This is a genomic window from Kordia sp., from assembly GCF_965283645.1.
In the GTDB taxonomy this organism is placed as follows: domain Bacteria; phylum Bacteroidota; class Bacteroidia; order Flavobacteriales; family Flavobacteriaceae; genus Kordia.
Map to the genome: position 1 here is coordinate 5,428,601 of NZ_CBDIPG010000001.1, position 106,400 is coordinate 5,535,000.

The window sequence follows — 106,400 nt, forward strand, 5'->3', positions numbered from 1 at the left end:
ACGCAAAGCAGATGGGGCAATTTTAAAAGAAGACAATGCCATTGGCGTGATAGAATTAAAAGGAACTAAAACGAAAGACTTAGAAAGCATAAGACGCCAAGCGTTTGACTACAAAGCAAATCAAAAAGGATGTGTGTACGTCATTACATCTAACTTTGAAAAATTACGATTTTATATAAATGATGCAACTGAGTTTGAAGAATTCAACTTATTTAAACTTACAGAAGAACGTTTTGCATTATTGTATCTGTGTTTACATAAAGATAACATCCTTTTAAATGTTCCGTTAAAAATTAAAGAAGCTTCTATACAAGAAGAAGAACAAATCACAAAAGATTTTTACAAAGACTATTCATTATTTAAGCGTGAGTTGTACCGCGACTTGGTAAAGCGTAATGGCAAGCGACTCAAAAATATATCATACGAAGAATTTACAGCCAATACAAACGCCACGGAAGAAGAAACCGCTGCGGAATACTTACGACTGGAAAAGAATGTAAAATTGACGCTGTTTAAAAAGTCGCAAAAGTTAATAGATCGGTTTCTGTTTATATTTTTTGCAGAAGATAGAGATTTGTTGCCCCCAAATTTAACAATGAAAATTCTTGAAGACTGGAACAGACTAAAAGAACTAGATGAGGTAGTGCCGCTATACAAGCGTTTTAAACTCTATTTTAAATATCTTGATGAAGGAAGAAAAGGAACAGATAAAAAAGCGGAAATATATGCGTACAATGGTGGATTGTTTAAACAAGATACCATCCTTGACTCCTTAGAAATTGATGACAATTTATTACATACATATACCTACAAGTTGGCTAGGTACGATTTTGACAGTCAGGTTGATGTTAATATACTTGGGCACATCTTTGAAAACTCATTAAATGAAATTGAAAGTATCAATGCCGAAATTGAAGGTGCAGATTTTGACAAACAAAAAAGCAAGCGCAAAAAAGATGGTGTGTTTTACACTCCAAAATACATTACCAAATACATTGTAGAAAACACCATTGGTAAACTTTGCGAGGAAAAGAAAGCCGAATTACATCTTAAAGAGGAGGAATATTACAAAGGACGTAAAAACCGAAACAAAACCACCATACAAAAACTAGTAGCCATTCTTGATGCTTACCGCGAATGGTTATTACAACTCACAATTTGCGATCCTGCTTGTGGTAGTGGTGCGTTTTTAAACCAAGCATTAGATTTTTTAATTGCCGAACACAACTACATTAACGAACTCAAAGCCAAAATATTAGGTGGCACTATTGTGTTTAGTGACATTGAAAACACCGTATTAGAAAACAACATATATGGTGTAGACCTCAATGAAGAATCGGTAGAAATTGCAAAACTATCGTTATGGTTACGAACCGCACAACCACGCCGTAAACTAAACGACCTTAGTAGCAATATAAAATGTGGTAATAGTTTAATAGATAGCAAAACGGTAGCAGGTAGCAAAGCATTTCATTGGGAAACTGAGTTTCCACAAGTATTTCGGGAGAAAAACAAAAAAGCCTATCACATTACTACGGCAATACATGACAGTCGTACGTCCGCTCGCATGGTAAAATATAAAGTTAGAGAACGCAGAGACTTAGGCACAAATCCGTACCCAAATGTAATTTACTTTACACCGGAAGACGATTTGCTCATTAGCCAAACCATTGCAACTATAGTAGCAGAAGACAAACTCAATCTGTTGGCGTATAACATATGTGCCGATCATATACACCTATTGTTGGTGTGTGAACTAGAGGCGATTCCTGCCATTATGCAAAAAATAAAATCCATTACGGCAAAGCACGTAAACAACACAAGATATGATGCAGATATTACAAGGGAGCATGTAGATATTACAAGGGAGCATGCTCCCTTGCGAAATAGAAATGAAGATGCAGATAGTATTACAAGGGAGCATGCACCCTTGCGAAACTTGCATGCTCCCTTGCGTAAAAAGAAACGTAAACCACTGTGGCAACAAAAGTACAGCGCACCCAAAGAGATTACTACGGAAGAGCAACTGCACAATACCTTAAAGTATATACAAACCAATCGTAGCAAGCACGAGTTGCCCAAGCATAGCAAAGCTGTACAAAAAACAATTACGGAAATGTGTTGTAGTGTTAGTGATGCCTTTACAACCGAATATACAGGCGGTTTTGATGTGGTGATTGGAAACCCGCCTTATGTAAGACAGGAGTTGTTTAAAGAAGTAAAACCATATTTAGAGAAAAACTACAAATGTTATAATAGTATTGCTGATTTGTACACATACTTTATAGAAAAAGGAATTAATTTGATGAATGAAAAAGGTTTATTCTCTTTTATTTTACCTAATAAATTTTTAAAAGCTACGTATGGTAAAAACATAAGGAAAGTTATAAAAGAAGAAGCAAATTTAGAATTACTATTTGACTTTGATGATTATCCTGTTTTTGCTGATGCTACAACATATCCTATTATTTACATTCTTAATAAGAAGAAAAATAATATCAATAATACATTTCTTTATTCTGAAATAAATAAAAGAGAAAATACGGTTGATCCTATTGCCTTATTAGAATTAAAAAAACAAGAAGTATCATTTAGTTCTTTAACTGATAAAGAGTGGAGTTTTTCTAATATAAATGTTAGTGCATTATTTAATAAAATAAAATCTAAATCTGTTCCTTTGAAAGAAGTCGTTAGTGATAAGATTTTCAGAGGAGTTTCAACTGGTTGCAATGATGTTTTTATAGTCTCTGAAGAAATTAAGAATCAAATTACGTCTTCAAGTGTTTTAAGAAAAATCTTTACTGGAAAAGAAGTTAAAAGATATAGAGCTGAATTTCAAAGTTTATATCTATTATTCATTGATTGGGATTATGATTTAGATACTAATGATGAATTAAAAGAATATTTACTATCTCATAAAATTAAATTGGAAAAAAGACCTGAGGTAAAACAAGGAAGATTTAATTGGTGGTGTTTAAGTAGGTATGGAAGTAAAAATTCGCATTTACTTTCCGAACCCAAAATTATTTATCCAAGAATAAATAACAAGTGTAACTTTTTTTTAGATGAGACAGGAGAATTTAGTTTGTCAGATAATAATTTTTTCATTAGCTCGGGAAGTAAAAGTTTATTAGCTTTTTTAAATAGTTCATTGACTTTCTTCTTCTTAAAAAATAACTGTACAACTTTACAAGGAGGATATTTAGACTTTAGAAGACCATCAGTAGAAAAAATTCCAATACACAAACATTTGATGAAAATAGAAAAAGAACTAATAGTTTTTAGTGATGAACAGCTAAAAAACAATAATGAATATTCTATTTTGAATATCAAATTCCAAACCTATCTAAAACACAAATTCCAACTCGAAAAACTCTCCAAAAAACTCCAAAACTGGCATCAACTTTCTTTTGGCGACTTTATAAAAGAACTCAACAAAGCTATAAAATCAACTAATAAACTAAGAGCCAAAGAAGAAAAAGAACTCATTGCCGTATTGACAAAAAGTGATGAGTTTGAATGGTTAACATTGTTTGAAACCAAGCAAAAAGAAGCACAAGAACTACAAACACTAATAAATGCTACCGACAAACAAATTGACCAAATGGTGTACAAACTCTATGAACTTACGGAAGAAGAAATTGCCATTGTAGAAGCTTCGTAAGCTTTTTGCAATTTTTCTGATAATTTAAAAATAGTAAAATAGTATAGTGTAGATTAAAAAAAACTGAAAACCTACGCCTTCTTAATATCCCGAACATACAAACCCGTATACTTTTTAATCGTATCAATATCAACACCGTCAGCTTTCATCTTACGCGCAATATCCATAGCCTTTTCTCTCTCCGCCTTATCACGTTCAATACGTAATTTCATTTCCTTCATGGCTTCGCTTTCGCGGTCTTTTACTTCGTAGAGTCCGTTTTTGCGGAGTTTGTCCATAATGCCTTTATCTTTAAAGCTGGTAAAGCCACTTTCGGTAATTATTAAATGATCAACCACATCAATATTAATCAGTTTTCCAACCTTTAGCATATGATCGGTAAAATCTTTGTCCGTGTGAGACGGTTTTAAGTTTCCACTCGGATGGTTGTGTACCAAAATCATTTTTACGGCTAGTTTGTAAATGCCCATACGGAACACATCGGGCGGATTCACATTTACGCGGTTTTGTGCACCAATAGCAATAAGTTCAATAAACAGAATAGTATTGTCGGTAGCAAGCCCAACTACCCAAAAATGTTCCTGCGCTCTTCTAATTTTATTCTGACGCAGTAAAATTTGTTGCATTACGCTGTATATATCATACGCATTAAGGACTTGTATTTTCTGTGCTGAGGTCAGTCGTACGTTCATAATTCAAATATACGTGTTATTGTTTTAAATATACTACAAAAATATAAGTTGGTAGCACATTAAGTGTTTGCATGAAGCGGAGTTAAAAATGTGGTTGGTTATTACGGAGTTTGGTTTTGAGTTTTGGATGTTTGGTAGTTTTAAAGTGTTATTTGAGCTACTTGAAAACCTAATAAATACTTCGGCGGCTTAGTGTAAACAAATAAAAAAAGTATATGAGTCGTAATTTAGGAGTACGTACAAAATAAATTAAAATTTAATAGCTACCCAAAAACTACAACTCATACCTAAGTAGTTGCTTCGTTAACAAATTGGGGCAATAGTAGTTGCTAGTGGTGGACAGTTAAACCGAGAACAGAAATTTGTACACAAAAAGCTGTCTAGTTCACATTGTACGCCAGTAGCACACAAGCCGCTCACACACGCCGCATTGGTGTCTACACAACCTGCATAGAGTGTTGGTGCAGGTACTTGGTTGTTGCCGCCAACTTTGCTGCTAAGGTTTACAATTAATTTTTTGTTTAATGATAGTCCGTGTAGTTGCTTTTTTTTCATTTTGTATAGATTAAAGTTATAGTTGAAAAAGTACTACAAAGCATCAATGTTTTGTTACGGAAATACCTTATTTAACAGTAATTGAATGTGTTAAAGTTGTAAAACGTGTAGGAAAGAAAAATAATTGCAAGAAAAAAGCGAGCCGAAGCTCGCTTTGTTAGTTATAACGGATAACAGCAATGTTCTCGCGTACCATTTTGCGCGTTGGAATGTGAATATCCTCTTCCTTTAACACGCGAAGTGTCCAATGTTGAAATTGCCTTTTTGTTTAACGTTAGCACTTTTAAATGTTGCTTTTTCATACTACAATGGTTTAAATTAATAATGATAAAATGTAAACAAATAGTAGGATGAACGCGTACGAGTTATCATTAATTACTTAAAAATACGTACGTGTGTGTACACGGACTATCCATGCATACAAGCGGAAGCAGGTTTTGTATCAATATCTACAAACCTAGTTTTTGGAACACCTACAGGGCAAATTCCTTCAGAATCACATACCGCCAATTTTGAACAACCGCCTACCGTTGCATAATCTGTGGTGCGAATGATAATAGTAATAACGTCCGTTCCACCAGTAAGAGTTTTGGCAGTTAAACTAGAAATTGTTGACTTTGTTAAGTGTAAACTTTTTAGATTCTTTTTTTTCATAATTGAGAAGTTTTAAAAGGTTTTAATTAGATTTTACTTGGTAGTATTTTAACAAATAGGACGCGTTTCCGTATCAAATTCATTTGTTTTACACACATGGGCAGTACATGCCGCAATAGAATCACACTCCATGTATTTAGAACATGTTGTTGCCGTAGCCTGCGGAATAGGAATGGTACGAATAATAGAAGTGATAAAAATATCAGTACCTCCAGAAATAGTGTACATATTCAAATTAGAAATAGTTGCTTTTTTGACGTGTAAGCTTTTTAGGTTCTTTTTTTTCATGATTGTGAAGTTTTAAAAAAGGTTCTTTTTAGGTAATTATAGTTTTCATTTAAAAAGGTATAAAGAAAACCTAACTAATAACTACGGTTTTACCGTAAAACTAATGTTTACTATTTGTGAATGAGAAGGTTATGTATTTCTTTAGTATTTAGGTGTAAGTATTGAGTATTGAGATTCTTGGAATGTTAAATGTTGCGTTTTAAATATAAGCTTCGAATAACAAATCAATAGAAATACAAAATGCAAACGCTACATGTAAAATGTAACAGTATTGTAACCGACAACCAGCAACTGTTACATTGAGCGGAGTTGAGATGCAGTTATAACTATACGTTTTTGGTTCGTAACATTAAGCATTGAGAAGTAAACCAATTAGTTATAAAGCAAAAAACCGAAACTTTCGTTTCGGTTTTCTAAGCGGAGAAAGAGGTATTTGAACCTTGACATTTTAACATATCTGAATTATATTAAACTTCTAATTGTCAATAACTTAGTTGATAAGTCCATACGTAGGTATTATCTTAAAATACTATTAAATAGTACATTTACTGTCAACGATACTGTCAACTCAAAATTAGAAGATGAAAAGTACATTCTTTTTAAGAAAACCCAATGATAACAAGGAAACTTCGATATTATTTTCTGCATACATCAAAAATGAAGGACGAAAATTTGTCTATTCTACGGGCGAAACTGTCAACCCAAAGGATTGGGACTTCGATAACAGACAACCAAAACATTTACAAGATAAAACCGAAAAAGGCAATAAGCACAGGGTTTTAAAGCGACAATTAGACCGTTATAGTAGTTTTTATGTTGATTTGGTTCAAAATTATAAATTGACAAGGCGTGACCTCATCATTTCAGACATACGAAGTGATTTTGATACAGAATTTAAACGCACAAAATCAATAGCGAGCAAGTTTTTTGAAGTGTATGATATATTTCTTACTGAAAAGAAAAACGATTATACAGAAGATGCAAATTCTCAAACTACTATAAAACGATATGAGTATAATAAAAAACTGTTGATTGATTTTGAAACATATCTAAAAAAGAAAATTCATTTCAATCAAATTAATAAAACTTTCTACAATTCACTTATTGACTTTTGTATCAATCAAAAGAAACATTCAGCAAATACTGTAAGAAGAAATGTAGGCTTATTCAAAACGTTTCTTTATTGGTCATTAGAAAACGGTTATACCTATAAAACAGACTTCCAAAAGTTCAAAGCACCCAAAGCACAACAAACGGATGAGGTTGCACTTACTTTAGACCAAGTACAAGAAATATTTGGATACGATCTAACAAAAAACGAGCGACTAGAAAAAGTACGTGATTTGTTTGTTTTTGGTTGTGCTACGGGTATGCGTTATAGCAACTATTCCAAAGTAAATAAAAACGACATTCAAGGCAGTTTTATAAAAGTTAGAGATCAAAAGAATACGGATAAAGCTTTGGAAGTTCCCTTGAATGATTTTTCAATGTATGTGTTAAAAAAATATGATTACAAGCTACCTAAATTATCAAATCAAAAATTCAACGATTACATAAAAGAAGTATTCAAACTTATTGGTTATGATGAACACACAAAGAAAACTATAAAAGTTGGAAAAAAAATCATTGAGCAAATCAACCCATTATACGAACGTATAAGTTCACATACCGCCCGTAGAAGCTTTATAACCATAATGAAAAATAAAAAAATTCCCGATAAGGTAATCATGAGTTATACAGGACATAAAAGCTTAGAGGTTTTTAATAAGTACTACAAGCCTAACAATGACGAAAGAAAGGATTTTATGCAGAACGTTTGGAAAATGGAAAATGCACAACTTAAAAAAGTGAATTAAATGAAAGAGAAAAAGTTAATAGGAATTGAAACACCGACTAATTTTAAACTAATAAAACTAGATGTCGGAGAAAAAATATTTGAAGATCATAAAAATGTAAAAAGCTATTTAGATTGGATAAAAGAATTTTTAGTTGATGAAAAAATATTTGAAGCTTATAATAAAAAACTGTTTCAATTTTTACATAAATCCCTTCCAAAAGAAACTCAAAATAAATGTAATCTTTGTTTTGATAAAAAAGATTATAGTTTAAAATGTTACTGCGAATATCACATAATTCAAATGTATGGCTCTTTTGCATTAGCTGGCTCACAGTTTGTTGAAATTGTTTTGAGTAATCAATTTATATTTGAGGATAAGAAAGTTTTATTTGATCTTACAAAGCAGTTTTTTACGTGCTTTCATTTTATTATGGGAAAAGGTGCAATGTATTATGACCAAGACATAATAGTTCGCTATTGTGTGAATGCAAATTTGAATGCTATTGCAGAAGTGTTTAAAAAATCTGACCCTGTAGAAAACATAAAAGTATCAAATGAAACATTAAATAATTTGAATAAAGAAGTAAGGGAAGATAAATTTTTTGAACGAGAGGATTTTGAATACAAACCTTTTCAACAGGGTTTTTTTAGTGAACAAATAGAGATAAATAAAAATAGACATTTCGTTGTTAAAGAAAGTAAAAATCAATCTAACAAAACTAATAAAAACGATTACAGTTTCATAAACCTATTCAAATCAAAAGAAATCTATAAAAAAGCAATCAAAACATTAAAAAATAATGGTTTCATTGCTGAAAATAAAGGCGTTTTAAATTGGGTATTCACAGAAACTAAAGAACTTAAAACCAAGCAAACTATAATTGCGCTTTGTGTAGTATTAGAAATTAAACAATATTTTAAACCAAGCCCGAAAGCAGTTTATAATTACCTAGAATATGAATTTGGAATTAAAATGAATAAGAGTACTTATAGTAGGTCGTCAGATGGATTTAAAGACGATTATGAGAATGAGAAATCTACAAACTATACATATACTTCACTATTTAAAGATATATTATAATACATCTTAATATTGACAACTTTTGCAACGTTGCAGACGTTGCTATTAAGAAATGATAAATTGATTTCGCATCTATATAATTTTATCCAAAATAAAGCATATAGATATGGAACACAACAACCCATTCGAGGTAATCAATCAACGATTATCTAGTATTGAAAGCATTCTTTTAGAACTCAATACACCAAAAGAAGAAGAAGAAAAAAATGAACATCTTACTGTAAAAGAAACAGCAGAATATCTAAAAGTTTCTACACAATCCGTACACGCTTACATCAAAAAAGGATTTATCAACGCACAAAAAGTTGGGCGTATTTTACTCATTAATCGTGCAGAATTAGAAGCTTCTCTAAAAGAAGTAAAATCACTCAAATATAAGCGCAGTTAATCGCTGAAAAAGCCAAACGATATGGAAAATTCAGCGAAGCAATTCAATACATTAGCACAAAGCGTGACAGCAAATGAGGACAAAAAACCTCAAAGTGTACAGATAGCGGGCAACGGCACGGAAATGATAGGTAACGAATCACTACTAAACAGAGCGAAACGAAAAACAATTTCCCGTGCAATGTTATTAAGCCTTGTAGATATAGCAAAAGAAAAGGGAGATTTGGAGCGTGCGCAATCATATTGGAATACTTATCATTGCTGTACAAAAATTATACAACACAATAACAGACTACACGCCAATTACTGCAAAACGCGTTTCTGTACCATTTGCAATGCCATACGCAAAGCGGATAAGATAAACACCTATTACCCTGTATTGAAAAATTGGGAAAACCCGTATTTCGTGACCTTAACCGTAAAAGCTGTAAAGGCACAAAAATTGAAATTATGGGTGCATGGAATGAAAAAGGCTTTCACAAAAATAAACGATAGATGCAGAAAGCGACACCAACGCGGTGCAAAGATGAGGTTAATAGGAATTAGGTCTTTAGAATGTAATTTTAACCCACAAAAGAAAACATATAATCCACATTATCATATTATCGTGCCGAACAGGGAAACCGCACTTTATTTGATACAGGAATGGCGCAAACAATGGAACAGAAACGGACAGTTTCATTGTACAAAGAAAGCACAACACTTCAGAGAAGTTGAAAACTTAGAACGTGACTTAATAGAAACGATTAAATACGGTACTAAGGTATTTACAGAGCCGAACCCAAACGAAAAGAAGCGCGAAAAAAAGGACTTAAAAATATATGCGCGTGCTATGGATAACATAAACGAAGCAATGAAAGGAAAACGCATCTTTGATCGTTTTGGGTTTAACTTACCTCCACAGGAAACCAAAGAAGCAAATGTACGCACGGTTGAAAATTATAAGATTTGGCAGTTTGCCCCCAACGCAACCGACTGGATTAACACCGATACAGGCGAATGTTTAACAGGCTATTCAATGCCTATTGATTTACAATATTTGCTTTCTGAATGTATAGATACTGAACTCTACTAGTTACAAATACTATTAGTTTTTCTATATTTGAAAAGTCAGAAATTTTTTAGCATTTGAAGAATTGAATTTATGAGTTTACAATTAGAAAAAAAAGGTAATAAAATATATGCGCCATTAACAAAAAAGTGGTTGCTAAACCAACCAGAAGAATTGGTAAGACAAGAATTTATTTGTAAACTAGTCAATGATTACGGTTATTCATTAAAGCAAATGGATCAAGAGGTAAAACTTACAACTTCTGTTAGAGGAACTGGTCGAGCAAGTGCAGATCTAGTTATCTGGAAAAGTGAAGAAGAAAAAAAGAAAAAGAAAACTGCTTTTCTTGTTGTTGAGCTTAAAGCCAATAATTTAAAACTAAAAGTTGAAGATTGTTATCAAGGTTATAATTATGCAACTTGGAGTAGAGCAAAATTATTTGCTGTGAGTAATGGAAATGAATTACAAGTTTATAAAACAATAGAAGAAGAACTTCCATTAAAACTTCAACCTGTAAATGATATTCCTTTAGCCAAAGATATTTACGACTCTGAAAAACTTGAAAAAGTATTAGCAAAAACTAAAGAGTTTACTGGAAATGAATTTGCAAGACTACTGCATAAATGTCATAATATCATTAGAAATAATGATAAACTTGGACCAGCAGAATCATTTGATGAAATAAGTAAAATTCTTTTCGTTAAAATAATGTATGAAAGAAACCCTAAACAAGAAGCTATTTTCTCGCTCAAACAATTTGAACAGCTAAAAGAAACCTATATTAAAAAGTTTGAAAAGGAAATAGAAAATGAAGTGAAATGGGAAGAAAAAGTAAAAGCAAAACTGATTAAGTCAGGTGAGTTTGAAGAAGCTGAGAAACAAGACTTAAAAATCAAAAAACTTTTAACACAAGAAATTCCATCATATATGCAAAGCCTTTTTAAAGAGGTTAAAAGTAAATTTGAGGAAGATGGGATTTTTGAAGAAAATGAAAAAATCAAACTAAGAGAAAGTAGTTTCGAGCAAATTGTAAAGGAATTAGAAATATACAATTTAACAAGTACTAGCTCTGACGTTAAAGGAATTGCTTTTGAAAAGTTTTTAGGAAGAACTTTTAGAGGTGAATTAGGACAATTTTTTACGCCTAGAGTTATTGTTGACTTTATAGTTCACTTATTAGATCCTAAAGAAAGAGAGCTCGTTTGCGACCCTTGTGCTGGAAGTGGTGGATTTTTAATTAAATGTTTTGAAACTATTAAAGAGCAAATTGAAGTAGAATACATTAAACTAAAAACAGAGAAACAAAAAGAAATTTTTGGTGATGATTTAGAAAATATTGATGATGAAAAACTAAAAAAACAATACGAAACTTTTTTAAGTAAGGTTAATAAAGAAGAAGAAGCTAGAATCCAATTTTTATCACGCAAATCTATTTTTGGAACTGATGCAAACCCAAGAATGGCAAGAGTTTCAAAAATGAATATGATTATGCACGGAGATGGTCATAATGGAATTCATCATAATGATGGTTTATTAAATGTAAATGGGATTTTTAGAAATCGATTTGACGTAATAATTACAAACCCACCATTTGGAACTAACTTAAAAAAGGATTCACCAGTTGTAGAAAATTCCGATAAATATACTAATCAAGCAGTTATAAACAGGTATCTCAAAGAATATGGGAAAGCTTATGAAGAAGAACTAAAACTGGTTACAAATAATGTAGGAGAATCAATTAGAGGACTATTTGACACAGGTAAAACTTCGGGAGCAACTGAAGTTCTATTTATTGAAAGATGTTTAGATTTATTAAAACCTGGTGGAAGATTAGGTGTTGTTCTTCCAGAAGGAGTTTTGAACAGTTCTAATTTGCAAACTGCTAGAGAGTATTATGAAGGTAGAGCAAAAATACTTCTACTTGTCTCCTTACCTCAAGACGTTTTTGTAAGTAGTGGAGCAACAGTAAAAACAAGTTTAGTTTTCTTAAAGAAATTCACGAAAGAAGAACAAGAAGAATACACGAAAATTTGTGATGATGCTGATAAAAAGATAAACGAAAAGTACAAAAACAAAGTTGAACCTTTAGAAAAGAAACTAAAATTAAAAGGAAAAGAGGCTTTAACATCAACGGAAAAGAAAATTGTTAGAGAAGAATTAAAAGTATTAAAATCTAAAATTCAAATTGAAATCAAAGAAATTATAAGAGAACAGTTTGATTATGAAGTTCCTATTTCCGACATTCAAAAAGCAGGTATTACAACTACTGGAGCAAAAGGAGAAGATCAATTACCAGAGCTTTTAAAACTCTACACAGATTATCGTATTAAAAATAAACTTTGGAATTAATTTATGAATACGATTTTAAAAACTATATCATATAAAAATCTTTCCAATTGGAGTGTTGCACATTTACTGGCAAACGATTTTGACTATAATGAAGAGTTTCCATTGGTTAGAATTGGTAATTTCTTGACTAGAAATAAGACTAGAATAGAAATAGAAGATGAAACCGTTTATAAACGTGTTACTATTCGTTTATATAATAAAGGTGTAAAGTTAAGAAATACCGAAATTGGTAAAAATATTGGTACTAAGAAACAGTTTTTAATTAAAAAAGGACATTTTTTATTGTCTAAAATTGATGCTCGAAATGGAGCATTTGGAATTGCAACGGATGAAGTTGATGGAGCGATAATAACAGCAGATTTCTTTGCTTACGATATTGACGAAACTAAAATAGATCCTCTATTTCTGGTATTAATAACAACAACTGAACAGTTTCAAAAATTTGCTCAAAGCGCAAGTTCTGGTACTACAGGAAGGCAACGTATTGATGAAACTAAATTTTTAGATGTTAAGATACCTTTACCAACTATTGAAAGACAATTAAAAATTCTTGAAAAATATAGGAATGAAATAGAGTTGTCCAAGGAAATTAAAAATAAAATTCATAGTTCATCAAAGAATCAAGAGCAAGAATTATTTAAAAATCTTGGATTAACCTTTATAAAAAATAATAGAAAAAACAAAATACTTGACTTTGTTTCATTTAAAAATTTACAAACTTGGGGAGTTAACAAGCTTCTATTAGAACAAGACTTTTTTAAGTCTGAATATTATAAACTTGAACCTTTAAAGAAGTTCTGTCAATTAATTAGAGGAGTAACCTATAAAAAAAGTAGTGAAACAAATGGAGAAGGTTATAAAGTTTTAAGAGCTAATAATATCAATTTAGATAATACTTTGAATCTAGAAGATATTAAAACCATATCATTTAATGAACAGTTCTCTGATGAGAAAAGATTGAAACAAGATGATATTTTTATATGCCTAGCAAGTGGTTCAAAAAAGCATATTGGGAAAGTTGCTTACATAGAAAAAAACACAAATTATTTTTTTGGTGGTTTTATGGGTGCAATTAGAATACAAAGTTCAGAATTACTTCCCGAGTTTCTCAACATAGTATTAAATTCTTCAATTTTTAATGAGTATTTGAGTTCTAAAATTTTTGGATCAAACATCAATAATTTGAACTCAGAATTACTATATAGTTTTAAAATTCCAGTACCATCATTAGAAATACAGAATGAAATTATTTCAACCTTTTCTGATTATAAAAGTTCCTTAATTAAATTAAAAGAAGATTATTCTTTAAGCAGAGATAGAGCAATTCAAGAATTCATAAAAGAGATATTTAATGAAGCTAATTAGTTTAAAAATTAACCAATTCAAAAATCTAAATAATTTCGAATTAGATTTTTCAGGTAAAAATGGAATGACCGTTTTAATTGGGAATAATGGTTGCGGTAAGAGTAATATTATAGAAGCAATTAGCGGAATATTCAAAAGTCTTTATCTAATAACTGACACTTCAAAACGTGTAGATTTCGATTTTGAATTAGATTATTCAATCAATGTTGCAGAAACCAATCACGAAATGAAAGTAATATTTGCAGACAATACGTTTACTATAACTTCAAATCAAGATGGTAATATTACACAAGCTAATACACAACGATATTTACCAAGTCAATTAGTTGCTTTGTATAGTGGAGAAGAATTAAGACTATGGAAAGAATATTACGAGAGTTTCTATCTAAATTATAATACTGCAATTATTGGTAATACCAAAAACATTGAAAGCTCGCAACAAATGCTTTATATCAATAAGTATTATTGGGATATTGCCTTATTAGTTATGCTCGCAAATGATTTAGATTTATCTGAAATTATAGGAGATATTACTTTAGAAACAATTGACATAACATTCAATCTAGAAAACGTAAACAAATTTGCAAAAATTAACACTAACGAAACCCTAAGTTTTGTTGGCAAACTATCTAATAAACAAGATTCCATTTCTGTTAATCTAGATGATTTCAAAGAGCTTGCAGATTATGAATCTGCAATTAGAATGTATAAGTTTTTAAGTGTCTCTTATCTTCCTAAAGCAGAAAGCAATAAATTAATAACCAATATTGATTTAACTTTTAGTAATGGTACAAAAACAAATTCTTTTAGTGAAGGGGAAAAGAAAAAAATATTGCTAAAACTGGTGATGGAAGTTTTAGCAGATGATAAAAGTTTAGTTCTTTTAGACGAGCCAGACTCTCATATTCATATTGCTCATAAAAAGCAAATTAAGGAAATGATAGAGAATTCAGAGAGAGAATCTATTTTAACAACGCACTCACCTACTCTAATGAATGTTTTTGATGAACATTTAGTATTTCTAGAAAATGGAGAAATTAAAGGAAAAGAAAAATCTGAAATCTTAGACGATATTTCTGGTAGTTCAATGTCTGATGCTCAAAAAATCATTTTACTTAATTCAAATACAGATATTTTAATTGTTGAAGGAAAAACTGATGAAACCTATATTGAAACTGCATTAGAAAAGCTTAAACCAACAAACCCAGAATATTCAGCCTTAGAGTTTAACTTTCTATATATGGGAGGAAGTGATCCTGAAGTTTTAAAGAATCTTTCAGACAAATTCCCTGCAAAAGAAGGACAAACAATTATAGCTTTATTTGACAGAGATACAGCAGGTTCAAAAATCATAAAGTCAGATAAACTTTTAAACTTTCAGGGAACTAATGATCAATTTACAGGTGGCAAAGTAAAAGATATTGAAATTCGCTTGATACCCAAAAAAGATGGTTTTACATATTCAAATTTTGAAATAGAAGATTATTTTCCAATAGAAAAATGTCGTGATTTTATGTTTAATGGTTTTAATTCATTTAAAGATCTGAAACCTAAATTTAAGAAAGCGGAATTTGCAGAAGAATGTAAAAATTTTGATGCAACCGATTTTGAAGGATTTAAAAAGTTATTTGATATGATATTAGAAATCAAAGCAGACTAAATAAATATTCTTAACATTTCCCCTTTATTTTAAAAACATTCTTTCTTAATTTGTAATAACATCAAGCAAATTCTCCAAATCCTTTTTTGTACTAATACGATACACTTCATTTTGATATTCAACAAAGCCATTTAGCAAAGAATTTCCTTTTGTTGTATTAAACAGTTGCCGAATGTCCACATTTAAAGTATCAGCAATTTTCAAAAGAACTTCTTGACGTGGTAAGCTTTGCCCTTTTACGATGTTTGACATAGCAGTTTCAGAAATCCCCACTTTTACAGCAAGTTCTTTACCTTTGATGCCTTTTTCTTTAAGTATTTCCTTTACTCGTAAAATTCCCATAATCACTATTTTCTAAACAAATGTAGTAAATAGTAGTTAGACTTTTATTATTTATGTTTCAATCATATATTAAGTTGTATTTAATATGATTTAAGCTTATATTTGACACTATCAAATAACAGTTAAACTTATATTTATGACAAGTCAAAAAGAAGTAAACAAAGTTTTAGTAAAAGAACTCAAACAAACTAAAACAGAATTAGCAAACTGCAAAAAGAGTTTTGAAGTTGAAAAGAACATCAAGAACGGTTTGTATTTTTTCATTCTTAAAAACGATCTATTAAACATGCTACGGCAGTTTCGTAAAACGAATGATTATCAAACAGGAGATTATCATATCAAATCATTAGAATTTTTGATTGATAATTTAGCCTAAGATAAAAGATTAATATCTATGTATAGACTTGTCTAAAAAGTTATTTGAAATTAGAAGGAAAAAACGTAGTTCTGTCAACGATATTGTCAACTCAAAAAATAAACCCTTGAAAATCAAATGATTAACAAGGGTTTTGCGGAGAAAGAGGGATTCGAACCCCCGGACCTGTTACAGTCAACAGTTTTCAAGACTGCCGCATTCGACCACTCTGCCATTTCTCCTGAGTGCCTCATCAGGTATTCCCTGAATGCGGATGCAAATATAGAAACCTTTTTTAAAATTGAAAACAAAAAAGGAACTTTTTTAATAAAAAAATAATGAAAAACCCACAACACGTTTTTAACATATTGTAGGTCTTGTAGTTATACTATAGCGGATATTGACTCATTGGTAAAACCAACAAAGTGTATTAGTTGTCTTAGGTTACGGTACAACATCCTAAGATAAAGTACAATTTTCACCTTTTACTGGTTGTTGTTGTAAGTTTGATATTGATTTTTGTGTACCAATACTCCTTTTAAGCTTTGTTTGTTAATGGTCTAAAACGTTGGTTACGAGTATGATATTGTAAATAAGTATAGGAGTGAAAACATATATTAAAAGAAAGTGTTTGCATCTTACATGATTAATTATGTAATAGATATCGGGTTTTTATCATCATCAATAGCTACAAATGTAAAGAAACCTGTAACGGCTTTTTTGCGGCCATCTGTATACATATTTTCTCTAAAAATATCTACCTGTACCACACAACTGGTATTTCCTACTTTTACAACTTTAGCAATAAGTTCTACCAAAGTTCCTTGCGGAATTGGTTCTGTAAAATCAATTTTATCGGTTGAAACGGTTACAACTTTCTTTCGACTAAATCGGGTAGCGCAAATAAAAGATGCTTCGTCCATAAGTTGCAATGCGGTTCCTCCAAACAGTGTATCATAATGATTGGTTGTATTAGGAAAAACGGCTTTAAATATGTGAGTCTGAGAACTTTCTATGCGAGCTAATGTATGTGTATCCATGAAGGTTGTATTTTGTTTATAAGGCAATTAATTTAATCTATAGGAAACAACAAGCTTTCCCTTTTAGTATTGTGTATTTTTGTGTGATAATAATTTAATCGAATCAAAGATAGAACATATGCAAATAGTAGATAGTTTAAAATGGAGATATGCAACGAAAAAGTTTGATGCAACTCGTTTTTTAACCACAGCACAACTAAATACACTCAAAGAAGCATTTAACCTAACAGCTACTTCGTACGGATTACAACCTATACGCTTAGTAGTCATTCAAAATAAAGAATTACAAGAACAATTGGTACCACATTCGTGGAATCAACGCCAAGTAGCTGATGCTTCACATTTGTTAGTTATCTGTATAGAAAATACTGTTGATGAAGCTTCAATTGAAGCATATTTTAATCGTGTAAAAGCAATTCGTAACACGCCTGACGAAATTTTAATGCCTTTTAAAGGGTTTATGCTTGAATCTTTCTCCAAAAAAACACCTGAAGAATTAAACACTTGGGCATCAAAACAAGCATACATTGCCTTAGGTAACTTGCTAACGGTGTGTGGTGTAGAACAAATTGATGCTTGTCCAATGGAAGGATTTTCACCTGAAAAATATGATGAAATTTTAGGATTGGAAGCACACGGACTTTCTTCAACATTAGTATTGCCTGTAGGTTACAGAGCGGAAGATGACATGTTTGCCGATTTTAAAAAAGTACGTAAGTCTTTAGAAGAAAGTATATTGGAATTGTAATAAATTGGCAAGATTATTGTTTTAAAGGTAGAAAAATATATATTTGTTTATTGCCTTATAACACAACACACATGAAAAAATTTCTGTTTTTAGCCGTTTTATTTATTGGATTTTCGGTAACTGCCCAAGAAGAAGTAAAACTTACTTGGTTAACTGACTTTGAAGAAGCGAAGAAAATTTCTAAAAAGACAAAAAAACCAATCTTAATCTATTTTACGGGAAGCGATTGGTGTCCACCTTGTAAAATGCTAAAAGAAGATTTCTTTTACACAGAAAAATTCCAAAAGAAAGCTGAAAACTTTGTACTAGTAATGGCTGACTTTCCAAGACGTATTGATATTATTACGGTAGATCAACGTGAAGAAAACATAAAACTTGCAAGAAAATACAATACCAAAAGTAAATTCCCAAACATTGTTGCTGTAGATCATAAAGGAAAAGAAATAGACAATATAATGTCCTACAATATGATGCGTGACACTTCAAGACATTATAAGTTTCTTGAAAAAATAATGAAAAAGTATTAATACAATACACATAAAAAATTAACCTCTTTTCTCTATTTTTGTATACAGAAAAGAGGTTTTTTAATTTTATAGAATTAACTTTTTAATTGATGAATATATCGATCAGAAAAAAGGTTATGAGAAGAATATTATTGAATACAAATTAGTAAAAAAATAAACGATGCCAGGATTTGAATTATTTAGTGATGCCGAACGAAAAGAAGTACATGACGTATTAGAAAGTGGTGTATTAATGCGCTATGGCTTTGACGGAATGCGTAACGGACACTGGAAAGCAAAAGAACTAGAACGCGCTTTAGAAGCACAATTTAACGTACATCATGCACAATTAGTTTCCAGCGGAACAGCGGCAGTTTCGGTAGCGTTGGCAATCACAGGAATTGGAGCAGGAGATGAGGTTATTATGCCAACATTTACGTTTGTAGCCAGTTTTGAAGCCATTATGATGTTAGGCGCCGTACCAGTATTAGTAGATATTGACGATACACTTACACTTGATCCTGAAGCAATTCGTAAAGCCATTACACCAAAAACCAAAGCCATCATGCCTGTGCACATGTGCGGAAGTATGGCAAACTTAGATGCTATCAAAGCAATTTGTGACGAGCATAACTTACTCTTAGTAGAAGATGCGTGCCAAGCAATTGGCGGAACATACAACGGAAAAGCACTTGGAAGCATTGGTGATGTAGGTTGTTTTTCGTTTGATTTTGTAAAAACAATGACCTGTGGCGAAGGCGGCGGAGTTATTACAAACAATAAAGAATATGCTTCAAATGCTGATCATTACAGCGATCACGGACACGATCATGTTGGAAATGATAGAGGCGCAGAAACACATCCGTTTTTAGGTTATAACTTCAGAATTTCTGAACTAAATGCGGCAGTCGGATTGGCTCAAGTTCGTCGTTTGCCAGAATTTTTAGCAATTCAAAAAAAGCATTATACTATTTTACGTGAAGCATTAGCTGATATTCCAGCAGTTGTTTTTAGAACAGTTCCGGCTGGTGGCGTGGAAAGTTATGCGTTCTTAAATTTCTTTATGCCAGATTTAGCTACAGCTAAAAAAGTAATGGCAGGATTTAAAGAAAACGGTATCGATGTCTGTTTTCATTACTTTGACAATAATTGGCATTACATTCGTAAATGGGAACACTTAAAAGATCTAAAATCATTGTATCCAATATCGAACGAAGTAAAAGAAGGCATGCAATATTTAGATACAAAAACATTTGAACAATCGGATCATTATATAGCTCGAAACATTTCTTGCTTGATAAAAATGTCGTGGACAGTAGAAGAGGTGAGTAGTAGAGCCGCAAAAATGCGCGAAGTGATTTTGGCTTCGTTATAAAAATATACCGCAAAAAATCGTTAAAAAAGTAACAAAGGTTGGAAGCGATTCTAACCTTTTTTTATTGCGTAAAACTCGTAAAAACAGACGCTCAAAACTAATTATTGAATAGCATTCATTAATTCCAACGCTTTTTCATATTTATAATTCGTGTCAGAAGCAGTAATTGTTTGCAAGGTTTTTTGTAAATTTTCTTTGTCTTCAATCTTTAAATAAACCAATGCCATATACCACAATCCTTTACTTGCATCAATGGCGTCACTTTCGGAAATTGTTTTAAAAACGACCAATGCTGCTGTATATTGATTGAGTTTCACAAGTGAAAACCCTTTGTAAATCATCACATTTGTTCTGTCTGTAGTTGAAGTATTTAGAAATTTATCTGCCACAGCAATACACTCTTGATACTTTTCATTGGTATATAAAAGCTCAATCTGTTCTTTTGTATTCCTTGTATTTTGATCTAGTACAATAAATGAAGGCGTGTCGTTCCAAGTTGCATATTCAGGGTACAATTGTTTCATGGTTGGTTGTGCAGTCAACTGAAATACAAGTGTAATTAACAATAACAAACATGCGGCGGCAATAGGAATCCAGTATTTTGATAATGAAAAGGTTTTCTCTTTAGTTGTAAACTCCTTAGTTGCCTGTTGTTGTATTTTCTCTTTAAAAGCAAGTACATCATCTTCTTGATACCATTTTTTTACAGTAGTATACTGTTCACTCGTATTTTTATGTGTATACCAATCTTCTTCACTTAACGCTTGTTTTAGTTGTACACTAAGTGTTACATACTCTTTCAATTCAGGTTTTGTAGCTTGTTCTTGTTCAAAAGCAAGAAGTTCTTCTGATGTCAATTCGCCATTCAAAAAGCGTTCGGTTTTTAATTCCCAAAGAAAATCTTCCATGCTTAGTTATTTTTTAATTTAGTAAATCGTGGATCAGATTTTATCATCTTAAACAATTTAGTTTTACATCTGAATGCTTTTTGACGTGCAGAATTTTCAGTAGGATATTTTAGTTTTTTTGAAATTTCAGCATACGAAATATTCGCTAACGTCATTTTAATAATTGATTTACAGGTTTCTTTCAACAATTCAATTTTCTCTCTAAAAAGACTCCATTGCAATTGTTCTATATGAAAACTGGCTAAATCAGGGCTTTCATCTACTAGAGTTGTCAATGGTAATTTTGTTACTTTTTTTTGAGAGGATTGTTTAATCCATAAATTTTTACAGACAGAAAACAAGTAGTTATCAAAGGAAGAAATCTGTAATTTATCTTTCTTTAATAACGTATATAAAACTAATAAACCATGCTGAAAAATATCTTTTGCGTGGTCTTTAGTTCCGCTATTTTTTAAAATATACGCTTCAACTCCATAGTAATTTTTGGCGTACAACTGTTGTAGAAAAGCAGTATCTCCATTTAAGAATTTCTGAATACTATATTCATTATCAGTCATTTAAAAATATGTGATTATTTTTTTTGATAAAAACCGTAACAAAGATGCTAAAAATACTCTACATGAGAAAACAGCGTCTAATTATCTGACACACAAAACCAACGTCAGATCAATCTTAAATCAATCATATTATGAAAAAAACCATTTTTATGTTAGCAATCTTAGCTTTCTTTAGCTGTAGTACTGACGATGAACAAACCATTCAAGAAGAAGCAAAAACAAACGTTGAAACTTCGGTTGCTAAAACAAATTATAGAAACGATCAATGGGGAAGTATGCAAGCTTATAGTGCTAATGACCGCCAAGCAATAACAATTTGGGTTACATACGGACAATACAAAACTATTAGAAGAGAAGGAGTTGATGGCATGCACATTTTAAAAGTGCCCAACAAACCTGTATATGCTATTGATGCAGGACGAATAAATGTAGGAATGCCAAACATAGGAAATCCATTGCCGTATGCAGGATGTAATTATTTTAACGATTTAGCTACTAGCAACTCAACATGGGCAATACAATATAGAAACGGAGATATAAGTAGAAGTGCGGCTATAACACATATGATAGTTGACTTGCAAGTAGAATCGAACATAACAGGAGCGTCTATTTTTATTACAATTTGTGATGATGGAGAATTTATACAAAATGTAATTGTTCATCCTGATAACGGTGATTTTATTACTGAACCTGGATCAAGTGCTATGTCTGGCTCTTGGAGTTCAGTTGCGTAAAACGCACAAGAAATTGTCTAAAAAGATGTCATTGTGAATGAAATAAAGCAATCGGTGAAATTTAAGTTATTGATGTATAAATTACTTCGCGATAAAAAAAATCTCGGAAGAAAACTATAAGTAGCTTTTTAGAATGTCTCTTTTTATCTTTCCCTAACCAAACCTAAACCTTTTATAAAATGAAAAAAATAGGATACCTAATTTTAATCATATGTTTCCTAAGTTGTGAATCGGAAACTATAGAAACAACAACTGTAAACGAAGAACTAACGGCTCAACAGAAAACTGTAACAACCAACAAAAATGAAGCGGTTGTCATTCGTTTTATTGCTGGACTATCTGAAGCAGAAAAATCTGTGCTACGAACACATTATGGAGTCACTGCTTATGAAAAATGTTCTTGTGGAGATGAAAATCTAGAATCATGGAATTTAGAAGCCATTCATGAAGGCGCAACGATAGAAGAACGCGTGAGTTCCATGGAAGAAGAACCAGAAATGGAAGGCGCCGATTTCAATTTTGATATTCAGATAGCGAGTCAAGTTCCAACGGATGTAATTTCTGGACCCATACACTACCAAAATGTACTTCCAAAAATACGTTCGCAAAAAGCTTCTGTAACTGTAGGTGTGCTAGATACTGGAATAGATCCTACCTATTTTCGTTTTCAACAACCATTTTTGCACAATACTGTTTTAGATGAAGAAACTTGTGGAAACGATTTTTTTGGTTGGAATTTTATCGAAAACAATAACATGCCTATTGATGACAACGGACACGGAACTATTGTGAGTTATATGATATATGAACAACTTGTAAATACCGCAACTGACTTCCAAATATTACCTGCGAAAGCTTTTGATACAGATGGAAAAAGCACGCTATTTCGTATAGGTTGCGGTTTGAGTTATTTGATTAAAAAAGAAGTAAATATCATTAACATGAGTTTTGGATGGACAACAACTTCTTCAGCAATTATTGGCAGTTATATAAAAGAAGCAGAACACAACATTTTAATGGTTACTTCTGCTGGAAATACTGGAGAAAACAATGATGAAATAGCACATTTTCCATCGTCCTATCCAGCAAGGAACATATTAGCTGTCACTGCTGTAGATGGTGAGATTCCGCCTACGCTTGTTCCTATACTTTCTAACTTCGGACCTATATCGGTAGATGTTGCTGTACATGGTATTGGACTTCCTTTTTATACAACAGCGGAAACTGCGCCAACTTCGGTAACAGGCTCTTCATATGCAAGTGCAAAAGCGGCAGGTTTTGCAGCTTCAAAATATCAAGAAGGAACGGCTATGGCTGTTTTTTATCATAAAATATTGCTAGATAAAATTCAGTCAAGTACGCTGCTTCAAATAAAATATGCTTCTTATTTAGATTTATAGTATTTTAGGATCTTCCATCAAAGAAGATCATTCAATGAACGCACAAATGCCCAGTAAAATAAGCAGTTTAAAGCAAGTATTACTAGTTCTTTGTGCGTTTTTTTATACTGTTGTTGGAATAGGACAGACGAACGCCAAAAAAGTTTATGATTCCATTAGTGAACTTTCAAGTACCAATCTAAAAAAAATAGAACTTTTCAAATCGGAACTACTTCATAAAAAATATACAGATACAGACGTACATGCAGATATGTGTTATAAAGTTGTCAAATTTTGCCAAAAAATAGATCAAACTACAGCAATTTTATTCTTAAAAAAAGAATTGCATTTAAGAAAACAACACATCACGCCGAATAAAGATTTAATTACAAAGGCATATTTTAATTTGGGCTATTTCTATAGATTTAAAAAAGACTATACCAATCAATTAATATATCTTGACAGCGTAGTTTCGTATGACACGGAAATGGACAAACGATGTGGAAATGCATATAAAATGATGGCAGGTGTGTATAAAAACACAGGCGATTATCAACGAGCGTTGGATTATTTTGATCAATCTGAAGTAATTTTTAAAAAAGTGAATGCAAAAAGTAGTTTGTTAGGCACCTACATTAACAAGCTAAGTTTATATGTAGAACAGAAATATAAGATTGCTCCAGAAGATTTTAAAGTGTTAAAAAACAATATGTTAAGTCTTGTGAATGAGCTTGAGTCAGAAGATGAAAAACGACTCATGATTCTATTCAATTTAGGAGCTATTTTATACATTAATAAAGAATATAAAGCTTCTTTGGCGTACTATAAAAAGTCGTTACCATTGGCAGAAAAACTAAAAGATTCTTTCCGAATATCTCAAATTTATACCAATACGGCATTGATTGATGTAAAAAAAGAAAACATACCTAAAGCGTTGGAATTGAATGCTAAAGCACTTTTTTTTGTTGGAAATGATAAAGATCAGAAAAGTACAATCTATGATAATTTAGGAGATATTTATGTAAAAACAAAAGCGCATAAAAAAGGATTGCAGTATTACAACAAAGCAGTACATGAATTGCTTCCGTTTGAATGGGAAACGATTGAAAATCTTCCTGAATATGAACAAATTAAAAATTCTCCGCACCGCAAAGATATTCTAGGATATTTAATAGATAAACAACTTGGTTGGCTCGCGTTTTATGAAGATACAAAAGCAAAAAAATATTTAGTAGCCGCCGAAGAAACCTTAGTCTTAATTGATAAAGTAATTGATCATTTATATTTTGAAAGTAAAGAAAAAATATCAAAACTATTTTGGAGAGAAAAAGGAGCAAAGTTGTATATCAATGCTGTTAAAATATGTTTTTTATTGCATAAACCTGAACAAGCATTTTATTATATAGAGAAAAATAAAGGAATTGTATTGCTCGATAATGTAGCTACATTTAATGCAAAACGAATTGCAAAATTACCACAATCTGTGATTGATAAAGAAGCAGAATTAGCAAAAAGAGTAAAAATACTAGCACAAGAATTACGTTCTGATAAAGCGCAAGACAGCTTAGCAAAAGATTATTTCACAGCGAAAGAAATCTATTACAAATTCCTAACTACACTAGAAAAGAAATATCCTGCATACCAAAGGCATCGGAGAAGTTTACCAATACGTTCAGCAAAAGCTGTTCAAAAAAGCATATCCGAAGACGAAATTGTTGTTGCGTATATTGTAAATGATGTCTTAGGATATGTTTTACTGATGAATCAAGAAAAAGTGCAACTGTATTCATTAAAGGATCAAGAAACGTTACAAACAAAAATTAAAGCATTTAAAAAATTATATGCAAAACCGTTTGAAACAAAACGTGAAACTGCTGATTATCAAATTCTAGGAAATGAAATTTACAAAGAACTGTTTCCTTTTAAAGAGGATTCAATATATACAAACGCGACAAAAATTACAGTTGTTCCTGATGGAATTATAACGTCACTTCCGTTGGAAATTTTACCAATTTCAACCACATTAAATTTACACGATGCTTATCTCATACAGCAAAAAGAAATTAGTTATCAATATTCTTATTCATTAGCTACGGAGAACGAAGCAAGTAGGGCAAAAAGAAAATCAAAAAGTGTTGCTTTTATGTTGACTGCTTTTAAAGATTCAACATTAACTGCTTTAACTCTAAAACCTACAACGTTATCCGAAAACGCAACGCATGTCAATGAAAGTGCAACAAAAGAAACATTTTTAAACGCATACAATACTGCTTCACAAGTATATATATCGTCGCATGCAGGAACTACAAATACGATTCCTTGGTTGGCTATGTTTGATGAAAAAATATACCCAAATGATCTTTATTTTTTAAACAATCCGAAAGAATTGGTCGTATTGAATGCTTGTAAAACATCTGTAGGAATTTTTAAAGAAGGCGAAGGCGTTTTCAGTCTGACAAGAGAATTTCTAAATTCAGGAAGTAAAAGTGTGGTAGCGAGTTTATGGAATGTAAATGAAAAATCGGGAATGGAAATTTTTAATAATTTTCGATCAAACTTACAGCAATCGCACTCAAAATCTGAAGCACTTCACAAGGCAAAAATTGCTTATTTAGAAAAGCATAAAAACACAAGTCAAAGTTCGCCGTATTATTGGGGCGGAATTATCTTAACAGGAAATACGGATGCATTGCCAAAACCACTCAATTCTTTCAATTATTGGTGGTTGTTTGGTATAGGGTTGATTGTGATTGTTGCTACGTTTATATATCTTAAGTATAGAAAACGTACTTAGGAGAGCAAAATGTAACACTCTAAGTGCTGCATTTTAAAGTGTTTTTCTAAACCAAACACCAAACACCAAACTCTTAAAAACACGAAGTGCGATCTAACAGTGAAGCGATTTAATAAGATACATACTCCACAATCTCCAAACCGTAACCAATCATTCCGACTCGTTTTTCTTGGTGTGTATTGGTAACCAATCGTATTTTACTAATGTTGATATCATGTAGAATTTGCGCACCAATCCCGAAATCTTTCGAATCCATTTTTATCTTTGGTGCTTTGTATTCGCCATCAGTTTGCAACTCTTTCAACTCTTTAATTCTTCGTAGTAAATTTAACGAACTCATATCTTGATTGATAAAAATAATTGCGCCTTTTCCTTCGTCGTTAATCAAACGAAACATATCATCAAGTTTTTTATCAGCATTGTTGGTCAATGTTCCTAAAATATCGTCATTTACTAAAGTAGAATTGATTCGAGTTAACACAGGTTCATCATTTGACCAACTTCCTTTGGTTAACGCTATATGTATCTGATTGTTAGTTGTTTGTTGGTATGCACGCAAGCGGAAATCTCCAAAGCGTGTTTGTACATCAAAATCTTCTTTCTTTTCGATTAAAGAATCGTGCTCCATTCTGTACGCTACTAAATCTTCAATAGACACAATTTTTAGATCGAAATTTTTAGCAACTTCTATTAATTGTGGTAAGCGTGCCATTGTTCCGTCTTCATTCATGATTTCCACAATCACACCAGCAGGTTGTAAGCCAGCCAAACGCGCAAAGTCAATTGCGGCTTCTGTATGACCAGTTCTACGCAAAACGCCACCTTCTTTTGCCTTTAATGGGAAAATATGTCCAGGACGAGCTAAATCGAACGGACGCGTATTTTTATCAATAATTGCTTGTACCGTTTTTGAGCGATCGGCAGCAGAAATTCCAGTCGTAACGCCGTTTCCTTTCAAATCAACGGAAATTGTAAACGCCGTTTCCATCGGATCGGTATTGTTACTAACCATCATACCCAATTGTAATTCTTTACAACGATTTTCGGTTAATGGTGCACAAATCAAACCACGGCCATGTGTTGCCATAAAGTTGATCATTTCTGGCGTTACCTTTTCAGCCGCTGCTAAAAAATCTCCTTCATTTTCACGATTTTCATCATCAACCACGATGATAACTTTTCCTTGACGGATATCTTCAATGGCTTCGTGAATGCTATCTAATTGAATCTTTGTGCTTGATTTTGTAGTTACGGTCATGAATTTGTAATTTGACTCGATAATCGAGATTTAAATATATAAAGACTCGTCTCGATATATTATTTTGATTTTCTTTTTTATACCTCACGTAATATGCTGAGGTAATTGTTTACAAAAATAATGATTCTTATGTAATTTGCTTTATAAAAAGATGCTAAAGATTGATAGCTGTATTGGAAGATTTTATGAGAATCAAGAAAATAAAAAAAGCGAGTCGAAACTCGCTTGACACCTTTAACAACAAACCCATTTTTCTCCATCAAAATAAAGACAGGCACAAACGAGTCCGCCAGTTACTTCTTTTTGAGCTTCTTTGTTGAGTTCTTGTACGCCTTCTAGCGCTAAAATGTTTTTTAACATGATCTAAAGTTTTTGGTTATGTAGTAAAGTTACAAAAACAAAAAGCTGTTACCCAGAACACAACATATGATTAGAAAAGCGTTGTGTAAAAAATATTACAGAATACTTTGAATGTTTTTCTTAATGCGGATATTCAATAGGATTAACACCACAAAGTACAGCGGAATTCCTAAAATGGTAATTAGTAAAGCGTATGGTTTGCTTTTAAAAGGTGTGCCTGTAACATCAACGACGTTGTTAAAGAAAATATGTGTACGAACGTAGTGATAGATGAATAATGCGCCAAAAATAACAATAGTCGTAATTAAGCCAATTTTCATCCATTGTTCCATTTCCATATTATTATTCAAAATAGGCAATGCCAATCCTGCTATTAATAATGGTATGTAAAAATAAAAAGCAAATCTTGACGATTTACGATACGAAGCATAATCTTCTTTTGCAGCTTCATAATCTTTGTTTTCAAAAGCACCAAGCACTTTTAAACGTTGTTCAGTAATACCTCTTGACGCTAAAATATCAACACCAAGTGATCGTTCTCCTTCTGTATAATTGTATTTTTGGTAGTTTCTAATGACATCAATTAACTGTTGATCACTTAAAGAACTGAATTTTTCCAGACTTTGCTGATCCGTTTCAGTAATAAGCGCTTTTTCGAAAATAACATCATCTTCAGCACCTTCTTTCGGTTTTACGAATAGATTTTTGAGTACTAAAAAGAATCCATCAAAGCTAAATAATCCTTGATCAGAAGTTGCACGTCTAGTAAAATAAATACTTAACGGAAACATGACTAATGTAGACATCCATGTGCCGAGCCAAGGAGGAATACTTCCGTCTTCTGCACTATTTTTTCCGAAGATTCCTATAAAGTGATATGCTAAAAATAAACAAATAGCAATAACCATTGGCAATCCAATTCCACCTTTACGGATTATAGCTCCTAATGGCGCGCCAACAAAGAATAGAATGATACACGCAATAGCAACAGCAAACTTGTCATGCATGTATATTTTTTGATGATTTATCTTTTTTTCAACACGCTCATAATGATTATTTGTGTTTTTAAGCGTTTTAATACGACCTCCAATACTACTAATTGAAATATCCAATGCTCGCTTTTTATTTTTAAGCGATAAAATGTCTAATATGTTAGTCAAAGAAGCAATAGAATCTTGTTCTACGATGTTGGTAGAATCTTTTGCAATGACAACAATTCCCGAACGCTTTAACATATTGTCTCCAAAATTTATTTTTTCGTCATCATATCGACGTTGAAGCGCTTGGATAGTATCGTACAACTGTTCTACGTTGAACATTTTATACGTATTGTGTGTTTCATTATCAAAATCAACTTTGTTTACTTCACGCAAGTCAATATTCATGATGTATTTTTCAAACGAAACTTTGGCATGTGGCACACGAATAATTTCTTTTGGATCAGAAGGATTAATATCTTCATAGCGATTTCCATCAAACAATACCATTTGTAAAATGTCTGAATCTGGACTACTTTTCAGTTCACCACTTTTAGATTTCATGACAATACGATTCTTTTGATCTTTCGATTTTTGATGAATAATTACTTTATCCAACAATTGATCGTTGTCACCATATTTTCGATCTACTTTAATATTAATATTTCCAATATCATTAAAAACACCTTCACCAATAGCTAAAGCGGGTTTCTTTTTTGCTAAATTTTTACGTAAATTATATTGTTTAAATTCTGACCAAGGAATCACATTGTTTGCAAAGAAAAATGTTCCAATACTTAGTAATACAATAAAAATGATGAGACTTCGCATGGCGCGTTGCAATGAAATTCCTGTAGATTTCATAGCTGCAAATTCATAGCTTTCTGCAAAACGACCAAATGTCATAATGGAAGAAACTAGAATACTTAAAGGCAACACAAGCGGAACTAATTTTGGCGTTGTATACAGTAAGAATTTCAAAATAATTCCTGCATCCAAGCCTTTTCCGGCAAGCTCACCTATAAAAAGCCAAACGGTTTGTAATATAAATATGAACATAAATATTACAAACACAGTAAGGAAGGTTAAGAGATAACTCTTAAGTATATATCTATCTAATATTTTCAAGTAGACTAATCGTTTTTATCAATGTAATAATCTTCGTATTTCGATTCGTCAAATATAAATAAGCTTTTTGATAAAGGCTGATTTGTTTTAAAAGAATTAACAGTTAATGTGGTATTTGTACCATTTTTTCCTGTCTCAATTAAGTTATAGATATGTTTTGTTTTGATGTCAATTCCTAATAATACACTTTTAATGTCTGATTCACTATCAGTTGGCACTAATTTGATGTATTGAATTTTTCGACCTCTAATGTTTTGTAAAATATCCCAAGAATAGGTATATCCATTTTTGTAAAATGTCAACATTTGTGATGGAGATAATGAACCATCATCATCTTCCGCGTTTGTAATGGTTACTTCTTCGTTAGCAGGCACAATTGTATATACTTTTTTAGTGTCGTATATTTTTGTGAATCCTAAAAAGTTTAATAAGTATTTTTCACCTTCAAGTGTTACGTTTCCTTTTGATTCTTGCTTGGTATTCGATTCTTTATTGTTCAATTCGTATTTGAAGTCAATATGAATATTGTTGTAACTGTTTACTTTTTCAGAAACTTCATCCAATAGTTTTTTTGCTTTGTCTGCATTTTGCGCAGTTGCACTAAATGCAATTACTCCTAATACCAACACTAAAACTAACTTTTTCATTTTATCCATTTTTTTCGTTTTCTAATAATTGTTCTAAAGCTAAAATATCTGGAACCAGCACTTGTCGTGCTTTGCTTCCTTCAAATTGACCTACAATTCCTGCGGCTTCTAACTGGTCTATTAAACGTCCGGCTCTGTTGTATCCGAGTTTTAATTTTCGTTGTAATAAAGATGCAGAACCTTGTTGTGCAATTACAATAACTTCTGCCGCCTGTCGGAATAGTTTGTCTCTTTCGGAAATGTCTATATCAAGACTTGTGCCACTTTCTTCACCAACATATTCTGGTAATAAATGTGCGTCAAGATATGCTTTTTGCGCACCAATAAAATCTGTGATTTTTTCTACTTCTGGTGTGTCAACAAACGCACATTGAATTCGAATTAAATCGTTTCCTTGCGTGTACAACATATCACCACGACCAATTAACTGATCGGCTCCAGAATTGTCTAAAATCGTACGTGAATCTATTTTCGACATTACGCGGAACGCAACTCTGGCAGGAAAATTTGCTTTGATCATACCTGTAATTACATTTACAGATGGACGTTGTGTGGCAATAATTAAGTGAATTCCAATAGCACGTGCTAACTGCGCTAAACGTGCAATTGGTGTTTCTACTTCTTTTCCTGCAGTCATAATTAAATCTGCAAATTCATCCACAACCAATACAATATATGGCAAAAACTTATGTCCGTCATTCGGATTCAGTTTTCGCGCTTTAAATTTTGTGTTGTATTCAACAATGTTACGACACAATGCATTTTTTAGTAAATCGTAGCGTTGATCCATTTCTATACACAACGAATTCAACGTGTTAATTACTTTAGAGTTGTCGGTGATAATTGCTTCCTCAGAATCGGGAAGTTTTGCCAAATAATGACGTTCTATTTTGTTGAATAATGTTAATTCTACTTTTTTCGGATCGACTAAAACAAATTTTACTTCCGCAGGATGTTTTTTGTATAAGATTGATGTCAAAATACAATTTAATCCAACTGATTTTCCTTGTCCTGTTGCTCCAGCCATTAGTAAATGTGGCATTTTTGCTAAATCGACTACTAACGTTTCATTGCTAATAGTTTTACCAAACGCAATTGGCAACTGCATTTCTGCTTCCTGAAACCTCTTGGACGCAATAGCAGAGCGCATGGAGACAATAGCAGGTTTTTTGTTCGGAACTTCAATTCCGATGGTTCCTTTTCCTGGCATTGGCGCAATAATACGAATTCCTAAAGCGGCTAATGACAATGCAATATCGTCTTCTAAGTTTTTAATTTTAGAAATACGCACACCAGCTTCTGGAATAATTTCATAGAGCGTTACCGTTGGTCCAACCGTAGCTTTAATACTTGCAATTTCTATTTTATAATTACGAAGCGTCGTAACAATTTGATTTTTATTTTCTTCGAGTTCTTCTTGATTTATGGTAATGGAACTTCCGTTGGTATAATCTTTTAAAAGTTCAATGGTTGGAAAACGGAAATTACCAAGTTCTAGTTTTGGATCAAATTCTCCGTGTTCTTTTACAAGTTTGTCAGATAAGTTTTGGGCAACTGTTTTCTCTTCGACAACTTTTTCAACTTCAATTTCTGTTTCTTCCTCTTTTGGAATTTCAACTTCAAAAGAAGTGTCTTTTTCAGCTTTCTTTTCTTTTCTATCAGAATGATTTTTGATAGTTGGTTGTAAGTTTTCTACTGATAATTCAAACTCAGATTTTTCATCTACTGTCGTTGATTTTTTTCCAGTAGCTTCTTCAATTGTAGCATTTTCAGGAGATACTTCAGTTGTAGTTGTTGTATCTTTTTTCAGCGTAGGTTCAATATTGGTATCACTCGTTGCAAAGTCTTCTTCAAGAGCTTCTTTTTTCTTATTGAAATATTCCATTACATTTTCTGGCGTAAGCCTTAAACGCAACACTGCATAAATGATAGCGCCAAATAATAGAAGTAAGCCAACACCAATTTTACCAACATAATCTTGCAGAAAGGAATTCATTTCAAAACCGATAGTTCCGCCTAATAATGGATATGACATAAAGAAAAATCCTGAAAACAGCGAAAACCAAATAACAATAATGCTTCCCCAAAACCAATTGTTGAATAGTTTTCGTTCGGAAGATAAAAATAATGTCAAACCAGAAATAAATAACAATCCAGCAAAAATTAACGAAGCAACTCCAAATCCTTTGTAGATAAAGAAATGACTAATATTTGCGCCAAACTTCTGCATCCAGTTTTGTGTTTCGGAAGTTCGGGTAAGTTCTCCAACTTCGCTTTGGTCAATTTCCCAAGTAAAGAAAAAAGAAATAAACGCAATAAAGAGTGCCACTGCAAACAACATGAGTAAACTTCCCAAAACAATTTTATGTTGTCTGGTAATTGTAAAATCAGGTTTTTTGAATTTCGGAACTCTAGGAGTTTTGCTGGTTTTCTTTACGGTTTTTTTCTTTGCCATTCAGGAATCACTATTTACTGCAAAAATACAAATTATGCTTAATCTGCAAGATATTTAAAATTAATCTTTAAGCGAAACGTTTTTCCGTAAAATACTAGCATATATAATGAGTAGGAGTGAAGATGTGCTTATTACGAAATATTTCTGTGGAGATGTAATGTATGGGAAAAGAAAAGCGAGATTTCTCCCGCTTGTATTTTACTTTTCACTTCCTTCTGTACAAGTAAGTACAATTCCACATGTTGGATGTGGTGGTCCAACACAGCCAGTAGGAAGTGGACACTCTTTATATGTATGGAGTGCTCCACCTTTTAAGGCGTGTTCTAGATTAGAAATTGATTTCTTGTTTAAGGCTAAAATTTTTAACTCTTTTTTTTTCATAATGAAATGTTTTTGATTAATGATATCAAAAAGGTAAGAAAAAAATTATAGAAAATGTGGTTTTTGTGTTTATTTAACAATCGAAAAACCCGTATTTACAGGGTCTTATTCTTCATTTGGACATGTCAACGAAGGGCAATCTTCATTTGTCCATCTAGTTACACAAACAATAATAGAGTTCCAAAGTGTTTTAGAAGCAACTTTTCCTCCTTGTACTGTATTAGTATCTAGTTTGCTAACTGTTGTCTTTTTTAATGATAAATTTTTAAGTGATCTTTTTTTCATAATCGTATGTTTTATGGTTTATAATAACACGAAGATTGGCATAAAAAAGTGAAGAAAAAATAATCACTTGTCTGAATTGATAAATTCAGAGTGCTACTTTTAAAATATTTTAGGAAGATAAATGAAGCAACCAATAATGACAGCGGCAATTGCGAATATAAAAACGGCACCAGCGGCTAAGTCTTTAATAAGTCCAATTTTTTGATGATGTTCAGGGTGAATAAAATCGGCAATTTCTTCAATAGCTGTGTTCAATCCTTCCAAACTCATAATAAGTCCGATAGTTAGTATTTGCACAATCCATTCTGTTGTAGAGAGTTCAAAGTAAATTCCAGCAATGGTAATTAATACACCAATAAAAAACTGTGCTTTTACGCTAGCTTCTGTTGTAATAAGCAGATATGCGCCTTTAAACGCATATCCGACTCCTTTTATTCTTCCTTTAATGAATTTAATCATCTAATAATGCTTCTAAAGCTGTTTTATAATTTGGTTCTTCCGCAATCTCTGTTATATGTTCCGTATATTTTATGGTTCCGTTTTCATCCAAAACAACAACCGCACGTGAATGTAGTGTTTCCATAGGTCCGTTAATCATATCAACTCCATAGGCTTTTCCAAAACTTCCGTTTTTAAAATCAGACAATGTTTCTACATTATCCAATCCTTCAGCACCACAAAAACGAGTTTGTGCAAATGGTAAATCGCGCGAAATACACAATACTTTTGTATTTTCTAATTCGCTAGCTTCTTGATTAAATGTTCTTACTGAAGTAGCGCAAACACCCGTGTCTACACTTGGAAAAATATTCATTACTACTTTTGAGCCTTTATAATCTTCTAATTTCTTAGTGTTTAAATCTTTAGTTGTTAATGCAAAATCAGGAGCTTTTTCTCCTATATTTGGTAAACTTCCAGAAGTATTGAAAGCTGTTCCATGTAATGTTACTGTTGCCATAATTATTTTGTTTTATAAAGCTTAAAAATAGAGAATATACACGTAAAAAATCATAAATAATCGTTATTTTTTGCACACAGTTAAATAGTAAAAATCTATTACAAAATAAAAATTATCAATTTACTTTATGAAAAAGACATCTTATTATTGACTACTTTAGACATATTAAAAAAATGAATCGTATTTATATCTAATAAACCAAAAACATTTAAAAAATTATGAGTGACGAAAACAAATGTCCTTTTGGGCATGGAACTGCAAAAAGAAGTGCTGGAGGCGGTACAACGAACAGAGACTGGTGGCCAAACGAATTAAAACTAAATATACTACGTCAAAATGCTCAAAAATCTGACCCAATGGGAGAAGATTTTGACTATGCTGCGGCATTTAATAGTGTTGATTTTGCTGAATTAAAACAAGACGTACTTAATATAATGACTGATTCACAAGATTGGTGGCCTGCTGATTACGGTCATTACGGTGGCTTTATGATACGCATGGCTTGGCATAGTGCTGGTACTTACAGAGTAGGAGACGGTCGTGGTGGTGCAGGAACTGGAACACATCGTTTTGCACCTTTAAACAGTTGGCCAGATAATGCCAATTTAGATAAAGCACGTTTATTACTTTGGCCAGTAAAGAAAAAATATGGGCAAAAAATTTCATGGGCAGATTTAATGGTACTTGCAGGAAATTGTGCTCTGGAATCTATGGGATTCAAAACATTTGGTTTTGCTGGAGGACGCACTGATGTTTGGGAACCAGAACAAGATATTTATTGGGGAATGGAAAATGAATGGCTTGGAAATGAGCAACGATATGAAACGGGTGAATTAGAAGACCGTTTAGGAGCTGTTCATATGGGATTAATTTATGTAAACCCAGAAGGTCCAAATGGTGAACCAGATCCTTTAAAATCTGCACACGATATCAAAGTTACGTTTAAAAGAATGGCAATGAATGATGAAGAAACGGTTGCGTTGATTGCTGGAGGACATACCTTTGGAAAAGCACATGGTGCGGCTGATCCAGGCGAATTTATTGGCGTTGAACCACACGGAGCTTCTATGGGAGAAATGAGTACTGGTTGGAAAAACACCTACAAATCAGGAGTGCTAGATGATACCATTACAAGTGGTATTGAAGGTGCTTGGACGCCAAATCCTACAAAATGGGATGCTGATTATTTTGATGTGTTATTAAATTATGATTGGGAATTAACAAAAAGTCCAGCTGGAGCGCATCAATGGACACCAACAGCGGCTTCCAATGCACGAATGGCACCGAAAGCTGGAGATGCAAACGGAACGCAAGCATTGATGATGACTACGGCTGATATGGCATTAAAAGTAGATCCTGAATATTTAAAAATCTCAAAACGTTTCCATGAAGATCATGCCGCTTTTGAAAATGCTTTTGCACGTGCCTGGTATAAATTAACGCATCGTGACATGGGACCAATTGATCGTTACTTAGGTCCAGAAGTACCAAATGAAGAATTAATTTGGCAAGATCCAATTCCAAAAGTAACTTATACATTAAGTGATACGGATATTGATACTTTAAAGAAAATGATATCAGCTTCTGGGTTAACTGTTTCGCAAATGGTTAGAACAGCTTGGTCATCTGCTTCAACGTTTAGAGGATCTGACATGCGTGGAGGCGCAAATGGAGGACGTTTACGTTTAGAGCCACAAAGAAGTTGGGAAGTAAACAATCTTGTTGAACTGAACAAAGTATTGAATATTCTTGATGGAATTCAGAATGAATTTAACGGAACAGTATCCATGGCAGATTTAATCGTATTAGCAGGGAATGTTGGTGTGGAAGAAGGAGCTAAAAATGCGGGTATTTCTGTACATGTTCCTTTTACACAAGGAAGAGGTGATGCGTCTCAAGAACAAACGGATATTGAATCATTCAACAATTTAAAACCAGCTGCTGACGGATTTAGAAACTATATGAAATCTGGATTTAAAACTGCTGGTGAAGATGCATTGGTTGATCGTGCTAACTTATTAACATTATCAATTCCAGAAATGACTGTTTTAGTTGGTGGATTGCGTGTATTAGGAGCAAATTACAACGATTCAAATCATGGAGTGTTTACTGATAACGTTGGGAATTTAACAAACGATTTCTTTTCTAATGTTTTAGATTTTACATATACATGGACAGCCACTTCTGATGACGATCAAATATTTGAAGGACGTGATAGAAAAACGGGTCAGATAAAATTTATTGGAACGCGCGCAGATCTTATATTTGGTTCAAATACAGAACTTAGAGCTGTTGCAGAAGTATATGCCGCTGAAGATGCGAAAGAAAAATTAGTACACGACTTTGTAGCCGCTTGGACAAAAGTGATGAATCTTGATAGATTTGATGTTGCTTAGAAAAGTACAGTTATAACTACATAAAAAAAAGTCACTTCAATTGAAGTGACTTTTTAGGTTATACTGTAAATACTTGTTACGAGTTAGTTATCAATTGATCCCATAACACGTTGCATAAAACTATTTAAAGCTTCTTTTTTTGGAGTACCATTTTTTACCATTTTGTTGACTTCAATTGCGCCATACATATTGGAAATTAATTCTCCGATAACATCTAATTCTTCATCTTTTAGTGAAGGAACTTCTGTTAACGCTTCTAATGTGTCAATAGTTTCAACAACATAATCTTCGTCATTCTCAGCAATAAATTGTGTTAAGTGTTTAATTACAGGTAACTTCATTTAAAAATAATTTTTATTCCCTTGCAAAAGGGAATCTTGTATTAATACTTACTAATTAAGCAATTTCTTCTACTAATTCTTTTAAAACATCAAACTTATTCGTCTGAACTTGATTTACAAATGCACCATTTTTAAAAGTAGCAAACGTAGGTAAGTTATCAACGGTAGCTAATTGTCTTGATTCAGGAAACTTTTCTGCATCTGCAATTACAAAAGTGATATTTTCTAACTCACGTGCTAATTTCTTAACTTTTGGTTTCATGATACGGCAATTGCCACACCAAGTTGCAGAGTATTGTACTACAACCGTTTCGTTGTTGTTGACAAGCTCTTGTAAATTATCTTGATTTAATTCTTGAACCATGATAGCTTAGTTTACGTTTGAAGCTAAATAAGCCGCAGTTCCTTTTGCATTAGCTTGCATAGCTTCTTTTCCTTCTTCCCAGTTTGCAGGACACACTTCTCCTTTTTCTTGTACATGCGTATACGCATCAATCAAACGAATGTATTCGTTTACGTTTCTTCCTACTGGCATATGGTTGATTCCTTCATGGAAAACAGTACCTTCTTCGTCAATTAAATACGTAGCTCTGTAGGTTACGTTATCACCTTCAACTTGGACAGTTCCGGTTTCTTCGTCATATACTTCGTTAGTAATATCTAAAATCCCTAAAATGCTAGATAAGTTTCTGTTCGTATCAGCTAATAAAGGATACGTAACACCTTCAATTCCACCATTATCTTTTGCTGTGTTTAACCAAGCAAAATGTACTTCTGGCGTATCACAAGAAGCTCCGATTACAATCGTATTTCTTTTTTCGAACTCACCTAAAGCAGCTTGAAAAGCGTGTAATTCTGTTGGACACACAAAAGTAAAATCTTTTGGATACCAAAATAATATTACTTTTTTCTTGTTGTTTATTGCTTCTTCTAGGACGTTTAACTTGAAAGTATCGCCCATTTCATTCATTGCGTCTACACTTAAATTTGGAAATTTTTTTCCGACAAATGCCATAATTATATATTTTAAAAAGTTGTTATTTTCTGCAGCAAATATAGCCAAGCAGGCGTTGGTTTTATGTAAAGAAAATTTTAATTCTTTATTGGACAATAGATATCATTTATACTGCGAATTTTGAAACATAAAGGAATTTGATACTAGGTTTTAAATACGTCAGATGGCGTATTTTTTAAATGGCTAGTTTCTAGGAGATTTGTGTTGTTTAAAACGAATATAGATGTACGATGGTTTTGGAATTTTATAGAAAACCAGCTACCTTATACTAAAATTTTGAACCAATATGTTAACCAGATTTTTATGTGCATGAAATTATTTCAACAGTTTACCTATAAAATTTCTCTTATTAGTTGCTTGATGCTAGGTACAATTACTGTTTCGTACGCGCAAACCAATCAACAAGTAATTGACAGTATTTCTGGAGTTTCGCAAGCTATGGAAAACGATTCTGTACGTGTGCAATATTTACACAAAGTCTTTTTTAAATATGCGTATTCAAAACCTGAAATCTCACGAAAACTTTCCGATATAGCTTTACAGAAAAGTAACACTATCGATAATAAACATTTAATTGTACGTTCATTATTGCGAAAAGGAATTTACTATGACATTGTTGGTAAAAAAGATAGTTCATTACACTTATATGATGAAGCCTTTACAATTGCCGAAAAACAAGACGATAAGGATGCAATGGCTTCTGTATTCAATAATAAAGGATTGATTTATTGGGGAAAAGAAAACTACAAAGAAGCTATGAACTATTATTTAAGTTCATACAAAATATTTGAGCAACTTGGGCAGCAAAGAGGACAAGCTAATAGTTTGAACAACATAGGTTTATTGTTGTCCAAACTCGAACGTCCTAAAGAATCGAATGAATATCACAAACGTAGTTTGGCAATTCGTAAAGAAATTGACGATACTTACGGAATTGGCGCATCGTATACAAATATGGTCATGAATTTTTCATCGTTAAAGCAACTAGATTCGTGTGTGTATTATGCACAAAAATCTATTGTAACCAAAACAAAAATCAACGATGTAAAAGGATTGGCAACAAGTTACAACAGCTTAGGGAAAACCTATCAACAACTAAAACGAAGAGATTCTGCGGTGTATTATTTGCAAAAAGCAGATGAAATTTATGCACGTTTTAATGCGCGAACACACCGTGCAAAAAACATTCAATTACTCGGAATTGCACATTATGATGAAGGAAATTATCAAGAAGCTATTGACGCATATACGATTGCTTTAAACAATTTAAACGATTCTCAACTCATGATCAAAAGTCAGGCTGTGCGCAGAATGGCGAATGCGTATCGTGAAATGGGCGATCATAAAAATGCTTCCAATTACTACCAAGAAACCATCGTATTATTAGATACAATTCAGAAAGAAAAAGAAAAAGTTGCCACAACAGAAATTTTTGAAAAATATCAATCTTCCGAAAAAGAAAAAGAAATTCTTTTGCAACGTGTTCAAATTGCAGAACGTAACGAGAAAATATCACACAAAAATATTACCATTTACGGAATGTTAGCTGGTATTTTAGTAGTGTTTGCCATTGGTTATTTACTCTACAATCAGCAAAAGCTAAAAAACAGACAACTCCAAAAAGAGCATGAATTAAAAGATGCCTTACTTAAAGTAGAAACACAAAACAAACTGCATGAACAACGTTTGAAAATTTCGCGCGATTTGCATGATAACATAGGTTCACAATTAACCTTTATTATTTCTTCCATCGACAATTTAAAATATGGTTTAAAAGAAGCAAACCCAGAATTTACAGAGCGTTTGTCCAAGATTAATTTCTTTACCAGAAACACCATCAATCAATTGCGAGATACCATTTGGGCAATGAATATGGATACAGTAAATTTTGAAGATTTGAAAATACGCATGATGAATCATATTGGTCAAGCCAAAGTGTTAACCGGAGCTTCTATTGAGTTTACCAATGAGGTTTCTGAAGCCACTACATTTTCATCATTGGTTGGAATCAATATTTTCAGAATTATGCAAGAAGCCATAAATAACGCTATCAAACATGCAAAATCAGAAGAAATTACGATTCATTTTAAAGAAACGAACGATCAATATGTGTTAACAATTGAAGATGATGGAGTAGGTTTTGAAAATACTTCTGAAACTGAAGGAAATGGTTTAGAAAACATGAAACTCAGAGCGGAAGAAATTTATGGAAAACTGAATATAATATCTGCCACAAAAGCAGGAGCAAAAATTGCGTTAACGTTAGATAAGGCAGTTGCAGATACTATTTAATACGATACTTTTATGAACTATAAAATCGCCATTGCGGAAGACAATACTTTTTTAGCGAATGCTTTAATAGAAAAACTTTCCTTTTTCAACGAAACACTTCACTATACATTTCGAGCGCGTGATGGAAAGGAGTTGATTGAAAAATTAAAGAATAATGCTGAAATCGATTTGATTTTGATGGATATAAAAATGCCAAACATGAACGGTATTGAAGCCACAAAATATATAAAAAAGCAATATCCAGCTATAAAAATTGTGATGATTACGGTTTTTGATGATGATGAAAATATATTTCAATCGATTCAATCTGGCGCAAATGGTTATTTATTAAAAGAAGCAACTGCCGAAGAATTACACAAAGGAGTTGTAGACGTCATGAATGGTGGCGCAACAATGACGCCAAGTATTGCCATGAAAACGCTTAAAATATTGCAAAATGCTGAAATTACTCAGTATGAAGAAAACAATGATATCAAACTCAGCAAACGCGAAAAAGAAGTCTTGGAACAACTAAGCAAAGGGTATGGTTATCAGTTAATTGCAGAAAAACTATTTGTATCGCCAGCAACCATTCGCAAACACATTGAAAATATCTACAGAAAACTCCAAGTACACAATAAAATTGAAGCTGTAGAAAAAGCGCGAAGACATCGTTTATTATGATTCAAAAAACTATCTAAAAAGTAATTGATACCGTTATTACGAGAAACTTTATTTCGAAGTAATCTGTAAGTGACTGACTTGAGTAAAACAGATTGCTTCATTTCATTCGCAATGACTACATTTCTCCGACAGAAACTTATTAGGAAGCTGTTTTACCTTGTAATTGTTTTATTTTAATTTGGAAAGCCGCGAATAATAAAGTTGTAAATGGACTCAACCAGTTAAAGATGGCGTAAAAGAAATATTCGCTAACACCAACACCTAAAACACCAGATTGATACGCTCCACACGTATTCCAAGGAATCAACACAGATGTTACGGTTCCTGAATCTTCTAAAGTTCTACTTAAATTTTCTGGCGCTAAACCTCTGTCTTCATAAGCTTGTTTAAACATTTTCCCAGGAATAACTAAAGCTAAATATTGATCGGAAGCAATAACATTCAACCCTAAACAACTTGCTACCGTGCTTGCAAATAATCCGAAAACACTTGTTGCCATTTTTAGCAATGCTTGTGTAATACGAGATAAGGCGCCGATGGCATCCATAACACCGCCAAAAACCATAGCACAAACTATAAGGAAAATTGTCCATAACATTCCGTTCATTCCTCCTGAACCAAACAATTTCTTTAATCTTTTAATTGTGATTAATTTCTCTAAATTTTCAGCCTTTGTAGCAGCTTCAGTTTGTGATAATGATAAGCCTACAAAAACATTTTCTAAATCTTCTTTAGTATAAATATTTTCAACATCATCATCCGTAAAAATATTATTTAAATCATCATTAGATTTTATAACGTCTAGTTCTTCTTTGGTAAATGTAGCTACATATTCTTCATTAGGAATTTCAATATTAGTATCAGTTAAAACTGCGTTAGAAATTACATCAACTTTAGAAGATGATAATTTATTAATTACATCTGTTTGAAATACCAATGCAAATATTGCTGCAAGAACTACACCTGTTAATAATGCAATCAATGGTTTTACTTTAAATAATATTAAAGCAATTACTGTTAGCGGAACTACAAACAGCCAAGGAGTAATATTAAAATTGGTACGTATTGTTTCTAATAAAAAAGCAGTATCTGTATTTCCGTTTGTTTCTACAGTTGTACTTAATATGGTAAATACAATGAGCGTAACTATAATTGTAGGAACTGTTGTTAAGGACATATAGCGGATATGTGTAAACAAGTCTGTTCCTGCCATTGCAGGAGCTAAATTTGTAGTATCACTCAAAGGCGACATCTTGTCTCCAAAATATGCTCCAGAAATTACCGCTCCAGCAATCATTCCTGTTGGAATTCCCAAAGTACTACCAATTCCGATTAATGCAATACCAACTGTTGCAGACGTAGTCCAGCTACTACCTGTAGCAATAGAAATAATAGCTGCAATTATAACAGAAGCTGGTAAAAATATTTCAGGACTCAACACTTGTAAACCATAATATACCATTGCAGGAATAATACCGCTGACCAACCAAGTTCCAGCCAAAGCTCCAACAAGAAATAAAATCATAATTGGGACAAACACACTTCTAAGGTTTTCCCAAATTTCCTTTACCATTAAACGAATAGAAACTTTGTTGAACAGACCATCAATGATGGCAACTCCTGCACCTAACAATAGAATTATTTGATTTGTATAAGCTCCAAACCATTCTTGATCTTCTACAAAAAATATATTATAAGCCAATAATCCCATTAAAATCACAACAGGAATTAAAGCTTCCCAAATGCTTAATTCTGTATTACTAATGATTGTTAGGTCTTTTACTTTTGTTTCAGAAATGTTATTATCTTCTTGCATAATGATTCGGTTGGTTTCTTAGCGTAATGTTACGATTTTGTAAACTACTATGCAAATCAATTTGGTTGCGTACCTTTGCGAACTTATAATTTAGATCAATTCATGGATTCATTAACGCAAATAGTACTAGGAGCCGCTTGTGGAGAAGCAGCTATGGGGAAAAAGATTGGAAACAAGGCGTTATTGTTTGGAGCAATTGGTGGAACAATTCCAGATTTAGATGTGTTTGTCGGAAACTGGTTGTATGACAATCAAATTGACGCCATGCTGTTTCACAGAGGCTTTATGCATTCAATTACTTTTGCTATTTTAGCCGCTTTTCTCCTTGGCTTATTGGTATATAAATTATATGATAAAGGAAAAAGAAAAGACACAACTACTCAAAAAGATTGGACGTGGCTGTTTTTCTTGTCAATCTTCACACATCCTATCTTAGATTGCTTTACAGGATACGGAACGCAATTATTTTTACCATTTTCTAATTACCGTGTAGCATTTAGCAATATTTCGGTGGCAGATCCTGCATATACAATACCTTTCCTATTATGTTTGATTGTCATGATGTTTTTTAATCGAAAAAATCCAACACGAAAATTATGGTTGAAACTTGGTTTAGGAATTAGTTCTGTATATATGTTATTTACGATTGGAAATAAATTCTACATCAATTCTGTATTTGAAAAAACCTTGGCAGCGAAAGGCATACAATATGAACGTTACAATACAGAAGCTTCTATTTTAAACAATATCTTATGGTACGGAATTGCAGAAACTGAAACCGATTATCATGTTGGTTTTTATTCATTATTTGATACCAAATCTACCTTTACAGATTGGCAGACTATTCCTAAAAATCACGATTTAATTCCAAAAAACAACCCTGATTTGGCAAAACTCACGTGGTTTAGCAATAATTATTACAATTTAGAAAAAAACGGAGACGGAACGTATATATACAGTGATTTACGTTATCCTTCTATAGATACAGGAAATGGGAAATCTGCTGTTTTTTCATTTATAGTTTTTAAAGATGGAAATCGACTCAACATGAAACCATTTCAACCAGAATTTGATGAAAATATGACCATTTGGGACGTTTTAGAGATTTTTTGGGAACGAATAAAGGGGAAATAGTTTTTTTGGTTTATGAATTGTGAACTACTGCAAAGTTTTCAAAATTGTAACGTCATACTAAACTTGATTCAGTATCTTATTCCTAATATGCGATTCAAAATGACAGCTTTTAAAGTTGTGAGATAATGTATAGATTATAAAAAAATTGAAAGGAATCAAAGATAATTTCAACTAGATTGATGATAATAGTTCAATCTATAAACCATTCTCATACAAAAATCCAACACATTTGCTACACACATTCTTTCCAACTTTGGCACATTGTTTTCGGGCACTATTTTCGGGTTGACAGGAAAAAATAGTTATTGAATCATCTTCAATATCCATTTTTCCACAAATTGATTTTTGTTGCGAGCGACACTCATCTTCTCTAGTTTTTGAAGCTAAAAATAAGTGCATTTCTCCAGTGTCTTTTTGCGCTCTTAATATGTAAACATTTCGGCTCATTCTGTAGGGTTTCTTAATAATTCATTGAATTTAAAATTCAATGATAAGGATAACCTTTTTATGAATTTTACGGAAAACCGTAAAGCATCACTATTTTATAAAAAGCGAGTATTATTACTTAAGTTATTTCTTTTATATGGTGTAAGTATTTGAATAAAAAAAGGAATATCTCTCAATATTCCTTTTTCATCGTAGTAACTAAAAAAGCCTAATTACACCAAAGCAGGCTGTAAAATATTAAGCTCACGCATGCATGCACGCATGATAGTATAGGTTCTTTCAATATCATCGTCCAAACCTATAGAGAAGCGAATCAAGCCATCAGTTAAGCCCATTTCGGCTTGTTCGTCTTCTGGTATTTCTGAAGATGTTGAAGTACCTGGCGCACTAAATAAGGTTTTGTAAAATCCTAAACTTACGGCTAAGTATCCTAAATTTCGTTCTTGCATTAGCTCCATGAGTTCGTTGGCTTTGTCAATATTTCCAACATCAATAGTAAGCATGCCACCGAAACCATATGCCGAATTCATCATACTTTTAAATAATTCATGTGAAGGATGTGAAGTCAAACCTGGATAAACAGTTTTTAAACCATCTTCTTCAAACTTTTTTGCCAAATACGCCGCATTGTGACTATGTTGTTTCATACGAATGTGTAATGTTCGTAAATTCTTCAACACAGAAGCTGCACGCAAACTATCCATTGTTGAACCCAATAACATACTTGCGCCATCATTTACATTACGTAACTGATCAATAAATGCTTGTGTGCCACAAACAACGCCGCCAACAGTATCACTTGAACCGTTTATGAATTTTGTTAAACTATGAATCACAACATCTGCGCCTAATTTTGCAGGCGAAATTGACAAAGGAGAAAATGTATTGTCTACCACTAATTGTAAATTGTATTTCTTGGCAATTCTGGCCAGACCAGCAATATTAGCAACTTCCAACAACGGATTGCTGACAGATTCACAGTATAATACTTTCGTATTTGGTGTAATTGCGGCTTCTACAACGTCTAATTTTGTGATGTCTACAAATGAAGTTTCAATATTGAATCGTGGTGTAAAGTTTTTCAAAAAAGCATAGGTTCCACCATAAATTGTTCTGCTCGATACAATATGATCGCCACTTTGGCACAATTGTAATAAAACTGGTGTAATTGCGCCCATTCCAGAAGCAGAAACGTTTGCAGTTTCTGTTCCTTCCATTGCCGCTAAGGCTTCTCCTAAATATAAATTACTTGGAGAGGTATGTCTTGAGTACAAATAACAACCATCTGCGTCACCTTCAAAGGTGTCAAACATGGTTTTTGCGGATAAAAAGGTATAGGTTGATGAATCTGAAATTGAGGGATTTACACCTCCAAATTCACCGAAATATTGTAAATCTTGAATTGTATTCGCAGGATTGAACTTCATATTTTTTTAAATTTAAATAGTAAGTAAAATTCAGTATTATTAGAATTATAATCAAGTATTAGTAATTTATATAGAAAATAAAACTATTTAATTGTATTTTTAATGAAATATTATTTAAGAACAATTAAAAAATAACACACATATAGAATTTTTTCCATGTTGAAATTAGATCAAACCGACCGAACACTTTTGATGTTGTTGCAAACAGATAGCAAACAAACGACCAAAGAATTATCAAATAAGCTAAATTTATCAGTTACGGCTGTATATGAACGTGTCAAAAAGCTTGAAAAAGAAGGTGTTGTTAAAAATTATGTCGCAATTTTAGATAAAAAACGAATCGCAAAAAGTTTTATGGCGCAATGTCATGTTCGACTAACACAGCATTCTAAAGATTTTGTAATGAAGTTTGAGCGTGAAATTATAAAGTTAGAAGAAGTATTAGAATGTTACCATGTTAGTGGTGATTACGATTACATATTAAAAATACTCGTTACAGATATGGAAGCGTATCGCGATTTTATGGTAACCAAATTAACGGCAATTCCAAATATTGGAAACACACATAGTATTTTTGTGATTGGAGAAGTAAAGCATACTACGGCTATTTCTGTGTAGAAATACATATCTTTAGATTTTAAGAAAAAATTAAATGGATTTTCAAAATACAACATACAAACTAACAGAATTCTTTCTACTATTTATTCTCATGCCTGTGAGTTTGGTATTGGAGTATCCATCCTGGTTAAAACTTAGTTTTGGACTTTTTGGTTTTGTATACATTGTTTGGATATTACTCAGAATAGAAAAACAACGTTTCAAATTGAATGAACATCTGAATTGGAAAGCATTTTGGAAACGCACCTTAATTTTATTGGCTTGCATTTGCGTATTAACAATTGTATATGTCTATTTTACAGATATTTCAAAGCTTTTCATCGTTCCGAAAACTAAGATGCTTCTGTGGTTATTTATCTTGTTTTTTTACAGTGTGTTTTCAGTATATCCGCAAGAATTAATCTATCGTACGTTTTTCTTTGTACGATATGAATCGTTGTTCAAAAACAAAAATCTATTCATATTTATCAACGCGATTGTATTCTGCTTGGCGCATTTCTTCTTTCAAAACACGTTGGTATTAATCCTAACATTTTTAGGCGGAATCTTATTTGCGTTCACATTTTACAAAACAAGATCGACACTTTTAGTCACTATTGAACATGCAATTTATGGAAGTTGGTTGTTTACCGTTGGAATGGGAGAGATGTTGGGTTTTCCGGTTTAAGTCTCAGTTGTTAGTTTTCAGTTTTGAGTGAACCGAATCCACAAATCCACAAATTAAAAGTTGTTAATAGCAATTAGTCAATAATTCGACATTTAAAATTTAGAATTCAAAATAATCAAACACACAAATTTACAAATCAACAAGTAAAAAGTAAAGAGTTTTCTACAGCTATCAACCAATAATTCAACATTCAGCATTTAACATTCAAATTAACAAACGAAATACCAAAATAGTTGTACTTTTGTACTCTTGACAATCAAAATAGTTCAAAAACACAAGAATATGAATTCATACGATGTAGCCGTTATTGGCTCTGGTCCTGGTGGATATGTTGCAGCAATACGTTGTGCACAATTAGGAATGAAAACTGCAATTATTGAAAAATATAGCACTTTAGGTGGAACTTGCTTAAACGTAGGTTGTATTCCGTCAAAAGCGTTGTTAGATTCTTCACATCATTACGAAGATGCCATCAAACACTTTGATACGCATGGAATTGAAATTTCAGGAGATGTAAAAGTAAATCTTGAAAAAATGATCGCTCGTAAAACGGCTGTTGTAGATCAAACTACGGGTGGAATTGATTTCTTGATGAAAAAAAATAAAATTGATGTATACGAAGGTTTGGGTAGTTTTAAAGATGCTACACACGTAAACATTGCAAAAAATGATGGAACTTCAGAAGAAATTGAAGCAAAAAACATCATCATAGCTACCGGAAGTAAACCATCAAACTTACCATTTATTACACTTGATAAAGAGCGTGTAATAACTTCTACAGAAGCATTAAAGCTAAAAGAAGTACCAAAACACCTCATCGTTATTGGTGGTGGCGTGATTGGATTAGAATTAGGTCAAGTATACAAACGCTTAGGCGCAGAAGTTACAGTTATTGAATATGCTGATAGAATTATTGGCGGAATGGACGCTGGACTTTCTAAGGAATTGACGAAAGTGTTGAAAAAACAAAAAATCAAAATCAATACATCACATGGAGTAAAATCTGTAGAACGTGTTGGTGATGAAATAATTGTAAAAGCGGATAACAAAAAAGGCGAAGAAGTGGAGTTTAAAGGAGATTACTGCTTAGTTTCTGTAGGTCGTCGTCCATATACTGACGGATTGAACGCTGTTGCTGCTGGAGTTAAAATTGATGACAGAGGTAGAGTAGAAGTTAACGGACATTTACAAACAGCTACGGCTAACATTTATGCTATTGGTGATGTTGTAAAAGGAGCTATGTTAGCGCACAAAGCATCTGAAGAAGGTACTTTAGTGGCAGAAATCATTGCAGGACAAAAACCACATATTGATTACAACCTAATTCCTGGAGTTGTATATACATGGCCAGAAGTTGCGGCAGTTGGTAAAACAGAACAAGAACTAAAAGATGCTGGAATTGCATACAAATCGGGACAGTTTCCAATGCGTGCGTTGGGTAGAAGTAGAGCAAGTATGGATTTAGATGGTTTCATCAAAATATTAGCGGATGCAACTACAGATGAAATCTTAGGAGTTCACATGATTGGAGCCAGAGCAGCCGATTTAATAGCGGAAGCAGTTGTTGCCATGGAATACAGAGCCTCTGCGGAAGATATTGCACGTATGTCACATGCACATCCAACATTTGCAGAAGCCATCAAAGAAGCGGCGTTAGCAGCTACAGAAGACAGAGCATTACACGTATAAAAACGTTTATCATATAAAATTGCAAACTCCAGAGAAATCTGGAGTTTTTTTATGTCTAAACTGTAAGTTCTTACTTTTTTTATCGACTGCTGAGTTAATAACCTCGATAAGCCTAAAAAAAGTAATAACACATACTATGAATTCTCTTTGGTATTTTAATGATGTAAATCTCTTCAATATCTTATGTCCGCATAAATTTAAGAAGTATAAAAAAAGCCACGAATTTGATGCGTATAAAAAGCAGGACTATATCTATTTTGAAGAAGATTCTGCAAACAAACTCTATCTAATCGAGAAAGGAAAAGTAAAACTTGGTTACTACACAGAAGATGGAGACGAAGTCGTAAAATCTATTTTATCAAAGGGAGAATTATTTGGAGAAAAAGCAATCTTTGGAGAAGAAAAAAGAAATGAATTTGCACAGTCTGTAGACAATACAACTTCTATATGTCCAATTGGTGTAGATACCATGCATGATTTAATGAGAGACAATCAAACGTTCACGTTAAAAATTTATAAATTTATTGGTTTTCGAATCAAAAAATTAGAACGCAGATTACAGTTATTACTGTTTAAAGATACCAAAACACGCTTGCTAGAATTCTTAAAAGAGTTGTGTGAAGAATACGGATATGAATGTCCAAAAACGGGCGATCATGTGGTGAAACATCCATATACACAAAAAGATATTGCAAGCTTAATAGGAACGTCACGACCAACACTAAACATCATACTAAACGAATTAAAAGAGGAAAATGTTATTGATTTTAATCGAAAAGAAATTCGTTTTATTCACTAAAAAAAGTATATATTTAAAACATACAAAATACGCTATTCTTACAGCAAAAATACATCCAAAACTAGCATGACAGCATGACAGTTTTGGATGTTTTATTTTTAATAAACTTTTACGTTAGATGAATCAATTTAAATAATTGATATATAGTATATTGATTAAAAATATTTTAATTTTTAGAAGAATGCTAAAAACATTATTTTTTTGCGAAAAAACGAAATTTTTTAAGAAGTGTTAGCTAGCTAACATTTTACATGATTTTGGCGCAATACATTTGTATCATAATCATAAAAAAATATTCGCAATGATAAAAAAAATGTTTTTGGGATTAGCGTTAGGATTCTTCGCAGTCTCGTGTAGTAGTGATGATGATGCAACAGTAGCATTGTCAAATTTAAATGTAAACTTAAACGGTTTAGAAAATTTAGGAGCAGACTTCGTATATGAAGGATGGATTATAGTTGACGGAAGTCCAGTGTCAACAGGAATATTTACGGTAAATGATGCAGGAGCTTTATCAAGAACTTCTTTTACTGTAGACTCAAATCAATTGGCATCGGCAACGACATTTGTACTTTCAATAGAGCCAACAGTTGATACAGATCCAGCGCCAGCACCAACAAAATTGTTAGCAGGTGATTTCTCAGGAAATACTGCAGCCGTAGGATTAGATCCAGTAACAAGTAGTGGAGACTTTGACACCGCTTCAGGTGTATTCTTTTTAAGAACTCCAACAGACGAAATGGCAGGATCTGCAAATAACGGAAATGACCAATATGGTGTTTGGTACGGAAACCCAGGAATGCCACCAACATCAGGATTGAACTTACCTCCTTTAGCTGACGGATGGAAATACGAAGGTTGGGTTGTGGTAGACGGAGTAGGTCCGCTAACAACTGGAACTTTTACAGCATTCGGTTCTGTTGATGAATCTAATAATTTTAGCGGAACAGAAAACAATGTTGGACCTCCAATTCCAGGAGAAGACTTTTTTCGCAACGAACCAGCTGGTTTTACATTCCCACTAGATGTACGCGGTCGTACCGTAGTAATCTCTGTAGAGCCAAGTCCTGACAACAGTCCTGCGCCATTCCTACTAAAGCCCCTAGTAGGAACTGCAGGAACTGCAACAGCGCCAGCAACTAACAACTTTAATCTGAACGCTTCATCGTTTCCAACTGGAACAATAGTGCGATAATCTTTATGATTATTATCGTTAGATTTGAAACACGTTATCATTTTTGGTAGCGTGTTTCTTTTTTGTTTCAACTTCACTTAGGGCAAGTACTTTTTGTTGTTATTAAACGCAGTCGAAATATTGGATCGCTTTGCGTTGGTTGTTAAATACTCAATCGTCACTTTGAATGTTTTTTTGCAATGAAATGAAGAAAAATTGTATCGTGAAATACTCTGGAAGCTAAGCTGTTATTACTGCAGAGGCAGGAATCTATTTTCTTTAAACAATTGTCTTTGTGAAAGTTTTTCTATTACTAACGACTAAATTGTATCTTTCACTTTAATAAATATCGCACATGAACATTACCAAAAAACAATGGAGTAACATTATATTTTTTAGTGTATTAGCACTCATCATTTTTACGCCAGTTGGCACGTTTGTAAAAGTACAATTGGGGAAATTATATGTGCTAGTAAGCAATCCTACTACTATTGAAGAAGAAAATAGAGAAACCATAAGCGATTTTAATTGGAATCTTGTTGATGGTCAAGGTGAAAGTGTAAACTTCAAAGAAATGGAAGGAGAAGTGATTTTAGTGAATTTTTGGGCAACTTGGTGTCCGCCTTGTATTGCCGAAATGCCAAATTTGAATGCATTGCACACAGATTATAAGGATAAGATAAGATTTGTGTTTGTGGCAAATGATAATGAAAAAAGAGTAAATGCTTATTTGAAAAAGAACGAATATGACCTTCCTGTATATTACACCAAAGGAAATGAGCCAAAAGAATTGAGTTCTCCAAGTATTCCTACAACCTATTTAATCGATGATCAAGGTAACATTGTGATGAAAGAATTGGGTTCTGCTGATTGGAATAGCAGTAATGTTCGCAATCAGATAGATGAATTATTGGCTTTTTCGCTTGCTGAATAATTGCATTAAAAACAAACTAGAAAGAATCATTGTAAACGCATATACGCTATCTTCCACAGGAATTGTTCCCATACGGATTCCTAAGTTTTCAGCATTATTGTACCAAACTACAGGACTTTCTATCCAACTTCCAGTTAAAACACCATTTACAATGAAAAACGGAATCAACATTACTAGAAACGTCAAGTAATAACTTTCCAAAATTTTTGGAGATATTTTTAAAACAATAAATAGTAGAATTGCTCCGTAGCCTAAATCAATTACGGTGTACCATTTATCGTAAAAAATAATCGCGCCAAGCGTAAAAATTAGCAATAATATATAACTAATCGTTTTTGTTGTTTTTGGCGATAATCGGAAGTTAGGGAGTAAATATTGTAAAGAATAGTGTGTAAAAATACACGCATACGGAATGCAAATAAAGAACAACCATTCTTCAATTGGCAATGAAAATAGGGTGTATTCTAAGTAATAATCAGTATTAAATCCCCAATAGCCGTTGATTGTAAAAACAACGTCCCAAGGAATGAATACCAGCATTGTAATCAGTATGGAAGGAAATAAATACTTCCAATGCTTGTAAAATTTTAATTTAGGATGAAAACTAAATAAAAATGGTACAATGAATGAACCTATGTTTAGTAAGATATATAAACTTTTCATGCGGATTATTTACGCTTGAAGTATTTCATAGGAACCCAAAGCATTCCGAAACATTCTCCGTCGCCTTTCCCTAAGTGTTTGTGATGAATTTTGTGTGCTCTACGAATTCCTTTTGCATACCAATTATCAGCTTTTCGCAAGAGTTTAAAACGTTGATGAATAAATATATCATGTACAATAAAATAGGCGAGTCCGTAAGCGAAAATTCCAATTCCAATTGGCAATCCTGCCCAAAAAATGTCGTATTTCCATAGTAAAAAACAACTAATACTAACCACTGCATAAAAGATGAAAAAAGCATCATTGCGTTCAAACCATGAATCATGATCTTTGTTGTGATGATCTTTGTGAAGTGACCACAAAAAACCATGCATTACGTATTTATGCGTTGCCCACGCCATAAATTCCATCATGCAAAATGTTCCTAAAAAAACTGCGATCCAAAGTAGCGTTGTCATTGTTACCTATTTTATATAAGATTGAGTTGATAATTAACGTAAGATTTAGCTAATAACGCCATTTTTTGATAATTTGGAATGCGAATTCGTGCATTTTTTATCTTCATTGAAGGCGTTCGTTTTAGCTTTTTTAATAGTTTGAAATAGTATTTATATGCTGTAAATACACCAAATTTAGCTTCTATTGGTAGTTTTCCTATTCCTTCCAGACCTAGCTTGAAATCGTGTTCTATTTCTTCAATAATTTTCTGTTTTGAAACTTCATCCAAGTTTTTTAAATCAGCATCAGGAAAGTAAGTACGATCTAAATCTTCAAAATCAGCTTTTAAATCACGTAAGAAGTTCACTTTCTGAAACGCAGAACCTAGTGACATTGCTGAAGATTTCAGTTCTTCATACTTAGTTATATCACCTTTAACAAACACTTTTAAACACATTAAACCAACAACATCTGCCGAACCGTAAATGTATTCGTTGTATTCTTCTTGTGTTAAATATACTTTCTTGTCTAAATCTTGTCGCATACTTTTCATAAAAGCATCAATCAAGTGTTTTGGAATGTCATATTTTAAAACCGTATGTTGAAAAGAATTCAAAATAGGATTTAAGCTAATTTTACACTTCAACGCGCAATCTAAGTCATCTTGAAATTTATCTAAGAGGTATTTTTTATCATACTCATGAAAAGAGTCTACAATTTCATCAGCAAAACGAACAAATCCATAAATGTTGTATATGTCTTGACGAATAGATGGTGATAACATTTTTGTAGCAAGTGCAAACGACGTACTGTACGACTTTGTTACGTTTGTGCTGCATTGATATGAAACAGAATCAAATAGTGCTTTCATGGATATTTGGTTGATGTTTAATGATTAATTCGGCTACCAATTTCCCAGAAATCAATGCTGGAGGCACTCCAGGACCGGGAACGGTTAATTGTCCAGTAAAATATAAATTGGATACTTTTTTACTTTTCAATTTTGGGCGTAAAAATGCGGTTTGAAGCAATGTATTTGCCATTCCATATGCATTTCCTTTGTATGAATTGTATTCTTTTATGAAATCATTTACACAAAAAGATTCCTTAAATATAATATGATTTGATATATTTTGTTGTGTTATTTCCTGAAATCTGTTCATAATAATGTCAAAATACTGTTTGCGAAGTTCAGGAGTATCTTTTAATCCTGGCGCTATTGGAATTAAAAAGAAACCAGCTTCTTTTCCTTCTGGAGCCATTGACGAATCGGTCATGGAAGGGAAATTTGCATAAAATAAAGGTTCTTTTGGCCAAGCAGCTTTGTCATAAATTACATGTGCATGCGCATCAAAATCTACATCAAAAAATAAGGTGTGATGTGAAACGTTTTGTAATTTTTTATCAAATCCAACATAAAATAATAGGGAAGAAGGAGCAAATGTTTTCTTTTCCCAATAGTTTTCAGAGTATTGACGATATTTTGGAGCTAATAGGGTTTCAGAATGATGATAATCAGCACCAGATAATACAATAGCAGCTTCAAATTCACCGTGTTGCGTGATAACTTTCTTGGCTGTATTGTTGTCAACTTTAATTTCTTGTACGTTCTGTTCTGTTTTTATAGTGACACCTAGTTCTGTAGCCAGTTTTCCCATTGCTTCAATAACGCTATACATTCCGCCATTTGGATGCCAAGTTCCCAAACCAAAATCTGCATAGTTCATAAAACTATAGAAAGAAGGTGTATCGCTTGGTTTTGCGCCTAAAAATAGTACTGGAAATTCTAGTATTTTGATTAATCGGTCATTTTTAAATTCTTTTCGAACATCACGTTTGATGTTGCTAAAAAACTGACCTAATTTTTTAACGGTTTTTGCATTTACCAATTCTAAAGGAGAAACTCCGGGTTTGTATACCAAATCTTTTATGGCAACATTGTAATTGTCTTCTGCGTTTGCAATAAATTTTTTGAGTTTTTTACTGCTTCCTTTTTCTTCTTGTTCAAAAGCGGCGCAAATTTTTTCCAGAGTATCTTCAATATGAATCGTATCATCTTTCCCAAAATATACTTGATAAGCAGGATTTAGTTTGTCTAATTGATAAAAGTCTGAGGTTTTTTTGTCAAAATCATTAAAGAAACGTTCAAAAACATCTGGCATCCAGTACCAAGAAGGACCAATATCAAAGGTAAACCCTTCTTTTTTTAATTGTCGTGCACGTCCGCCGACAGTGGTGTTTTTTTCTAGTATTGTAACGTCATATCCAGCTTTTGCTAGATAGCAAGAAGCAGACAACGAAGAAAATCCAGAACCAATAATTATAATTTTTAATTTCATTGTTTAACAAATGTAGTAAAAAGTTAAACAAAATAGAATACAATTTTAAATTTCTTTAACTAAATTTTCAATAGATTTAAAAATTTTCAAGTGTTTGAAGTTTTTATTGTTTTTAACATTTCTAGCTTGATATCCAAGAAGCCATAAATGGTGTGTGTCTAATCCAATTTTATCATTAAATTCTTCAATGTAATTTTCTATTTTATCGTCAGATGGTGTGACTGTAAAGTAAGAAATAAAATGCAATTCTGGGAAGAAGTTGTGAATATTTACTAAACTATCAATAGGAATTGTTTGCCCAAGATAAATGGTGTGATATCCTTTTAGTTGTAATTCGTAGTTTAAATAGAGCAAACCAATTTCGTGAATTTCATTCTCAGGTAAGAATAATACAAACGTTTTTGTCTTGTTTTGTTTTTCTATGGTTTGAATTCGTTCCGTGTTTAAAATAATTTTTTGTTTAATTAAACTAGAAATGAAATGTTCATGTGCTGGATTGATGGTATTGGTATGCCATAAAACGCCAATTTCATTCAATAATGGAATAAAAGTGTCAAAAAAGATTTCTCGAAACGATTGTTCAGATAATAGTTTATTATATGTATTGTAAAAAAGACTGTAATCAAAATTAAGCATAGAAAGCTTAAAAGAATTTAATGCTTGATTGTGCATGTTATTCTCTGTAGCAATTTCCCTAACTAAAATATGAATTTTGTCTTCAGGTATTTTTGCAATCTTAGATATTTTATAACCATTTTTATAGAGCAAGGTTATATTGAGTAGTTTTTGCAAACTTTTAATATCGTACGTTCTTATATTTGTATCAGTTCTTTCGGGCGCTAACAATTCGTATCTCTTTTCCCAAATACGGATCGTATGCGCTTTAACTCCAGAAAGATTCTCTAAGTCTTTGATACTAAATATGGTTTTTACACATTCCATTTGTTTAATCTTTTTTTTAGCAACTTAAACAAAAATACTGCTTTTTATTCATATGAGCACATTTTTAATCGATTTCTTATTGATTTGAATCATTATTAACAATTTTTTTGGTTATAAAAAAAGCCGTCAATATTGACAGCTTTTCATTTTTTTAAATAAGATTAACAATCTTTATTTTGTGTTTGACACCATACTTGTACAGAATATTGCACCGTACAATTTCCAAGCGGTCTTGGTAATGATTGGCAAACAAGCGGCTGTACCGTTAGTGCAATTGTACAATTACTCACAGGTCTGGCACAAGTAACTGTAAACTTTTCATTGGCAAGTCCACCAGTTATGGAGTCTTGATTCAACGCGGATACAACTTGTTTTTGTAGTTGTAATCCATTTAACTTTCTTTTTTTCATGGTTTATAAATTTAATGTTTCTATAAATTTAGGAACTATTAAAATGATTTAAAAACAAAATAGATCGTCATTTATAAATGACGATCTATTCACTTTAAAATTTGTAAATGTTCTTACATTGGAGCATCTAAATCACGTGTTAGGTTACAGTTTACGATCCCGCAAGTATGTACTGGCGAGTCGCATCCGGTGTTACAAATGTTAAGAACTGAAACTGGACTTGGTGCAGCTTTTCCTCCTTTTAATGCAGAAATTGATTTTTTGTTTAATCGTAAGTTTTTTAAATCCTTTTTTTTCATAATTGTGAGTTATTAAGTTAGTTTTTTACTACTTAAATATACGAAAAAATAGTGTTTTATGTAAATTATGATAGTTATCATTTATAAATTACGACGTACAAAATACGGCCTAACTCGCTGTTTTTAAAGGGGTATATAGAATTTATAGCGTGTGAAAATCATTACGAATATTTGCTGTAAAATGGATAGCTGTTAAGGTTTGGAATGTAGCAATGAAGTTATAAATCCTATCAAGCGCATTAGTAGTAGAAAAAGCATTGCACCGATTAATCCGCTAAGGAAAAAAATAATAATTTCTAAAAAGAAATCACTTCTATAATTTTGTACGTGATGAGTAGCATACGTGTCTAAACCATAAAAACTAACTACCCAAGATGCTCCAAATACTAGAGAAATGACAGTAGCTTTTAGAAAAATAAGTAGATATTTTATATAAAACTTCATTCTTGTAAAAGTACTAAAAAGTAATTTGATTTACGAAAAATATGCTCAGTTCGTAGACTTAGTATACTATTAATTACATTCATAGTAGAAATTAATTTATGAGAAGAATTGAAAAGATTTTAGGTATAGTTATCCTAATTTTATGATTATCTGGCATGATATATAGAAGCAGAAAAAGCATATCAAGAACGCATGAAAATGATCAAAGCTGAAGAAGAAGAACAGAATGAATAAGTAATGTTTAGTGATACAATTGTGAAGTCAATCTATACAAAATATGAACAATTTCATAAATTAATACAGTATTCAATACAATTATATAACAGAAAATTTTGATCTTAGCCACTAGTAATTTAAACACTAAAAAATCACATCATGAAACATATCAAAGTATTACTAGTAATTGTCACTATTTTTAGTTTTTTATCTTTTCAAGCCAATGAATCTGTTGTTGGAAAATGGGAATTGTTTAAAATGGAGAATTCAGATGGAGAAGTGAGAGAAACAAGCGGACGCTGGATGGATTTTCAAGCTGATGGAGTATTAAAAGGGGGAAACTCTATGGACACAACCAACAGAACTGGAAATTGGGAATACAATAAAAAAACCAAAGAATTATCAATCAGTTCACCAGATAAACGACCAGGAGAAGGAACATTTGTTATCAATTGGATTGATGCCAAAACAATCAGTTTAACTGTTGGACCTGGAAGAAAAGTATATATGAGGAGAGTTGAGTAAAAATAAATAATATAAACCCACTACAATAACAGAAAAAGCGAGCAAATAGCTCGCTTTTTTTGTTAAAACGAACTACTAACTAACAAAAGTTAACACACTCTGGTCTATTTGGCACTGGACAACCAAGATGATCTGTGCAATCTGGGAGTAAGTAGCAAGAACGACCGCAAAATGGGCGTAAACTTCCTCCATTAATTTTTGTTTGAGTTACTTTGTCTAGTACTTCTGTACCTTTTACATTTAAAATTTTGTGTAACATAATTTAACTTTTTTCATGGTTTATGTATATAAAGCTATTGAAAATAAGAGGTTTACACAAGTAAGTCTACTCGTGTTTTATGAATTTTAAGCACAAAATATTTAGCGTAACAACTTGACTATAAGTAAGTTTAATAATGAATATTGACGTGTTTTTTTCCTACTTAGATATAACTTTTGGAATAAGTAACCATTAAATAAAAATAAAAATTTATTGTTTATCAATAAAAAATTAGCGTAATTTGATCTGTTCTTAAAATAAACTCATGAACTCAACAACAGAAAAGTTATTAAAATTGATGCGTTTGCTCGCTTGGTTAGCCTTTTTAGGGCTTCTTATCAAAGCTGTTGCAATACTAATGTCTTACGGTGTAAGCGTTACGAATCCGGAAGCTTCAACAGATTTATATAGAGGAATGGATCTTTCACGGTATGAATCGTATAGTTTTATAAATTATACCATGCTTGTGATATACTATATTTTAATGTATTTAATGCAAGCATACATAGCTTTATTTGGCGCAAAACTACTGAGTAATATCAATCTTGAAAAACCGTTTACCAAAACCGTCGTTGATTTATTACACAAAATAAGTTATACTATTTTAGGTGTTTGGTTGCTAGCAATTTTACACAATATTCATGTAGTAATTCTTGAAAAAATAGCAGGTATAACACCAGATTTTATTGCTGGCGAATTTATCTTTTTAGCAGGTTTTGTATATGTGTTGGCTCAATTATTTAAAAAGGGTGTATTACTGCAAGCTGCAAACGAATTAACTGTATAAGGATGGCTATTATTGTAAATTTAGATGTAATGATGGCAAAACGAAAAATGTCGTTAAATGAACTTTCCAAAAAAGTAGGTGTTACATTGTCAAACCTATCTATTTTAAAAAACGGAAAAGCTAAAGCAGTCCGATTTAGCACGTTGGCTTCAATTTGTAAAGCATTAGCGTGTCAGCCAGGTGATATTTTAGAATATGTTGAGTAACTTGCGGCGTAAATTTTCACTTCATGAAATATATCAATTATAACAAATGGGCGTTTCACTTTATGATTTGGGTGATGATAATTTGTGTATTACAAGTCTATTTAACAGTAGATTTTAACACATTTACCTACAATCAAATTCGTTTTTTAGAAGTAATGCAATATTTTGAAATCATAGCATTTGTGCTCTTTTTAACAATTGTTCTTTTCTTAACACTAAGTATTACATTTAAAAAAGAGAAAAACTATCAATTTTGGCTGGCATTAATAGGCGCAATTGGATATGTTGTACGATTTATTTTTTCAATACTTTTTATTCTCAATACTACGTATGAAGCATAATTTATTCTCCTACGGAACTTTACAACTTGAGCATGTACAACTAAAATCTTTCGGCAGAAAACTAGAAGGTGAAAAAGATGTATTAAAAGGTTTTAAACTGGAACAAGTACAAATCATTGATACGGAAGTTTTGGCAGTTAGCAAAGAAGCATTTCATCCAATAATCATTCAAACGAATGATAAAAAAGATGTTGTTTCGGGAACTTTATATAAGATTTCTCAAGAAGAATTAGCGAAAGCTGATACATATGAAGTATCTGACTATAAAAGGGTTGAAGCAACTTTTGAATCGGGCAAAAAAGGTTGGGTATACGTAAAAGCATAAAATAATGCGAACCGAAGTCCGCATTACACTTTTAATTAATTAGGTGCTTGTAAATCATCATTTGCTTTGCATAAAGCAGGATCACATGATAATCCACATTGTGAATCATTTTGCGAACCGCTACAACCTTGTGGAGTTGACATGCGTCCACCTACAATAACTTCATGTCTTAAATTTGAAATTGACTTTTTGTTTAGGTTTAATGACTTTAAATCTCTTTTTTTCATAATATTAATATTTAAATGTTTGATAATAAAATTGTTAACTGTCTTAGCATAATGCTGGCGTACAAGAATATCCGCATCTTGAATCATGCTGAGATCCTTGATTGGAATCTAAAGGAGCCTTTAATCCGCCTATAAAATTCTCTAATGTTGAAATAGATTTTTTGTTTAGTCTCAACGAACTTAATTTCTTTCTTTTCATGATATATAAGTTTTAATTGTTCTTTATAAATATAACCCTAATAAATAGGAAAGAAAAAGACTATACATCTCGTTTTATGAATTGTAATTGTTTGGTAGTCAATATTATATACAACAAAAGTACAACACGCTAATGTTGGATACAAGCTTGAAAATTCAAGTATCTGAAAATCAAATACTTATGATTTATATTTTGTGATGTAGTATTGTAATAATGAAAATTAACACTTACTTTGTAATTACTTTAGCTGAATCAATATTTTTCAAACTAAAAAGAATCGTTTTACCATAAACTATGATTTACATTTACTACACTCATATTTCCGAACAAAAGCATGAATTGTTGCTGCAAAATTTTTTACCTAATTTCCCTCTAGATTTTCAGCAAAAAATACGTAGTTACCGACGATGGCAAGATGCGCAATCATCAGTATTGGGAAGACTTTTACTCAAATACGGAATCTCAAAAAACAAACATTTAAAAACGGTCAATTCTAAAATTCTATTCAACACCTACAACAAACCATATTTTGAAAACAAAGAAGTTAACTTTAATATTTCTCATTCAGGTGAAATTGTGATCTGTGCTATTTCTGAATCTCATGACATTGGTATCGATATTGAAACTATGAATACAATCAATATCAACGATTTTAAGATGCAAATGACTGATTACGAATGGAATTTAATTAATAATGCATCCGATCAGCAAGCGGCGTTTTACAACTATTGGACACAAAAAGAAGCCGTTGTAAAAGCACATGGAAAAGGGTTGTCAATTCCTTTGCAATCTTTTGAAATAAAAGCCAACACAACTGAAATGGATTCAAAACTGTTTTATACTTCTAAAATAAAATTGGCAGAAAAATATACGTGTTATGTGGCTTCAACGAGAGAAATTAGCAAAGAAAATAGTGATGTACATACAATATCCATAGAAGATATTTTATTGAATATTTAGAAGTGAAAATATAATACTTGATAAAGTTAAAGTGAACCAAAGCTCACGAATAACTTCTTTAAATTCATAATTAATTGATAATCTGTATTTTACAAATAAAATTTGTATCTTTAAGAACATACATTACGTATACTTAAAAAACTTGTTTCCTCCATACGTGCCAAATAAACTGTTACTTCCGAAAAGCAACGGCAAGGTTACATTGAACATTAGTTATGTATAAACCTTTTAAAAAAACAAACGTATGGAAGATGTAGTATTACAGCTCGTTGGTATTCGAAAAACGGGAAAAGGTGTCGGCAATGATTTGGCATTCACGATAAACAGAGAAGAGTTTGAAGTAAAAGTAACGAGTAAAGGCGCAAAAATTAGTAAAGAAATTGCCGTAGGACGTTGTCCTAAAAACTTACGCTATGCAATTCGGTTAAAAATAAATGCTGTAGAAAGCGATCCAACTTATGATGATACCGCTACAGCATACAAAACGGTTTTAGTGCCAACAGGAAAAACAGGAAAGTTAACGGTTCAAATGCGCGTATATGAACACAGAAAACATGGGTCAACCGACAAATTTATCACTATCAATTTCGATTTTGAATGGCGAAGAGGTAATCGTCGAAACATTCTATTTGCTGGTGAAGAAAATTTGTTAGACGATGATACTGATCATTCAACTCCTGCACAACAGGAAATCAAACCTTGTAAACGAGAACATAGTGTATCTGTAGTCAGTACTCTATGGATAGCACAGATGAATATTGCGGAGGAAATGAAAGCATTTAAAAGTGCGTGGCTTTATGCTCCCAATCCTGATTTGAGTAAATATTTGAATAAAAAATCAACAAAGAAAATTGCCTTAGAATCATTTAAAACTTTTGCAGAACGAACAAATTCATTTTTTAATGATACGGGCGATCCGTCTGAGGAAGATAGCTATCGTATTGCAACCGTTTTCCGTATGGGAATTGAAGTTGAAGATGGATTGATTACTGGATTTGAGCCTGGTTCGTTTCGTGCAAAAGGAGGAAAAGAAATTCTTAATTTTGAAGGATCTGCGCATGCAAAAATCGTTAAGGAAATTGTCGGTAAAAAAAGTATTGTAATACGGTATATTGTCTATGGAAAACCAAGTGTTCATTTGGAGCCTGGTTTTCAATTAGCCTATCCACGAGTATCAAGATATATTTGGCATTATATAGAAGTAATTGTAACGGTAAACCAAGATTGTTCTATCAATTCTAGAGCCCGATTTTTAACTTCAAGCGCGTATCCAAGTCATCGACTGTGGTTGAATGGAAAAGAATTGCTTCCTGCAAGTAAAAATGAATTCAATAACACGCAACATGATTTGATACGACTTTGGCATAGCACAAGTATGGATACTCCACCACTAGACAAATTACCAGAACTTCGTAAGGAATTTGGAGAAGATACATGGCCGCTTTTTGTAGTGCCTAGAAATAATTCAGGAGATGTGCTTCCTTGGCCATAGAAATTCAAAATACTATAATTGAAATAGTTTTCAAGAAATTGTCTAAAAATTCAAATTTTTGTCAGATCGAACTTTATTCAACATATGATTCTGAGTGACGCTTATTAATAATTTTTAGACAGTCTCTTTTTAATTCCAAAAAAATATAGAATTTAACTTTTACATTGAAGATTTGAAAATAACGACTATGTATGTTGAGAAGAATTCTTATTCTTTAGAATGCCCATAAAAGTTGTATTTTTAGAAAAATAACAGGGATTTCGAATAAATACGTTGATAAATATTGAAGAATGAAAAAAGTACAACTAACCTATAGTTTGTGTATAGTAACGTGTATTATTTGTCTTTTTACATATTCTTGTTCAAGTCAAAAGAAAGTAAGCATGGTAAAAAATAAAACGAAAGATATAGCATCTAACAACGGAAAATATATCGTATCAGCTCCAGTAGTTCGTAAGGATTTCGTTAAAAAAAATGGTGAGCCCACTACACAGAAAGAGTTTTATGTTCGACGTTCAATACAAGATTATTATATAAAATTCTGTGAAAGCAACATTAGTAGAGAAGATTTAGAAAATCACCTTTCTACTATGGATACAGAAATTAAAATTGTCACACTCGAAATTGAATATCTTGATGGACATTTGGATATCTGTGATGACAATTTAGAACAACAAAGTAGAATAGGTGCGTATGTAATTATTCATAGAATAATCAAATAATTAATTACACAAAAAAGTCGGAAGGTAATATCTTCCGACCATGACTGACTCGAAAGTCACCTGCAAATTTTGAGTACTAGCTATTTATCTGTATCTATTGTATATAAAGTATCAGGGCAATCACATATTGACTCATAATGCGTTCCGCCTCCTTTGATAGTAGGAGTTTCAAGATTGGAAATAATTTTTTTGTTAAGCTTTAACGATGTAAGATTCTGTTTTTTCATGATATAAAATTTTGTTTTAGAAAGAAAAGTATAAAAACAAAATAATAACCACTTACGGAAATACCGTAATTAACATTTTACTAGTAGAAATTATATAGTAGGAAAAATAAAAACGAATTGAAGTTCAGTCGTAGTTAAAATTTTTTCCGACCATGACTGAACTAAGTTTGTCTCTTAAATTATTAAGAACATACACATCCAACTTCTTCTGCTATTGGTGTATCATGATCATTATCATAAATAGGAGTGTTTCCATCACCTGGACCACATATAATAATACACATTAAGCCGCGCCCTTTAATTTGTTTTTGTTCAGTTTTATTTAATAGTTGAACATTGCTAAGCTTTAAAATTGATTTTAACATAGTGTGAAATTTTGATTAGATGAAAAACTATGAAAATAAATCATCAATCAATTACGGTAATACCATAATTAACATTTAATCAGTAATTTTTTAAAACAAAAAAAATCCCAACACAATTATTGGGATTTATATTTTAATAAGAAATTTCTCAGTACCGAAGATGGGAGTCGAACCCACACGCTCTAATGAACACATGGCCCTCAACCATGCCTGTCTACCAATTCCAGCACTTCGGTAAGTACTTTGTAGCTTTACAGTAAATATAAAACAAAAAAGTTAAGCGATTGCTTAACTTTTGTGACCTGGCTGGGGCTCGAACCCAGGACCCTCTCCTTAAAAGGGAGATGCTCTACCAACTGAGCTACCAGGTCATAGACCTTGATAATAATATATTAATTGCGACAAGTGTAATTTCTAACTTTTGTCACTTAGTGACCTGGCTGGGGCTCGAACCCAGGACCCTCTCCTTAAAAGGGAGATGCTCTACCAACTGAGCTACCAGGTCATTCAAAAAAAACTATAAATAATTCCTTGAATGCGGGTGCAAATATAACATCATAATTTTATTTTTCAAGCGTTTTTTAATATATTTTTATCTTTTTTTTTCGGATTTTTGTAAGCACTTAAAAATAAATTAATTATAATAGAAAAATGACAATCGTACTTTTAGGATATATGGCAAGTGGAAAGAGTTCTGTTTCTAAATTATTAGGAAAAGAATTGAAACTTCCAGTAATTGATTTAGATATTTATATAGAAGAAAAAGAAGAACGTTCTATCCGTGAGATTTTTGAATTGGAAGGTGAAATTTATTTTCGAATGAAAGAACATCAATATTTAAAAGAGATTTTAGAGGTAAAAAATGATGCAATTATTTCATTAGGCGGTGGCACACCTTGTTATGCCAATAATATGAATTTGATTCATGAGTACACACAACATACTTTTTATTTGCAAACATCTATTCCCGAAATTATCAATAGAGTGAAGGATGAAAAATCTCAACGGCCGTTAATTAGCGCTATTGCGGATGAAGATTTGCCAGAATTTATTGGAAAGCATCTGTTTGAACGTAATACATTTTACCAACAAGCGGCACATGTGGTATTTACTGATAAAAAGAATATAACGGAGTTGGTGGAAGAAATAAAAGGAACATTAAATTAAAAACGCTTTACTTTGTTCGTCTTCAAAAACAACATCAATATGTTCTTGAATGGAAGTAGATAATGAAATTCCTTTAAAATCGGCCTTTATAGGATACTTCTTGTGATTTCTATTGACAAGTACAGCGGTCTTAAAATTCTTCAAAGGAACATCTAAAAAGTGCTTTACACCGTAAATTAAAGTCGTTCCAGAATTTAACACATCATCAATCAATACCAACGGCTTGTTAATGTACTGTTCTTTAGTTAATGAAGTCGTTACGGCTTGTAAAGGTTCTTGTTTATTAATCATAACTTCACACAGCGTAATTGTTGCCGAAGTAATTTTCTCTAGCTCAGCTTTAATTTTTTTTGCAAAAACAAAACCATTTGTAGCAATTCCAGCGACAATGATTTCTTCTTCATTGACATTAGATTCTAAGATTTGATATGCAATTCGACGTGTTTTATGTTGAATTTGCTGATGGTTGAGTATAATATTTCCCGTAACGGTCATAGCTTAAAAATTTAAATAAACTACTTCGGAGTAAACTCACGAAGCATTTACAAGGAATTTGTGTTTAGTATAGAGGCAAGCCTCAAATCTTTTAAATGCTCGATTATCGAGTAAAATTAAGAATTACTTTGGTCTTCATCAACATTATCCGTTAGATAATCATCAATTTCTCGACGATCTTTCTTGGTAGGTCGCCCAGTTCCTTGTTTACGATAATGATCTTTTGCATGTTTCAACAATTCCAAATGATCAAAGTTTTCTTTCGGAGTTGTATCAACTCTATAAATGTCAACTAGTTTTGCACCCACACGATTTGGAGGAATATCTAACACCGTTAAATGATGTTGCACTTGATTTTTTCGAACAATTAACTTATCCGTTGGATACACGTCTCTAGACGGTTTTACAACAGCATCATTAATTCGCACATGACCTTTCTTACAGGCAGTTGTGGCTATGTTTCGTGTCTTAAAATAACGGACACACCAAAGGTATTTATCTATCCTCATATAAAAACTCTAAAAACTACGTTAAAGAATATACAAAAGTAGGATAAAATTGTATCTTGCAACCCAAAATTTAAAAAACAATGATGAAGATTATAAAGTTTACATTTCTAATGATAATCGTAAGTACGGTTATTTTTTCATGTAAAAATGATGATGATGGTGATACTACTATTCAATTAGCAGATAGAACGGAACAACAAGTTATAGATGATGCCGAATTGGTAACATTTTTAAACACTCATTTCTATAATTACGATGAATTCGATTTTATGAATCCTGATGGAGCTGCAAATGATACGTTCGAGATGACTTTTGGTACAATTGAAGGAGCAAATGCAGACAAAATACCATTAAGTAGTCAAGTTGAAACCAGAACGATCACATTTTTTGATGTACAATACAAATATTATGTATTAAAACTACGTCAAGGTGGTGGAAAATCATACTCTAATGCAGATGCAGTAAGTTTAACGTACAAAGGACAAACATTAGATTTAGAAACTTTTGATATCATATTAACACAACAAGCAATTGGTTTGGTAACTACTGTAAAAGGATTTCAAGTAGGTATTGCCGAATTTAATGCAGCAGAAGATGTGGTTGAAGGTACAGGAGGTTTTTTAAATGCTAGAAACGGTGGAATAGGAGCAATATTCTTTCCTTCGGGATTGGGATATTTTGGAACATTTCAAACAGGAATTCCAGCGTATTCTGAATTAATTTTCTCTTTCAATATATTTGATGTACAATTTCAAGATGATGATAATGATGGAATTTTATCTTCTATGGAAGATGTAGATGGTGATGATGATGTAACAAATGATGATACTGACGGAGATGGAGATCCAAACTTTATTGATGTAGATGATGATGGTGATGGAACATTTACAGTAAACGAAGTAGTTCAAAATACATACACACTAAATCCTGGTGATATGGAACCTGTATATGCTTCCAATGAATTTGAAAAAACTAGAGATACCGATGATGATGGTGTTACAACAATAACAACAGTTGTATTTACAGATACTGACGGAGACGGAATTCCAGATTATTTAGATGCGAATTAATATAGTAGCTAAGAATAGAATTTTATAAAACTAAAAAGCACTTCTAACTGAATAGAAGTGCTTTTTTTATACTGTTATTTTTTTCTTTATAATTTTAAAGAAAGACTAAAAATAATTTGACTTGGTCTTGAATCCAACGTTCCAATTTGAACATTATTGCTATCTAAAATATTCGCTTCGTTTTCTGTAAAACCTCTTTCATAACGTACATCTAGTCCAATATTTCCAATCTTTACCATTGCACCAAAATTGAAGCCAACTGTAATGTCATTCTCAACATCAGAAATGGTAGCATTTTCAAAATCGTTATCTAACGTATACTGAAAAGAAGGTCCTGCAAAAACACTCAAAGGACCAATTACATCTAATCCTAACAATACAGGAACATCAATTTTAGACATATCATATGCATTCGATTGGTATTCACTTTTTGTTTTTGTGTACACAACTTCAGGACGTAGGTATAATTTGCCTAAATCAATATTGTAATACGCTCCAAAGTGATACCCAACTTTGGCGTCTCCACTTTCTTCAATAATATTTTCACCAACGGTTACAACTTCTCTTAATTCTCCGTTAGAGTTGAAGTTTAATCCTGCTTTTACACCAAATTGCGCAAAGCAACTTGCTGAAACAAACAGAAATACCAAACATAATAGGTTGTTTTTCATGATTTTAATGTTTAATGTTATACTTCTAGAAACGATTATAATCGAATTCTATTACTTTCTTTTAACTACTTTTTGCGAAGCTTTTACAATAGAAGCCGCATTTAAACCATACTTTTCCATTAATTGTGCTGGTGTTCCAGATTCTCCAAATGTATCTTGTGTTGCAACAAATTCTTGCGGAGCTGGCGTGTTTAGTGCTAATGTACGTGCCACACTTTCTCCCAAACCACCTAAAAAGTTATGTTCTTCGGCAGTTACAACGCAACCAGTTTTAGCAACAGAAGTCAAAATTGCTTCTTCGTCCAATGGTTTTATAGTGTGAATGTTGATTACTTCAGCTGCGATTCCTTCCGCTTCTAACGTTTCAGCGGCTTGTAACGCTTCCCAAACTAAATGTCCAGTAGCAATAATAGTTACATCAGTTCCTTCTGTTAATTGAACAGCTTTCCCAATCTCAAACTTTTGATCAGCAGGAGTGAAGTTTGCTACTTTCGGACGTCCAAAACGTAAATATACAGGCCCGTGATAGTCAGCAATTGCTAACGTAGCCGCTTTTGTTTGGTTGTAGTCACAGGTATTAATTACTGTCATGCCCGGTAACATTTTCATCAAACCGATATCTTCTAAAATTTGGTGTGTTGCACCATCTTCTCCTAATGTAATTCCTGCATGTGAAGCACAAATTTTCACATTCTTATCAGAATACGCAACTGATTGACGAATTTGGTCATATACACGTCCTGTAGAAAAGTTTGCGAATGTTCCTGTAAACGGAATCTTTCCACCAATAGTCATTCCTGCAGCAATTCCGATCATATTTGCTTCTGCAATTCCAATCTGGAAAAAACGTTCTGGGTGATTATCTTTAAAATCATTCATCTTTAAAGAACCTGTCAAATCTGCACACAATGCAACTACATTTTCGTTCGTTTTACCAAGTTCTGTTAGTCCATCTCCAAAACCTGATCGTGTATCTTTACTTCCTGTATTTGTATATTTTTTCATATTTATTTTATGCTCGAGAAATCGAGTATCTCCTTTTGATTAAACTTAGTTTTTAGAAATTTTAGAATTTAATAATCTCCTAAAGTTTCTGGGTTTTGCGCTAATGCACTTTCCAACTGCTCATCACTTGGAGCTTTTCCGTGCCAAGCGTGTGTGTTCATCATAAAATCAACACCATTCCCCATTTCTGTATGAAGCAATACGCAGACAGGTTTTCCTTTTCCAGTGCTGGCTATTGCTTCCGCCATTCCATCTTTAATAGCTTGAATATTGTTTCCGTCTGTAATTTCTAAAACGTCCCAACCAAAAGCTTCAAACTTCGCAGAAAGCGATCCTAATGGAAGTACATCATCAGTAGCTCCATCAATTTGCTTTTTGTTATAATCAACTGTAGCAATATAATTATCAACATTATTTCCAGCGGCATACATAGCAGCTTCCCAAATTTGACCTTCTTGTAATTCTCCATCACCATGTAAAGAAAATACCAAGTTGTTATCTCCGTTCAGCTTTTTTGTCAATGCTGTTCCGATAGCAACTGACATTCCTTGTCCTAACGAACCAGAAGCTATGCGAATTCCGGGTAAACCTTCATGTGTAGTTGGATGTCCTTGTAGACGAGAATCTAACAAACGAAACGTGTTTAATTCATCTACAGGGAAATAACCTCTTCGTGCCAACACACTATAGATTACGGGAGAAATGTGACCGTTTGACAAAAAGAAAACATCTTCTTCCTTTCCGTCCATATCGAAACCATCTTTCAGTTTCATGGTATCATTAAATAGAGTTGCTAAAAATTCAGCACAGCCTAAAGAACCACCTGGATGTCCAGAATTTACTTTGTGTACCATTCTCAAGATGTCTCTACGCACTTGAGTTACTAAATTTTCTAATGAATTGTTATCAGACATTGTGTATTTGTTAGTAGTTTTTTACAGCGTCAAAAGTAAGCTATAAAACGGCGTAAACAAAAGAACTTTGAAGGCTTTTATTAACGAAATGATGTGAATAAGGTTGGAAGTGAGTTGTTGAATGTAATTATTTGAAAATGAAGGTCGAAAGTGCTGAGTAGAACTTGAAATAGAGCTTATTGAAAATTTTGTAGCGAGTTATATAATCTTTACTAAAAAAAAGTATGATGTTTTATACATATAGATTTTATTTCTTTAAAAATATAAATACCAATAGTACTTGTTTTGATGAGAAGTTTTGAAAGGAAATAAAATAATTGTCAATTGCTTCGTTAAGCACTGAACTCAAGAAAAACAAATAATTTGGATGAAGGCAAAAAGGTTTCCTATAATTCATTCTCAAAGAAAATCTCCTAAGAAACACGCTCTGCCGATTAAATTATTCAAAACCATTCCGCACTAAACTAAAAAGGCTACCTTTGAGTTTATACCCAAAAAGTCAAATCTCGGAGAAGTTAAATACAAACAGATTCCGTTTATAAAATAACATCAAATGTCAAAAAAATCTATACAATACAGTCAGGAAAAGCTTGAAAAATTCAAAACTATTATAGAAGATCAACTAAAACAAACAGATAAAGAACTCACTAGATTTCTTGCAGATCGGAAATCGCAAAAACAGCATTTAGCAAATACCAATGTTGATTTCAATCAAAATAGCAAACACTTTCAGCAACAAGCAAAAAACAAAAAATTGATCAATCGTTTGCAACACAAATCGAGAGAGTTGAAAGCTGCTTTAAGACGAATTGAAGACAAAACATACGGCATTTGTGACAGAACAGGCGCGCTGATTCGTGAAGAAAGATTAATGGCACGACCAACTGCACGCTTCGATATTCCACACAAATAATTCAATCTGAAAGAAAGTAATTAGCTGATAATTAGCTTGTACCATTCAAAACGTACACTCAAATTTTTGGGTTTACACAAGTATTCTAAGCGTAACTTTACTCAAAAACTAAAAACGTCCCACAATCATAAATTTTAATAGTTGGTTCGTAAAATGTTCTAGCATCTTACTAACAGTTTCCAACCAATCATGCTATTTTAAGTGTTTGTAAAAGTAATAGTTGGCTGTAGCTAAATAAAAATTAGCACACTCAAATGAAATAAAAAAGTAATTAATGATCTTGAACAAAAGTAAAAAATTCTTATATTCATTCTTTGAAAAATCTCCCAAAAATTAAAAACCTATAGTAAACAAGCAAATTAAAGCCAAAAAAAATTACCAATACTAACAACTAAAGAAATCAAATTAAATTATGGAAAATTTTAATGACAATTCAAACTATGAGAAACAAAGACATGGATGTGTAACCGCTTGGTTGGTATTCATAATTATTGCAAATTCATTGATGGCTCTGTTATATCTTCTTGGCGGCGGTATGATTACTGAAAATCTACCTGGAGTTGCAACCTCAATCTTAGTCATTTTAGGATTATTAGGAGTAGGAAATGTAATTTTTGCAGTACTATTACTTCAGTGGAAAAAAATTGGGTTCTGGGGATTTCTCGGAACAAGTATTGTTGTACTTTTCATCAATATTAGTATTGGCTTAGGAATTGGGCAATCTTTATTCGGATTGGTTGGTGTTGCAATCTTATACGGTATTCTACAAATCAAACAAAATGATGTTACCGCTTGGGAAAACTTAGAGTAAGCGGAATATATACAATTATAAAATATATTTAATATAGTTGAACATACATAGCGTACTTGCTATGTATGTGTAGCTATGTTGAAAAATTAAACTTTGGAATAGTTGCTAAAAAAACGAAAATCACTTACAAAACGACAATAACTGTCTAACAGTGTGATGAAGTTCTATTTAGAAAAACTTGAAAAAAATCAGTCAAAAACTGAAATCATTCCCACAATCCCAAATTTTAATTTTTTATTAGCAAAATGATCAATCAATCTTACTTATATTTGCCAACTGATCATGCCGCTATAAGAGTTTGTAAAAGTGAAATCTGGCTGTAGCCGAATAAAATTTTGCGTGCTCAAATGATACAATAGTAGGTAATAGCATACATACATGAAATTTGATTTAAAAGGAAAAGACGCGGCAAGCAAGGCGAGAGCAGGAGTGATAACTACAGATCACGGAACGATTGAAACGCCTATTTTTATGCCTGTTGGAACGGTTGGAACCGTAAAAGGAGTACATCAACGTGAGTTGAAAGAAGACATCAATCCAGATATTATTTTAGGAAATACCTATCATTTATACTTACGTCCACAAACAGAAATTCTTGAAAAAGCTGGTGGATTGCACAAATTCATGAATTGGGATCGTAACATTTTAACCGATTCTGGTGGTTATCAAGTATATTCACTTTCGGCTAACCGAAAAATAAAAGAAGAAGGCGTAAAATTCAAATCACATATTGATGGTTCATACCATTTCTTTACACCTGAAAATGTAATGGAAATTCAACGTACAATCGGAGCTGATATTATTATGGCTTTTGACGAATGTACGCCGTACCCATGTGATTACAAGTATGCAAAACGTTCCATGCACATGACGCATCGTTGGTTGGATAGATGTATCAGTCATTTAGACAAATTACCTTTCAAATACGATTACAGTCAAGCATTTTTCCCAATAGTACAAGGAAGTACCTACAAAGACTTACGAAAGCAATCGGCAGAATTTATCGCTTCGCGAGAAGCCGTAGGAAACGCCATTGGAGGATTATCTGTTGGAGAACCTGCAGAAGAAATGTATGCCATGACAGATGTTGTATGTGAAATTCTTCCAGAAGACAAACCTCGTTATCTAATGGGCGTTGGAACACCAATAAATATCTTAGAAAATATTGCGTTGGGTGTGGATATGTTCGATTGTGTAATGCCAACTCGAAATGCACGTAACGGAATGTTATTTACAGCACACGGAAGCATTAATATCAAAAACAAAAAGTGGGAAGACGATTTTTCTGCAATTGATGAAATGGGCATTACGTTTGTTGATACAGAATATTCAAAAGCATATTTACGTCACTTATTCTCTGTAAATGAATTACTTGGGAAACAAATTGCAACCATTCACAACTTAGGATTCTATCTTTGGTTGACAAGAGAAGCAAGAAAACATATCTTAGCAGGAGATTTTAGAACGTGGAAAGATATGATGGTTAAACAAATGGATAAACGTCTATAATAGCACATGAAAATATTAGATTGGTATATAATTAAAAAATATCTATCAACATTCTCTGTAATGTTGTTGCTTTTTGTTCCTATCGGAATCATGGTTGATATTTCTGAAAACATTGACAAAATGTTAGCTTCAGAAGCTCCTGGTGGCGCTATTGTAGTGTATTACATAAACTTTGTCATATACTTTGCCAATCTGTTATTTCCAATATTCTTATTCCTTTCGGTAATTTGGTTTACATCAAAAATGGCAAATGATACGGAAATTATTGCCATCTTAAGTTCAGGTGTTTCATACTTACGTTTCTTGCGCCCATTCTTAATAGCGGCTTCCGTAGTAGCGGTCACTGCCTTTGTGATGGGAATGTTTATTGTTCCAAATGCAAGTAGAGGTTTTAATGAATTTCGATTTGAATACATAAAAAAGAATCGTAAAAAAGTACGAGACAATGCGTATATATACAAACAAGTATCTGACAACGACTTTGTATATTTGAAAGGATTTAATTTTGATCAAAAACGTGGCGACAATTTTACCTTAGAACATTTTGAAGACAATGTGTTGGAATACAAAATACAAGCACGTTCAATAAAATACAACGTAGAAGATAGCACATATACATTAAGAGGTTTCAAAAAACGTTTTATAGGTGCTATGAATGATAGTATATTAAGTCAAAGACGCGTTGACACCATCTTTCCTTTTGAAGTAGAAGATTTAACGCCGGTTACGTACATGGCTGAAACGTTAAACTATCAACAATTAGATAAATTCATAAAAAAAGAACGTTTGGCAGGTTCGCCTAATGTGAGCAAGCATTTACTTGTAAAATACAAACGTTGGAGCTTACCAATAACAGCTTTCATTTTAACCATTATTGCAGTAGCGGTATCATCTATGAAACGTAGAGGAGGAATGGGAATAAACTTAGCTTTTGGTATTTCCATAGCGTTCATCTACATATTTTTTGACAAAATTTTTGGAACCATGGCTGAAAAATCAGGTTTTTCTCCAATGTTAGCCGTTTGGGTTCCTAATATTGTCTTTGGGGTTTTAGCGCTATATTTGTTATACAATGCTAGGCGATAAACTTAAAAACTATTTACATCTACATCTATTAGTTTTCATTGCAGGATTTACAGCAATTCTGGGAAAACTAATCACAATAAAAGCAATTCCATTAGTCTGGTTTCGTATGATAATTGCTGGTGTCATCATGTTTGGGTTTATCAAAATTTCAAAAACTAAACTGAAAATTTCACTAAAAACCTTTTCAAAATTTGCCATTGCCGGAATTGTGGTGGCGTTGCATTGGATTACGTTTTTTGCCGCCATTGATGTTTCAAACATTTCTATTACGTTGGTTATGTTTTCTACAGGTGCATTCTTTGCATCATTTATAGAGCCAATTGTGTACAAACGTAAAATAATTTGGTATGAAATTATCTTTGGAATCATTGTTATAATTGGTGTTTCTATCATTATGAATAGTGAATTCAAATACATTAACGGAATCGTTTTGGGTGTTATTTCTGCATTTCTATCCTCATTATTTGCAGTCTTAAATGGTAAATTTTTAGAAAATCACAATGCTACAACTATTTCTTTCTACGAATTTATATGCGGTGTTGTATTTATATCAATCTACCTTATATTTGCAACTGACGGTTTTAGAAAAGAAGACTTTTTCCTATTAAGTACAAACGATTGGATATATATAAGTATTCTTGCTTCTATCTGTACGGCATATGCTTTTATTGCATCAACATATATTATGCACTATATTAGCCCGTACACAGTGGTACTAACCTATAATTTAGAAATAATATACGGAATTGTACTAGCACTATTATTATTTCCAATAGATGAAAAAATGACGCCAGGATTTTATTACGGAAGCTTGCTTGTAGTAGCAACTGTGTTGGCAAATGGAGTCATAAAAAACAAAAGGAAAAGAAAATCCGATGTTGGCATTGACGTTTCCTAAATTAAAGTTTTATATTTGTAAACTGAAACAACTAAACATACCCTCAAAAGCATGGAATATTTAGATTTTGAGCTACCTATAAAAGAATTAGAAGAGCAACTGACAAAGTGTGTCGCTATTGGACACGAAAGTGATATTGATGTCACGGAAACATGTCAGCAAATCGAGAAAAAATTAGCAATTGCCAAAAAAGATATTTATAAAAATCTAACAGCTTGGCAACGTGTGCAACTATCACGACATCCAAACAGACCTTATACGCTAGATTATATCAAAGCTTTATGTGGAGATTCATTTTTAGAATTGCACGGCGATCGAAATGTACAAGATGACAAAGCTATGATTGGTGGACTTGGTAAAATTGGAGATCAATCATACATGTTTATTGGTCAACAAAAAGGATACAACACCAAAACGCGTCAATACAGAAACTTCGGAATGGCAAATCCTGAAGGATATCGTAAAGCATTGCGCTTAATGAAATCCGCAGAAAAATTTGGAATTCCTGTAGTAACACTAATTGATACGCCAGGCGCATATCCAGGATTAGAAGCTGAAGAGCGTGGGCAAGGAGAAGCAATTGCACGTAACATTCTTGAAATGACGCGCTTAAAAGTGCCCATCATTACAGTAATTATTGGTGAAGGAGCTTCTGGTGGAGCATTAGGAATAGGTGTTGGAGACAGTGTATTAATGTTAGAAAACTCATGGTATTCTGTAATATCTCCAGAAAACTGTTCGTCAATTTTATGGCGTAGTTGGGAACACAAAGAAAAAGCCGCTGATGCGTTAAAACTAACAGCAACAGATGCAATGAAAATTAAAGTAATTGATGCTATCATCAAAGAACCACTTGGTGGAGCGCATACTGATAGAGAAGGAACTTTTATTGCTGTCAGAGATGCCATTGTTGCAAATTATGACAAACTAAAAAACTTATCACAAGTAGATTTGGTAAGTTCTCGCATGGATAAATATTCAAAAATGGGAGAATTTAAAGGATAAACCTATACTACAGAAGGAAATACGGAAATCCGAAGTTAACGCTTCGGATTTTTTTTCCGCTTATCAACAAAAAATCGTAACTTATTAACAATCGTACGTTAACGTTTCAAACGTTAATTTAACTCGCATACGTAAAAGTAATACCTACTTTCGCAGTCATGGAAAATGTAAACCCTAACCAAAAATATAAAACTGATAAAAGCAATTTAATAAGTCTTGAGAAAGGAAAATTGCCTCCACAAGCCATCGATTTAGAAGAAGTTGTACTTGGTGCAATGATGATAGATAAAAAAGGTGTGGATGAAGTAATTGATATCCTAAGTCCAGATGCTTTCTATAAAGAAGCGAATAAATTTGTTTTTGAAGCAATTTTTCAATTATTCGAAAATTCGGAACCAATTGACTTATTAACAGTTTCCTCTCAATTACGTAAAAACACTAAGCTCGATGTTGTTGGTGGCGATTTCTATTTAATATCACTTACGCAAAAAGTATCATCGTCTGCACATATTGAATTTCATGCACGTATCATTTTACAGAAATTCATTCAGCGTAGTTTGATAAAAATTTCCAACGAAATTATTGAAGATGCATATGATGAAACAACAGATGTATTTAGCTTATTAGACAAAGCAGAATCACGTTTGTATGAAGTAACGCAGGGAAACATTAAAAAATCTTCAGAAACTGCGCAGAGTTTGGTAATTCAAGCAAAGAAAAAAATTGAAGAAATTTCTAATAAAGAAGGGTTAAGTGGTATTCCAACAGGATTTACCCAATTAGACAAACTAACTTCAGGATGGCAACCAAGTGATTTAATTATTGTTGCGGCACGTCCTGGTATGGGAAAAACGGCCTTAACCTTATCAATGGCACGAAACATTGCTGTTGATCAAAATATTCCAGTAGCGTTTTTCTCGTTAGAGATGGCTTCTGTACAATTAATCACACGTTTAATATCATCAGAAACAGGTTTATCATCAGAAAAACTTCGAACTGGAAAACTAGCCAAACATGAATGGGAGCAACTAAACGTGAAAGTAAAAGGGCTAGAAAAAGCACCATTATTTATTGATGATACACCGTCACTTTCTATTTTCGATTTACGAGCTAAAGCACGTCGTTTGGCGTCGCAACACGGAATAAAAATGATTATGATTGATTACTTGCAGTTAATGACGGCAGGTGGAAGTCAAAAAGGAGGAAACCGTGAACAGGAAATATCTACCATTTCGCGTAACTTAAAAGCATTGGCAAAAGAATTAAACGTACCTGTAATTGCCTTATCACAATTATCTCGTGCGGTAGAAACACGTGGAGGAAGCAAACGACCGTTATTATCCGATTTACGTGAATCTGGAGCAATTGAGCAAGATGCGGATATTGTATCATTTATTTACCGTCCAGAATACTATAAAATTGAAGAATGGGATGATGAAGAACGTTCACCAACTGATGGGCAAGCAGAATTTATTGTCGCAAAACACAGAAATGGTGGTTTGGATAACATTCGATTAAAATTTATTGGACATTTAGGTAAGTTTGACAACTTAGAAACGTTTGATTCGCCATTTGAATTTCATTCAAAAATGAACGATGCCGCTAATGACGACACCTTTAAAACAGGAAATTTACCAAGTGCAGATGAAGCGTTTGGAAGTTCTATGAATGACGATTTCAATCCAGATGATAACGAAGTTCCATTTTAATATGTAAAACATAATAAATACGATCAAGTCTTTATTCTTTCAGCGTAAGCGGTCTAACATCTTTTATTTGTTATAGAAACCATAAAATTTTTCACATAGGTGTAATTTTTGCGTATCTTTCCCTTGTATAAAATGACAATGCAATTGAAAGTAAAAAATCGTATCATACTCGTTGTACTTTTACTGTTTTCAGTAAGTAGCTACGCATCATACATTCTTATTCCAATGGATGTAGATTCTCAAAAAGATCATCTAAAAGCATATGGAATTACCTATTGGTCGCTTGAAAAAAAGATCAAAGTAAAATGGTTGCTCAACTATCGTGGCGGATCATTTTTATTGCCAGCAATTGACGCTGTTGAGAAAGAATGTAAAATTAGAGGTGTTTCGTATGAAATACTTTCAGATTCTAAAACGGCCGCAATGTTAGCGGAAATAGCAAGTCCAAGTAAAAATCAAGAAGCGGTTATTTTGGAAAAAGCGCCAAAAGTTGCAGTATATTCTCCGAAAGGAAATGTTCCTTGGGACGATGCAGTAACAATGGTGTTAACGTATGCCGAAATTCCGTATGAAGTTGTATATGATGAAGAAGTGTTGGCAGATGGCTTGGTTCAATATGATTGGTTGCACTTGCATCATGAAGATTTTACAGGGCAATATGGTAAATTTTATGGAATGTATCGTTCGGCTCCTTGGTATATTCGTGAAAAGAAAGCGGCTGAAGAACTCGCCAAAAAACTTGGATATGACAAAGTATCAGAAGAAAAACGTGATGTTGCATTAAAAATTCGAGATTATGTAATTGGTGGCGGATTTATGTTTGCCATGTGTAGCGCAACGGATAGTTTTGACATTGCGCTTGCCGCAGAAGGTGTAGACATTTGTGAGCCAATGTTTGATGGAGATGTGTCGGATAGAAATTATCAAAACAAAATTGATTTCAGTAAAACATTCGCATTTACAGACTTTGAATTAGAAAGAAGTTCAACAAAATATGAATTTTCATCTATTGATATGACTGCTAAACGCCGAATTGCTAAAGATGCAGATTACTTCACGCTTATGGATTTTTCGGCAAAATGGGATCCAATTCCAACCATGTTATGTCAAAATCATACTGCTTTGGTAAAAGGTTTCATGGGACAAACGACAAGTTTTGATCGCTCTCAGATAAAACCATCAGTATTAATTTTAGGTGAAAACAGAACAAATGGTGAAGGCAGATACATTCACGGAATCAAAGGAAAAGGTTTCTTTACATTTTATGGCGGACACGATCCTGAAGATTATCAGCATAGAGTAGGAGATCCAAAAACGGAATTAGAACTGCATCCAAATTCTCCAGGCTATCGATTGATCTTAAACAACATTCTCTTTCCTGCGGCAAAAAAGAAGAAGCAGAAGACTTGATTTTTTTTGGTTTATAAAATACGTTTTCTCCTTTCTGAAATTTCACAAATCTTCACATTGAGTGAATTCTCGTCAAATTAATAACTTAAATATTTTTTGTGTACACAAATTAGTCAATTTAAGGAAGCATCTTTAGCATGTGTCAGTTGTAATAAGTAGCTTTAGTTCATTATTAATTTAAAAACACGTAACTATGTTAGAAAAATTTAAACAGTTTGCCATCTCAACATCAAGCTCTATTATGGGCGGCTTTACAGCTACGGATGATTTGTGGAAATGGCGAAAATAATTACGTATAAGTAATTATAAAACAGCACCTTAAACGAACTTCGGTTCGTTTTTTTTTATTTAAAATTCTATGTATTTAGAGGTGCATAAATCAGTCAATTTAGGGTAGCTTCTGTTTTAATTCTCACAATTTATAGGTTGCTTTGTTTCATTATTAATTAAAATCAGATTATATGAAAAAAAGCAAATTAAAGCATTTATCATTAAACAAAAAGGTCATATCAAAGCTTGATCTTTTAAACATGAAAGGAGGAGATATTGACAATTCATTCAATGAATGTATTCGAACACTTGATTTAAATGGTGTCAATATTTGTTTTGAAACGCTACAGAAAACCTGTGGAATAAGTATTGTGCGAACCTGCGTTACGCAAACAGTATTCCAAACATGTAGAGACTGCGTGTAGTATTTCAATTCATTAGGAATATAATAGATGTAAAAATCCTGACTTATTTTTATTGTATTGCCTAATAGCGGTTGAACAAATTAAAAAAAAATATTGATTGATGTATAAAAAAAATCCAACTCATGTGAGTTGGATTTTTTATAAGCGAAATATATATTATTATTTGACGATTTACTTTACTTTATCAACAATTGCTTTAAAAGCTTCTGGATGATTCATAGCTAAATCAGCTAAAACCTTACGGTTTAATTCGATGTCATTAGCTTTAACTTTCCCCATAAACTTAGAATAAGACAATCCATTTAGTCTAGCTCCCGCATTAATACGAGTTATCCATAATGCACGGAATGTTCTTTTCTTGTTTCTACGGTCTCTGTATGAGTAACTCATAGCTTTGTCAACCGCATTCTTTGCAACTGTCCAAACGTTTTTACGTCTTCCAAAGTAACCTTTGGCTTGTTTTAATACCTTTTTTCTTCGGGCTCTACGAGCAACCGCGTTTACTGATCTTGGCATACTTTTAAATGTGTTTTTGTAGTAGGCGACTCAATAATTTAGAATTTATAATTCAGAATTTTGAATTCTTTTGTTAGAGCCTAACTCCAGGGTTTATAAATTTGTTTTTAACCGAAAGAACGGATTACTTTAAACGTAATTGTTCTTTAATACTATTAACATCACTATCATGCACTAAAGCACTGTGAGTTAACGCTAGCTTACGCTTCTTAGACTTCTTAGTTAAGATGTGACTTTTGAAAGCGTGCTTTCTTTTAATTTTACCAGTTCCAGTAAGCTTAAAACGCTTCTTTGCGCTGGATTTTGTTTTCATTTTAGGCATAATTCCTAAGTTGTTTTAATACTTCGCTTATTATTTTTATTTCTTTTTTGGTGCGATGAACATAATCATTCGCTTTCCTTCTAATTTTGGCATTTGTTCCACTTTCCCTAGTTCTTCTAGTTCTTGTGCTAATCTTAACAGTAAGATTTGACCTTGATCTTTATAGATAATTGAACGCCCCTTGAAGAAAACATATGCCTTTAATTTTGATCCTTCTCGTAGGAACTTTTCAGCATGCTTCTTTTTGAACTCATAATCGTGATCATCAGTTTGCGGACCAAAACGAATCTCCTTAACAGTTACTTTCGTCGCCTTCGCTTTTAATGATTTTTCACGTTTCTTCTGTTCGTAAAGGAATTTCTTGTAATCCATTACTTTACAAACAGGTGGATTAGCTTTAGGTGAAATTTCCACCAAATCTAATTCTTGTTCTTCTGCTATGGCAAGTGCTTTTCTTGTTGGGTAAACACCAATTTCTACATTGTCTCCTACAAGCCTAACTTCAGGAGCATTGATTTTTCTGTTAATTCTGTGTGGATCTTCCTTGATTTCTCGTCTAGGAGCTCTACTTCTTTTTCTTCGTATTGCTATGGTTCTAAAATTTTAAGTTAAACATTAAATGGTTTCAAGCTATTATTTATTTCTTCTTTAACCATTTCTGCAAATGCTTCCATCGTTAAAGTTCCAATATCGCCAACTCCATGTCTTCGTACAGAAACTGTGCCATCTTTCTCTTCCTGCTCTCCAATGATCAGCATAAACGGCACTTTGCTCATTTCTGCTTCTCTAATCTTCTTCCCAACAGTTTCGTTTCTGTTATCTATTTGGGCGCGAATTTCGTGATTTTCTAACAAATTTAAAACTTTTTTCCCGTAATTCTCATATTTTTCACTGACAGGTAAAATATTTACTTGTTCAGTCATCAACCATAATGGGAAATTTCCGCCTGTATGTTCTAGTAAAATTGCAATGAATCGTTCCATACTTCCAAACGGTGCACGGTGAATCATAACTGGTCTATGTAGCTCATTATCACTTCCTTTATATGTCAGGTCGAAACGCTCGGGTAAATTATAATCAACCTGAATTGTTCCCAATTGCCAGCTTCTTCCAAGTGCATCTTTTACCATAAAATCTAATTTCGGTCCATAAAAAGCAGCTTCACCATATTCTATAATATAGTTTAATTCTTTCTCTTTTGCGGCATTTATGATAGCATTTTCTGCTTTTTCCCAATTTTCATCTGATCCAATATACTTTTCTGGCTTCTCAGGATCACGTAATGAAACCTGTGCTGTGAAATTATCAAATCCTAACGAACCAAAAACATACATTACCAAGTCAATCACATTTTTAAACTCTTGATCTAATTGGTCAGGTGTACAAAAAATATGTGCATCATCTTGTGTAAATCCTCGAACACGAGTCAATCCATGTAACTCTCCACTTTGTTCATAACGATAAACAGTTCCGAATTCTGCAAAACGTTTTGGTAAATCTTTATAACTAAATGGTTTTGCATTGTAAATTTCACAGTGATGCGGACAGTTCATTGGTTTCAACAAAAACTCTTCATCTTCTTTTGGCGTTGTAATTGCTTGAAAACTGTCGGCTCCATACTTTGCGTAATGTCCTGAAGTTACATATAGCTCTTTCTGTCCAATATGCGGGGAAATTACCATTTCATAACCAGCTTTCTGTTGTGCTTTCTTAAGAAAAGCTTCTAACTGACCACGTAAAGCAGCTCCTTTTGGCAACCACAACGGTAATCCTTGACCAACTTTTTGTGAAAAAGTAAACAACTCAAGTTCCTTCCCAAGTTTTCTATGATCACGTTTCTTAGCTTCTTCCAATAAATGTAAGTACTCTTTCAAATCCTTTTGTTTAGGAAAAGAAGTTCCGTAAATACGTGTCAACTGTTTATTATTCTCATCACCTTTATAATAAGCACCGGCAACACTCATAATTTTCACGGCTTTCACAATTCCTGTATTTGGAATATGTCCACCACGGCATAAATCTGTAAACGTATCATGATCGCAAAAAGTAATCGTTCCGTCTTCTAATCCTTCAACAAGTTCTACCTTATAATCATTTCTATCCTTATAATAAGCCAATGCTTCTTCTTTCGTTGCAGAGCGCATCGTAAAATCGTGCTTTCCTCTTGCAATATCAAGCATTTTATCTTCAATTGTCTTAAAGTCCTTATCGGTAATGGTGGTTTCGCCCATATCAACATCATAATAGAAACCATTATCAATAGCTGGACCAACCCACAACTTTGCATTTGGATACAATTCCAAAATAGCTTGTGCTAAAATATGTGCGGAAGAATGCCAAAAAGCTTTCTTTCCTTCGTCGTCTCTCCAGGTATACAAAACAAGGTCTCCATCTTGTGTAAGTGGAGTAGTGGTTTCTAAAACAACACCATTAAACTTTGCGGAAATGACATTTCGTGCAAAACCTTCACTAATATTCTTGGCAACATCCATTGGAGTTGCGCCCGAATCAAATTCTCTAACTGAGCCGTCTGGCAATGTAATTTTTATCATACAAAAATAAATATTAAGCTAGCAAAGATAATACGAACCAAAAACCTGTACAATATATATGTATACTATATTCAAAAAATATAATCAAAAGTTGAAAACAAAACTTCCGTATATTCCTCCTATTTGGTATGATAACAGGAACTTTGCATGAAAGTAATAGAGATTTTTTACAGAAATAAACATTGGTATGGTGTAGCAATCCCTAAAAATGATGAAAGAAGTGTACTCATAAAAAATCATATTCTTTCTAAGTGGTCAAATACATACAAACAGTGGCTGTTTCCTAAAAATGAACAAGTCAAAACGTTTTTAAAGTCTATTGCAAGACAATCAAAAAAAAAGATCACTTTTCTAATATTAAAAGGAAATAGGTTACGTATTACTTGTCATCCTACACAAAAAGGCATAGAATATATAAAATCACTAAGCTATTATCATTACAATACAACATACAAACATTGGACAATCCCATATACAGAAACGAATGTTGATAAATTAGAATCACTGTTGAAGGATTATTTTCTGATTGACTATGTAGACAAAAGAAAAACAAAACCTAAGGAATCTGTAAAGTCAAATATATTAGAAGAACACCACCGAAAATGTCCTAGTAGCGCTATCGATAAATTAAAAGCACTGCGGTATAGTAACTCTACAATCAAAATATATTCAAATTTTTTGTCCATATTCTTCACGTACCATTATGCCTATCAACCTCAGGAGATTACAAATGAAATGATTAAATCATATTTAAGGTATTTAATTCAAGAAAGAGAAATTAGTGAATCTTATCAAAATCAAATGATCAATGCGATAAAGTTTTATTATGAAAAAGTATTAGGAGGAAAGCAGCATACTTATTTTATAGATCGTCCAAAAAAAAGTAAACCATTAGCAATCGTTTTATCACAAAAAGAGACTATTTCATTACTTAAAACAGTTTCTAATTTAAAACATAAAACCACATTAACCGTAATTTATAGTTGTGGACTCAGGGTAAGCGAACTTATTAATTTAAAGTTATCATCCATAGATTTAGAGCAAAAGAAAATACATATCGTGGCTGGTAAAGGAAAAAAAGATCGTTATGTTACTATCGCTGAAAGAACTATGAAGTTAATCGTAATTTATTGCAAAAAATATGTTCCAGAAGAATATCTAGTAGAAGGTCAAAAAGGAGGAAAATATACAGCTTCTAGCATCCGAAAGTTTCTAACTAAATATTGTCTCGCTGCTAGAATAACTAAAAAAGTTACACCACATACACTACGACACAGTTTTGCCACACATTTACTTGAAAAAGGGATTAGTTTACGCTACATACAATATATATTAGGACATCAAAGTTCCAAAACAACCGAAATCTATACGCATATTACACATACAGGTATAGAAAACATAAAAAACCCGTTAGATGATTTTGATTTTAATTAAGATTCATATAACTTTAAAAATAACTAATTCTAGAAAATAAAATAGGTTTGGTTATAAGAGAAATAACAGGAACTTTTAGTAAAAGTTCCGTATATACATACGTTAGCAACAAGCTGAAAAAATAAGATTATTAGAGCTAAAAATGGCGCTTAGAGAATTAAAAAAGGAATTAAACCGAATGGACAAAACTGAAATCATTAAGCTGATTTTGGAGATGTATAAAAAAGTCCCTGATGCAAAAAACTACTTAGAAATATTCTCAACAGGTGATATTAAAAAACTAGCAGAAAAATATAAAAAAGAAATTGAAAGATATATTTATCCAAATGGGAGAAATATGGATTTACGCGAAACTGAAGCTCGAAAAATAATTCGCACAGTTCGCAAAATGAATATTACTGAACTGAATATTGAGTTGGAATTACATTACGTAAGCTGTTGCTTAAAAATTATTGACGATTTTGGATATTCGGACGAGAGTTATTACCTCGCAATGGGGAAAATGTTTGATAATGCAATAAGCGGAATTCATAAACAGGGTTTTGAGGAAAAGTATTTTGAGCTAATTAAAAGTTTGTCTAATAAAGCAAGTGAATTCGGAATAGAACTTGAATATTAGATGGAATAAAGCCAGCTGCTAACAGTGTATAAAAAACATAGGGCATTTGTGGCTTAACCGAAAGGTCTGGGTTTATTAACAAAGTCCGCTAAATATAAAATTTGGCGTTTATAGTAGAAAAGATAAAAGCAAAATATTTATATTTAGCTAAGTAATAAACCGAAACGAAAGTGCTTATCACCTGCCCTACGTTTCTTATACGAGACGTTGCCAACAATTTGAGAAAAACGATACACATATTAATTCTTCTGACATTTGGACTGAATTTATCAGCTCAAGAAGTCATAATTAATTCGGAAATAAAAATAGATTCGACTGAATTGAAAATCACTCAATCGGATTTTGAATATCTTGCATTCAGTACACTTGACAACAGAAAAACAGATTCCTTGATTGTGACAATCGGAAATGTTGGAACAAGCGTAACTGCGATAAAAATTGACTTAACCGAAAAGAAAAAACCAAAGGTTAGACTCACTCTTTGGTCAGATTATGGAGAATATGATGGAAAAAACACGCTGGAGGTGGAACTGGAATATTATGAATTGGAACTAAATGCAACTGAATTCAAAAAAGGCGACCGAATTATGGGACAAGTAAAAGGAAAATCAAAATTGATTCCTAATAATTCAGATGGTTACCAAATCGAATTTGAGGGAAAATTTAACCATATCATTGGAAAATTAATGATTAAGAAAAAAGCGGAACATAGCTTTCGAATAATCGACAACGAATAAAAACTGTTGGCAACACCGTGTATAATTAATTGCTTTGGTCGTTGCTTATTTGGAAAATTCCTTCGGAATTTTCTCGCGTTTGTTTTTGTTTACTAAATTAGTTGCTTAAACGCGCAACTAACCATACACAACAACGTTGTAAAACATACTAAAAAAACATTGTGAGTAAAATTACAAAATCGGACATATTATATTTATTTGATAATTTATGGCCAGTTATGCCTTATGCTCAAGAACATAAACGGAATTGTTTAGCGCAAATAAAACCAATTGAAAATTATTTCGCAAAATATCCGCTGAATGAAAATCATAACGAATTATTAAACGGACTTGACTCACTTGACGGAATTGGATTGACAATTGCGAGCGGATTAATTTGGTCTGCAAATCGAAAAACCAGAGTGCCATTCGATAAATACACAACAACTTATGCGCTCGAATTAAAACTGATAAGAACTGAAAAAATATCGACTGATTATATTGGGATTTGTGAAATTATAAAAGAACATTGTGAAGGAATGGAATTTGAAGACGGAAGTGAATACCAAATTGAAGATTTCGTGCGGGATGCGATGACGGAAATGGAAGACAAAGACTATCTGATTGAACCAAAATAACGCGGAAAGTACGTTTTACAACAACGTATATAGCTTATAGCTAATCAGTTGCTTAATCGAAGTTAAGACATATTTGCAAGTCCGCCAAATTTTTTAATTTGGCTTATTGAGAAAAATTAATAAGAAAAATAAAAAAAATTGGCTCGTGCTTAATCCGAAAATAATTTCATAATTTGCACGCTACGAGCCATATACAAGACCGTTATATATAATTCAAAAAAAGAATCGGAGACATCCGTTAGAAAAGAGATTTTGGAACGACTTTATGTAGTTTTTAAAAACAATAGATTTTCATTTAAGTTTTTGTCAGTTACACTGTGAAAGACAGTTCTTTCAAACATTGTTAATGTACTCAAAAACTTGAATTAAGGTAGTGGATTTATTTGACAAAATCAACTCCTTATAAAAAAACTATATAAAATCTAAAGTTATAAGTACTAAAAAAGGCACGCCTTATACAAATATAAAGCGCATCCTTTTTTTCATTTCAAACGGATTTTAATGCTCATTTGGGCTCTTTTTTGAACTCCTGTTTTTTACTTGAATTTAAGTTGTATTTTAGTTCAATAAAGAACGCAAAAAACATATATATAACATTGTGTAAATCTGCATTAAAACGCAGTTTACACTTAACGTTGTAGTGCATTTGAAAACAAAAAAATGAAAGTTATACATTGGACACCAAAAGAAAATAAAAGTCAGATTTTAGAAAAAGGAATTCTAATATCTGATACTTGGATTTCTTGTTCAATTCTTACGCCTTTTAAAAACTTAAATCGTTGGTGGCTGGACTTTTTATTAAACGACACTGAATATATCGGAATCATATTTGAACTAGAAAAAAATGATTTTCCTTTAATTCACAGTCATTGGTGTATTGATACTCATACAGAATATGATGATGATTTTGAAGTCATATCGAAAAAAAGATATAATCTGAATGAAATATTGTCTAACAATCCAAAATCCGTATTTGCCGATTTAAAAAAACTAAAGCGTGATTACGAACAGACAATAGTTTGGCGAATAGGGAATACGATAGATGACTCTAATTATTTAGATAAAGACGGAATTTATAAATCAGATGACAAAAAAATAATTGAATCAGGATTAAAGTTGATAAAATCGAACCCCAAAAAGGCGGAAAAGGACTTTTTTGACAATCCTGACTTTATGGAATTTGTCTTTGAAGACTATGAGATTCTCTTATTCAAAAATGTAGAGCCAAACAGAATTGAGAAAGTGATTCAAGCGAATACAAATTATTCGTATAATGACTTAATGAATGAAATAAAAACGCACTACAACACGGTGTATAAAACATAGCTAATAAGTGCTTAGCCGAAAGGTTTGTGCTTGTTTATAAAGACCGCCAAATTTTTAATTTGGCTTTTAAAAAGAGAAAAATTAAAAACAAAATATAAAAATTTGGCTCTGTGTTAACCCGAAAATTTAGTGTCTTTTTGCACGCTACGTTCCATACACAAGTCCGTTATCCAACATTTGATAAAAAAATTGAACATTACACTTCAAAATATAAATTGGACTAAAAAAAGCGGAATTTTAATAATCGGAATTTGCTTAAGTGCAATGCTTTTAAAATATTTAGTGCAACCATACAGAGGAACTTGGATTTACCAATATGGAAGTATGATTTCCTTACTTGTTTTTTATGGTGGAATCTTATGGTCATTAATAAACACAATACTTTTGATTTCAAAACATAAATCCGAACTGAAAAATAATCTGATTTGGATTTTTTTAAGTGCTATCCCATTTTTATACATTGGAATAATGATGACAATTGCAATGAATCAAACTATTGATTAAATGAATATAAGTTTTGACCTTGACAGTACATTAATTCCAAACGGAATGGAGTTTGAAACTGAAAACAGAAGCGGAATTGCAAAACTGTTCGGAATTGAGGAAATACGAAAAGGAACGTCCGAATTAATTTTGGACTTGCAAAATAAAGGACATAAAATTCATATTTATACAACATCATTTAGAACTAAAAGAAAAATACGATTGACTTTAAAATATTACGGAATAAAAGTCAGCCGAATTGTAAACGAAAAAGAAAATCGAAAAGTTTTAAAATCTCGGAATATTAACTCATCCAAGTTTCCACCAGCATTTGATTTTGACTTACATATTGACGATTTAAAAGGTGTTGGAATCGAGAGTGAAAGATTAAATTTTAAAGCAATTATTGTCGAACCGACTGATAAAAATTGGATTGAAAAAATAAAAAGCGGAATAAAAAACGTTGGGTAACACAGTATATAAAAAATTGCTAGTTTTACCTAAACCAATGTTAGTTGCTCGTTTGCTAGCTTCTGATTTTCCTTCGGAAAATCCTCGCACACAAACACGCAACATTTCATATACATAAACGTTGGCAAACATTACACAAAACAATGCGGAAATACGAAAATGTTGAATATACAAACCAATTTGAATTACTATTCTTACTTGTTTCAACAGTAGCCGTATTTTCTGGAATAATATTCGTGTTGAATAGAATTATGAATTTTGGGTTACTAAAAGGAATTTTAGCTATTGTTCTTGCTGGAGTTTATTTCTATATATTTAAAAAGAAGTTTATAGTAAAAATTTCAGATTTTGAATTAACATCAAATAAATTGGAATGGAATAATAAAAATATCGATTTTAAAAATTTAGAATATTATAAAATTCATTGGATGAAAGGAGCTGGAATAAAATTTAAGCTCAAAAATGGAAAAACTTTACGAATAAGCTCGAATGATAATTTCTGCAATTCCGAACAGTTTGTGAATTTATGTCATAATATTGACTCAAAACTCTCGAAATATAATAACGGACAAATAGAAAGAAAAAAATCGTTTTTCGAATCTAAACAAGGATATTACTTTGCTGTGATTATATCGGTTTTATTTGTGATTGGAACAATTTACAAATCGTTTACAGATGAGAAATTTAATTTTGGAAATTTTGCGTTAATTTTAGTCTCATTAGGAATTGTTTGGAGCGGAGTTAAATGGAAAAAAAAATAACGATTTGCCAACACCGTGTATAATTAATTGCTTTTTACGTGCTTACTTGCGAAAATTCCTGCGGAATTTTCACGGGTTCGTAAATGTTTGCTAACTTAGTTGCTTAACCACGCAACTAACCATACACAAACACGTTATATATAATTCAAAAAAGAATCGGAGACATCCGTTAGAAAAGAGATTTTGGAACGATTTTATGTAGTTTTTAAAATCAATAGATTTTCATTTAAGTTTTTGTCAGTTACACTGTGAAAGACAGTTCTTTCAAACATTGTTAATGTACTCAAAAACTTGAATTAAGGTAGTAGATTTATTTGACAAAATCAACTCCTTATAAAAAAACGATGAAATCTAAAGTTATAAGTACTAAAAAAGGCACGCCTTATACAAATATAAAGCGCATCTTTTTTTTCATTTCAAACGGATTTTAATGCTCATTATGGCTCTTTTTTGAACTCCTGTTTTTTTGCTTAAATTTAAGTTGTAATTTAGTTCTATTAAGAACGCAAATAAACATATACATAACATTGTGTAAATCTGCATTAAAAAACACAACTTATTCTTATCGTTGTACCCAATTTTGACCTGCTCTAAATGAGAATCAAGATGAAGAATAATCTTGTTTAAAGATTATTCTTCATTAAATTAAATTGTGGGAGTTCCTGTTATTTGTAAACTATTAGGTAAATTTACTCCCGTAAGTTCATATAGCTTACCTGCTGGCCAATTTATCGGTTTAATTGCACTATCTAATTTTTGAGTAAGAGCGTTTTTTGCTCTATCCCCACCTACACTTGCTGCTACAGATGCTATGACTATTGCTACTATTGCCGCTATAATTGGTCCAATTATTCCAAGTAAAGTTCCTCCAGATGCTGCTATTGCAGCATAAACCCACCACTCTAAGGTCCATGAATTATCGGTATCATGAGTAGTTGTGTTTGTGACTATTTGTTGTTTACCATCTTTTGTTTGGATTGACAATTGTATATCCGCTGGAGCTTTGACATATATATTGATACCTCCCCCAAATTGCCCATAAGCGGCAATGTCATACAACATGCTAATTTTATTATTTGCAACATTTACTGAAAGTCCTTTTAAAGTATAACCTTCATAAGGGATACTATTTTGTAGGGTTAGGTTATTCGGTGAATAATTAAAATTACTATTTGGAATATTTGCTTTCAATTGATCCCCAACAAGGTTAAGTAATAACCTCTTATTTGAAAGTAGCATGGAAGACTTCTGTCCTGATGGTATTGTTGACGATTCAAATATTTTACTACCTCCATTACCAGTTGTTTGAATCAATATCAATAACGCATTAATATCGGGTTCTTTATTAGCCCCAGGAACCATTGTGAAAGCAACTTTTTTGGGTAAAAAATAATCAGGGACATCGACTCCTTCTAGATCTACTGTACCTAAGAAATACGAATCTTCTTTTAATTTGGTCATTGCCAAAGTTATTAAAGCATTCAGTATCACCTGTTGGGTTGGATTACTTAATCCAGTAACTTTAACCGAATAAACAGCCTGATCATTTAACAAATCTAAATAAACTTTTATTTGTTTTTTACCTTCAACAGTTAATTCAACTTGTTTGACAGCTGCACTAATTGTTATTTGTGCACCAGTCAAATCAAACTCTGGAAAATTAGCAGCTTTGAACTTCCCACTTACTATCGGTATTTCAGCATTTGCAATATCTGTAGTTACTCCTGCTAAATCCATGGTAGGGACTCCTATTTCACAATTGAGATTTGATTTCCCACCAAAATCTATTTCTGAATCAATTTTTTTTGGAATTATACCTTGATTAAATGCTGACAATAGGTTTTCATTTAAACTTGTTTGAGTTATTGCAGCAATCATATCCCATCCTTTTGTATCAACTGTAACGTTATCATTAACTATATTTAATGGTGATTCTTGTATTTTTTTACTAGTCAAGTCTATACCTTTAGATGGTCTTTCAGAGACGAAAACATTTTTCAATTGCTCTCCAACTTTAACCAGTTCATTGAGCTCATTTTCTGAAAGCCTAATACCAGCACTTTCAAGAGATTCGAGTGGATGCTTCACGAATTTGACAGCATTATCAGATGATTCATTTAACCAATTAAACAACTTATCTTGATAAGGTTCTAGTTTATTTTTAACAGTATCGACGTCCAATAAAGTTTGAAAACCATTCTTCTTTCCGATCAGATCAATAAAGTCTGCAGTTCTCGGAGAATTTATAGGGAATATTCCTGCCTTGGCTGAATGTTCGCCTAACATCCCATCAAACTTCAAGCTTGATAATTGTGCATATTTTTCCATCATTTATTTCTTTTAATTTTCCTACTCTTTTTAAAATAGGCTTTTCAGATTCCGCCTTTGAAATCAAAATTTGATATTAGCTACTCAATCGAATATTTTTTTGATTTACAATTCAAAAGTGAGGAAACGATGGACTCAATTTTGAGAAAATGTAATAAGGATTAGATTTTTAGTCACAAGAAAGATGATTGGCAGTACAAGAAAAAGGGCATAACAAAATATAAGCGTAATAGCTGTTTAGTGCTTCAATCCAAATTTTGTGTCTTTATCAAAGTGTAGTTATAACTCAAAAAATTAAGACTTTAGATTTCGCTACTACGCTTATACAAACCGTTGTGTGTCATTTATGAAAAACTGTGAAAAATAGACAAACTCAAATAGAAATATTGGCAGGTGACGGTAATCTAACTGAATTGAAAAAAATACTAGATGCTGGATATTCACAACTTGAATTAGATGTTGCTCTTGAAAATGCAATCGCCTACTCTAGAATTGAAACAGCCGATTATTTGCTTGAATTGGGAGCGAGCTTCTCAAATTACGATTATCAAGGTGTTTACTTCACGGCTCATAATAACGAATTGAACGGATTAAAGTATGCAATCGATAAAGGAGTTGACATAAACGTAAATAACGGAATGTTATTAAATATTGCAATTGTAACCTTTATTAATACATTGAATATTGAAATGATAAAATGGTTACTCGAAAATGGAGCTGACCGAAATTATTTAACCGAAAATTCATATGATTTGATTGAACGAAATGGGACTGACGAACTGAATAAAATAATAAAACTCAATCTGAATGGGAAGATGGATGGAAGCGTTAAATAAAAATGAGGAAGTTGTTCTTGAAATGGCGCCAAACTTTATTATTTATTGCTCAAGAAATTTGCCGAAAAAAATCAGAACAGAATTTCCTGTTTTATTGAGTTTAGAACTTATTTCAAATAAGTGGATTGATGAACTGCAAGCTTTCAAATCTGAAAAAATAACTGAACGAAGTTTAAGTAGTAAAAGAGAGAGGATTATCAATGTTGTCGAAGTCTATAGCTTCACCCTGTATATTAATCTTATTTCCCTCTTTTGTTCTTTCTGATTTAGTATCTAATTTAATCAATTGTAAACTTAAGACATGTATAACCAATTGCTTGTTCTGTGTGTACTCGGAAAATCCTACGGATTTTCCTCTGGTTCGTTTTCTTTTGCTAACTTAGTTCCACGCAACTAACCATACACGAACAGGTTGTAGGTAATTATAACACGTCCTTGAAAAAATACATTTAATTAAAAAATTATAGATAAAGTGAAAAAATATATTTTACTAATAATTCTTATTGGCTTTAAACTATTTGGGCAAGATAATACAGAAAATATAGCTATAGAAGAATCATCAAATACAGATAATATTAATCAAAATGTGAATTTAGTTAGCAATGAAAAACAAAAATTCAATAATTTTAAAAAAAGTTTAAAATCTGTAACATCAGAAGAATACTTAAATAAAATGAGAATTTACTCTAAAGATTCTTTAAAAACTTTAGCTATAAAATTACTCAGCATAAAGGAATTAAAAGAAAAAAAATTACTTCAAAAAGATATTTTATTAAATTCAGATTATTACATACGACTACTTGATGAATTAAAATCTAGTAAAATAAACAATACTGAATATTTCTTTTTGGAAAAAGAATTGAACAATTACAATTTAATTAGAATTAAAAATAAATACACAATAAGCGTAATCATAAATTTTATCCTAGGAATAATAGCTTTGATTCTATTTTATAAAACTTACCTAACTAAGTATCAAAAAAAGATTTTAAAAATTGAAGAACTTAGCGTACAAGAAAAAAATATAAAAAACCTTATTTTAAGTGGTAAAAGTAATAAAGAAATTGCTGCAGAATTATTCATTAGTTTAAATACTGTAAAAACACATATTACTAACATTTACAACAAGTTAAATATTTCTAATAGAAAAGACTTAATAACCAAATTTCAAAAATAATACCTGTACTAGTACCTAAATCATACTTTTAAAGACATTATAAACAATGATTTTTTTTTCATTTGTAGAATTATTAATTAATAAATGTTATCCAAAATGAAGTTAAGGAAAAAAGTAATCATTCTATTTAGTATTTTTATAGTGAGTTGTTTAAATAACTCAGAAGAAAAAGGAGAATGGTCAAAAATTATAAGAGAGAGTAAAACAGTTGATAACATAACATACCACTTCCCTTCTGGGGTTGATATTGATAAAAGAAATGCTGTAATTAAAGAGTGTCAAATTTACATTATTGAAAATCTAGAGCTTATTAACGAAACTTATTTTACAAATAAAATGGATGTTGAATTTGTTGAGACTAGAAAACAAATGTTGAAATTTGCTGGGATGGAAGCTCGAGGCTTGGCTTTTCCAAATAGAAATACTTTATTTACAATACTAGATGAAGAAGAATCGCCTATAAAGCACGAAATGATGCATATGATTACAATGTATAAATGGGGGGTTCCCCCTTTTTCATCCACATGGATGAATGAAGGGTTTGCTACATATTCTAGTACAGTTTGTTCTAACTATTCCTTATCAGAAATCTATAAATACTTATTGCAAAGTGAAAAGTTGATAGCTATGAACAATCTTGCTGAAAATTTTTATGGATATCCTGAAATGGTAGCTTATTTACAAAGTGCTTTTATATGCAAGTATCTGATTGATAATTACGGTTTAGATAAATTCAAATTATTATGGAAAAATGGATTCAACGAATTAGAATCAATTTATGGTTTTAATAATGGGCAATTAGAAATATATTTATCTGATTTTGTAAATAAAAAACACCCAACTGAAATTGAATTTAAATGGGAGGAATTTAATAACGGAGAATGTTAAAAATAACTACCTACAACACCGGTGGCTGTTCCACAACTCAAAATATTCTTTAAACCTCATAATTTTCATTCCCCTTAAAACATAACTAACTGATTTTAAGTATAAAATATTTTCTATTTTGTTCAAAAATTAGAAGTATTTTTAAAAAAGATAGTTGTGCAACAGGCACACCGTATATAATTTATTGCTAGTTCTAGCCTACTTACGAAAATCCTCGCGGATTTTATATTTGGTTTTTATTTGCTAAATTACGTGCTTAAAACACGCAACAAACCATATACAACAACGTTGTGCCTAATTAAAACAAACCAATGAACAGATATAAAATCATATTGCTTTTTTCTCTTCTGACAACTATTTCTTGTAGTAGTCAAGATTTTGAAAAAGTGATTTTAACGAGTCCTGATACATCAAATTTATATATCAATGACGGAGAAAGTAATGAACTCTATTATTTAAAACTTATACCCAAAGGACAGATTAAAGGTGCAATAGTGATTTTCCCATCTGGAGGGGAAACTACACAGGATTTACTAAAACAAATTTCTCTTCCAAAACTAGCTTTTGATAATGGAATTGCAACAATTATTCCTTCGATAAATTGGGGAACTGAAAACAGAGAAGTTGAGATAGAGACTTTAAATACAATATTCAAAGAAACTGCCGAAAAACATAATATCTCAAAAGAGAATTTTGTACTTGGTGGATTATCAAACGGAGGAATGATTTCATTAGTTTACGCACAACAATCTGTAAAAGACAAAAAGAAAACCTATCTAAAACCTAAAGGAGTTTTTGGACTTGATGTGCCTTTGGATAAAGCACATTTTTATGAATATTGTGAAAGAGAAATTAAAAGGAATTTTTCAGAACTTGGAGTTGGGGAAGCAAAATGGATGATGAATAATTATAATGAGATTTATGGCGGTTCACCAAAAGAATTTCCTAAAAAATATATTGAGGCATCAATTTATTCAAATGGAGCAGAAAATGGTGGAAACGCAGAATACTTAAAAGACATACCAATTAGAATGTACACGGATTTAGATGTTAATTGGTTAATGAATGAAAGACGGAGAGACCTTTATGATTGGAATGGGACAGATATTGTAGCAATGATAAATGATTTAAAGCTTATGGGAAATAAAGACGCTAATGTTATTATTACAATGGGGAAAGGATTAAAATTGGATGGAACTAAAAACCCTCATTCTTGGAGTATTATGGACAATCAAGATTGCTTTAATTGGATAGAGAAATTAATGAAAAATAACTAGGCGAAACAACGTAAATACCTAATAGTTAGTAAGTTGATTAATCGAAAGTTCAGGCTTATTTGCGAAGTCCGCCAAATTTTTTAATTTGGCTTATTGAGAAAAAAAATAATAAGAAAAATAAAAAATTCGGCTCGTGCTTAATCCGAAAATAATTTCATAATTTGCACGTTACAAGCCATATACAGAGACGTTGTGTGCCATTTGAAAAAACATCGTGCTAATATTGAACATTTCTGAAAAATAGAATGATAATTACCAACCGACCAACGAAAAACCTTAAACACGAAGTTGAAAGATTAGGAAATCAATCTGACCAAATTGACATTGCTACTGCCTTTTTTACAGAAAGTGACTTAATAAAAGAATGGAGTGAAAACGAAATTCAAGTAAATTTACTTGTGTCTTTAAGACCACCAACAAGTTTTTACTCACTCAAAAAATTGCAATCAGCAAGTAATGTTGAGATAAGTTTTTTAGGCGATGAATTTCATTCAAAGTTCATCGTATTTTATAAAGATGGTTATAAAATCGGAGCAATAATTGGTTCTTCAAATTTTACTTCAGGTGGTTTGGAAAAAAATACCGAAACAAATATTTATACAGAAGCCCCCAAGATTTTAAAAGGACTTGAAAAACATTTTGATGATTTAATTGAAAATTCCAATCTACTTCAACCAACTGACCTTGACAATTATGAACTTCTCTATAAAAATTGGCAGAAAAGACAGAAAAAAGACAACGCAGAACTTAAAAGATTTAAAAACAAGACAACTGCAAACAGAACCAAAAGAAATAAAAAACCGAGAATAACAAAAATTGCTAAACAGTATTTTTTTTATTGGGGAATAGTCGATGAAATTAGAGAGTTAGTAAAAGACATTGCCGAAAAAGAACATCCCAATATTCCATCATATTTGATTTTAGACCATTTTTGGCACTATATAAAAGCCTTTTGGCATAAAGAAACTGGTATAACTCTGACGGAAAAAAATCAAAAACAGATAATTCCAAAACTCTTTAAAGATTACATAAAATGGCATCGGGAATTTGATGAAGATAATTATCCAAATTATATGGCTAATTTGTCAAAAGATGTTTACAAAGTTTATCTATCAAAGAAAAATATTGACAGCTTAACGGAAAGTCAAGCAAGAGAAATTTTTGGAGGTTTACATTCATCGAATATGCCAATTCAAAGGTTTAACGCAGACGACTTATTTATTGCAGAAAATGGAATGCCTCGAATACGAAAATCCTTAAAATATCTAATTCATTCAAATGATGAAATGGATTTGAAAATTCATAACTTGATTAAAAACCCAGAATATAAATTAAAGAGATTAGTAAATTCTGGAGTACAAGAATTAAATGGTTGGACAAAACCAAAAAAATATCCAATTAGAAATGACAAAGCCGATGATGCTGTTAGAATTTTAGGATACGAATTGAATTAACAAACAGCGGAAAAAACGGCGTAAAACAACGTAAATACCTCATAGTTAGTAAGTTGCTTAATCGAAGTTAAGGTGTATTTGCAAGTCCGCCAAATTTTTTAATTTGGCTTATTGAGAAAAAAGATAATAAGAAAAATTAAAAAATTCGGCTCGTCCTTAACCGAAAATTATTTGCTAATTTTCACGCTATGAGCCATATACAGAGACGTTGCCATTAATTATGAAAAAACATCGTCACAATCGAGAAAATTTATCGTCTTTAGAGAAAACATATTAAATGAAACATCAATTTTACAGTTTATTATTTGTCCTATCAATTTTCACTTCCTGCTCGAATAATTCAAAAAATCAACCAAACAAAACAAGTGTTAAGAACCAACAACTCGATTCATTATTCAATTTTAGCCATTCGAATGGAATGTTTAATGGAACTGTTTTGGTTTCTAAAAACGATTCAATCATTTACAAGAAATCTTTTGGATATGCGAACGAAGAAACGAAGGAAAAAATAACACCTGAATCAGTTTTTTACATAGCATCAGTTTCTAAGCAATTTACTGCAATGGGTATTATGATTTTGAAAGAAAAAGGAAAATTATCTTTTGACAGCAAAATCAAAGACTTTTTACCTAATTATCCTGAATATTTAAATAATATAAAGATAAGGCAACTTTTAAACCATACCTCTGGTGTTTCTGACACGGAGTATTATAAGTTAATCAACCCGAGTAATGAAGATGTACTTGAAATTCTTATGAAACAAGATTCACTCGAACTTGAAAATGGTAGCACGTTTAGATATAGTAACTCAGGATATGTACTACTGGCATTAATCATTGAAAAAGTATCAGAAAAACCAATTGACCAATTCTTCAATCAAGAGATTTTTAAACCACTAGAAATGAAAAATACGACAGCTACAAAAGCTTTTGTACAAAACGTTTCAAAAAAAGTTGAGGGTTATAATTTATTGGGGGAAAATGTTGGTTACAAATCGTCAGTAATTGGACCAGGCGGAATTTATTCAACCCTAAACGATTTAGAAAAATGGAACAAAGCTTTAAATACTGATAAACTAGTTTCAAAAGAAACACTTAATAAAGCGTTTACAAATGGTAAATTACTCAAAAGCCCAATATCTATACAAATGAGTGGTCAGGAATATGGATATGGCTTTGGCTGGATGTTAACAAGTAAGGGAAAGACAAAATACGTTCAACACGATGGAACAGTAGAAAGCTACAGGTCTTTGATAAAGAAAAATTTAACAGATGGTTATGACTATATATTCTTAACGAATAATGGTGCAAAGATAGCTATGAATGAATTGACTAAATCGGTTGACGATATTCTAGAAAAATCTAAATACCAAAAACCTCGAATACCTATTGCCAACGTAATATTAACTCATTTGATGACAAAGGGCACAGCAGATTTGATAAATAATATCAAAAACAAAATTACCAATAATGAAATTGATTACAGTATTGAAGAAAATAACATACTCAGACTTGCTTACAATTTATTAAGAAAAAATAAAGTTGATATTGCTATCGAAATTTTTAAACTAAATGTTGAATTATATCCTAATTCCTATAATGCTTTTGATAGTTTAGCCGAAGGCTATTTTTCAAACGAACAATTTGAATTATCTAAAGAGAATTATAAAAAATCTATAGAATTGAATCCTAATAATAATAATGCTAAAATAATGATTGAACGCATTGAAAAAATGGTAGCAGAAAAGTAACTAATGGCAACACCGGTAACCGTTGCACAACCCAATAATTTCACAAAAAACGAGACATTCTTAGCACTTTTACGAATGTCTTTCTTTTGAGTTTTACTATTGAATTCTAAAATGAACACTGCTTACAATCCAGCTATAGTTATCAAATCGTGACTTTATATTTGAAATTAGTAAAGTAAGTGAGCCTACACCACTATTTGTAGTTTTTGTAACGAATTTCAGGTATTTCTTTAAGTTATAAGCAATAGCAGCCATGTGCTTGACTTTATTAGCTTGTTTAATTCCTAATGTGTTGATTTTTCTGAGTTCCATATATTCCTTTAGTGTTCCAAAAACGCGTTATACCGTGCTTTGCAGTTTCTTTTTCATATATCGTCCTTGTTTGCTATTGACTCTGACAATATCCATAATATCTTTTGGTAAGTTCATACAAATAAGTGAAGTCTAATTCTGCTAATAAACGACGATAAAAGTTCTCTTTGGGAACGCGATCACTTAACTGAAAATTACCAAATAGTTTTTCCTGATATATTTTCTTGCCTTGCATTATTCAAGATAAGAAATTTATCAATATCTTAGACTTGTGCAACAGGCACACCGTGTATAATTAATTGTTTGTTTCTAGCCTACTTACGAAAATTCTCGCGGACTTTCTATCTGTGATTTATTTGCTAACTTTAGTGCTTAAACACGCAACGAAATCATACACTAGAACGTTAGCTCCAATGTGAAAACAGAATTTCTATATGAGAAAAAAACAGTTTTTTATTTCTACTATATTATTATTTATATGTGTATCATTAAATGCACAGAATTGGAAAAATCCATCCGAAAAATATAAGGATGCTTATAAAAAATATATCAATTTCACTTGTCCAATACCTCAAGATAGTATTCGTTACTTTGTATATTTCTCAAGAGATAGGGAGTTGATTGTAAAGCACCCATTATTATTCATGACTCGGTTTCAAGGAGCACAGATAATGTATTCTTGGAAAGAATTAGAACCGAAAAAAGGACAGTATGACTTTTCTATAATTAAAGAAGATATAGCCTATCTAAAAAAATATGGAAAAAAACTTTTCATTCAGTTGCAAGACGTCACATTTGATAAAAGATATAAAGCTGTTCCTAATTATTTGTTGACTGATGAATATGATGGAGGTGCAGTTTTTCAATATAATGATGATGGAGAACCCGAAGGTTGGACAGCTAAAAGATGGAATAAAAAAGTACAAGAACGTTTTGCGATATTACTTATGGCATTAGGAAACGAGTTTAATAAGGAAATAGAAGGAATTAATCTTCAGGAGACAGCTATTGGAGTTAGTATTAAAACAAATTCTAGTTTTACTGAAGCAACTTATCTTCAGGGAATTAAAAACAATATGTTAGCAGTTAAAAAAGCATTCCCAAATGTAACAACGATGATATATGCTAATTTTATTCCTGGAGAATGGCTACCATTTGACGACAAAGGATATTTAAAAAGTATTTACAAATACGGACAAGACATTGGTGTAGGACTTGGCGGACCTGATTTAATGGTAACTAGAAAAGGGCAATTAAATCACGCTCTTGCACAAATGCACGAAGGGAAATTTACAGTTCCTCTTGGAATTGCAATTCAAGACGGAAATTATATAAGTAAAACGGGTGCTGATAAAGATTATGAAGAAAATAGAGATAAAGGCAAGAAAGATAGGAAAACCCTTGTTCCAATGTTAAATGCTTTTGCAAGAGATTTTTTGAAGGTCAGCTATATGTTTTGGGTAAATCAAAAACCTTACTTTGAAGAAGATGTTATTCCTTGTTTTTCGAATGAATAAGATAAAAGAAGCACTGGGTACAACAATGGTAACCGTTGCACAACCCAATAATTTCACAAAAAACGAGACATTCTTAGCACTTTTAAGAATATCTTTCTTTTGAGTTTTACTATTGAATTCTAAAATGAACACCGCTTAAAATCAAGCTATCATTACCAAATAGTGACTTTATTTTAAAAATGATAAGAGCAAGTGATCTTGCTCCACTTTTTGCCGTTTTTGTAACGAATTTCAGGTATTTCTTTAAATTATAGGCAATTGCAACCAAGTGCATTATTTTGTTTGCTTGTTTAATGCCTAAAGTGTTCACCTTTCTAAGTCCCATATATTCCTTTAGTGTTCCAAAAACAGGTTCTACCGTGCTTTGCCGTTTCCTCTTCATATAACGCCCTTGTTTGCTATTGACTCTGACAATATCCATAATATCTTTTGGTAAGTTCATACAAATAAGTGAAGTCTAATTCTGCTAATAAACGACGATAAAAGTTCTCTTTGGGAACGCGATCACTTAAACGAAAATTATTGAATAATTTTTCTTGATATATTTTCTTGCCTTGCATTATTCAAGATAAGAAATTTATCAATATCTTAGACTTGTGCAACAGGCACAATGTATATAAAAAATAGCGAAAGTCGTTGCTAACACTAAGGCTATGGCATTTTTGTAAAGTCGCTAAATTTTTAAATTTGACGATTTCCAATGAAAAATATAAATAGCAAAATTTAAAAATTCGGCTTGTGTTTATCCGAAAAGTAACAACTTATTTTCGCGCTACTTTTCATATACTAGCCGTTGTGCAACATTAAAACACACCTACAACGTAACAATTATATAGATTAATCGTCTTGATTATATAAAACCTAAATAAAAATAACTAAGACAATGAAAACATTAAAATTCTTCCCTCGATATTTACTACTTTTTATTCTATTTTCAAATCCTCTTTTTTCGCAAGACAAGGATGGCTTAAAATCCAAAAGTTCCTTAGAACATCAAATTACGAAAATGGATAGTTTACTATTTAATGTAGCATTTAACAAATGTGATTTGGAACTTTATAAAAAAATCATGTCTTCAGATTTAGAGTTTTATGATGATCGATCTGGTTTAAACGTATTGTTTGAAAAGGAAGTTGCATCTTTTAATGATAGATGCTCTAAACCAGTCTCTATTACTAGAAAATTGGTTAATTCTTCAGCACATATTTTAGGTGATTATGGAGCTGTACAAACAGGAGTACATGAATTTTATGTGGATGGTAAAAAAGTTGAAAGGGCAAAATTCATAACTGTATGGGAAAGAAAAGACAATACATGGATTGTAAAACGAGTTATAAGCTATGATCATGAAGAAGCCAGAAATTAAAATTACTTACCTGTTTTACTTGACTTTTTTATTGCTTGCTAGTTGTTTTAATAGTTCAAAAAAAACTACGAAAAAAAATATATACAAGTCAAATTACAAAGAAACATTAGATAGTCTTGTTCCTCAACTTATGAGTGATTATCTCGCGCCAGCTGTAGGAGTTGGGATTATAAAGAATGGCAAAATTGAATTTGTAAAAGTTTATGGAGAACATCAAAAAGGATCTAAAGCTCCACAAAACACAATTTTCAATATCGCAAGTATTACAAAACCTGTAGTATCGGCAACAATTTTAAAACTAGTGGCTAATGGAGATTGGGATCTAGATGAACCTCTTTTTCATTATTGGACAGACCCTGATGTAGAACAGAACAAATATTCAAAATTAATTACTACAAGACACTGCCTATCACATACTACAGGTTTTAAAAACTGGAGGTGGGATGAAAAAAATGGAAAATTAACTTTCAATTTTAAACCAGGAACCAAGTTTCAGTATTCTGGTGAAGGAATGGAATATTTAAGACATTCCATTGAAAATAAATTTAAAATTGGCTTAGAGCATATTGTTGATTCTTTGATATTTAAACCTTTAAAAATGAAAGATGCCACGATGAGTTGGTTAAAAGACAATGACACCCTAAGGTTTGCAAAATGGTATGATACGAAAGGAAATTTACATCCAATAAACTATAAAACAGAAAGTATTAATGCAGCAGATGATATGCTATTAACGGTTGAAGATTTATTGCTTTTTGGTAATGCTATCATGCATGAAAAAGTAGTTGATGGATCTCTATACGATGAGATGATAAAACCACAATCTGCAATTAATGATAAATTAAATCAAGGATTGGGCTGGGTGGTGTATGATAAATTGAGTAATGGTGAATACATTTTAAACCACGATGGAGGTGATCCGGGTGTTGTTACTACATTAATTCTTCTACCAAAAAGTAAAAATGGTATTGTCATTTTTGTGAACAGTGATAATGGTGCTAGTATTACCAATTCGATTGTAAAGGAAATAGTTGTAAATGGAAAAGAAATTATCGAAGGATTACATTGGGAAAATAAAATTCCGAAAACTATTAATTTGAGTGACAGCGTTCTTAATGAATATGCAGGAACTTATAAAACAAATCGCGGGTTTTCAATACGGTTTTACCTTAATGGGAATGATTTATATACGGATAGTGATGTTTTTCCAAAAGTAAAATTATATCCAATGTCTAAAGATCAATTCTATCCATTACCTTTTGAACTATACTTCAAGTTTGTTAAAGAGAATAATATAATGAAAATGCAATTTCTATCAAGTGATAACGAAGTTGAATTGATTGGAGAAAAACAATAAACATAGAAACGTTGCACAACCCAATAATTTCACAAAAAACGAGACATTCTTAGCACTTTTAAGAGTGTCTTTCTTTTGATTCTCGTTATAGAGTGGAATAGCTACATTTGATTGGACATAAAGAAGAGAGTTTTATATTCACTTATTAAAACTTAGAATTATGCCCAAAAGAAAAGCACGACATTACACAGAAGAATTTAAATTAAAAGCGGTAAAACTTAGTCAAGTCAATGGCAACATTAATCAAACTAGCAGGGAATTAAATGTCCCTTATTCTGTATTACAGTGTTGGCGTAAAGAATACGACACCTATGGTGAGAATAGTTTTCCTGGAAAAGGAAAATCAAAATTAACAGACCAAGAAAAAGAGATTGTAAACTTAGAAAATCAATTACGGGAGCTTCAATTAGAAAATGACATCTTAAAAAAGGCGATCAGCATCTTCTCCAAGAGCGACAGAAAAAACACCAATTTATAAAACGTCATAAATTGAAGTTTCCAGTTGGGAAGATGTGTAAGTAGTGATCTAAAAACTGAGAATACTATTACTCCAGCATGGAACATGGCTGTTAAAAATAACCCTATTACAGAGCATTTGATTTTTCATTCTGATAGAGGTTCTCAATATGCTAGCTATGATTTTACTAATATTCTTAAAAGTTATAGAGGTCTTGTACATCAATCTATGAGTAGAAAGGGAAATTGTTGGGATAATGCAGTAGCGGAATCCTTCTTTAAATCTTTAAAGGTAGAATGGATCTATAAACACACATATAATAGTAAGTATCAAGCGGAATTATCAATATTTAAATGGATAGAAACTTGGTATAATAGAAAAAGAAGGCACTCACATCATGGATTGATGTCTATAGAGGAATTTGAACTAAATATGGAGCAACAAAAATTAGTAGCTTAGTACTCTTATCTTTTTGTTCAATTTTTTGTTGCAAGTCCAAAGCGGCTCATTAAAAATTAAAACTTTACCTGTGTTACCCCTAAAAGGTTGTAAAATATACGCAGTTTGATCACTGAGCGGCTCGCTATAGAAGATGATATAAAATATTTTCAAAAAAAAGTATGTTGCAAATATCTTGTATTTAGATTGTTATGATTTAAGTTTAAAAAAACACTAAAAAAAGGTTTAAAAATGGTTGCGTATAATTAAAAGGTATTTATATTTGCACCCGCTAAAGAGGGAACGATTTAGTTAATAAGTTCTGATAATATATTGATTTTTTAAGATTTTGATTTTTTTCAAAAAATAGGTTAAAAAAGTTTTGGGTTTTACGAAAAGGTTGTATGTTTGCATCCGCTAAAAACGGGAACGTTTTAGTTTAGTAAGTTCTGATTTTTGAGACATATTTTGATAGAGGCAAAAAGTTTGAAAAGAGCTTTAAAAAAAAATCTTCAAAAAGTTTTGTTGGAATGAAAAAAGGGTTTTATATTTGCACCCGCTTTCGGAAGGAAGTTTAGAAAATAGAGAAAATATTAGTTCATTGACATATTGATTAGCAGCAATTATATTGGAAACGATATAATGATAAAAACATAAGCAAAGACATCTTTTGAGATACGATAATTTTTCTGAAGTTGAAGATATATTAAAGAAACAACGATGAAGAGTTTGATCCTGGCTCAGGATGAACGCTAGCGGCAGGCTTAACACATGCAAGTCGAGGGGTAACATTGTAGCTTGCTACAGATGACGACCGGCGCACGGGTGCGTAACGCGTATGAAACCTACCTAATACAGGGAGATAGCCCAGAGAAATTTGGATTAATATCCCATGGTACTGTGATCTTGCATGAGATTATAGTTAAAGATTTATCGGTATTAGATGGTCATGCGTTCTATTAGTTAGTTG

At 32.1% G+C, this 106,400-nt stretch carries 109 protein-coding genes, 4 tRNA genes, 1 rRNA gene and 3 pseudogenes (2 of these 117 running past the window's edge); 64 read left to right on the plus strand and 53 right to left on the minus strand.

Annotated elements, in window-relative coordinates; genetic code table 11:
- Window positions 1-3,664, plus strand: the 3' portion of a protein-coding gene (locus ACQ654_RS23865; protein WP_430412852.1) for an Eco57I restriction-modification methylase domain-containing protein. Its footprint begins 251 nt before the window's first position; 3,664 of the gene's 3,915 nt are visible here — the last part of the coding sequence; its start codon lies beyond the left edge, outside the window; it ends in the stop codon at window positions 3,662-3,664.
- A gap of 71 nt (window positions 3,665-3,735) precedes the next feature.
- Here ACQ654_RS23865 and ACQ654_RS23870 read toward each other — a convergent pair whose 3' ends face one another.
- The 5 genes from ACQ654_RS23870 to ACQ654_RS23890 form a co-directional block, all read right to left on the minus strand.
- Window positions 3,736-4,290, minus strand: a complete 555-nt coding sequence (locus ACQ654_RS23870) for a JAB domain-containing protein (protein WP_430412853.1) — start codon at window positions 4,288-4,290, stop codon at window positions 3,736-3,738.
- A gap of 369 nt (window positions 4,291-4,659) precedes the next feature.
- Window positions 4,660-4,911 (minus strand): hypothetical protein, encoded by a 252-nt coding sequence (locus ACQ654_RS23875; RefSeq protein ID WP_430412854.1) that lies wholly within the window; start codon window positions 4,909-4,911, stop codon window positions 4,660-4,662.
- A 161-nt stretch (window positions 4,912-5,072) separates the two neighbouring features.
- Entirely contained in the window at window positions 5,073-5,213 is a 141-nt protein-coding gene (locus tag ACQ654_RS23880) for a hypothetical protein (protein ID WP_430412855.1), read from the minus strand.
- Window positions 5,214-5,319: 106 nt separating this feature from the next.
- Entirely contained in the window at window positions 5,320-5,565 is a 246-nt protein-coding gene (locus ACQ654_RS23885) for a hypothetical protein (protein WP_430412856.1), read from the minus strand.
- 48 nt (window positions 5,566-5,613) lie between these two features.
- Window positions 5,614-5,853: a hypothetical protein gene (locus tag ACQ654_RS23890; protein ID WP_430412857.1), complete on the minus strand. Its 240-nt coding sequence runs from the start codon at window positions 5,851-5,853 to the stop codon at window positions 5,614-5,616.
- A 581-nt stretch (window positions 5,854-6,434) separates the two neighbouring features.
- Here ACQ654_RS23890 and ACQ654_RS23895 point away from each other — a divergent pair.
- The 7 genes from ACQ654_RS23895 (at window position 6,435) to ACQ654_RS23925 (ending at window position 15,583) form a co-directional block, all read left to right on the plus strand.
- Window positions 6,435-7,709: a tyrosine-type recombinase/integrase gene (locus ACQ654_RS23895; RefSeq protein WP_430412858.1), complete on the plus strand. Its 1,275-nt coding sequence runs from the start codon at window positions 6,435-6,437 to the stop codon at window positions 7,707-7,709.
- Complete coding sequence (locus ACQ654_RS23900; protein WP_430412859.1) at window positions 7,710-8,771, plus strand: hypothetical protein; 1,062 nt, start codon at window positions 7,710-7,712, stop codon at window positions 8,769-8,771.
- A 106-nt stretch (window positions 8,772-8,877) separates the two neighbouring features.
- The gene (locus ACQ654_RS23905) at window positions 8,878-9,159 is read left to right on the plus strand and encodes a helix-turn-helix domain-containing protein (RefSeq protein WP_430412860.1); all 282 of its coding nucleotides are present in this window, start codon (window positions 8,878-8,880) and stop codon (window positions 9,157-9,159) included.
- Window positions 9,160-9,180: 21 nt separating this feature from the next.
- A complete protein-coding gene (locus tag ACQ654_RS23910; RefSeq protein ID WP_430412861.1) occupies window positions 9,181-10,233 on the plus strand; it encodes a protein rep in 1,053 nt (350 codons plus the stop codon).
- 150 nt (window positions 10,234-10,383) lie between these two features.
- A complete protein-coding gene (locus ACQ654_RS23915; protein ID WP_430412862.1) occupies window positions 10,384-12,558 on the plus strand; it encodes an N-6 DNA methylase in 2,175 nt (724 codons plus the stop codon).
- 3 nt (window positions 12,559-12,561) lie between these two features.
- A complete protein-coding gene (locus ACQ654_RS23920; RefSeq protein ID WP_430412863.1) occupies window positions 12,562-13,923 on the plus strand; it encodes a restriction endonuclease subunit S in 1,362 nt (453 codons plus the stop codon).
- Window positions 13,910-15,583: an ATP-dependent nuclease gene (locus ACQ654_RS23925; protein WP_430412864.1), complete on the plus strand. Its 1,674-nt coding sequence runs from the start codon at window positions 13,910-13,912 to the stop codon at window positions 15,581-15,583. The genes ACQ654_RS23920 and ACQ654_RS23925 overlap by 14 nt, the downstream gene beginning before the upstream one ends.
- Before the next feature lie 45 nt (window positions 15,584-15,628).
- Here ACQ654_RS23925 and ACQ654_RS23930 read toward each other — a convergent pair whose 3' ends face one another.
- Window positions 15,629-15,925, minus strand: coding sequence for a helix-turn-helix domain-containing protein (locus tag ACQ654_RS23930; RefSeq protein WP_430412865.1), 297 nt, complete (start codon window positions 15,923-15,925; stop codon window positions 15,629-15,631).
- A 136-nt stretch (window positions 15,926-16,061) separates the two neighbouring features.
- Between ACQ654_RS23930 and ACQ654_RS23935 the strand changes: the two genes are divergently transcribed.
- Window positions 16,062-16,301, plus strand: coding sequence for a hypothetical protein (locus tag ACQ654_RS23935; protein ID WP_430412866.1), 240 nt, complete (start codon window positions 16,062-16,064; stop codon window positions 16,299-16,301).
- Between the two features lie 136 nt (window positions 16,302-16,437).
- Here ACQ654_RS23935 and ACQ654_RS23940 read toward each other — a convergent pair.
- Window positions 16,438-16,522 (minus strand) — tRNA-Ser (locus ACQ654_RS23940).
- Between the two features lie 408 nt (window positions 16,523-16,930).
- Complete coding sequence (locus tag ACQ654_RS23945; protein WP_430412867.1) at window positions 16,931-17,320, minus strand: acyl-CoA thioesterase; 390 nt, start codon at window positions 17,318-17,320, stop codon at window positions 16,931-16,933.
- A 118-nt stretch (window positions 17,321-17,438) separates the two neighbouring features.
- On the opposite strand from ACQ654_RS23945, the gene ACQ654_RS23950 reads away from it, so the two are divergent.
- The 3 genes from ACQ654_RS23950 to ACQ654_RS23960 all read left to right on the plus strand — a co-directional run bounded on the left by ACQ654_RS23950 (window position 17,439) and on the right by ACQ654_RS23960 (window position 19,949).
- Window positions 17,439-18,068, plus strand: coding sequence for an NAD(P)H-dependent oxidoreductase (locus tag ACQ654_RS23950; RefSeq protein ID WP_430412868.1), 630 nt, complete (start codon window positions 17,439-17,441; stop codon window positions 18,066-18,068).
- A gap of 71 nt (window positions 18,069-18,139) precedes the next feature.
- Window positions 18,140-18,595 (plus strand): thioredoxin family protein, encoded by a 456-nt coding sequence (locus ACQ654_RS23955; protein ID WP_430412869.1) that lies wholly within the window; start codon window positions 18,140-18,142, stop codon window positions 18,593-18,595.
- Between the two features lie 160 nt (window positions 18,596-18,755).
- Window positions 18,756-19,949 (plus strand): DegT/DnrJ/EryC1/StrS family aminotransferase, encoded by a 1,194-nt coding sequence (locus ACQ654_RS23960; RefSeq protein WP_430412870.1) that lies wholly within the window; start codon window positions 18,756-18,758, stop codon window positions 19,947-19,949.
- Window positions 19,950-20,050: 101 nt separating this feature from the next.
- On the opposite strand, the gene ACQ654_RS23965 is transcribed toward ACQ654_RS23960, so the two are convergent.
- Both ACQ654_RS23965 and ACQ654_RS23970 read right to left on the minus strand, forming a co-directional pair.
- The gene (locus ACQ654_RS23965) at window positions 20,051-20,857 is read right to left on the minus strand and encodes a tetratricopeptide repeat protein (protein ID WP_430412871.1); all 807 of its coding nucleotides are present in this window, start codon (window positions 20,855-20,857) and stop codon (window positions 20,051-20,053) included.
- Window positions 20,858-20,859: 2 nt separating this feature from the next.
- Entirely contained in the window at window positions 20,860-21,414 is a 555-nt protein-coding gene (locus ACQ654_RS23970; protein WP_430412872.1) for an RNA polymerase sigma factor, read from the minus strand.
- A gap of 131 nt (window positions 21,415-21,545) precedes the next feature.
- Between ACQ654_RS23970 and ACQ654_RS23975 the strand changes: the two genes are divergently transcribed.
- The 3 genes from ACQ654_RS23975 (at window position 21,546) to ACQ654_RS23985 (ending at window position 26,321) form a co-directional block, all read left to right on the plus strand.
- Window positions 21,546-22,148: a hypothetical protein gene (locus ACQ654_RS23975; RefSeq protein WP_430412873.1), complete on the plus strand. Its 603-nt coding sequence runs from the start codon at window positions 21,546-21,548 to the stop codon at window positions 22,146-22,148.
- 179 nt (window positions 22,149-22,327) lie between these two features.
- Complete coding sequence (locus ACQ654_RS23980; RefSeq protein ID WP_430412874.1) at window positions 22,328-23,548, plus strand: S8 family serine peptidase; 1,221 nt, start codon at window positions 22,328-22,330, stop codon at window positions 23,546-23,548.
- A gap of 34 nt (window positions 23,549-23,582) precedes the next feature.
- On the plus strand, window positions 23,583-26,321 hold the full coding sequence (locus ACQ654_RS23985; RefSeq protein WP_430412875.1) for a CHAT domain-containing protein: 2,739 nt from the start codon (window positions 23,583-23,585) through the stop codon (window positions 26,319-26,321).
- A gap of 109 nt (window positions 26,322-26,430) precedes the next feature.
- Here the strand turns inward: ACQ654_RS23985 and ribB are convergent, their stop codons facing one another.
- The 9 genes from ribB to tpx form a co-directional block, all read right to left on the minus strand.
- On the minus strand, window positions 26,431-27,579 hold the full coding sequence (gene ribB, locus ACQ654_RS23990; protein ID WP_430412876.1) for a 3,4-dihydroxy-2-butanone-4-phosphate synthase: 1,149 nt from the start codon (window positions 27,577-27,579) through the stop codon (window positions 26,431-26,433).
- Window positions 27,580-27,813: 234 nt separating this feature from the next.
- On the minus strand, window positions 27,814-27,939 hold the full coding sequence (locus tag ACQ654_RS23995; protein ID WP_430412877.1) for a hypothetical protein: 126 nt from the start codon (window positions 27,937-27,939) through the stop codon (window positions 27,814-27,816).
- A gap of 95 nt (window positions 27,940-28,034) precedes the next feature.
- The gene (locus ACQ654_RS24000) at window positions 28,035-29,975 is read right to left on the minus strand and encodes an LptF/LptG family permease (protein ID WP_430412878.1); all 1,941 of its coding nucleotides are present in this window, start codon (window positions 29,973-29,975) and stop codon (window positions 28,035-28,037) included.
- 74 nt (window positions 29,976-30,049) lie between these two features.
- Entirely contained in the window at window positions 30,050-30,691 is a 642-nt protein-coding gene (locus tag ACQ654_RS24005) for a LolA family protein (RefSeq protein ID WP_430412879.1), read from the minus strand.
- Between the two features lies 1 nt (window position 30,692).
- Complete coding sequence (locus ACQ654_RS24010) at window positions 30,693-33,146, minus strand: DNA translocase FtsK (protein ID WP_430412880.1); 2,454 nt, start codon at window positions 33,144-33,146, stop codon at window positions 30,693-30,695.
- A 198-nt stretch (window positions 33,147-33,344) separates the two neighbouring features.
- Entirely contained in the window at window positions 33,345-33,527 is a 183-nt protein-coding gene (locus ACQ654_RS24015; RefSeq protein ID WP_430412881.1) for a hypothetical protein, read from the minus strand.
- 105 nt (window positions 33,528-33,632) lie between these two features.
- Complete coding sequence (locus tag ACQ654_RS24020; RefSeq protein ID WP_430412882.1) at window positions 33,633-33,812, minus strand: hypothetical protein; 180 nt, start codon at window positions 33,810-33,812, stop codon at window positions 33,633-33,635.
- 99 nt (window positions 33,813-33,911) lie between these two features.
- Window positions 33,912-34,271, minus strand: coding sequence for a diacylglycerol kinase (locus ACQ654_RS24025; RefSeq protein ID WP_430412883.1), 360 nt, complete (start codon window positions 34,269-34,271; stop codon window positions 33,912-33,914).
- Window positions 34,264-34,770 (minus strand): thiol peroxidase, encoded by a 507-nt coding sequence (gene tpx, locus ACQ654_RS24030; RefSeq protein ID WP_430412884.1) that lies wholly within the window; start codon window positions 34,768-34,770, stop codon window positions 34,264-34,266. Before tpx ends, ACQ654_RS24025 begins: the two co-directional genes overlap by 8 nt.
- A 218-nt stretch (window positions 34,771-34,988) precedes the next feature.
- Here tpx and katG point away from each other — a divergent pair, with 218 nt between their 5' ends.
- Window positions 34,989-37,166, plus strand: coding sequence for a catalase/peroxidase HPI (gene katG, locus ACQ654_RS24035; RefSeq protein WP_430412885.1), 2,178 nt, complete (start codon window positions 34,989-34,991; stop codon window positions 37,164-37,166).
- Between the two features lie 83 nt (window positions 37,167-37,249).
- On the opposite strand, the gene ACQ654_RS24040 is transcribed toward katG, so the two are convergent.
- Genes ACQ654_RS24040 through ACQ654_RS24050 form a run of 3 tightly spaced genes read right to left on the minus strand, consistent with a single transcriptional unit; the run spans window position 37,250 to window position 38,522 of the window.
- Complete coding sequence (locus tag ACQ654_RS24040) at window positions 37,250-37,507, minus strand: DUF6952 family protein (protein WP_430412886.1); 258 nt, start codon at window positions 37,505-37,507, stop codon at window positions 37,250-37,252.
- Between the two features lie 55 nt (window positions 37,508-37,562).
- Window positions 37,563-37,871, minus strand: coding sequence for a thioredoxin family protein (locus ACQ654_RS24045; RefSeq protein WP_430412887.1), 309 nt, complete (start codon window positions 37,869-37,871; stop codon window positions 37,563-37,565).
- A 6-nt stretch (window positions 37,872-37,877) separates the two neighbouring features.
- Window positions 37,878-38,522: a peroxiredoxin gene (locus tag ACQ654_RS24050; protein ID WP_430413051.1), complete on the minus strand. Its 645-nt coding sequence runs from the start codon at window positions 38,520-38,522 to the stop codon at window positions 37,878-37,880.
- Between the two features lie 309 nt (window positions 38,523-38,831).
- Between ACQ654_RS24050 and ACQ654_RS24055 the strand changes: the two genes are divergently transcribed.
- Window positions 38,832-40,814 (plus strand): tetratricopeptide repeat-containing sensor histidine kinase, encoded by a 1,983-nt coding sequence (locus ACQ654_RS24055; RefSeq protein WP_430412888.1) that lies wholly within the window; start codon window positions 38,832-38,834, stop codon window positions 40,812-40,814.
- A 12-nt stretch (window positions 40,815-40,826) separates the two neighbouring features.
- Window positions 40,827-41,477 (plus strand): response regulator, encoded by a 651-nt coding sequence (locus tag ACQ654_RS24060; protein WP_430412889.1) that lies wholly within the window; start codon window positions 40,827-40,829, stop codon window positions 41,475-41,477.
- Window positions 41,478-41,616: 139 nt separating this feature from the next.
- Here ACQ654_RS24060 and ACQ654_RS24065 read toward each other — a convergent pair whose 3' ends face one another.
- Window positions 41,617-43,293 carry a Na+/H+ antiporter NhaC family protein gene (locus ACQ654_RS24065; protein ID WP_430412890.1) on the minus strand — a complete coding sequence of 559 codons (1,677 nt, stop codon included), beginning with the start codon at window positions 43,291-43,293 and terminating at the stop codon, window positions 41,617-41,619.
- Between the two features lie 102 nt (window positions 43,294-43,395).
- On the opposite strand from ACQ654_RS24065, the gene ACQ654_RS24070 reads away from it, so the two are divergent.
- Window positions 43,396-44,427, plus strand: coding sequence for a metal-dependent hydrolase (locus ACQ654_RS24070; RefSeq protein WP_430412891.1), 1,032 nt, complete (start codon window positions 43,396-43,398; stop codon window positions 44,425-44,427).
- 195 nt (window positions 44,428-44,622) lie between these two features.
- Here ACQ654_RS24070 and ACQ654_RS24075 read toward each other — a convergent pair whose 3' ends face one another.
- Both ACQ654_RS24075 and ACQ654_RS24080 read right to left on the minus strand, forming a co-directional pair.
- A complete protein-coding gene (locus ACQ654_RS24075) occupies window positions 44,623-44,874 on the minus strand; it encodes a hypothetical protein (RefSeq protein ID WP_430412892.1) in 252 nt (83 codons plus the stop codon).
- A 212-nt stretch (window positions 44,875-45,086) separates the two neighbouring features.
- Window positions 45,087-46,301 carry an aminotransferase class I/II-fold pyridoxal phosphate-dependent enzyme gene (locus ACQ654_RS24080; protein WP_430412893.1) on the minus strand — a complete coding sequence of 405 codons (1,215 nt, stop codon included), beginning with the start codon at window positions 46,299-46,301 and terminating at the stop codon, window positions 45,087-45,089.
- Window positions 46,302-46,457: 156 nt separating this feature from the next.
- Here ACQ654_RS24080 and ACQ654_RS24085 point away from each other — a divergent pair, with 156 nt between their 5' ends.
- The 6 genes from ACQ654_RS24085 (at window position 46,458) to ACQ654_RS24110 (ending at window position 52,182) form a co-directional block, all read left to right on the plus strand.
- Window positions 46,458-46,919 (plus strand): Lrp/AsnC family transcriptional regulator, encoded by a 462-nt coding sequence (locus tag ACQ654_RS24085; protein WP_430412894.1) that lies wholly within the window; start codon window positions 46,458-46,460, stop codon window positions 46,917-46,919.
- A 34-nt stretch (window positions 46,920-46,953) separates the two neighbouring features.
- Window positions 46,954-47,586: a CPBP family intramembrane glutamic endopeptidase gene (locus ACQ654_RS24090; protein WP_430412895.1), complete on the plus strand. Its 633-nt coding sequence runs from the start codon at window positions 46,954-46,956 to the stop codon at window positions 47,584-47,586.
- Window positions 47,587-47,868: 282 nt separating this feature from the next.
- Window positions 47,869-49,275 carry a dihydrolipoyl dehydrogenase gene (lpdA, locus tag ACQ654_RS24095; RefSeq protein WP_430412896.1) on the plus strand — a complete coding sequence of 469 codons (1,407 nt, stop codon included), beginning with the start codon at window positions 47,869-47,871 and terminating at the stop codon, window positions 49,273-49,275.
- 136 nt (window positions 49,276-49,411) lie between these two features.
- On the plus strand, window positions 49,412-50,074 hold the full coding sequence (locus ACQ654_RS24100; protein ID WP_430412897.1) for a Crp/Fnr family transcriptional regulator: 663 nt from the start codon (window positions 49,412-49,414) through the stop codon (window positions 50,072-50,074).
- Window positions 50,075-50,375: 301 nt separating this feature from the next.
- A complete protein-coding gene (locus ACQ654_RS24105) occupies window positions 50,376-51,269 on the plus strand; it encodes an anti-sigma factor (RefSeq protein ID WP_430412898.1) in 894 nt (297 codons plus the stop codon).
- 334 nt (window positions 51,270-51,603) lie between these two features.
- On the plus strand, window positions 51,604-52,182 hold the full coding sequence (locus tag ACQ654_RS24110) for a TlpA family protein disulfide reductase (RefSeq protein ID WP_430412899.1): 579 nt from the start codon (window positions 51,604-51,606) through the stop codon (window positions 52,180-52,182).
- Here ACQ654_RS24110 and ACQ654_RS24115 read toward each other — a convergent pair.
- From ACQ654_RS24115 to ACQ654_RS24150, 8 genes are all read right to left on the minus strand, one after another.
- Window positions 52,156-52,845, minus strand: coding sequence for a lycopene cyclase domain-containing protein (locus ACQ654_RS24115; protein WP_430412900.1), 690 nt, complete (start codon window positions 52,843-52,845; stop codon window positions 52,156-52,158). The two genes, ACQ654_RS24110 and ACQ654_RS24115, sit on opposite strands and share 27 nt — an antisense overlap.
- 5 nt (window positions 52,846-52,850) lie before the next feature.
- A complete protein-coding gene (locus ACQ654_RS24120) occupies window positions 52,851-53,303 on the minus strand; it encodes a sterol desaturase family protein (RefSeq protein WP_430412901.1) in 453 nt (150 codons plus the stop codon).
- Between the two features lie 11 nt (window positions 53,304-53,314).
- Window positions 53,315-54,154, minus strand: a complete 840-nt coding sequence (locus ACQ654_RS24125; protein ID WP_430412902.1) for a phytoene/squalene synthase family protein — start codon at window positions 54,152-54,154, stop codon at window positions 53,315-53,317.
- Window positions 54,138-55,622 carry a phytoene desaturase family protein gene (locus tag ACQ654_RS24130; protein WP_430412903.1) on the minus strand — a complete coding sequence of 495 codons (1,485 nt, stop codon included), beginning with the start codon at window positions 55,620-55,622 and terminating at the stop codon, window positions 54,138-54,140. Before ACQ654_RS24130 ends, ACQ654_RS24125 begins: the two co-directional genes overlap by 17 nt.
- A gap of 45 nt (window positions 55,623-55,667) precedes the next feature.
- Window positions 55,668-56,564: a MerR family transcriptional regulator gene (locus tag ACQ654_RS24135; protein WP_430412904.1), complete on the minus strand. Its 897-nt coding sequence runs from the start codon at window positions 56,562-56,564 to the stop codon at window positions 55,668-55,670.
- A 161-nt stretch (window positions 56,565-56,725) separates the two neighbouring features.
- Window positions 56,726-56,974 (minus strand): hypothetical protein, encoded by a 249-nt coding sequence (locus tag ACQ654_RS24140; RefSeq protein WP_430412905.1) that lies wholly within the window; start codon window positions 56,972-56,974, stop codon window positions 56,726-56,728.
- A 113-nt stretch (window positions 56,975-57,087) separates the two neighbouring features.
- Entirely contained in the window at window positions 57,088-57,273 is a 186-nt protein-coding gene (locus ACQ654_RS24145) for a hypothetical protein (RefSeq protein WP_430412906.1), read from the minus strand.
- A 192-nt stretch (window positions 57,274-57,465) separates the two neighbouring features.
- Window positions 57,466-57,717, minus strand: coding sequence for a hypothetical protein (locus tag ACQ654_RS24150; protein WP_430412907.1), 252 nt, complete (start codon window positions 57,715-57,717; stop codon window positions 57,466-57,468).
- Between the two features lie 375 nt (window positions 57,718-58,092).
- Here ACQ654_RS24150 and ACQ654_RS24155 point away from each other — a divergent pair, with 375 nt between their 5' ends.
- A complete protein-coding gene (locus ACQ654_RS24155) occupies window positions 58,093-58,458 on the plus strand; it encodes a lipocalin-like domain-containing protein (RefSeq protein WP_430412908.1) in 366 nt (121 codons plus the stop codon).
- Between the two features lie 79 nt (window positions 58,459-58,537).
- On the opposite strand, the gene ACQ654_RS24160 is transcribed toward ACQ654_RS24155, so the two are convergent.
- A complete protein-coding gene (locus ACQ654_RS24160; protein ID WP_430412909.1) occupies window positions 58,538-58,717 on the minus strand; it encodes a hypothetical protein in 180 nt (59 codons plus the stop codon).
- A 265-nt stretch (window positions 58,718-58,982) separates the two neighbouring features.
- Here ACQ654_RS24160 and ACQ654_RS24165 point away from each other — a divergent pair, with 265 nt between their 5' ends.
- From ACQ654_RS24165 to ACQ654_RS24180, 4 genes are read left to right on the plus strand one after another with little or no spacing between them, the layout of a single operon-like run.
- Window positions 58,983-59,504, plus strand: a complete 522-nt coding sequence (locus tag ACQ654_RS24165; RefSeq protein ID WP_430412910.1) for a DUF2975 domain-containing protein — start codon at window positions 58,983-58,985, stop codon at window positions 59,502-59,504.
- Window positions 59,505-59,506: 2 nt separating this feature from the next.
- Window positions 59,507-59,710, plus strand: coding sequence for a helix-turn-helix domain-containing protein (locus ACQ654_RS24170; protein ID WP_430412911.1), 204 nt, complete (start codon window positions 59,507-59,509; stop codon window positions 59,708-59,710).
- 23 nt (window positions 59,711-59,733) lie between these two features.
- A complete protein-coding gene (locus ACQ654_RS24175) occupies window positions 59,734-60,051 on the plus strand; it encodes a hypothetical protein (RefSeq protein WP_430412912.1) in 318 nt (105 codons plus the stop codon).
- Entirely contained in the window at window positions 60,041-60,376 is a 336-nt protein-coding gene (locus ACQ654_RS24180) for a gamma-glutamylcyclotransferase family protein (RefSeq protein WP_430412913.1), read from the plus strand. Before ACQ654_RS24175 ends, ACQ654_RS24180 begins: the two co-directional genes overlap by 11 nt.
- 35 nt (window positions 60,377-60,411) lie before the next feature.
- Here ACQ654_RS24180 and ACQ654_RS24185 read toward each other — a convergent pair whose 3' ends face one another.
- Complete coding sequence (locus tag ACQ654_RS24185; protein WP_430412914.1) at window positions 60,412-60,603, minus strand: hypothetical protein; 192 nt, start codon at window positions 60,601-60,603, stop codon at window positions 60,412-60,414.
- Between the two features lie 43 nt (window positions 60,604-60,646).
- Complete coding sequence (locus ACQ654_RS24190) at window positions 60,647-60,802, minus strand: hypothetical protein (RefSeq protein ID WP_430412915.1); 156 nt, start codon at window positions 60,800-60,802, stop codon at window positions 60,647-60,649.
- Between the two features lie 294 nt (window positions 60,803-61,096).
- On the opposite strand from ACQ654_RS24190, the gene ACQ654_RS24195 reads away from it, so the two are divergent.
- The 3 genes from ACQ654_RS24195 to ACQ654_RS24205 all read left to right on the plus strand — a co-directional run bounded on the left by ACQ654_RS24195 (window position 61,097) and on the right by ACQ654_RS24205 (window position 63,976).
- Entirely contained in the window at window positions 61,097-61,762 is a 666-nt protein-coding gene (locus tag ACQ654_RS24195) for a 4'-phosphopantetheinyl transferase family protein (protein ID WP_430412916.1), read from the plus strand.
- Between the two features lie 244 nt (window positions 61,763-62,006).
- Complete coding sequence (locus tag ACQ654_RS24200; RefSeq protein WP_430412917.1) at window positions 62,007-63,254, plus strand: hypothetical protein; 1,248 nt, start codon at window positions 62,007-62,009, stop codon at window positions 63,252-63,254.
- A gap of 290 nt (window positions 63,255-63,544) precedes the next feature.
- Entirely contained in the window at window positions 63,545-63,976 is a 432-nt protein-coding gene (locus ACQ654_RS24205) for a hypothetical protein (protein WP_430412918.1), read from the plus strand.
- Between the two features lie 80 nt (window positions 63,977-64,056).
- Here the strand turns inward: ACQ654_RS24205 and ACQ654_RS24210 are convergent, their stop codons facing one another.
- The 5 genes from ACQ654_RS24210 to ACQ654_RS24230 form a co-directional block, all read right to left on the minus strand.
- Window positions 64,057-64,203: a hypothetical protein gene (locus ACQ654_RS24210; protein WP_430412919.1), complete on the minus strand. Its 147-nt coding sequence runs from the start codon at window positions 64,201-64,203 to the stop codon at window positions 64,057-64,059.
- Window positions 64,204-64,385: 182 nt separating this feature from the next.
- Window positions 64,386-64,568, minus strand: a complete 183-nt coding sequence (locus ACQ654_RS24215) for a hypothetical protein (protein ID WP_430412920.1) — start codon at window positions 64,566-64,568, stop codon at window positions 64,386-64,388.
- A 152-nt stretch (window positions 64,569-64,720) separates the two neighbouring features.
- Window positions 64,721-64,804 (minus strand) — tRNA-Leu (locus ACQ654_RS24220).
- A 62-nt stretch (window positions 64,805-64,866) separates the two neighbouring features.
- Window positions 64,867-64,939 (minus strand) — tRNA-Lys (locus tag ACQ654_RS24225).
- 61 nt (window positions 64,940-65,000) lie between these two features.
- Window positions 65,001-65,073, minus strand: a tRNA-Lys gene (locus ACQ654_RS24230).
- 146 nt (window positions 65,074-65,219) lie between these two features.
- Between ACQ654_RS24230 and ACQ654_RS24235 the strand changes: the two genes are divergently transcribed.
- Complete coding sequence (locus ACQ654_RS24235; RefSeq protein ID WP_430412921.1) at window positions 65,220-65,735, plus strand: shikimate kinase; 516 nt, start codon at window positions 65,220-65,222, stop codon at window positions 65,733-65,735.
- Here the strand turns inward: ACQ654_RS24235 and ACQ654_RS24240 are convergent.
- Both ACQ654_RS24240 and ACQ654_RS24245 read right to left on the minus strand, forming a co-directional pair.
- The gene (locus tag ACQ654_RS24240; protein WP_430412922.1) at window positions 65,727-66,230 is read right to left on the minus strand and encodes a phosphoribosyltransferase family protein; all 504 of its coding nucleotides are present in this window, start codon (window positions 66,228-66,230) and stop codon (window positions 65,727-65,729) included. The genes ACQ654_RS24235 and ACQ654_RS24240 overlap by 9 nt on opposite strands.
- A 116-nt stretch (window positions 66,231-66,346) precedes the next feature.
- On the minus strand, window positions 66,347-66,739 hold the full coding sequence (locus tag ACQ654_RS24245; protein WP_430412923.1) for an RNA-binding S4 domain-containing protein: 393 nt from the start codon (window positions 66,737-66,739) through the stop codon (window positions 66,347-66,349).
- A gap of 80 nt (window positions 66,740-66,819) precedes the next feature.
- Here ACQ654_RS24245 and ACQ654_RS24250 point away from each other — a divergent pair, with 80 nt between their 5' ends.
- Window positions 66,820-67,809, plus strand: coding sequence for a hypothetical protein (locus ACQ654_RS24250; RefSeq protein WP_430412924.1), 990 nt, complete (start codon window positions 66,820-66,822; stop codon window positions 67,807-67,809).
- An 86-nt stretch (window positions 67,810-67,895) separates the two neighbouring features.
- Here ACQ654_RS24250 and ACQ654_RS24255 read toward each other — a convergent pair whose 3' ends face one another.
- From ACQ654_RS24255 to ACQ654_RS24265, 3 genes are all read right to left on the minus strand, one after another.
- On the minus strand, window positions 67,896-68,480 hold the full coding sequence (locus tag ACQ654_RS24255; RefSeq protein ID WP_430412925.1) for an outer membrane beta-barrel protein: 585 nt from the start codon (window positions 68,478-68,480) through the stop codon (window positions 67,896-67,898).
- A 51-nt stretch (window positions 68,481-68,531) separates the two neighbouring features.
- Entirely contained in the window at window positions 68,532-69,485 is a 954-nt protein-coding gene (locus ACQ654_RS24260; RefSeq protein WP_430412926.1) for a transketolase family protein, read from the minus strand.
- Between the two features lie 68 nt (window positions 69,486-69,553).
- A complete protein-coding gene (locus ACQ654_RS24265) occupies window positions 69,554-70,399 on the minus strand; it encodes a transketolase (protein WP_430412927.1) in 846 nt (281 codons plus the stop codon).
- Window positions 70,400-70,952: 553 nt separating this feature from the next.
- On the opposite strand from ACQ654_RS24265, the gene ACQ654_RS24270 reads away from it, so the two are divergent.
- The 9 genes from ACQ654_RS24270 to ACQ654_RS24310 all read left to right on the plus strand — a co-directional run bounded on the left by ACQ654_RS24270 (window position 70,953) and on the right by ACQ654_RS24310 (window position 80,435).
- Window positions 70,953-71,312 (plus strand): TraR/DksA family transcriptional regulator, encoded by a 360-nt coding sequence (locus tag ACQ654_RS24270; RefSeq protein ID WP_430412928.1) that lies wholly within the window; start codon window positions 70,953-70,955, stop codon window positions 71,310-71,312.
- A gap of 412 nt (window positions 71,313-71,724) precedes the next feature.
- Window positions 71,725-72,123, plus strand: a complete 399-nt coding sequence (locus ACQ654_RS24275) for a hypothetical protein (RefSeq protein ID WP_430412929.1) — start codon at window positions 71,725-71,727, stop codon at window positions 72,121-72,123.
- 378 nt (window positions 72,124-72,501) lie between these two features.
- On the plus strand, window positions 72,502-73,632 hold the full coding sequence (tgt, locus tag ACQ654_RS24280; RefSeq protein ID WP_430412930.1) for a tRNA guanosine(34) transglycosylase Tgt: 1,131 nt from the start codon (window positions 72,502-72,504) through the stop codon (window positions 73,630-73,632).
- A gap of 6 nt (window positions 73,633-73,638) precedes the next feature.
- Window positions 73,639-74,718 (plus strand): LptF/LptG family permease, encoded by a 1,080-nt coding sequence (locus tag ACQ654_RS24285; RefSeq protein ID WP_430412931.1) that lies wholly within the window; start codon window positions 73,639-73,641, stop codon window positions 74,716-74,718.
- The gene (locus ACQ654_RS24290; protein WP_430412932.1) at window positions 74,705-75,616 is read left to right on the plus strand and encodes a DMT family transporter; all 912 of its coding nucleotides are present in this window, start codon (window positions 74,705-74,707) and stop codon (window positions 75,614-75,616) included. The genes ACQ654_RS24285 and ACQ654_RS24290 overlap by 14 nt, the downstream gene beginning before the upstream one ends.
- Before the next feature lie 51 nt (window positions 75,617-75,667).
- On the plus strand, window positions 75,668-76,621 hold the full coding sequence (locus ACQ654_RS24295; RefSeq protein WP_430412933.1) for an acetyl-CoA carboxylase carboxyltransferase subunit alpha: 954 nt from the start codon (window positions 75,668-75,670) through the stop codon (window positions 76,619-76,621).
- A 158-nt stretch (window positions 76,622-76,779) separates the two neighbouring features.
- Window positions 76,780-78,330, plus strand: coding sequence for a replicative DNA helicase (dnaB, locus tag ACQ654_RS24300; RefSeq protein WP_430412934.1), 1,551 nt, complete (start codon window positions 76,780-76,782; stop codon window positions 78,328-78,330).
- Between the two features lie 138 nt (window positions 78,331-78,468).
- Window positions 78,469-79,740 (plus strand): asparagine synthetase B, encoded by a 1,272-nt coding sequence (locus ACQ654_RS24305; RefSeq protein ID WP_430412935.1) that lies wholly within the window; start codon window positions 78,469-78,471, stop codon window positions 79,738-79,740.
- A gap of 461 nt (window positions 79,741-80,201) precedes the next feature.
- Window positions 80,202-80,435 carry a hypothetical protein gene (locus ACQ654_RS24310; RefSeq protein ID WP_430412936.1) on the plus strand — a complete coding sequence of 78 codons (234 nt, stop codon included), beginning with the start codon at window positions 80,202-80,204 and terminating at the stop codon, window positions 80,433-80,435.
- A 171-nt stretch (window positions 80,436-80,606) separates the two neighbouring features.
- Here the strand turns inward: ACQ654_RS24310 and rplT are convergent, their stop codons facing one another.
- The 4 genes from rplT to thrS form a co-directional block, all read right to left on the minus strand.
- Window positions 80,607-80,951 carry a 50S ribosomal protein L20 gene (rplT, locus tag ACQ654_RS24315; protein ID WP_430412937.1) on the minus strand — a complete coding sequence of 115 codons (345 nt, stop codon included), beginning with the start codon at window positions 80,949-80,951 and terminating at the stop codon, window positions 80,607-80,609.
- A 124-nt stretch (window positions 80,952-81,075) separates the two neighbouring features.
- The gene (gene rpmI / locus ACQ654_RS24320; RefSeq protein ID WP_430412938.1) at window positions 81,076-81,273 is read right to left on the minus strand and encodes a 50S ribosomal protein L35; all 198 of its coding nucleotides are present in this window, start codon (window positions 81,271-81,273) and stop codon (window positions 81,076-81,078) included.
- 36 nt (window positions 81,274-81,309) lie between these two features.
- Complete coding sequence (gene infC, locus ACQ654_RS24325) at window positions 81,310-81,822, minus strand: translation initiation factor IF-3 (protein WP_430413052.1); 513 nt, start codon at window positions 81,820-81,822, stop codon at window positions 81,310-81,312.
- A gap of 59 nt (window positions 81,823-81,881) precedes the next feature.
- Window positions 81,882-83,825, minus strand: a complete 1,944-nt coding sequence (gene thrS / locus ACQ654_RS24330) for a threonine--tRNA ligase (protein ID WP_430412939.1) — start codon at window positions 83,823-83,825, stop codon at window positions 81,882-81,884.
- Between the two features lie 147 nt (window positions 83,826-83,972).
- Between thrS and ACQ654_RS24335 the strand changes: the two genes are divergently transcribed.
- From ACQ654_RS24335 to ACQ654_RS24370, 8 genes are all read left to right on the plus strand, one after another.
- Window positions 83,973-85,259 (plus strand): tyrosine-type recombinase/integrase, encoded by a 1,287-nt coding sequence (locus ACQ654_RS24335; protein WP_430412940.1) that lies wholly within the window; start codon window positions 83,973-83,975, stop codon window positions 85,257-85,259.
- A gap of 142 nt (window positions 85,260-85,401) precedes the next feature.
- On the plus strand, window positions 85,402-85,878 hold the full coding sequence (locus ACQ654_RS24340) for a DUF6155 family protein (protein ID WP_430412941.1): 477 nt from the start codon (window positions 85,402-85,404) through the stop codon (window positions 85,876-85,878).
- Window positions 85,879-86,048: 170 nt separating this feature from the next.
- Window positions 86,049-86,615, plus strand: a complete 567-nt coding sequence (locus tag ACQ654_RS24345; RefSeq protein ID WP_430412942.1) for a hypothetical protein — start codon at window positions 86,049-86,051, stop codon at window positions 86,613-86,615.
- A 161-nt stretch (window positions 86,616-86,776) separates the two neighbouring features.
- Complete coding sequence (locus ACQ654_RS24350; RefSeq protein ID WP_430412943.1) at window positions 86,777-87,232, plus strand: hypothetical protein; 456 nt, start codon at window positions 86,777-86,779, stop codon at window positions 87,230-87,232.
- 660 nt (window positions 87,233-87,892) lie between these two features.
- Complete coding sequence (locus tag ACQ654_RS24355; protein WP_430412944.1) at window positions 87,893-88,558, plus strand: hypothetical protein; 666 nt, start codon at window positions 87,893-87,895, stop codon at window positions 88,556-88,558.
- A 189-nt stretch (window positions 88,559-88,747) separates the two neighbouring features.
- Window positions 88,748-89,062 carry a hypothetical protein gene (locus tag ACQ654_RS24360; protein WP_430412945.1) on the plus strand — a complete coding sequence of 105 codons (315 nt, stop codon included), beginning with the start codon at window positions 88,748-88,750 and terminating at the stop codon, window positions 89,060-89,062.
- Window positions 89,063-89,512 (plus strand): HAD family hydrolase, encoded by a 450-nt coding sequence (locus tag ACQ654_RS24365; RefSeq protein WP_430412946.1) that lies wholly within the window; start codon window positions 89,063-89,065, stop codon window positions 89,510-89,512.
- Window positions 89,513-89,655: 143 nt separating this feature from the next.
- On the plus strand, window positions 89,656-90,273 hold the full coding sequence (locus ACQ654_RS24370; protein WP_430412947.1) for a hypothetical protein: 618 nt from the start codon (window positions 89,656-89,658) through the stop codon (window positions 90,271-90,273).
- A 645-nt stretch (window positions 90,274-90,918) separates the two neighbouring features.
- Here the strand turns inward: ACQ654_RS24370 and ACQ654_RS24375 are convergent.
- Window positions 90,919-92,601: a hypothetical protein gene (locus ACQ654_RS24375; RefSeq protein WP_430412948.1), complete on the minus strand. Its 1,683-nt coding sequence runs from the start codon at window positions 92,599-92,601 to the stop codon at window positions 90,919-90,921.
- A 356-nt stretch (window positions 92,602-92,957) separates the two neighbouring features.
- On the opposite strand from ACQ654_RS24375, the gene ACQ654_RS24380 reads away from it, so the two are divergent.
- The 7 genes from ACQ654_RS24380 to ACQ654_RS24410 all read left to right on the plus strand — a co-directional run bounded on the left by ACQ654_RS24380 (window position 92,958) and on the right by ACQ654_RS24410 (window position 99,983).
- Window positions 92,958-93,437 carry a hypothetical protein gene (locus ACQ654_RS24380; protein ID WP_430412949.1) on the plus strand — a complete coding sequence of 160 codons (480 nt, stop codon included), beginning with the start codon at window positions 92,958-92,960 and terminating at the stop codon, window positions 93,435-93,437.
- Window positions 93,409-93,702: a hypothetical protein gene (locus tag ACQ654_RS24385; RefSeq protein WP_430412950.1), complete on the plus strand. Its 294-nt coding sequence runs from the start codon at window positions 93,409-93,411 to the stop codon at window positions 93,700-93,702. The genes ACQ654_RS24380 and ACQ654_RS24385 overlap by 29 nt, the downstream gene beginning before the upstream one ends.
- Before the next feature lie 207 nt (window positions 93,703-93,909).
- On the plus strand, window positions 93,910-94,614 hold the full coding sequence (locus tag ACQ654_RS24390; RefSeq protein ID WP_430412951.1) for a response regulator transcription factor: 705 nt from the start codon (window positions 93,910-93,912) through the stop codon (window positions 94,612-94,614).
- 96 nt (window positions 94,615-94,710) lie between these two features.
- Window positions 94,711-95,502: a peptidase MA family metallohydrolase gene (locus tag ACQ654_RS24395; RefSeq protein ID WP_430412952.1), complete on the plus strand. Its 792-nt coding sequence runs from the start codon at window positions 94,711-94,713 to the stop codon at window positions 95,500-95,502.
- 311 nt (window positions 95,503-95,813) lie between these two features.
- Complete coding sequence (locus ACQ654_RS24400) at window positions 95,814-96,779, plus strand: hypothetical protein (RefSeq protein WP_430412953.1); 966 nt, start codon at window positions 95,814-95,816, stop codon at window positions 96,777-96,779.
- Window positions 96,780-97,024: 245 nt separating this feature from the next.
- Window positions 97,025-98,233: a phospholipase D-like domain-containing protein gene (locus tag ACQ654_RS24405; RefSeq protein ID WP_430412954.1), complete on the plus strand. Its 1,209-nt coding sequence runs from the start codon at window positions 97,025-97,027 to the stop codon at window positions 98,231-98,233.
- 418 nt (window positions 98,234-98,651) lie between these two features.
- Window positions 98,652-99,983, plus strand: a complete 1,332-nt coding sequence (locus ACQ654_RS24410) for a serine hydrolase (protein ID WP_430412955.1) — start codon at window positions 98,652-98,654, stop codon at window positions 99,981-99,983.
- 96 nt (window positions 99,984-100,079) lie between these two features.
- On the opposite strand, the pseudogene ACQ654_RS24415 reads toward ACQ654_RS24410, so the two are convergent.
- A pseudogene (locus ACQ654_RS24415) lies at window positions 100,080-100,379 on the minus strand (transposase); the annotation flags it as partial.
- 350 nt (window positions 100,380-100,729) lie between these two features.
- Between ACQ654_RS24415 and ACQ654_RS24420 the strand changes: the two are divergent.
- On the plus strand, window positions 100,730-101,812 hold the full coding sequence (locus ACQ654_RS24420) for a hypothetical protein (protein WP_430412956.1): 1,083 nt from the start codon (window positions 100,730-100,732) through the stop codon (window positions 101,810-101,812).
- Between the two features lie 109 nt (window positions 101,813-101,921).
- On the opposite strand, the pseudogene ACQ654_RS24425 reads toward ACQ654_RS24420, so the two are convergent.
- Window positions 101,922-102,221: pseudogene (locus tag ACQ654_RS24425) on the minus strand (transposase); the annotation flags it as partial.
- A gap of 474 nt (window positions 102,222-102,695) precedes the next feature.
- Here ACQ654_RS24425 and ACQ654_RS24430 point away from each other — a divergent pair.
- The 4 genes and pseudogenes from ACQ654_RS24430 to ACQ654_RS24445 form a co-directional block, all read left to right on the plus strand.
- Window positions 102,696-103,178, plus strand: a complete 483-nt coding sequence (locus tag ACQ654_RS24430; protein WP_430412957.1) for a nuclear transport factor 2 family protein — start codon at window positions 102,696-102,698, stop codon at window positions 103,176-103,178.
- A complete protein-coding gene (locus tag ACQ654_RS24435) occupies window positions 103,159-104,535 on the plus strand; it encodes a serine hydrolase domain-containing protein (RefSeq protein ID WP_430412958.1) in 1,377 nt (458 codons plus the stop codon). Before ACQ654_RS24430 ends, ACQ654_RS24435 begins: the two co-directional genes overlap by 20 nt.
- Before the next feature lie 136 nt (window positions 104,536-104,671).
- A pseudogene (locus ACQ654_RS24440) lies at window positions 104,672-105,451 on the plus strand (transposase).
- Between the two features lie 696 nt (window positions 105,452-106,147).
- Window positions 106,148-106,400 (plus strand): 16S ribosomal RNA (locus tag ACQ654_RS24445) (it continues 1,269 nt past the right edge of the window).

Excerpts from the sequence above, each read along its gene's own strand:
- ACQ654_RS23870 (WP_430412853.1), bottom strand. The coding sequence starts at position 4,290 with ATGCAACAAATTTTACTGCGTCAGAATAAAATTAGAAGAGCGCAGGAA.
- ACQ654_RS23875 (WP_430412854.1), bottom strand. The coding sequence starts at position 4,911 with ATGAAAAAAAAGCAACTACACGGACTATCATTAAACAAAAAATTAATT.
- ACQ654_RS23880 (WP_430412855.1), bottom strand. The coding sequence starts at position 5,213 with ATGAAAAAGCAACATTTAAAAGTGCTAACGTTAAACAAAAAGGCAATT.
- ACQ654_RS23885 (WP_430412856.1), bottom strand. The coding sequence starts at position 5,565 with ATGAAAAAAAAGAATCTAAAAAGTTTACACTTAACAAAGTCAACAATT.
- ACQ654_RS23890 (WP_430412857.1), bottom strand. The coding sequence starts at position 5,853 with ATGAAAAAAAAGAACCTAAAAAGCTTACACGTCAAAAAAGCAACTATT.
- ACQ654_RS23895 (WP_430412858.1), top strand. The coding sequence starts at position 6,435 with ATGAAAAGTACATTCTTTTTAAGAAAACCCAATGATAACAAGGAAACT.
- ACQ654_RS23900 (WP_430412859.1), top strand. The coding sequence starts at position 7,710 with ATGAAAGAGAAAAAGTTAATAGGAATTGAAACACCGACTAATTTTAAA.
- ACQ654_RS23905 (WP_430412860.1), top strand. The coding sequence starts at position 8,878 with ATGGAACACAACAACCCATTCGAGGTAATCAATCAACGATTATCTAGT.
- ACQ654_RS23910 (WP_430412861.1), top strand. The coding sequence starts at position 9,181 with ATGGAAAATTCAGCGAAGCAATTCAATACATTAGCACAAAGCGTGACA.
- ACQ654_RS23920 (WP_430412863.1), top strand. The coding sequence starts at position 12,562 with ATGAATACGATTTTAAAAACTATATCATATAAAAATCTTTCCAATTGG.
- ACQ654_RS23925 (WP_430412864.1), top strand. The coding sequence starts at position 13,910 with ATGAAGCTAATTAGTTTAAAAATTAACCAATTCAAAAATCTAAATAAT.
- ACQ654_RS23930 (WP_430412865.1), bottom strand. The coding sequence starts at position 15,925 with ATGGGAATTTTACGAGTAAAGGAAATACTTAAAGAAAAAGGCATCAAA.
- ACQ654_RS23935 (WP_430412866.1), top strand. The coding sequence starts at position 16,062 with ATGACAAGTCAAAAAGAAGTAAACAAAGTTTTAGTAAAAGAACTCAAA.
- ACQ654_RS23945 (WP_430412867.1), bottom strand. The coding sequence starts at position 17,320 with ATGGATACACATACATTAGCTCGCATAGAAAGTTCTCAGACTCACATA.
- ACQ654_RS23950 (WP_430412868.1), top strand. The coding sequence starts at position 17,439 with ATGCAAATAGTAGATAGTTTAAAATGGAGATATGCAACGAAAAAGTTT.
- ACQ654_RS23955 (WP_430412869.1), top strand. The coding sequence starts at position 18,140 with ATGAAAAAATTTCTGTTTTTAGCCGTTTTATTTATTGGATTTTCGGTA.
- ACQ654_RS23960 (WP_430412870.1), top strand. The coding sequence starts at position 18,756 with ATGCCAGGATTTGAATTATTTAGTGATGCCGAACGAAAAGAAGTACAT.
- ACQ654_RS23965 (WP_430412871.1), bottom strand. The coding sequence starts at position 20,857 with ATGGAAGATTTTCTTTGGGAATTAAAAACCGAACGCTTTTTGAATGGC.
- ACQ654_RS23970 (WP_430412872.1), bottom strand. The coding sequence starts at position 21,414 with ATGACTGATAATGAATATAGTATTCAGAAATTCTTAAATGGAGATACT.
- ACQ654_RS23975 (WP_430412873.1), top strand. The coding sequence starts at position 21,546 with ATGAAAAAAACCATTTTTATGTTAGCAATCTTAGCTTTCTTTAGCTGT.
- ACQ654_RS23980 (WP_430412874.1), top strand. The coding sequence starts at position 22,328 with ATGAAAAAAATAGGATACCTAATTTTAATCATATGTTTCCTAAGTTGT.
- ACQ654_RS23985 (WP_430412875.1), top strand. The coding sequence starts at position 23,583 with ATGAACGCACAAATGCCCAGTAAAATAAGCAGTTTAAAGCAAGTATTA.
- ribB (WP_430412876.1), bottom strand. The coding sequence starts at position 27,579 with ATGACCGTAACTACAAAATCAAGCACAAAGATTCAATTAGATAGCATT.
- ACQ654_RS23995 (WP_430412877.1), bottom strand. The coding sequence starts at position 27,939 with ATGTTAAAAAACATTTTAGCGCTAGAAGGCGTACAAGAACTCAACAAA.
- ACQ654_RS24000 (WP_430412878.1), bottom strand. The coding sequence starts at position 29,975 with ATGTTCATATTTATATTACAAACCGTTTGGCTTTTTATAGGTGAGCTT.
- ACQ654_RS24005 (WP_430412879.1), bottom strand. The coding sequence starts at position 30,691 with ATGAAAAAGTTAGTTTTAGTGTTGGTATTAGGAGTAATTGCATTTAGT.
- ACQ654_RS24010 (WP_430412880.1), bottom strand. The coding sequence starts at position 33,146 with ATGGCAAAGAAAAAAACCGTAAAGAAAACCAGCAAAACTCCTAGAGTT.
- ACQ654_RS24015 (WP_430412881.1), bottom strand. The coding sequence starts at position 33,527 with ATGAAAAAAAAAGAGTTAAAAATTTTAGCCTTAAACAAGAAATCAATT.
- ACQ654_RS24020 (WP_430412882.1), bottom strand. The coding sequence starts at position 33,812 with ATGAAAAAAAGATCACTTAAAAATTTATCATTAAAAAAGACAACAGTT.
- ACQ654_RS24025 (WP_430412883.1), bottom strand. The coding sequence starts at position 34,271 with ATGATTAAATTCATTAAAGGAAGAATAAAAGGAGTCGGATATGCGTTT.
- tpx (WP_430412884.1), bottom strand. The coding sequence starts at position 34,770 with ATGGCAACAGTAACATTACATGGAACAGCTTTCAATACTTCTGGAAGT.
- katG (WP_430412885.1), top strand. The coding sequence starts at position 34,989 with ATGAGTGACGAAAACAAATGTCCTTTTGGGCATGGAACTGCAAAAAGA.
- ACQ654_RS24040 (WP_430412886.1), bottom strand. The coding sequence starts at position 37,507 with ATGAAGTTACCTGTAATTAAACACTTAACACAATTTATTGCTGAGAAT.
- ACQ654_RS24045 (WP_430412887.1), bottom strand. The coding sequence starts at position 37,871 with ATGGTTCAAGAATTAAATCAAGATAATTTACAAGAGCTTGTCAACAAC.
- ACQ654_RS24050 (WP_430413051.1), bottom strand. The coding sequence starts at position 38,522 with ATGGCATTTGTCGGAAAAAAATTTCCAAATTTAAGTGTAGACGCAATG.
- ACQ654_RS24055 (WP_430412888.1), top strand. The coding sequence starts at position 38,832 with ATGAAATTATTTCAACAGTTTACCTATAAAATTTCTCTTATTAGTTGC.
- ACQ654_RS24060 (WP_430412889.1), top strand. The coding sequence starts at position 40,827 with ATGAACTATAAAATCGCCATTGCGGAAGACAATACTTTTTTAGCGAAT.
- ACQ654_RS24065 (WP_430412890.1), bottom strand. The coding sequence starts at position 43,293 with ATGCAAGAAGATAATAACATTTCTGAAACAAAAGTAAAAGACCTAACA.
- ACQ654_RS24070 (WP_430412891.1), top strand. The coding sequence starts at position 43,396 with ATGGATTCATTAACGCAAATAGTACTAGGAGCCGCTTGTGGAGAAGCA.
- ACQ654_RS24075 (WP_430412892.1), bottom strand. The coding sequence starts at position 44,874 with ATGAGCCGAAATGTTTACATATTAAGAGCGCAAAAAGACACTGGAGAA.
- ACQ654_RS24080 (WP_430412893.1), bottom strand. The coding sequence starts at position 46,301 with ATGAAGTTCAATCCTGCGAATACAATTCAAGATTTACAATATTTCGGT.
- ACQ654_RS24085 (WP_430412894.1), top strand. The coding sequence starts at position 46,458 with ATGTTGAAATTAGATCAAACCGACCGAACACTTTTGATGTTGTTGCAA.
- ACQ654_RS24090 (WP_430412895.1), top strand. The coding sequence starts at position 46,954 with ATGGATTTTCAAAATACAACATACAAACTAACAGAATTCTTTCTACTA.
- lpdA (WP_430412896.1), top strand. The coding sequence starts at position 47,869 with ATGAATTCATACGATGTAGCCGTTATTGGCTCTGGTCCTGGTGGATAT.
- ACQ654_RS24100 (WP_430412897.1), top strand. The coding sequence starts at position 49,412 with ATGAATTCTCTTTGGTATTTTAATGATGTAAATCTCTTCAATATCTTA.
- ACQ654_RS24105 (WP_430412898.1), top strand. The coding sequence starts at position 50,376 with ATGATAAAAAAAATGTTTTTGGGATTAGCGTTAGGATTCTTCGCAGTC.
- ACQ654_RS24110 (WP_430412899.1), top strand. The coding sequence starts at position 51,604 with ATGAACATTACCAAAAAACAATGGAGTAACATTATATTTTTTAGTGTA.
- ACQ654_RS24115 (WP_430412900.1), bottom strand. The coding sequence starts at position 52,845 with ATGAAAAGTTTATATATCTTACTAAACATAGGTTCATTCATTGTACCA.
- ACQ654_RS24120 (WP_430412901.1), bottom strand. The coding sequence starts at position 53,303 with ATGACAACGCTACTTTGGATCGCAGTTTTTTTAGGAACATTTTGCATG.
- ACQ654_RS24125 (WP_430412902.1), bottom strand. The coding sequence starts at position 54,154 with ATGAAAGCACTATTTGATTCTGTTTCATATCAATGCAGCACAAACGTA.
- ACQ654_RS24130 (WP_430412903.1), bottom strand. The coding sequence starts at position 55,622 with ATGAAATTAAAAATTATAATTATTGGTTCTGGATTTTCTTCGTTGTCT.
- ACQ654_RS24135 (WP_430412904.1), bottom strand. The coding sequence starts at position 56,564 with ATGGAATGTGTAAAAACCATATTTAGTATCAAAGACTTAGAGAATCTT.
- ACQ654_RS24140 (WP_430412905.1), bottom strand. The coding sequence starts at position 56,974 with ATGAAAAAAAGAAAGTTAAATGGATTACAACTACAAAAACAAGTTGTA.
- ACQ654_RS24145 (WP_430412906.1), bottom strand. The coding sequence starts at position 57,273 with ATGAAAAAAAAGGATTTAAAAAACTTACGATTAAACAAAAAATCAATT.
- ACQ654_RS24150 (WP_430412907.1), bottom strand. The coding sequence starts at position 57,717 with ATGAAGTTTTATATAAAATATCTACTTATTTTTCTAAAAGCTACTGTC.
- ACQ654_RS24155 (WP_430412908.1), top strand. The coding sequence starts at position 58,093 with ATGAAACATATCAAAGTATTACTAGTAATTGTCACTATTTTTAGTTTT.
- ACQ654_RS24160 (WP_430412909.1), bottom strand. The coding sequence starts at position 58,717 with ATGTTACACAAAATTTTAAATGTAAAAGGTACAGAAGTACTAGACAAA.
- ACQ654_RS24165 (WP_430412910.1), top strand. The coding sequence starts at position 58,983 with ATGAACTCAACAACAGAAAAGTTATTAAAATTGATGCGTTTGCTCGCT.
- ACQ654_RS24170 (WP_430412911.1), top strand. The coding sequence starts at position 59,507 with ATGGCTATTATTGTAAATTTAGATGTAATGATGGCAAAACGAAAAATG.
- ACQ654_RS24175 (WP_430412912.1), top strand. The coding sequence starts at position 59,734 with ATGAAATATATCAATTATAACAAATGGGCGTTTCACTTTATGATTTGG.
- ACQ654_RS24180 (WP_430412913.1), top strand. The coding sequence starts at position 60,041 with ATGAAGCATAATTTATTCTCCTACGGAACTTTACAACTTGAGCATGTA.
- ACQ654_RS24185 (WP_430412914.1), bottom strand. The coding sequence starts at position 60,603 with ATGAAAAAAAGAGATTTAAAGTCATTAAACCTAAACAAAAAGTCAATT.
- ACQ654_RS24190 (WP_430412915.1), bottom strand. The coding sequence starts at position 60,802 with ATGAAAAGAAAGAAATTAAGTTCGTTGAGACTAAACAAAAAATCTATT.
- ACQ654_RS24195 (WP_430412916.1), top strand. The coding sequence starts at position 61,097 with ATGATTTACATTTACTACACTCATATTTCCGAACAAAAGCATGAATTG.
- ACQ654_RS24200 (WP_430412917.1), top strand. The coding sequence starts at position 62,007 with ATGGAAGATGTAGTATTACAGCTCGTTGGTATTCGAAAAACGGGAAAA.
- ACQ654_RS24205 (WP_430412918.1), top strand. The coding sequence starts at position 63,545 with ATGAAAAAAGTACAACTAACCTATAGTTTGTGTATAGTAACGTGTATT.
- ACQ654_RS24210 (WP_430412919.1), bottom strand. The coding sequence starts at position 64,203 with ATGAAAAAACAGAATCTTACATCGTTAAAGCTTAACAAAAAAATTATT.
- ACQ654_RS24215 (WP_430412920.1), bottom strand. The coding sequence starts at position 64,568 with ATGTTAAAATCAATTTTAAAGCTTAGCAATGTTCAACTATTAAATAAA.
- ACQ654_RS24235 (WP_430412921.1), top strand. The coding sequence starts at position 65,220 with ATGACAATCGTACTTTTAGGATATATGGCAAGTGGAAAGAGTTCTGTT.
- ACQ654_RS24240 (WP_430412922.1), bottom strand. The coding sequence starts at position 66,230 with ATGACCGTTACGGGAAATATTATACTCAACCATCAGCAAATTCAACAT.
- ACQ654_RS24245 (WP_430412923.1), bottom strand. The coding sequence starts at position 66,739 with ATGAGGATAGATAAATACCTTTGGTGTGTCCGTTATTTTAAGACACGA.
- ACQ654_RS24250 (WP_430412924.1), top strand. The coding sequence starts at position 66,820 with ATGATGAAGATTATAAAGTTTACATTTCTAATGATAATCGTAAGTACG.
- ACQ654_RS24255 (WP_430412925.1), bottom strand. The coding sequence starts at position 68,480 with ATGAAAAACAACCTATTATGTTTGGTATTTCTGTTTGTTTCAGCAAGT.
- ACQ654_RS24260 (WP_430412926.1), bottom strand. The coding sequence starts at position 69,485 with ATGAAAAAATATACAAATACAGGAAGTAAAGATACACGATCAGGTTTT.
- ACQ654_RS24265 (WP_430412927.1), bottom strand. The coding sequence starts at position 70,399 with ATGTCTGATAACAATTCATTAGAAAATTTAGTAACTCAAGTGCGTAGA.
- ACQ654_RS24270 (WP_430412928.1), top strand. The coding sequence starts at position 70,953 with ATGTCAAAAAAATCTATACAATACAGTCAGGAAAAGCTTGAAAAATTC.
- ACQ654_RS24275 (WP_430412929.1), top strand. The coding sequence starts at position 71,725 with ATGGAAAATTTTAATGACAATTCAAACTATGAGAAACAAAGACATGGA.
- tgt (WP_430412930.1), top strand. The coding sequence starts at position 72,502 with ATGAAATTTGATTTAAAAGGAAAAGACGCGGCAAGCAAGGCGAGAGCA.
- ACQ654_RS24285 (WP_430412931.1), top strand. The coding sequence starts at position 73,639 with ATGAAAATATTAGATTGGTATATAATTAAAAAATATCTATCAACATTC.
- ACQ654_RS24290 (WP_430412932.1), top strand. The coding sequence starts at position 74,705 with ATGCTAGGCGATAAACTTAAAAACTATTTACATCTACATCTATTAGTT.
- ACQ654_RS24295 (WP_430412933.1), top strand. The coding sequence starts at position 75,668 with ATGGAATATTTAGATTTTGAGCTACCTATAAAAGAATTAGAAGAGCAA.
- dnaB (WP_430412934.1), top strand. The coding sequence starts at position 76,780 with ATGGAAAATGTAAACCCTAACCAAAAATATAAAACTGATAAAAGCAAT.
- ACQ654_RS24305 (WP_430412935.1), top strand. The coding sequence starts at position 78,469 with ATGCAATTGAAAGTAAAAAATCGTATCATACTCGTTGTACTTTTACTG.
- ACQ654_RS24310 (WP_430412936.1), top strand. The coding sequence starts at position 80,202 with ATGAAAAAAAGCAAATTAAAGCATTTATCATTAAACAAAAAGGTCATA.
- rplT (WP_430412937.1), bottom strand. The coding sequence starts at position 80,951 with ATGCCAAGATCAGTAAACGCGGTTGCTCGTAGAGCCCGAAGAAAAAAG.
- rpmI (WP_430412938.1), bottom strand. The coding sequence starts at position 81,273 with ATGCCTAAAATGAAAACAAAATCCAGCGCAAAGAAGCGTTTTAAGCTT.
- thrS (WP_430412939.1), bottom strand. The coding sequence starts at position 83,825 with ATGATAAAAATTACATTGCCAGACGGCTCAGTTAGAGAATTTGATTCG.
- ACQ654_RS24335 (WP_430412940.1), top strand. The coding sequence starts at position 83,973 with ATGAAAGTAATAGAGATTTTTTACAGAAATAAACATTGGTATGGTGTA.
- ACQ654_RS24340 (WP_430412941.1), top strand. The coding sequence starts at position 85,402 with ATGGCGCTTAGAGAATTAAAAAAGGAATTAAACCGAATGGACAAAACT.
- ACQ654_RS24355 (WP_430412944.1), top strand. The coding sequence starts at position 87,893 with ATGAAAGTTATACATTGGACACCAAAAGAAAATAAAAGTCAGATTTTA.
- ACQ654_RS24365 (WP_430412946.1), top strand. The coding sequence starts at position 89,063 with ATGAATATAAGTTTTGACCTTGACAGTACATTAATTCCAAACGGAATG.
- ACQ654_RS24370 (WP_430412947.1), top strand. The coding sequence starts at position 89,656 with ATGCGGAAATACGAAAATGTTGAATATACAAACCAATTTGAATTACTA.
- ACQ654_RS24375 (WP_430412948.1), bottom strand. The coding sequence starts at position 92,601 with ATGGAAAAATATGCACAATTATCAAGCTTGAAGTTTGATGGGATGTTA.
- ACQ654_RS24385 (WP_430412950.1), top strand. The coding sequence starts at position 93,409 with ATGGGAAGATGGATGGAAGCGTTAAATAAAAATGAGGAAGTTGTTCTT.
- ACQ654_RS24395 (WP_430412952.1), top strand. The coding sequence starts at position 94,711 with ATGAAGTTAAGGAAAAAAGTAATCATTCTATTTAGTATTTTTATAGTG.
- ACQ654_RS24400 (WP_430412953.1), top strand. The coding sequence starts at position 95,814 with ATGAACAGATATAAAATCATATTGCTTTTTTCTCTTCTGACAACTATT.
- ACQ654_RS24405 (WP_430412954.1), top strand. The coding sequence starts at position 97,025 with ATGATAATTACCAACCGACCAACGAAAAACCTTAAACACGAAGTTGAA.
- ACQ654_RS24410 (WP_430412955.1), top strand. The coding sequence starts at position 98,652 with ATGTTTAATGGAACTGTTTTGGTTTCTAAAAACGATTCAATCATTTAC.
- ACQ654_RS24420 (WP_430412956.1), top strand. The coding sequence starts at position 100,730 with ATGAGAAAAAAACAGTTTTTTATTTCTACTATATTATTATTTATATGT.
- ACQ654_RS24430 (WP_430412957.1), top strand. The coding sequence starts at position 102,696 with ATGAAAACATTAAAATTCTTCCCTCGATATTTACTACTTTTTATTCTA.
- ACQ654_RS24435 (WP_430412958.1), top strand. The coding sequence starts at position 103,159 with ATGAAGAAGCCAGAAATTAAAATTACTTACCTGTTTTACTTGACTTTT.